The organism is Pantoea sp. GM_Pan_4 (genome assembly GCF_026541005.1).
Taxonomy (GTDB): Bacteria; Pseudomonadota; Gammaproteobacteria; order Enterobacterales; family Enterobacteriaceae; genus Pantoea; species Pantoea dispersa.
The window spans coordinates 112,299-227,641 of sequence record NZ_JALNUZ010000005.1 but is presented as its reverse complement, the minus strand read 5'-3'; the positions used below and the strand labels follow the sequence as shown (position 1 = coordinate 227,641).

The window sequence follows — 115,343 nt, the reverse complement described above, 5'->3', positions numbered from 1 at the left end:
AGGCACGGTTGCGCGATAAATCGCGCCGCTACGGTTAGATGCGGTTTGCGGAATGGTGCAACTGGCATGGACGAACATCCCGCACGGGTTGTAGCGGCGCAATTTATTGCGCTTTGCTTTTCCGCCGCGTAATAAAAGCCACAACCAGCCTCTTTCCATGATTGTGCTGGCGTCACTCTGATATTCGGCAAACGGGCTCAACCCCGCGCCGCGATTCGTGGTAAGTTGGATGCTTTGTGAGACGTGTCAGGAAAGGCAGTGATGGCAACGAAAAAAATTGATACCCGGCTTGTCACCGCGGGACGCAGCAAACGTTACACTCAGGGCTCGGTTAATAGCGTCATTCAGCGCGCATCCTCACTGGTTTTTGACTCCGTCGCGGACAAACAACGCGCCACCGCCGGACGCGCCAGCGGTGAACTGTTTTATGGCCGGCGCGGCACCCTCACCCATTTCTCCTTCCAGGATGCGATGACCGAACTGGAAGGCGGCGCCGGCTGCGTGCTCTATCCGTGCGGTGCGGCCGCGGTCGCCAATGCCATCCTCGCGTTTGTCACCAGTGGCGATCACATTCTGGTCAGCGGCGCGGTGTACGAACCCACCCAGGATTTCTGCACCAAAATTCTCGCGAAGCTTAACGTCACCACCACCTGGTTCGATCACTGCATCGGCAGTGAAATCGGCGAGCTGGTACAGCCGAACACCCGCGTGGTGTTCCTCGAATCACCGGCTTCCATCACCATGGAAGTACAGGATATTCCGGCGATTGTCGCGGCGGTGCGCGCCAAAGCGCCAGACGCGGTGATCATGATTGATAATACCTGGGCGGCGGGCGTACTGTTTAACGCGCTGGAGCATGGCATCGACATTTCGATCCAGGCCGGCACCAAATACATCATCGGCCACAGCGATGCGATGATCGGCACTGCGGTGGCCAACGAACGCTGCTGGGCGCAGCTGCGCGAAAACTCCTACCTGATGGGTCAGATGGTGGATGCAGACACCGCGTACATGGCCAGCCGCGGCCTGCGCACGCTGGCTACGCGTCTGCGTCAGCATGAAGAGAGTGGCCTGCGCGTGGCCGAATGGCTGGCGGCACAGCCGGAAGTGGCGCGCGTCAACCATCCGGCGCTGGCGCAGTGCAAAGGCCACGAATTCTGGCGGCGCGACTTCAGCGGCAGCAGCGGGCTGTTCTCATTCATCCTGCATGAAAAACTCACCCCGGCGCAGCTGGCAAATTATCTCGATCGCTTCCACCATTTCAGTATGGCCTACTCGTGGGGCGGCTTTGAATCGCTGATTCTGGCGAACCAGCCGGAAGAGCTGGCGGCAATTCGTCCGGCGGGCGGCGTGGATTTTGACGGCACGCTGGTGCGTCTGCATATCGGGCTCGAGCACGTTGACGATCTGCTGGATGACCTGAAAGCCGGTTTTGCCCGCCTGAAAGCGTAAAAAGATAAACCAAACTTAAACCATCCGGTGCGGCGTAGCGGAGATCAACGATTACGCCGTCCCGGACGGTTAAAATACAAGCCTTGTGACTCGATGGGATAGCTGATGGGTGTTTTACATGAGATTGTCCAGGCGCTGTGGCATCAGGATTTTGCCGCGCTGGCCAATCCGGATGTAGTGTGGATTGTCTACGGCGTGATGTTTCTGACGCTGTTCCTGGAAAACGGTTTGCTGCCTGCCTCGTTCCTGCCCGGCGACAGCCTGCTGCTGCTGGCAGGCGCGATGATCGCCAAAGGCGTGATGGATTTTGTGCCGACCATGGTGATTCTGACCACCGCTGCCAGCCTCGGCTGCTGGCTGAGCTATCTGCAGGGGCGCTGGCTTGGTAATACTAAAATCGTCAAAAGCTGGCTGATGCATTTGCCAGCGCAGTACCATCAGCGCGCCTGGCACCTGTTCAACCGCCACGGCCTGATGGCACTGCTGGTTGGCCGCTTTCTGGCCTTTGTGCGTACGCTGCTGCCCACCATGGCGGGCATTTCGGGTTTGCAGAACGGGCGTTTTCAGTTCTTCAACTGGCTGAGCGGCGCGCTGTGGGTCGGGATTGTGGTGGCGATGGGCTATGGCATCAGCCAGGTGCCGTTTATCAAGCGCCACGAAGATCAGGTGATGGCGATCCTGATGGTGCTGCCTATTGTGCTGCTGTTTCTCGGCCTCGGCGGCAGCATTGTGGTGATCTGGAAAAAGCGTCGCCAGAAAGCCTGAGCCTCTGTAAAGCGCCGCCGCTTCAGGCGGCGTCAAACGGCAGCAGCGCCCCGGTCTGGCGCGCGCGGCTCGCCTCTTCTCCCGGCGTCACGCCAAAGTACCGTTTAAACTCCCGCGAAAACTGTGACGGGCTTTCATAGCCGACGCGCACGGCGGCGGCGCTGGCCTTCAGCCCATCCTGCAGCATCATTAACCGCGCCTGATGCAGCCGGTAACGCTTGAGATATTGCAGCGGCGACGTCTGGGTCACCGCCTTAAAGTTATGGTGAAACGCCGAGACGCTCATGTTGACCTCCGCCGCCAGCATTTCCACGCTCAGGCTTTCGGCAAAGTGATTCTCGATGCGGCGCAGCGCCCGGGCCACCTGGCTGAACTGCGTCTGGCGATTGACCAGCGACAGCAGCGCGCCGCCAATCGGCCCGGTCAGTACGTAATAGATGATTTCACGCACCAGCTGCGGGCCGAGCACGCGGGCGTCACGCGGTTTATCCATCACATCCAGCAGCCGTTCCGCGGCGCACAGCATCTCCTCGCTAAGAAACGCAGAGTGAATGCCGGAGGTTTGCGGCTGAGGCTGAAACTGCTCGTCATCGCCAATGCTTAACAGCAGATCCTGCAAACTGGCCGGATCCACGGTGAGACTCATGCCGGCCAGCGGCTGCTGCGGCGTGGCGTCAGTTTCGCACTCCACCGGCAGCGTGACGGTGAGCATCAGATATTTGGTGGCGTCGTAGCGAAACACCGTGCTGCCGAGGTAGCCGGTTTTGTGTCCCTGAAACAGGATCACGATGCCCGCCGGATACAACATCGGCGTACGAGGCAGCGGTTCCTCTGCGTAGATTAACCGCACGTTTTCCACCGCACACAGCGGCTTTTGTGGCTCGCGCATCAGCGTGATCACGCGCTGCGCCAGCTGGCGGCAAAGGGCATCGTTCGGCATGGCACTCTCTCGGGCAGCAAAAAACGCAGTGTGCCGCATTGCTGCATAAAGCTCCAGATGGCTGGAGAATCAGGCAAGATTTTTGCAGGATTGCACCGGGCGAAAGTGCCGTTCGGTTGCCACAATGATCCTCAGGTCAGGTTTGTTGACTAGACTTAAGCACATCGTTTCTACGGTAAGTCACTGCAACCGATAAGGAGTCACTATGGCAGAGCAACCCCGGATTAAACTGCACGACGGCAACATGATGCCGCAACTCGGCCTTGGCGTCTGGCAGGCCAGCATTGATGAAGCGCGCAACGCGGTGCTGGAAGCACTGAAGGTCGGCTATCGCTCCATCGATACCGCCGCCGCGTATAAAAATGAAGAGGCGATTGGCCAGGCGCTGCAGGAAACCGACGTGGCGCGCGATGAGATCTTTATCACCACCAAACTGTGGAATGATGACCAGCAGAACGTTGAACAGGCGATGGAGACCAGCCTGAAGAAGCTGCAGCTGGAGCAGGTGGACCTGTATCTGATGCACTGGCCGTGTCCGCAGAAAGATCACTACGTCGATGCGTGGAAGAAAATGGTGGAACTGCAGCAGCAGGGCCTGGCGAAAAGCATCGGCGTGTGTAACTTCCATGAAGCGCACCTCAAGCGGCTGATTGATGAAACCGGCGTGTCGCCGGTGGTGAATCAGATTGAACTACATCCGATGCTGCAGCAGCGCACGCTGCATGCGTGGAATGCGCTGCATCAGATTCAGACCGAGTCGTGGAGCCCACTGGCGCAGGGCGGTGAAGGCGTGTTTGATCAGGAGATCATTCGCGAGCTGGCGAAGAAGTACAGTAAGACGCCGGCACAGATTGTAATTCGCTGGCATCTGGACAGCGGCCTGGTGGTGATTCCGAAGTCGGTGACGCCGGCACGCATTCAGGAGAACTTCCAGGTGTTTGATTTCCGGCTGGATAAGTCAGAAGTGAGCGAGATCGCGAAGCTGGATAAAGGCAAGCGACTGGGACCGGATCCGGAAGAGTTTAATGGGTGACGTGGGTTAAGGATGCGATGGGTGAAGGGTGCGGTTTGCCCCCTCACCCCGGCCCTCTCCCGCACGCGGGAGAGGGAGATGTCCGCGCGAATCTGAAGCGGTGTGCCTGTGGGTAATACGGCACAAAACGGTTCCCTCTCCCGCTGGCGGGAGAGGGTTAGGGTGAGGGGAACCACGCACCTCACCCGACCGGATTCACCACCATCTGCCCTGCCGTGCCGCGGTCGGCGAGCTCCAGCGTCTGGCTGTAATAGACAAACGGGAAATGCTCTGACGAACTCTGCGGGAAACTCACCAGCAGTTCGACATCACCGTCCACCCAGACCGTATCTTTCCAGCCGCGATCTTCTCCCATCGACTGCGCGCCGTTGACGCTCTTAATCAGGAACATCACGCCCTGAATATGCAGCGACTGCGGACGGTCGGCGTGAATGATCCAGCGCTCAAAGGTGCCCTGCTGCACCGTAGTATCGATGCGATTCATGTCCCACAGCACACCGTTAATCCCTGGCGTGCCGTCGCCGAGGCGGAATTCACGCGTGCGCACCGCCACGCCATCGAGAATCTGATCCGCCAGCAGGCGCATCGGCAGGTTGTCGGTCACCAGCGGCAGCAGGCCGGTCGGGCGCAGCGTCAGCACCAGCGTATTGGTCAGAATCGATGACGGCTCAAACAGCCCGCGCAGACGATCCATGATGCCTGCCGCCGTGCCTGCGGTGATCGACACTTCATCGCCCTGCGACATATCCACCAGCACTTCGCGGCGTTCGCCCGGTGCGAGCGACAGCGTTTGCACCGCTACCGGCGCGGGCAGGAAGCCCTGATCGCTGGCGATCACCGTAAACGGCCGGTTGTCGCTAAAGCTGAGATCGAAACGGCGCGCATTGGCCGCATTCAGCAGGCGCAAACGCACCCAGCCGCGCGACACTTCGACATACGGGTTTTGCACGCCGTTAACCAGCAGCGTATCGCCAAGGAAACCACCGTCCGACGGTGGGTTATAAACCGGCGTGGCAAAGTTATCGAGGCGCTTGTCCTGAATAATCAGCGGGAAATCATCGACGCCATAATGCTTCGGCAGCGGCAGCGCTTTGCTGATGTCATCTTCGATCAGCCACATGCCTGCCAGGCCGTTATAGACGTGCGGCGCCATGCGATTCGGCGTGTTGGCGTGATACCACAGCGTGGCTGCGCCCTGACGAATCGGCAGCACCGGTGCCCAGTCTACGCCGGCGGACATCATGCGCGGCGCACCGCCCATCAGCGCGCCCGGCACCTGCAAACCGCTGACGGTCATCGCTACCGGTTCATTGAGGCGGTTGCTGTAGATCAGTTTGACATCATCGCCGCTGTAAACGCGCACTGTCGGGCCAAGGTACAGGCCGTTAATGCCCCACACCGGCACTTTGTTGCTGTTGCCGTTGAAGGACCAGTGGCTGCGCTGCAGCGTGAGGAACAGCGGCTGACCGCGGCGTGATTCGATCAGCGGCGGCACCGGCAAAGGCACATCGCCCAATGGCGCGGCGGCGCGGGCGGCGTAAGGCATAACGCTGGAAGCCAGCGCCATACCGGCAGAAAGCTGAATAAACTGACGTCTGCTGCAAGACATAAAACTTCAGACCTTTTGAGCGTGGCGTGAAGACGCCGTGTCCATGTTGTTATTTTTAATCGTGTTGTGAAGCGCCCGACAGGCGCGGCTGTGTGTCCGGGTCAGGTCAGTGCGCATCCGGGACGCGGTGCGCATGAATGCGCACCCTACAAACGGCGAGACCTGCTGCATATCAATGCGCACCCTACAAATGGCGGGATCCGCAACAAATCAATGCACCCGACAGATCGAGCCATGGCGCGCTGCGGGTGAGCCATTTTTTGCCGGCTAGATTTTACCGTTTTTTTCGCGTTCGGCGACTTCAGCGTTCAACTCTTCCAGCTTAGCAGACATTAATTCACGGCAGTGGGTCGCCAGTTTACGTACCGACGTGGTTTCAAACTGCGTGGTATCCACTGGCGGCAGCATTTCTACGATCACTAAGCCATTGTTCCAGCGATTCAGTTTGATTTTGCCGTGGGTGTTAGAGACCACCACCGGGATGATCGGCACGCCCGCCGCCACCGCCGCATGGAACGCGCCGGTCTTGAACGGCAGCAGACCGCGTCCGCGGCTGCGCGTCCCTTCCGGGAACATCCAGAAGGAAATTTTCTTCTTTTTAAACTGCGCCACCAGCTCGCCGATGGTGCCGTGCGCTTTGGCGCGGTTATCGCGGTCAATCAGCAGGTTACCGGTCAGCCAGTAAAGCTGGCCGAAGAACGGGATCCACAGCAGGCTTTTCTTGCCCACCGTGACCGTGGTCGGCTGCACGATATTGGCGGCGGTAATCATGTCGTAGTTGTTCTGATGGTTAGCGATGTAAATCGCGTTGCCGTAGCTTTCGGCATCAGCCGGTTTACGCAGTTCGACTTTGACGCCAAACACCGTCGACAGACGACCAAACATGTGACCAAAGGTCGCCACGTGGCGCGGATTACGCGGTGAAAACAGACACCAGATGCTGCCAAATATACAAACCAGAATCGAATAAATCACAACGATCAACGTGCGTAAAATTAGTAACATAGCTTCCTCAAATGTGGCAGTCCTTCGCCTTTTCAGTCTTACTCTTCGCTATTCGCGTCACTTTTTGGCCGCGCTGGCGCATTCACTTCCACGCTATCGATCCGCTGCAGTCCGCGCGATACGCTACCGCGACGGCCGCGCTCAGCACGCACTTTCTGCAGATCTTCATCACGCATGATCAGCTTACGCTTGCCGACATAGATAGTGATGGAACTGCCCGGCGGCAGAATCAGCAGCCACTGCAGCTTGTCCACGCCCGCGGCTGCGTCCGCGGACGGAATCGAGATAATCTTGTTGCCCTTGCCTTTCGACATCTGCGGCAGATCGGCCACCGGGAACATCAGCATCCGCCCCGCCTGGGTGATGGCCAGCAGCATGTCGTCGCCAGAGTGCACCGCCAGCGGCGTCATCACTTTGGCGTTTTCAGGCAGCGTCAGCAGCGCTTTACCGGCGCGGTTGCGCGACACCAGATCGGCAAAGGTACAGATGAAGCCGTAGCCGGCATCGGAGGCCATCAGCAGCTTCTGATCGTCCGCTTCCATCAGCACCTGCTCAATCACTGCGCCCGGCGGTGGCGTCAGCTTGCCGGTGAGCGGCTCGCCCTGCCCGCGCGCCGACGGCAGCGAGGTCGGATCCAGCGTATAGCTGCGGCCGGTGGAGTCAATAAACGCCACCGGCTGGTTGCTCTTGCCGCGCGCGGCGGCACGGTAGCTGTCGCCGGCTTTGTAGCTTAATCCTGCCGGATCGATATCGTGACCTTTGGCGCTGCGTACCCAGCCCATCTGCGACAGCACAATGGTGACCGGCTCAGCGCTCACCAGCTCGTTCTCGCTCAGCGCTTTCGCTTCTTCACGTTCATGCAGCGGCGAGCGGCGATCGTCGCCGTAGGTCTGGCTATCGGCCAGCAGTTCTTTCTTCAGCAGGTTACTCATTTTGCGATCGGAGGCGAGGATCGCCTGCAGCTGATCGCGCTCTTTTTCCAGCTCGGCCTGTTCACCTCGAATCTTCATCTCTTCCAGTTTGGCGAGATGGCGCAGTTTCAGTTCCAGAATCGCTTCGGCCTGGGTTTCGCTAATGTCAAAGCGCGACATCAGTACCGGCTTCGGCTCATCCTCGCTGCGGATGATGTGAATCACCTCATCAATATTGAGGAACGCCACCAGCAAACCTTCGAGGATATGCAAACGACGCAGCACGCGTTCCAGACGATGATTGAGACGGCGTGTCACGGTATCGCGGCGGTACACCAGCCATTCCGAGAGGATCTCCAGCAGGTTTTTCACCGCCGGACGGTTATCCAGCCCGATCATGTTGAGGTTAACGCGGTAGCTCTTCTCCAGATCGGTGGTGGCAAACAGGTGGTTCATTACCTGATCGAGATCCACCCGGTTGGAGCGCGGCACAATCACCAGCCGCGTCGGGTTTTCGTGATCCGATTCATCGCGCAGATCCTCTACCATCGGCAGCTTTTTATTGCGCATCTGGCTGGCGATCTGCTCCAGCACGCGCGCGCCCGACACCTGGTGCGGCAGCGCGGTGATCACCACTTCGCCGTCCTCTTTTTTCCACACCGCACGCTGGCGGATCGAACCACGGCCGTTCTGGTAGATCTTGCGGATCTCGTCGCGTGGCGTGATGATCTCGGCTTCGGTCGGGAAGTCCGGCCCCTGCACGATCTCCAGCAGCTCATCCAGCGTGGTGTTGGGTTTGTCGATCAGGCGCACCGCGGCTTCGGCCACTTCGCGCAGGTTGTGCGGCGGAATGTCGGTCGCCATACCCACGGCGATGCCGGTGGTGCCGTTGAGCAGGATGTTCGGCAGGCGCGCCGGCAGCATTTTCGGCTCCTGCAGCGTGCCGTCGAAGTTCGGGATGTAATCCACCGTGCCCTGCCCCAGCTCGCTGAGCAGCACTTCGGCATATTTCGACAGGCGCGATTCTGTGTAACGCATCGCGGCAAAGGATTTCGGATCGTCCGGCGCACCCCAGTTGCCCTGACCATCCACCAGCGGATAACGGTAGGAGAACGGCTGCGCCATCAGCACCATGGCTTCATAGCAGGCGCTGTCGCCGTGCGGATGGTATTTACCCAGCACGTCACCCACGGTACGCGCCGATTTCTTGAATTTTGCGCTGGCGTTAAGCCCCAGCTCGGACATGGCATAAACAATGCGGCGCTGCACCGGCTTGAGACCGTCACCGATGTACGGCAGCGCACGGTCCATGATCACGTACATGGAGTAGTTCAGGTACGCGTTTTCAGTAAACTTGTGCAGGGCAAGACGCTCTGCGCCATCCTGTGTCATTTCACTCATTAAGCTGGCATCCTCACTTCGTGGCCCGCAACGGCGGGTCATCCGGCGGTCATTTGGCGAGGATAGTACCTTATTCGCGGGATTTAGTCACAGGGAAGCCGTTGAGGACAGAAAGAATCTCCCGGCTTTAAATAACGTGACGCCGGTTGAAAAAATAAAAAGGATTGAGAGCATCATCACACTTATTTAGCGCATTATTGTGTGAGCAGACTCGCATTTAATTTCCCGTCAACGCGGTGTATTAATGCTGTCCGCCTGACGGGACAACATTTAGTATTGTTGCTGCCGCCATCCTTTTCTAAATTCATACTCCATACGACACACCTTTTTCGCGACGGCTTGCTGGCAATGAAATAAATGCCACAAGGAAAAATCCCATTAGGTTTTACCAAAATAAAGGGTGACCGAATGCAAATACTGACTTCGCGACAACACCGGTTAGTGAAATTGCTGTTGCAACAGGCGGCGCCGCAGCCGATTGGTCAGCTGGCGTTACAGCTCGGCGTCTCCGGGAAGACCATTCAGCGCGACCTGCAGTGGCTGGAGAGCTGGCTCAGCAACTGGGCGCTGACGCTGGAGAAAACCCCTGGCCGCGGCGTGCGGCTGCGGGTTGAGGATATGCAGCAGCGTTTGCAGCTGGAGCAGCAGCTGAACGGCGATGAGGCCGGCGACGCGCTCAGCCATAACAGCCGGCGGATAAAAATCGCCTCCCAGCTCCTGAGCGATGCGCCGCGCGCCACGTCAATCAGCAAGCTGTCCGAGCGCTACTTTATCAGCCACGCCTCGATTGTGAACGACCTGAAAGTGATTGAAGAGTGGCTGCAGCCGCTGGGGTTAACGCTGCAGCGCGGCCCGGGCGGCACGCACATAGAGGGCCATGAGCAGGCGCTGCGTCAGGCGATGGTGTCGCTGATCAACGATGTGATACAGCAACAGGTCGCCGGTACGCCGCTGCTGCCGCGGCTCGATCCCGGCAGCCAGCAGGCGCTGGTGCACTATTTTGGCGAAGAGGATGTGGCTTTTGTGCAGACGCTGCTGCAACAGATGGAGCAGCAGCTGAGTTATCCGCTGGGCGATGCCTGGTATCTCAATCTGTGCACGCACATCCTGATCATGATGCACCGCATGGCGCAGGGCAACACGCTGGCGCTGGACATTCTCACCACCGCGCACGATCTGGATCAGTCGATTCTCACCATTGCCCGGCAGATGGTAGTGCGCATTGAGCAGCGCATCGGCTGTGCGTTGCCGGCCGATGAAGTCGGTTTTATTTATCAATATATCGTCTCCTCCGGCATTGTGGTGGAAGAGCGTGGCGATCAGGTGACGCTGCATAATCAATTTTCCACTGCCGAGTCGGTTAAAATAACCTGCGAATTAATTGATCGTTTCTCGGCGTTTATTCAGCAGGATTTATCTCAGGACCGTTTATTATTTGACGGTTTACTGGTGCATATAAAGCCATTATTAAACCGGCTTAAATATCATATTCATATTCGCAATCCGCTGCTGGATGATATTAAACAGGATATGAAAGAGATATTTTCTCTGACTCAGCAGGCAATGCAACTGACCGCGCGCACCTACGCTCTGTCGCCGGTGGCTGAGGATGAGATTGGTTATCTGTGCGTCCATTTCCAGGCGGCACTGGAGCGGCAGATCGCCCACAAACGCATCCTGGTGGTGTGCTCCAGCGGCGTGGGCACCTCGCACCTGCTGAAGAGCCGCATATTACGCGCCTTTCCGGACTGGGAAATTGCTGGCGTGGTGTCAGCCAGCAATCAGGCGGCGTTTTGTCAGCACCACGCGGTGGATTTGGTGATCACCACCATCCACCTCGACGCCGGTGCCATTCCGGCCGTGTATGTCAGCGCTTTTTTTAATGATGACGATATCCGGCGGGTCACTGACGCCATGATTGGCAGCCAGCTGCCCAACGGCACGCCCTGCGCGTTGGCCGCACACTGATTGAATGAGGAGCAACCATGGACATTTCCCGCATTCTGACGCCGCGCCGCGTTAACCTGGCGCTCAGCGCCACCAGTAAAGAAGAGGCGATCAACGAACTCACCGATCTGCTGGTGAGCGACGGCGCCATCAGCGATCGCGCCGCGTTTATTGCCGATGTCTGGCTGCGTGAAGCGGAAGGCTCGACCGGCTTCGAAAACCATATCGCGATTCCGCACGGCAAATCGTCGGCGGTTAAACAAACTACGCTCGCCATCGGCCGCACCCAGCAGGACATTCCGTGGGAAACGCTGGATGGCAGCCAGGTGCGCTGCATCATCCTGTTCGCCGTGCGGCTGGAAGATCAGAACACCACCCATATTCGCCTGTTGTCGCAGGTGGCCAGCGCGCTGGCCGATGATGAGGTGATAGCCCGACTGCTGGCGGAGAATGACCCCGGCAATATCATCCGGCTGTTTAGTCAGTACGCCGAAACCGACCTCTGTTAACACCCAACACCTTGAGGTGCCACATGAATATCGTCTGTGTAGCGGCCTGCACCGCAGGCATCGCGCATACCTACATTGCGCGCGAAAAACTGATTAAGGGGGCTCACGCGCTGGGCCACACCATCCACGTCGAAACCCAGGGCACCATCGGCACTGAAACGCCGCTGACGCGTGAGCAGATTGACGCCGCTGACGTGGTGATCCTCGCGGTTGACGTCAAGATCAACGGCGAAGAGCGCTTTCAGGGCAAACCCATCGTGCGAGTGAAAACCGAAGTGGTGATCAAGTCACCGGTGAAATTCCTCGAAAAAGTGGCGGATTCACTGGCGCGCGCCTGAGGAGATCGATCATGAGCGATCACAAACGTCAGTACGGCCAGGAGATCAAAGGCCACCTGCTTACCGGCATCTCATGGATGATCCCGCTGATCGTCGCCGCCGGCATCTGCATTGCGCTCGGCCAGGTGATTGGCGGGCCGGACGTCGGCAAGCAGACCGGCAGCATTGCGTGGATGCTGAACCAGATCGGCGGCTGGGGCATGGGGCTGATTGTGCCGCTGATCAGCGCCGCCATCGCCTACTCCATTGCCGATCGTCCCGGCTTTGCGCCTGGCCTGATCGTCGGCTTTATCTGTGGCCAGATCGGCACCGGCTTTATCGGCGGGATTCTGGGCGGTTTCCTCGTCGGCTATATCGTGCTGCTGCTACGCCGGGTGATCAGGCTGCCGCAGTCGATGCAGGGGCTAATGCCGATCATGGTACTGCCGCTGCTCAGCACCATCATCGCCGGGCTGCTGATGATGACCTTTATCGGCCAGCCGATCGTCTGGCTGCAAAAGACGCTGATTCATCTGCTGGAGTCCATGCAGGGCGGCTCCAAATTCGTGATGGGCGCCATCCTCGGCGCGATGGCCACCTTCGACTTTGGCGGGCCGATCAATAAAACCATGTCGCTGTTCGCCGACGGCATGCTGGTCGACGGCATTTACGGTCCGGAAGCGGTGAAATTTGTCGGCTCCATCATTCCGCCGTTCGGCATCACCCTCTCTTATCTGCTGACGCGCCACAAATACACCAAAGCAGAGAAAGAGGCGCTGAAAGCCGCCTTCCCGATGGGCATCTGCATGATTACCGAAGGTGTGATTCCGATTGCGGCACGCGACCTGCTGCGCGTGGTGGCCAGCTGCGTGGTGGCCTCAGCGCTGGCCGGCGGACTGATTATGGTGTGGGGCGTGGAAGCGCCGGTGCCGCACGGTGGCATGTTCGTGGTGCCGCTGTTCACCAAACCGTGGCTGTTCTGCCTGGCGCTCGGCATTGGCACCGTGGTGTGCGGCGTGATGCTGTCGCTGATGAAAAAACCGGTCACGCAGCAGGATGAAGAGTTCGATGACGTGGAAGCACCCGGCGTCCGCGATGAAGAGATCAAATTCACTCTGGAATAAGGAGCCCGCATGTTTGCCATGATGAATGACCTGATTCAGGACGCCTACCAGCACAAGTACGCGGTGCTGGCGATCAACTGCTTCAACCTCGAAACCGCCCGCGCGGCGATTCAGGCGGCGGAACAGCAGCGCGCGCCGCTGATCCTCAACGTGTATCAGGGACACAGCGCGCATTTTCCGCCGGCGGTGGCGGCGCCGCTGGTACAGGCGCTGGCCGCTCAGGCCGCAGTGCCGGTAGCGCTGGCGCTCGACCACGGCAAAGCTTTTCCGCTGATTGGTCAGGCGTTTCGCGCTGGCTTTACCGGGCTGATGATTGACGCATCGGCCGAACCGCTGGCGGACAATATTCGTCAGACCGCAGCGGTAGTAAAGATGGCGCATACCGCTGGCGTGTGCGTTGAAGGCGAGCTGGGGCATATCGCCGATGCGCCCACATATGAACTGGCCGATGCCGCCGTGAAAATGACGCGGGTAGAAGACGTGCTGCCGTTTATTGAGCAGACCGGCATCGATCTGCTGGCGATTTCGGTCGGTACCGCGCACGGGCTTTATCCGCCGGGCGTAAAGCCGAAGATCGACTTCGAGCGACTGCAGCAGCTGCACGCGGTGACGACGCGGCCGCTGGCGCTGCACGGCGGCTCGGGCACCCCGGCGGAGGATATACGCCGCGTCAGCGCCTGTGGCGTCGCCAAGATCAACGTCGGCGCTGCGGTGTTCGACGCCGGTAAGCACGCGGTGCAGCAGGCGCTGCGCCAGCATCCGCAGGCCGAGCTGGCAGATGTGCTGGCGCTGATGGAATCCGCCTGTCGCGAAGTGGTTATTGAATATCTGAGCTGGTCAGGGTCGGCAAACCGCTACTGACGCCCCGATCGCAGCGCAATCTCCACCGGTTTCTTTTTATCCCTCATCGGGTCGGCGCGTGCGCCGGCTCTGGTAAAACTCACGCTAAGGAAACATAAACATGTTGATTTCAATGAAAGAGATGCTGGCCCCGACCCGTGAACATCGCTTCGCCATCGGCGCATTTAACGTCGCTGACAGCTGCTTTATCCGGGCCGTGGTGGAAGAAGCCGAAGCCACTAATACGCCCGCCATTATTTCTATCCATCCGAGCGAACTGGAATTTGTCACTGATGAATTTTTTGGCTACGTGCGCGAGCGCACCTTAAAAAGCCGCGTGCCGTTTACTATTCACCTCGATCACGGCGCTTCGATTGCGCAGGTGCTGCGCGCTATTCAGTGCGGCTTTACCTCGGTGATGATTGACGGCTCGCTGCTGCCGTACGAAGAGAATGTGGCGCTGACCAAAGAGGTGGTGAAGCTGGCGCACGCGGTGGGCGTGTCGGTGGAAGGCGAGCTCGGCACCATCGGCGATACCGGCACCACGGTGGAAGGCGGCGTGAGCAAGGTGATCTACACCGAACCGGCGCAGGCGGAAGATTTTGTGCAGCGCACCGGCGTCGATACGCTGGCGGTGGCGATTGGCACCGCGCACGGTATCTATCCCAAAGATATGAAACCGGAGCTGCAGATGCACATTCTGAAGGATATCTCTCAACGCGTAGATATTCCGCTGGTGCTGCACGGCGGTTCGGCCAATCCGGACGCGGAGATTGCCGAGGCGGTGACGCTGGGCGTGGGCAAGATCAATATCTCCAGCGACATGAAGTTCGCCTATTTCGCCAGACTGCGCGAGATCCTCGCGCGGGAGAGCTGGTGGGATCCGAATGTGATTTATCCGGACGCCATCGCCGCCGCGAAAGCGGTGATTCGCTACAAGATGAATCTGTTTGGCGGGCTAGGTAAAGCCGGGTTGTATCGTTGATTTCAAAATAATAAATAGGGCCGCTACGCAAGTGCAGGATGTCAGTTGCACATGCCGTAGCGGCGCGATTTATCACACGTATTCACCCGCCGCACTGCTGCTGATTGCGCAATAAATTGCGCCGCTACGGGACGGTAACGCCTGTCGTAATACCCTTTATCGCTAACGATTACTTCACTACGCCCAGCCACTGTCTGGCGATCTGCGCATATTCGCCGGTGGCAGTGCTGAGGTGCAGCCACTGATCGACATACAGCTTCCAGCTCATATCATCACGCGGGATCATGTAAGCCTTCTCGCCATACTGCATCGGCTGTTGCGGATTGATGGCACACAGCGACGGATAGTGCTGCTGCTGGAACAGCGCTTCGGAAGCATCGGTAATCATTACGTCGGCTTTGTTATTCATCAGCTGCTGGAAAATGCCGGTATTCTCCGCCAGTTGCAGGCTGGCCTGCGGCAGATGACTGTGCACAAACGCTTCGTTGGTGCCACCGGCCGGCTCGATTACCCGCACCTGCGGCTGGTTGATCTGCTCAACCGTCTGGTACTTCGCTTTATCCGCGCAGCGCACCAGCGGAATCTTGCCATCGACGCCCAGCGGCTGGGCGAACCAGGCGATCTGCTGGCGCTTAAGCGTCACGGAGACACCGCCCAGCGCGATATCACACTGCTTCGCCACGAAATCCTCGCTCAGGGTTTTCCACGTGGTTGGTACCCACTGCACCTTTGCGCCGAGGCTGGCGGCCAGCGACTGCGCCATGCTGATATCCAGCCCTTCATACTGGCCGTCGCTGTGCAAAAAGGTGTAAGGCTTGTAATCGCCGGTGGTGCAGACCTTCAGGATTTTGCTCTGGCGAACTTCATCAAGGTGGGATTGCGCCTGAGCCGCGCCGGCCATCAGAAGTAAAGCACTCAGTATCACAGTTTTCATGGTGTGTTCTTTTTAAGTGGATGTTGGTTTGCGTGCGGATTGTTGCATAAGTGACGGCATTATTGCTTTAAGAGCAAAAGTCTTGTGATCAATCACGCATTTTTTTGCCCCGCGCGCGCGCGTAGAGTGGGCGGCATCTACGAGAAACGGAGCGAATTATCCATGAGCAAGATTTTGATTATTGACGGCGGCAAGACCTTTGCCCATTCCAAAGGCGAACTGAACCATACCCTGACCGAGGTGGCGGCCAGCCAGCTGCGCGATCTGGGCCATGAGGTTCAGGTGACCGTTGCCGATAGCGACTACAACGTGGCAGACGAAGTGCAGAAATATCTCGACAGCGACGTGGTGATTTATCAGATGCCGGGCTGGTGGATGGGCGAGCCGTGGACGGTGAAAAAGTACATCGATGAGGTGTTTACTCTGGGCCACGGTGCGTTGTACGCCAGCGATGGCCGTTCGCGCAGCGATGCCAGCAAAAAATACGGTTCCGGTGGCCTGATTCAGGGCAAAAAATACATGCTGTCGCTGACCTGGAACGCGCCGCTGGAAGCCTTTACCGATCCCGACCAGTTCTTTGAAGGCGTCGGCGTGGATGGCCTGTACCTGCACTTCCATAAAGCCAATCAGTTCCTCGGTATGGAAAGTCTGCCGACCTTTATCTGTAACGACGTGATTAAACAGCCGGACGTGCCGCGTGATATCGCACGTTATCGGACTCATCTCAGCCAGATCTTTGCTTAACTGTAAGCACACCGGGAAAAAACAGAAGGAAGCGTTATGTTAACTGTGGTTGCAGAAATTTGCGTTAAGCCGGGCCGCCGTCAGCAGGTACTGGAGGCGATTAATAAACTGATCCCTGTCGTGCTGGAAGAAGAGGGTTGCCATCAGTACGATGCGCTGGTCGATCACCAGGCGCAGGTGCCGTGGAAGCAGAACTCGCCAGACTCGATCTTTATGCTTGAGCAGTGGGAATCGCTGCGCCATCTGGAGCAGCATCAGCAGATGCCGCACATGGATGCGCACCGCGCCACCATCAAAGATGACGTGGTGGACGTGAAAATTCTGGTGCTGGAACCGACCGCCTGATTTTCTCCGATACAGGCATTAAAAAAGCCCCGGTTTTGCGACCGGGGCTTTTGTTTAGCAGCTAATCAATGATCAGTGCTGTTCGTTGTGCAGGTTCTGCACCAGCAGTTCCGCATCACCGTTGCTGTAGACGTTGTACTCGGTGCCGCCGACGGTGACGGTACCGGTCGCCTGCTGCCAGGAGCTGGCATCTTCACCGGCTGGCAGGATGTCTTCCAGCGTCAGCGCCTCGCCCTGTTTAGCGTTCACTACCAGCTGTGACTTGCCGTTGTCGATGAACAGTGAATCCTGACCCTGCGTCATGATGTCGTTCAGCGACATGCTCATCAGCCCTTCTACATCCGTGGCACCCGCAGCGAAGATCGAGTTGATCTCTGGCGGCGGCGGCGGGGTGACGTCGACGTTGGTCTTAACGGTATGGTCGATGACCAGTTCGTTTCCGGCTGCATCGCGAACCGTGACGTTAAAGGCATAATCGCCTTCTGCCAGTTTGTCTGACTCATAGCGCCACACGCCGTTTTCTACCACGGTAGAACCGATCAGCTGGGTACGCGCTTCGTCGCCCCAAATCATCACGATAGTACCGTCTTCTGAGCCCTTACCTCTGAAGATCAGCGTGTCATCGTTGGTGTCCGGCCGTACAGGAATTTCAGTGCCGGTTTTATCAGCGAAGACGCCTTCGAAGTTAGCCTTGTCGCCGCCTTCTACTGGCACCGGCTTAGTGGTATCAACGTCAAAGTTGATGGCGGCTTCTTTATCGCCTTTCACACCGGACTGGCTCACTGGCTGTACTTCAACTTTATGGTTGCCCTCGCCCAGTTCTGGCAGCTCATAGCTCCACTCGCCGTTTACGACGTCAACCACGATCGGCTCCAGATCGTCGATGTAAATGATGACCTGCGACAGATCCGGTGACGTGCCCTTCAGCGTTGGCTGTTTGTCATCGGTGACCGTGCCATTTTCGATCTCACCCTGGATAGGACCGACGTTATCCTCCAGTATGTACGAGCCTTCCATTGAGCCTGGCTTTTTGGTGTCGATGATCAGATCGATAGGATCGGATGGCTGCGATTCGTTGCCGGCCGGATCGGTGATCTCGATGATAACCTGATAGTTACCGTCATCGATTGGGTTCTCAGGTTTCACTTCCCACTTGCCATCTTCGCCCACGATACCGGTACCAATCACCACCGGATTACCTTTACCGTCATCAATGATGACTTCCACTTTGTCGCCCGGGTTACCGCCTTCGCCGCCGAAACCTGGACGGTTGTCATCAATGGGCTTACCTGGTTCAACCGGACCGGTGTTATCACCTTCGTTATCGACAATCGTTGGTGGTTGCGGCTGATCCGGAGGCGTAATATCGATAATCACGTTGATTGGATCTGAGGTCGGTGACTCTTTGCCGGTGGATGGATCTTTAGCGATCAGTTCAATATCGTGTGAACCTTCTGCCAGCTCTGGTAATTCAATTTCCCATTTACCATCTTTAACGACAGTTGAAGCCACCGGCTCTTTTTCGCCGTCAACAATCACGTAAATGATGTCGCCGTCGTTGCCTTCACCGCGCAGCACTGGCGTGGTGTCGTTAGTTGAATCGCCTGGCTGCAGCACGCGCTCTTCATCACCGTTGTTGGCGACCATCTCATCCACTACCGGTGCCGGCAGGATATTGCTGTCGATAACCAGTTTGAACGGATCGGTTTTCTCAGAAACGGTGCCGCCTTTGCTGATGGAATCCACAACCAGCGAGTGCTCACCTTCACCCAGCTCAACGTCCAGTTTCCACTCACCGCGATTGTCCGCCTTGGTAGAACCGATCAGTTTGTCGCCGTCCCATACGCGCACAATCACGCCAGCATCTGCTTTACCCGACAGGGTTGGGGTTTTGTCATCGGTGATGTCACCTGACTTCAGCGGACCGGTAACGCGTCCTTCATTATCCAACACCTCGCTGAGTGATGGCGTGCCCGGCACAGAGGAATCCAGCGTCAGCGCGAAGTTGTCAGAACGCGGGCTCTCGGCGCCGAAGCGGTCAGTGTAGCTGGCGCTAAACACGTGGGTGCCGTCGGTGGTCAGTTCCGGCGTGAAGCTCCAGCGGCCATCGGCACCGGCTTTTACGCTGCCAATCACGTTGGAGCGAATATCGTAGATTTTTACCAGGCTGTCCGGCTGAGCAACACCGTACAAAGTTGGGGTTTTGTCATTGGTGTAGTTGCCCGGCGTCAGATAGGTATCCGCGCTGCCTTCATTATCAATCACGCGCATAATCTGCGGCGCTTCTGGTGCAGAGGTGTCGATATTGCGGATAAGCTGAGTTGATGGTCCCCAGTTACCCGCACGGTCCAGATAACGAATGCCGGCAACGTGCAAACCCTCTTTCATTTCCGGCGAGTCAAACTGCCATTTGCCGCTGCCATCAGCACGGGTGGTGTAAACGGTTTCATCAATAACGATCTGTACTAATGCATTGGGTTCAGCATTATCAGCACTCAACGAAATAATGTTTTTATTGATGGTTTTAATGGGTTTACCCGGAAACGGAACCGCGTCCATAGTGGTTGATTCTGCTGGCGTTACAGATACCGCTTCGTTAACCGCCTGAGTGACCACACCGTCAGCAATCGTCAGGTTGAAAGCATCAGAGATCGGGCTTTCATGACCAACCGTATCCTTCGCCATCACGGTCAGTTGGTGCTCGCCGTCTGCCAGCTCCGGCGTGATGCTCCATGCGCCCATTTTGTCTGCTACCACTGAGCCGATCTCTTTACCGTTATCGTACAGGGTAACAATGGTGCCAGGCTCTGCCACACCAGCCAGCGCCGGCGTTTTATCGCTGGTGGCTTCACCCGGCGTCAGGTAGTGATCTTCCGCCGCAGCGTCATCAATCACGCGCCAGATTTCCGGTTTTGCCGGAGGCGTCGTATCCATATCAAGAATGAAGATACGCGGTGGGCTCGGGTTAGTCGCTTTATCAATCGATACCAGCTGAATGACATGGGTGCCGTCTAACCAGCTGGTTTTCGGGTCGAATGACCATTTACCGTCCTCGCTGATATCAACCATGTGCACTTCACCATCGATTGTAATCTCCAGCTTGCCGCCGTTGGCACCTGCTACGCTCTTATCAATCCATTTATAAAACTGATCTTTGGTCGAGATAACGGTCGCGTTATCTGCTGCTGTAATATTAGCCATGATGTGTATTCCTTTTACGTTAAATAATGTTTCGGGATTTCCAGCCGAATACAGGTTTAATTTCGCTCTTTATGCCTGAAGACAATACGAGAAACGTCTTAATCGATTAAGTTATATGAACCCTTAATAACTTTATCGAGGCACAGCGCCTCACACCTCATCAATATGAGATGTGAGAATGCGCTGCTAAAATAATTAAATCAGATTACTTGTTTTCAACGCTGATAATAACCCGGCGCTCGCTGGCATAGCATGCTTTCTGCTCCTGCAGGCTGCCTGAACAGTTAGTATCAACCTGAGACTCACCCATGCTCTGCGCGGTGATATTGGCCGCATTCATTCCCTGAGCAATCAGCAGTGCTTTCACCGCCTCAGCGCGACGCTGGCCCAGCGCCATATTGCTGCTGTCGCTGCCAATCGGATCGGTAAAGCCGGTGACGATGATGTGGCGTTGAGCAGCATTTTCCTTTTTCAGCATGCTGGCAAAACTGCTGAGTGCTTCGCGCCCCTGTGCGGAGATGTCGTTGCTGTTGGCGCTGCCGAAACGGAACAGCAGGTCAGATGAAAACGCATAGTTATCATAAGCTTCAGTTGTTCCTTCCTGACAGCGCTGTACCGACGATGCGCGTGACAGCAGATGAGCCTGACGTTTGGTGCTCAGCAATTCCTGCTGCGCCTGCTGCTGGCTGACCACCAGCGGACGACCGCTGTCATCGAGGTTAGCGCGAATGTAGTAGGTTTTACCGGCAGCCAGTTTATCAGTCCACGATTGCGCGCGTTTACCCTGATAATCTGGCGCGTCGTTGACATAACTGCCCAGCGAATGCGTTCCCGGCGCAACACAAAACACCGTATAGCCACCGGCCAGTAACGACGTATGGAATTCACCGTCGACATAAATATTCGCCGGTTTTTCTCCGGTTAATGAAGCCGGACGATAATAAACCACCCGCGCCTGCTCTGCCGATACCGGCGATAAACTACGCCATGCGCCATCAAATGAATTTTGCGCCTGGGTTGAAAAAGTCGTGAATACTGGCGCACACACCAGTGAAGCTAAAAGTAATTTTTTTGCAATTTTCATTTAAGTTTCACAGGTGCAATAAATTGCACCTGTATGCTCCAGATAAATTAGAATTGTTCGATTTCGTTCTGTAAGAACAGCGCATCTGATTGGGAATTATTTTCAGCTATCACACCACTCTGGCTTTCCTGATTATTCCAGTCATTAAACGCATCGTTATTAAGCTGCAGTAATTCCGCATTAATCGGCTGCGGCTGATCGTCGGCCTCATTGAACAGTTCATGATTGTCCAGGGAAAGCAGAGCGGAAATATCAAGACCGGCCAGCTCCAGCGCATTAATCTCCGGCGGCGGCGGTGGAATGGTGTCGACTTCCACTTCATAAATGTCCGTTTTGCCGGTCACTTCGCCATCGCTGGAGAACACGCCGCGCAGTTGATAAACATCATCCGCCAGATCCGGCGTCGTCAGCTCCCATTTGCCGTCAGCCCCAATCGTGGTAGTGAAGCTGTAGCTGTTCTCGAGACCGACAATATAGATGGTTACCAGTTCACCCGGCACGCCTTTACCGGCGACAATGATGCTCGGATCGTTCATCGCGCCGCCGTTTTCGATTGGCGTACGCACGCCGGCGTCGTTATTGTCTTTAAAGATATGCTCAATCATGCCGGAAACCGGAACGTCCGGATCGGGCAGGCCGTCAACAGGCTCAGGATCGACCGGCACTTGCGTGTCGCCTTCAAACCCAATCGTGACCTTTTCAGAGGCCGGCGATTCGTTGCCTGCCGGATCGCGCACCACGATTTCCAGCTCGTGCTCGCCCGGTTGCAGATTGTTTTCTGGCGTGAAGGTCCACTTGCCGTCTTCCACAATCACCGAACCAATGGGCTTGCCGTTGTCGATAATCACCACGATATCGCCATCTTCACCGGTGCCTTCCAGCGTCGGACGCAGATCTTTTGTGGTGGAACCGTCTTCCAGCGGATTACCTTCGCTGTCTTTGATCACGCCAATGCCCGGATTTTCCGGCGCCACGGTGTCCACATCAACGATGAACGGATCGGATGGCAGAGATTTGTTACCCACCTGATCGACCACCACGATGCTCAGCTCGTGTCGCCCATCCTGCAGCGCCGGAGCCGTAAAGGTCCAGTTACCCTCGGCGTCCACCTTTGCGGTGCCCAGCTTCACGCCATCGTTCCAGATTTCTACCGTCGAGCCCGCTTCAGCTTTACCGGTCAGCGTTGGCGTATTGTCTTTCGTCACGCCGCCTTTTTCGATCAGCACCGGCGAATCCTGCATATCGTCCATCACGCTGCCGATGGTGCCTTTGGCTGGTGCAGTCAGATCGATGATGAATTCCCACGGATCGCTCTCTTCACCCACCACGCCTTCGGCGTTACGCTCGGCGGTAACGATGCTGTGATTGCCAGCCGCCAGCGGTTTTTCCGGCGTAAAGGTCCAGTTACCCTCGTCATCCACCAGCACTTCACCCAGCAGCGTCTCACCATCCCATATTTCAATGGTATTGCCTGGCGTACCGGTGCCGTTGAAGGTGGGCATGGTGTCGTCGGTGCGGCCGCCATTTGCTACCGAACCGGTTACGTCGCCGATATCATCAATCACATCGCTGATGGTGGGCTTGCTGATATCGCCGCCGCCGCTGCCACCGCCGCCTTCACCTTTGCCGCTGTGGCTGCCGTCGTTATTGTCGTAGTGGTGTTTCGCCGCGACATAGCCGAGGCCTGCCGCTGCCGCGATAGCCGCCAGGCCACCCAGCGCAATCAGCGCCGGCGACCATTCAAAGCCGCTGGCCAGTGCGTAGCCGGAATTATCATCAACGCTGCCTTCACCCAGCGCCAGCGCGGTGGTTTCGCCGTCGGCCAGCGCGGCCGCTTCGTGGTCGGCATTGCCGTCCGTCGCGACGTAAGCGTGCATTTCGCCGTCTTCCGCTTTACCCACTAAGGTGCCGGATTTAGCGAAGAAATCTTCGATAATCAGATCCGGCTTGCTGGCGTCTGAGCCTTCCAGCATCACCAGCAGGTTTTTCCCTGCGCGTTTAACGGTGATGTTTTCAGGCGCGGTGCCGTCCTGGTTCTGCGTCAGCAGATATTTACCGTTGGTAATTGCCTGAATCTTCACTGCTTTGCTGTCTTTACCGGCGCGCAGCACTTCCGCTTTGGTTATGGTTTTCTTATCGATAACCGCCACACTTACGGGTGAAACGTTCATGATTCTTCCTTCCGTCGATTAATTTTGACTGCGCGTTTGCAGGCAAGCGCCGCAATCTCCCTGGCTCTGCCCACGGATGGGCTCAAAGTTGCGACATAATCCGGAAAGAGATAAATCCGAGACATAAGAAATGTCCCGTTAGGAAAAAATTCTTAAATGGGCGGCCGAAAGATAGCTAAATCATTAACCGATTGAATTAAAGCGTTTTTATCGATGAGGGCAGAACATAACAGGAAAGGTTATTCAAACAGAACAGGACTATAACAGATGATTTTCCTGAATTTTTTCCCGTAAAAAATCCAGAAAACAGGTGATGCGGGAACTGAGCGACTGGTTGCGATAGTACACCGCGTGAATCGGCAGGCGCAGTTCGCGCGTGTCATTTTCCAGCACCTGCACCAGCCGGCCGCTGGCGCGATCCTCGCGGCTGACAAAATCCGATAGCCGCACAATGCCCTGGCCGGCCAGCGCCAGCTGGCGCAGGGTTTCGCCGCTCGACGCGCACAGCGTGGGTTTGATGCGCAAAAATTCGCCTTCACGCTGCCATACCGGCCAGACATTGTGTGCGTCCAGCTGGCTGAATCCCAGCAGCTGGTGCGTCAGCAGATCTTCCACGCTCTGCGGCGCGCCGGCTTTTTCCAGATAGGCCGGACTGGCCAGCAGGCGAATCGCGCTGCTGCCCAGCACGCGCGCGCGCAGCGTGGAGTCGCGCAGTTCACCAATGCGAATAGCGATATCAGTTTGCTGCTCAAGCAGGTCGATGACAATGTCATCGGTGTTCAGCTCCAGCTGAATTTGCGGATAGCGCGCGCAAAATTCGGCAACCAGCGGCACGATAACATGCAGGGTAAATGGCGTATTGGCGTTGACGCGCAGCCATCCGGAGGGAATGTCGCGCCGCTGCGCGATATGCTCTTCGGCCTGCTCCACCGACGCGAGGATTTGCCGCGCGTGATCGAGAAAAATCAGCCCCTCTTCGGTCAGCGCCAGGCGACGCGTGGTGCGGTGCAGCAGCGTGGTTTGCAGTTTGCTTTCGAGGCGGCTCAGCGCCCGGCTGATGCCGGAGCTGGTTTGATCCAGCTGTTCCGCTGCGGCGGTAATGGAACCGGTGTCCACCACCGCGACCCAGGCGCGTAACTCTTCCAGTGTGATTTTCACTCTTCCTGCCTCAGCGTATTGCCACTTCGAGACCGGTCTTAGCCTCGTTCTCACGGCTGCTGAGGTAGATTGCTCCACGTTCAGCAGCGGCAGGATACCACAATGCAGCAAAACGCAGGGATTATCGCTGACCCGGGTCAGCAGGCGGCCTGGTTGTGCCGCGCACACGCGGTTTTTATTAGCGGACATGCGGCGATCGGATAGATCGGGACGGGCAGCAATGGCACGGTTGCAGGCATAAAAAAGGACGCCGCAGCGTCCCGTTTGCATCACACTTCGAGGTCGGCGAGGTCGCCTTTTTCCTGCAGCCAGTTGCGGCGGTCTTCCGAGCGTTTCTTCGCCAGCAGCATGTCCATCATCCGTAACGTCTGCTCGACGTCTTCTTCGTCGACCGTCAGTTGCACCAGACGGCGGGTGTTGGGATCGAGCGTGGTTTCGCGCAGCTGCAGCGGGTTCATCTCACCCAGACCTTTAAAGCGCTGCACGTTCGGCTTGCCTTTTTTCCGCTTCAGCTGCTCCAGCACACCCTCTTTTTCGTCTTCATCGAGCGCGTAATACACCTCTTTACCGAGGTCGATGCGGTACAGCGGCGGCATCGCCACATAGACGTGGCCCTGCTGCACCAGCGAGCGGAAGTGCCTCACAAACAGCGCGCACAGCAGCGTGGCAATGTGCAGGCCGTCGGAGTCGGCATCCGCGAGGATACAGATTTTGCCGTAGCGCAGCTGGCTGAGATCTTCACTGTCCGGATCGATACCGATCGCCACCGAAATATCATGCACTTCCTGCGACGCCAGCACTTCATCCGACGACACTTCCCAGGTGTTGAGGATCTTGCCTTTCAGCGGCATGATCGCCTGATATTCACGGTCGCGCGCCTGTTTGGCGGAGCCGCCCGCAGAATCCCCTTCCACCAGGAACAGCTCGGTTTTATTCAGATCCTGCGCGGTACAGTCGGCCAGCTTGCCCGGCAGCGCCGGTCCGCTGGTCAGCTTTTTACGCACCACCTTTTTCGCCGCGCGCATACGACGCTGTGCGCTGGAGATCGCCAGCTCGGCCAGCATTTCGGCGGCCTGCACGTTCTGGTTGAGCCACAGGCTGAAGGCATCTTTCACTACCGCCGAGACAAACGCCGCGCACTGGCGTGAGGAGAGACGCTCTTTGGTCTGTCCGGCAAACTGCGGATCCTGCATTTTGACCGACAGCACGTAGGCGCAGCGATCCCAGATATCCTCCGCCGACAGCTTCACGCCGCGCGGCAGAATATTGCGGTATTCACAGAATTCGCGCATCGCATCGAGCAAGCCCTGACGCAGGCCGTTAACGTGCGTTCCGCCCTGCATGGTTGGGATCAGGTTGACGTAGCTTTCGGTCAGCAGCTCGCCGCCCTCCGGCAGCCACAGCAGCGCCCAGTCGACCGCCTCCACATCACCGGCAAAGCTGCCGACAAACGGTTTTTCTGGCAGCGTTGGCAGGCCGTTCACCGCTTCGCTCAGGTAATCCGTCAGACCATCCTGATACAGCCATGTTTGCTCGGTATCGTTCACCTTGTCTTTAAAGACAATTTCGACGCCCGGGCACAGCACCGCTTTGGCTTTCAGCAGGTGCTTGAGGCGGGAGACCGAGAAGCGCGGGCTGTCGAAGAAGCTTTCGTCTGGCCAGAAGTGAACGCTGGTGCCGGTGTTACGTTTGCCTACTGTACCAATCACCGCCAGATCCTGCACTTTATCGCCATTTTCGAAGGCGATCTGGTAAATCTCACCGTTGCGGCGCACCGTGACTTCCACACGCTTCGACAGGGCGTTGACCACCGAAATCCCTACGCCGTGCAGGCCGCCGGAGAACTGGTAGTTTTTGTTGGAGAATTTACCGCCGGCGTGCAGGCGACAGAGAATCAGTTCGACCGCTGGCACGCCCTCTTCCGGGTGGATATCGACGGGCATACCACGGCCATCATCGATCACTTCCAGCGACTGATCGGCGTGCAGGATGACTTCCACGCGTTTGGCATGACCGGCCAGCGCCTCATCGACGCTGTTATCGATCACTTCCTGGCCCAGATGGTTAGGGCGTGTGGTATCGGTGTACATGCCCGGACGGCGACGTACCGGTTCGAGGCCGGTTAAAACCTCAATGGCGTCAGCATTATAGCTAGATTGGCTCATCGTAACAGTCTGATTAGCAATAGGAAAATGGGCCCATCCCGCAGCATCAGGGAGTATTCAGTCCCAGAAAATCAATCATCTGCGCAAAATGGCGTTCGAATCCGATATAGGCATGATTGCCGCCCTCTTCTACCGTCTGACGGCACGCGCTGTAGTAATCCAGCGCCTGGCGATAGTCGAGCACTTCATCGCCGGTTTGTTGCAGCAGCCAGAGTAGATCGGGCGCTTCCAGAGGGTCAATCTGCATCACTTTCAGATCGTAAATGTGGCGAGACTCTAACACATATTGCTGGCCGGTGTAGGGATTCCGGTTTTCACCCAGATAATCCACCAGCAGTTCAAACGGCCGCACCGCCGGATTCACCACCACCGCCGGCAGCATGAAACACTGCGACAGCCAGGTGGCAAAATAACCACCGAGCGATGACCCCACCAGCCCGAGCGGCTCCCCGGCATACTGCATCACCAGCTCTTCCAGCAGCGCGGCAGCCTCAGCGGGAAAAGTCGGCAGCTGCGGCACCAGCACCTCAATGTGCGGATGCTGCGCCTGACACCACTGCTGTAACTGCCTCGCTTTAGCCGACTGCGGTGAGCTGTTGAATCCGTGCAGATAAATCAGCGCCGCCATGGTTTAGTAGCCCTCGGAATCCAGATCCGGACGGAACAGATCGCTCTGCAGACGATTCACTTCGGTGTGCAGCGTGCCATCCGCCTGCAGCGTCAGCCAGCGCCAGCCGGGTGCCACGGTATCAATGGTGAAGTTGGTGCAGTGCGGTTTGAACTGGACGCAGGTCGAAGGCGACGCCAGTACGCGGCGGCCGTGCCAGTCGAGATCCAGCTCCTGATGAATGTGGCCGCACACCAGGTGGCGCGCCAGCGGGAAGTTTTGCAGCACTGCATCCAGCTGATGCGGATTGCGCAGGCTGTGCTGGTCAAGCCAGGTACAGCCAGAGGCCAGCGGATGATGGTGCAGCAGCACCAGCGTGTAGCGATCGGGGAACTGACGCAGCGTGCGGTCCAGCCACTCCAGCTGATAGTCGCTCAGCATGCCGTGCGGCACGCCAAAAACCTGGCTGTCCAGCAGCACCAGTTGCCAGTGCTCGCCGAGCAGCACATGCTTGTCCGCGGCGATGCCGGCCTGCGCCAGCGTATCCACCATCGCTGGCTGAAAATCGTGATTGCCCGGCAGCCAGACGCACGGCTTCGGCAGACGCGCAATGCCCGCAACAAAATGCTGATAAGCTTCGACGGTGTGATCCTGGGCGAGATCGCCAGTGGCGATAATCAGATCGTAATCGCGCTGTTGCGCCGCGATGGCGTCCAGTACCGCATCAAAACTCGACCAGGTATTCACTCCAAGCAGCGATTGATGTTTTCCCGCGAAAAGATGGGTATCCGTAATTTGTAAAATCCTGATATCGGACCCATTTGCCGCAGGAAGAGTTAGCAGGCTATCCAAAGCGTTTCCTTTCTCTCCACGCTATCGTTGCGTTATATACCCGTGCGGATTCAGGGTATCGCTATCAGCACACCGGCACGGCCATCGCGCCGTGCGCCAGGCAGTACCGCAACCAGTCGGCAAGGAACTGGTTAATCTGATGTTTTTCATCGCGCTGATGCAATTTTTTATTAGGATAATCATAGCGCGCTTTGAAGCGATAGATCTGCTGAGTGGAACACACTTCAGCCACCATCGCATCATGGTAGAGCCGTACCGACATGGACGGCAGGCTCCAGTAGCTCACTGCGGGTGCCACCTGGCGGATCTCCACCAGCGTGGTATAGCGCGTCGACTCTTCAATAGTCAGCTGATAACTGGCGCCGTTCACCTGATACATCACCGACGCACCTGCCTCGTCACTGCGCGGCAGCAGGCGGCGCAGCTGAGCGAAATTGGTTTCGCACAGACGCATCATTTCGGGGAAATCAGGGGTATAGCGCTGTTTCATGTTGGCTTCCACTCTTCTCTTAGTTTCTCATGGTGCAACGCCAGCCATTGCAGAGCGATGACAGATGCCGCGTTATCAATAATCCCCTCTTCCACCCAGCGATAAGCCTGTTCGCGGCTTACCACATGCACAAGAATATCCTCATTCTCTTCCTCCAGCCCGTGATTTCCCTCTGCCTGGCTGGCATCCACTTCGCCCACCAGCACCGACAAACGCTCAGAGGTTCCGCCGGGGCTGGCTAAGTAATTCACTATCGGTTTGACGCGGCCAACCTTGAGGCCAGCCTCTTCGACCGCTTCACGACGCACCACATCTTCCGGCGTTTCACCCGGTTCAATGATGCCGGCCACCATCTCCAGCAGCCAGGGCGTGGCGCTGGAATCATAGGCCGGGATGCGGATCTGTTCGATCAGCACTACTTCGTCGCGCAGGGGATCATAGGGTAGCAGCACGGCAGCGTGTCCGCGCTCAAAAACTTCGCGCACCACTTCACCGCTCATGTCGCCATTGAAACGGCGGTGGCGGAAGCGGTAACTGACGATGGAAAAAAAACCATCGTAGCGAGTATCGCGTGCAATAATTTCTACATCGTTTTTTGTGAAAGTCACAGGGGATTTTTTTTCACCCGCCATCATCTGGTTCCTTATGCAGATTGGGATGGAGCGAAGAAAAGCCAACCCTTGTGCTCCGTCCGAGTGGTTCTTTCTGAATTATTTACGTAAATTAGGGGGAGAAGGCACGTTCAGCCAACTTATCTCTGACGCCGCCTCTGTAGAATCGGCGATTATTTTTTGGCTTACCTGCAGCACACTCTCTGTGCATTTGCTGCAACACAAGGAATGCAAATGAAAAAACTGCTCCCACTTTTTATTGGACTGAGCCTGGGCGGTTTCAGCCTTGCCAGCCAGGCAGAAAACCTGTTGCAGGTCTACCAGCAGGCGCGCCTCAGCAACCCGGATCTGCGTGCTTCAGCCGCCGATCGCGACGCTGCTTTTGAGAAAATTAACGAAGCGCGTAGCCCGTTGCTGCCGCAGCTGGGTCTGGGTGCAGATTATACCTATAACAGCGGCTATCGCGACAACAGCGGTCTCCATTCCAACACGACCAGCGCCTCGCTGCAATTAACACAGACGATTTTCGACATGTCGAAATGGCGTGCGCTGACGCTGCAGGAAAAAACGGCCGGCATTCAGGACGTTACTTATCAGGTAGCGCAGCAGGATCTGATCCTGAACACCGCAACCGCCTATTTCAACGTGCTGAAGGCCATTGATACGCTTTCTTACACTGAAGCGCAGAAACAGTCGATCTACCGCGAGCTGGATCAGACCACTCAGCGTTTTAACGTCGGTCTGGTGGCTATCACCGATGTGCAGAACGCCCGTGCACAATACGACAGCGTGCTGGCCAACGAAGTGACCGCGCGTAACGACCTGGATAACGCGGTGGAATCGCTGCGTCAGATCACCGGCATGGATTATCTGTCGCTGGCGTCACTGAATATCGATCGTTTCAAAACGGCGCGTCCGGAAGCGGTATCCAATTTGCTGAAACAGGCTGAGAGCCGTAACCTCAACCTGCTGTCTGCTCGTCTGAGCCAGGATCTGGCGCGTGAGCAGATTCGCTCCGCCGAGTCCGGCCACATGCCGACGCTGGATCTGACCGCTTCTACCGGTCTGTCGAACAGCAAATACGGCGGCAGTCGCGCTAATCAGAGCGCCGGTACCACTGATTCAATCACCGGCTCCAACCAGGTTGGCCTGAGCTTCTCACTGCCTCTGTACAGCGGCGGTTCAGTGACCTCGCAGGTGAAACAGGCGCAGTATAACTTTGTCGCCGCCAGCGAGCAGCTGGAAGGCGCGCATCGTAGCGCGATCCAGACCGTCCGTTCTTCGTTCAATAACGTGAACGCTTCGATCAGCAGCATCGACGCTTACAAACAGTCGGTAATCTCGGCGCAGAGCTCATTAGATGCCTCGGAAGCCGGTTATCAGGTGGGTACGCGTACCATCGTTGATGTGTTAGACGCGACCACCACGCTGTTTAACGCTAAACAGCAACTGTCGAATGCGCGTTACAGCTACCTGATTAACCAGCTGAACATCAAATATGCGCTGGGCACGCTGAACGAGCAGGATCTGCAGCAGCTGAACAGCACGCTGGGCAAAGAAGTGACGACCTCGCCAGAAGTGGTCGCGCCGGAAAACAGCCAGCAGGCCGCGCGCGTGGATAACGGCCCGAAAGCGACCTCCGCTTCCGCCGCCGCTCAGGCCCGTCCGGCCGCGGCACGTAACAGCGCCAATCCTTTCGCTAATTAAGCCTTCAAGGGGCCGCTTGCGGCCCCTTTCGCATTCAAACGTATAACAACGTAAAGATCCCCTTGCCACCCGGCTTCCCGCTTCATTTTCCACCACTCATCACCTATCCTAAGCCCCACCTTTGGGCACAGGATGAAGATAATGAAACGGACAAAAAATATTCGTCATGCCGCTTTCCGTAAAAGCTGGCAGGCACGCCATTTAACGCCGGTCGCACTGGCGGTCACCGCCGTGTTTATGCTGGCAGGCTGCGAACAGAGCGATGAAACGGTTTCGATGTACCAGAACGCCGATGATTGTGCGAAAGCCAATCCGGGCCAGAGCGCTCAGTGCACCACCGCTTACAACAACGCGCTGAAAGAGGCTGAGCGCACCGCGCCAAAATACGCCACGCGTGAAGATTGCGTCGCGGAATTCGGCGAAAACCAGTGTCAGCAAACCCCGGCACAGGCGGGCGTCGGTACCACGGCGAACAACGCTGAAGCGCAGCAGAGCGGCAGCTTCTGGATGCCTCTGATGGCTGGCTACATGATGGGTCGTCTGATGGGCGGCGGTGCCGGCTTTGCGCAGCAGCCACTGTTCTCGCCAAAAACCCCTAACAGCCCGGCTAACGGCCAGTTTGTTGATGCTTCCGGTAAGAACTACGGTGCGGCCACCTCGGGCCGGACGGTAAACGTGCCGAAAACTGCGCTGGCGCCAAAACCGGCCACTACGTCCACCATCACCCGTGGCGGCTTTGGTGAGACGGTAGCCAAACAGAACACCATGCAGCGCAGCAGTGCCACCAGCACCGGCAGCCGCTCGCTGGGAGGCTAAGCCCGCGCATGCAACGTATTGCTATCAGCGAACGTCCGAACTGGCGCGAAAAGGCGACCGAGTACGGCTTTCAGTTTCACACCATGTATGGCGAACCCTACTGGTGCGAAGACGCTTATTACCAGTTTACGCTGGCGCAAATTGAACAGCTGGAAGCGGCCACCGCTGAACTGCACCAGATGTGCCTGCAGGCGGTAGAAAAAGTGGTGAACAGCGAAGCGCTGCTCACTCGTTTCTGCATTCCGAAACACACCTGGGATTTTGTGCGCGAATCCTGGCAGCAGCGTCAGCCCTCGCTCTATTCACGCCTCGATCTGGCGTGGGATGGCACAGGCGAGATCAAGCTGCTGGAGAACAACGCCGATACGCCAACCTCGCTGTACGAAGCGGCGTTTTTCCAGTGGATCTGGCTGGAGGATCAGCTCAACGCCGGCAACCTGCCGCAGGGCAGCGATCAATTCAACAGCCTGCAAGAGCAGTTGATTGAGCGCTTCGCCACGCTGCACCAGCAGCACGGTTTTAACTGGCTGCACTTTGCCTGCTGTCGCGATACGGAAGAGGATCGCGCCACGGTACAGTATCTGCAGGATTGCGCCACTGAAGCCGGTCTGCCGAGTGAATTTCTCTACATTGATGAGATCGGGCTGGGCGAAAAAGGTCAGTTTACCGATCAGCACGATCAGGTGATCAGTAACCTGTTCAAGCTCTATCCGTGGGAATTCATGCTGCGCGAGATGTTCTCGACCAAGCTGGCCGATGCCGGCGTGCGCTGGCTGGAGCCGGCGTGGAAAAGCATTCTCTCCAACAAAGCGCTGCTACCGCTGTTGTGGGAGATGTTCCCCAACCATCCTAACCTGCTGCCCGCCTGGTTTGCCGATGATGCCAGCGCGCCGCAGATGGAAAAATATGTGGTGAAACCGCTGTTTTCCCGCGAAGGTGCCAACATCACCATCGTGGAAAACGGTCAGGAAATCGCGCGCGCCGACGGCCCCTATGGCGAAGAGGGCATGATCGTCCAGCAGTTCTGGCCGCTGCCGAAGTTTGGTGACAGCTATACGCTGATTGGCAGCTGGCTGATTGACGATCAGCCTGCCGGTATCGGTCTGCGCGAAGATCGTGCGCTGATCACCCAGGATCTGTCGCGTTTCTATCCGCACACATTTATTGAGTAATGCACGTGCCGCCCGGTCTGCGGGCGGCACAGGTGTCAGCCAACCTGCACTGACAGCATACTGATCGAACCCATCTCCATGCCTTCCACCGGGATGCTCACCGCCTCACCTTCAGCACGCGCGCCGAGAATATACAGCAGCGGCAGATAGTGCTCCGGCGTCGGGTTAGCCAGCTGCGCGCCTTCATGCTGCTGAAAATTCACCAGCGGATGCTGCACCGCCTCGCCCTCGTAGTCCAGATTATCGCGCACGAACTGGTTGAAGCTCTCCGCCCATGGATAGGCGCTTTCCGCGCCCTGCCAGCGAATCATGCGCAGGTTATGCACTACGTTGCCGCTGGCTACCAGCATCACGCCTTCGTCACGCAGCGCCGCCAGTTTACGTCCCAGCGCAAAATGCCACGCCGCCGGCTGGGTGCCATCAATACTGAGCTGAATCAACGGAATGTCCGCTTGTGGATACATCTTCGCCAGCACGCCCCACGAGCCGTGATCAAAGCCCCACTGCTGATCGGCCTGCACCGCCACCGGCGCCAGCAGATCGATAACGCGCTGTGCCAGCGCAGGCGAACCTGGCGCCGGATAGCGCACGTCGAACAGCGCCTGCGGGAAGCCTCCAAAATCATGGATGGTGCGCGGATTGCTCATCGCCGTCACCGCCGTGCCGCGCGTGTACCAGTGCGCCGAGATGGCGAGAATAGCGCGCGGACGCGGCAGGGTTTCGCCCAGCTGCTGCCATACGCGGGTATAACGGTTGTCTTCTAATACGTTCATCGGGCTGCCGTGGCCGAGAAACAGAGCGGGCATGCGGGTCATTATTCATCCTCTGGCGTCGGGATCGCGTTAATGACTGTCACGATACGCGCTTTCGCCAGGGGAAAAACGCTGATAAGCGTGATGATGTTTATCAGCAAATTTGAACAAGATTTTGCCGACATAACTTTACGCTAAATAACTCGATATTTTATGGGGTTAACTATATTGTAACTGGTAATCATTATCATTAAGGAGCCCATCATGTCAGTACCTTTGCTGCTAACCATCCTGGCTGGCGGTGCCACTTTCGTCGGCGCGATTTTTGGCGTGCTCGGTCAAAAGCCGTCGAACCGCGTACTGGCCTTTGCGCTCGGCTTTGCCGCCGGCATCATGTTGCTGATTTCCCTGATGGAGATGCTGCCCGCCGCGCTGCATGCGGAAGGGATGTCGCCGGTGCTTGGCTACGGCATGTTCATGCTCGGTCTGCTGGGTTATTTCGCCATGGATCGCCTGCTGCCGCACCAGCATCCGCAGGATCTGATGGCGGTCAATCGCCGCCCCACCAACCTGAAACGCACCGCGATCCTGCTGACGCTCGGCATCAGTCTGCATAACTTTCCCGAAGGCATTGCCACCTTTGTCACCGCCAGCAGCGATATGGAGCTGGGGCTGGGCATCGCACTGGCCGTCGCGATCCACAATATTCCGGAAGGGCTGGCGGTGGCCGGACCGATGTACGCCGCCACCGGCTCGAAAGCCAAAGCGCTGTTCTGGGCCTGCCTGTCCGGCATGGCGGAGATTCTTGGTGGCATCATCGCCTTTCTGCTGCTGGGGCCGGCGGTCTCACCGGTGATGATTGCGGCGATTATGGCGGCGGTGGCGGGCATTATGGTGGCGCTGTCCGTGGATGAACTGATGCCGCTGGCGCGGGAAATCGACCCGCATAACAACCCCAGCTACGGCGTACTGTGCGGCATGACGGTGATGGGCCTGAGCCTGACGTTGCTGCAAACCAGCGGGGTAGGCTGACGCGAGATTCGTCTCATTCACCACCACTTCGGCCTTATCTCTCAACGGGTTAGGCTTGTTAAGGCGTAGTCGAGACGGGTCTTGTTAACACCCGACGGCGGACTCATTACACTCCACGCGACTCTTAGAAAGCAGTGGAGTGTTATGTTAATTCAGGGAGCCATTTTATGCCTGGCGATGAATATCTATCATGAAGCGCGCGGCGAACCGGTAAAGGGACAGATTGCCGTCGGCACTGTCACCATGAACCGGGCTAACTGGGACGTCAAAGAGATCTGTCCGGTGGTGTACGCACCCAAACAGTTCTCCTGGACGTCTCTGCACAAACATCCCCATCGCCATCCGCCGCAGCATGACAAAAGCTGGCAGCGCGCGCAGCGCCTGGCCCAGCGGATTGTCGAGGGTAAGCTGGCGGATGTGACAAAGGGCGCGACCTTCTTTCATGCACACAGCGCCAGACCCGCGTGGCGCCACGCCTTCCAGCGTACCGTGGTGATAGGTAATCACGTTTTTTACGCCAGCCGTTAATCATAAAAAAAGGCCGGATGCATCACATCCGGCCTTATTTATTTCACGTCGGCTTAGCTGGCCTGACGGGTTTCATGCTGGCGGCGCCAGGCCACCAGGTCTTCAATGGTCACCACCGGCATGGCGTGCTGCTTCGCAAACGCAATCACTTCCGGCGCGTGCGCCATGCTGCCGTCGTCATTGGTCAGTTCGCACAGCACACCCGCAGGTTTGAAGCCCGCCAGCGTTACCAGATCGAGCGTCGCTTCGGTGTGGCCGCCGCGCGCCAGCACGCCGCCGTCGCGCGCGCGCAGCGGGAATACGTGGCCGGGACGATTCAGATCGGACGGTTTAGCGTCATCGGCAATCGCCGCCCGGATGGTGGTAATACGGTCGGAGGCCGATACGCCGGTCGTCACGCCGCTGGCCGCTTCAATGGTCACGGTAAAACCGGTGCCGTAAGAGCTGGTGTTGTTCTCTACCATCATCGGCAGATCCAGCTGCTGGCGGCGCGCTTCGTTAATGCACAGGCAGACAATGCCGCTGCCGTGACGAATGCTCAGCGCCATCTGTTCCACGGTCATGGTTTCGGCGGCGAAGATCATATCGCCTTCGTTTTCGCGATTTTCATCGTCCAGCACCATCACGCCGCGCCCGTTGCGCAGCGCATCGATGGCGCGTTCTACACGCTGTTCCGGCGTGCCAAATTCAGAAAGAAGCGTCTGATTCATGGTAAAAAAACCTTATTAATAAAATATGAGTTACCAGAACCAGGGCGAGCTTAGGAGTGCGTAGAAAACACATGGCAATAACGTGACGCGGGCGCAGCCCGGCTGATGTCGTTACCCTCTCCCATCCGGACTTTAACCGTCGGCCCCGGAATTACACCGGATCTGCTGACCTTTCACTGTACAGCGAAAGCGCTCGCGGGCTTTCAGCCGAAGCTGATTTACCGCCGGTGGGGAATTTCGCCCCGCCCTGAGAATAAGCGAAATTACTATAGCGCCAATCACCTGGTCGGGCAATCAACAAAAGTGCAAATGCTTTTGCACTTCATGCGTTGCGGATTTCGGGTTTAACCTTTTCGTTTCTGGCATTACACTTAATGCTTGATGAGTCGGAACACGCGCTGTTATCAGCCACCGTAACCAGGAAACAACCATGATCGACACGAAAAAAATTGAACAACTGGCGCGCCAGGTGCACGAAGCGATGCCAAAAGGTATTCGCGACTTTGGCGACGATGTGGAAAAGAAAATTCGTCAGGTATTGCAGGCGCAGTTAACCCGCATGGATCTGGTTAATCGTGAAGAGTTTGACGTGCAGACCCAGGTGCTGCTGCGCACGCGTGAAAAACTGGCGGCGCTGGAGCAGCGTCTGGCGAAGCTGGAGAGCGAAAGTCCGGCGGCCCCGGCTCCGGCAGTGATCACGCCAGATCCGGCAGGAAAAATCGATACGCCTCAGTAAGGTTTACGCGGCGGGAGTTCGCTCCCGCCGGCTACGTGTTTACTGATTGCGAATGGTTTTGATGATGTTGGTGGTGGAGATGCCGTCTTCAAAGTTGAGCACGCGCACGTCACCGCCGTTGGCCCACACCTCTTTACTGCCCGCGATATCTTCCGGCTTATAATCACCGCCTTTCACCAGCAGATCCGGCAGCACTTCGGCAATCAGCCGCTGTGGCGTATCCTCTTCAAACAGTACCACCCAGTCTACGGCCTCCAGCGCACCCAGCACGATCATGCGGTTTTCCTGCGGGTTCACCGGGCGGGTTTCGCCCTTAAGACGTTTGGTGGAAGCATCGCTGTTGACCGCCACGATCAGACGATCGCCCAGTTTGCGCGCGTTGGCCAGATAAGAGACATGGCCGGCGTGCAGAATGTCGAACACGCCGTTGGTCATCACCACTTTCTCACCGCGCTGGCGCGCCTGCGCCACCGCCACTTTTAGCTCGGCTTCGGTCATCACGCCAAAGCCACTGTCCGGCCGCGCGTGGATCGCATTCTCCAGCTCCACGGTACTGACGGTTGAAGTCCCGAGCTTGCCGACCACCACGCCAGCCGCAGCATTGGCGAGGAAGCAGGCATCCTCCAGACTTTCACCGGCAGCCAGCACTGCGGCCAGCACACCGATCACCGTATCGCCGGCACCGGTCACGTCATACACTTCCTGCGCCTGAGTGGGCAGATGCAGCGGCGCTTTGCCCGGCTGCAGCAGCGTCATTCCGTTTTCCGAACGCGTCACCAGCAGCGCGGAGAGATCGTAATCGGCAATCAACTGCATACCGCGGCTGACAATCTCCTCTTCGCTTTTGCACTTGCCCACCACCGCTTCGAACTCGGACAGATTGGGCGTCAGCAGCGTCGCGCCGCGATAGCGTTCAAAATCGGTGCCTTTCGGGTCGATCAGTACCGGCACCTGCGCCGCACGCGCCAGCTGAATCATGGTCTGCACGCTGCTCAGCGCGCCTTTAGCATAATCAGACAGCACCAGCGCGCCCGCCTGTGCCAGCGACTGACGCAGTCGATCGTGAATCGGCTGCGGATCGACCTGCTCAAAGCCCTCTTCAAAGTCGAGGCGAATCAGCTGCTGGTTACGCGACAGCACGCGCAGTTTGGTGATGGTCGGATGGCTATCGAGGGCGACGAAATCGCACTCAACCTTCACCTGCGCCAGCGTTTCGCGCAGCACGCGCGCAGCGTCATCTGCACCGGTCAGACCGATAAGGCGCGAGTCCGCACCGAGTGCAGCGATATTCATCGCCACGTTGGCCGCGCCGCCCGGACGCTCTTCAATGGTATCCACTTTAACCACCGGCACCGGGGCTTCCGGTGAGATCCGGCTGGTCGGGCCGTACCAGTAGCGGTCTAACATCACATCGCCGACAACCAGCACAGCGGCCTTGCCAAACGCGGGCAGTGTTACTTTCATGCAGAGACTCCAGACTTCAACGTTCAGTCAAAATAATGCGCGGATAATAGCATAGAAGCCGCCAGGCTCACTGCTCCGTGTCATCCGCATCGCTCGCGGCCAGCCAGCGCTGCCAGCTGGCGTGCACCACGGCGCGTTCGTCAGCGAACGATGCCGGATCGACATGACCCGGCAGTTCCTGCAGCGCCAGATGGTGCAGCGCATCGCGCAGCGTGACGTAAGCGTGCGTCAGCGCCTGCGCTTCCTCATCAGCCATGATGCCGTGGCGCGCCATCAGTTCGAAAATGCGCACGTTATCCGACCAGCGCGTCAGCGCCGGCTGGCTGGCGGCGTAACCTAAGACCAGATACTGCGCGATGAATTCAATATCAGTGATACCGCCCTCATCGGTTTTAATCTCCCAGCGGCCTTTGTGCTTGTTACTGAGGTGCGCGCGCATTTTCTCACGCATCTCCCGCACTTCAGTTTGCAGCTTCGCGCCTTCACGCGGCAGGCAGAGAATACCGCGCCGGATCGCATCGAAGCGCTCACACAGCGCCGGTTCGCCAAACACGATGCGCGCGCGCACCAGCGCCTGATGTTCCCACGTCCAGGCTTCATGGCGCTGATAGTCGTCAAAGGCAGCAAAGGTGCTGACCAGCATGCCGGCCGCGCCAGAGGGGCGCAGGCGCGCGTCCACCTCATACAAAATGCCGGACGAGGTGCGGGTGCTGAACAGATGCATGACGCGCTGAGCGAGACGCAGGTAAAACTGGCGCCCGTCGATAACGCGTTCACCGTCGGTTTCGGCATCGTCCGGACAGTCATGCAGAAACACCAGATCGAGATCCGAACTGTAACCCAGTTCCCAGCCGCCCAGTTTGCCGTAGCCGACCACGGCAAAGCCGCGCTCGCTGTCGCTGGTGAGGTGCGAAGGGCGGCCATAGCGCTGCACCATCATCTGCCACGCCTGCTGCACCACCGATTCAATGATCGCTTCCGCCAGCCAGGTTAAGTGATCGCTCACTTTCATCACCGGCAGGGTTCCGGCGATGTCGGCGGCGGCGATACGCAGATGCTGCGCCTGCTTGAACTGGCGCAGCGCTTCCAGCTGCTGCTCTTCATCATCGGTGGGAATGCGCAGCAGATACTGGCGCAGTTCGTCACGATAAGCGTCGGTGGCGGTGGGCTGATACAGCGTGGCCGGATCGAGCAGTTCATCCAGCAGCAGCGGATAGCGCGCCAGCTGGCTGGCAATCATCGGCGAAGCGCCACACAGGCGAATCAGGTGGCGCAGCGCGCCGTGATACTCGGTCAGCAACTCGAGATAGGTGCTGCGCGTTAATACGCCAAGCAGCAGCGGCGTCAGGCGTGCCAGCACCACATCGGCGTCGTCACGTGCGCACACTTCGCTTAGCAGGCGCGGCATTAATTGATCGAGCGCCAGCCGGCCGCGCGGACCGATGGTGCGGCGACTGACATCCTGACGGAAATCATTCAGCGCCCGATACAGCGCATGGCGCTGTTCCGCCTGCAGCTGCGGTACCACCGGCAGCAAATCGCTCTCTTCCAGCGCGTCCTGCCACAGGCTGGCGAACTCCGCCAGCTGCGGCTGATCGTCGACATCCGGCGCATCATCGCCTATCAGCTCGTCGAAAATGTGGCGCACGCCGGCCATGTGCTGCTCCAGCTGTGCCAGCAGCGTCGCCCAGTCCGCCATGCCCATCGCCCAGGCCAGGCGCTGGCGGTCGAGGGGATTTTCCGGCAGCGTCTGCGTCTGCTCATCGTTGATGCTCTGCAGCAGATTCTCCAGCCGGCGTAAAAACAGGTAGGCGGCGCGCAGATGATCAACCTGCTCCGGTGTTAACAGCGCCAGCTCACCGATGGCCTGCAGCGTCGGCAGCAGCGAGCGCAGCTGAAGTGAGCGCTCACGTCCACCTCGAATCAGCTGAAACACCTGGACGATGAATTCGGTTTCGCGAATGCCGCCAGCGCCGAGTTTGATGTTGTCCTTCAGGCCGCGCCGCCGTACTTCGCGGGCAATCATGCCTTTCATGTTACGCAGCGACTGGATCACGCTGAAATCGATGTAGCGGCGATAGACGAACGGGCGCAACATCTGCTGCAGCTCCTGGCTCCAGTGGCCGCCATCGTCGCCCATCAGGCGCGCTTTCACCATCGCGTAGCGCTCCCAGTCACGGCCCTGCTCCTGGTAGTAATCTTCCAGCGCGGCAAAGCTCAGCACCAGCGGGCCGCTGTCGCCGAACGGGCGCAGGCGCATATCCACGCGATAAACAAAGCCATCGACGGTAGGTTGATCCAGCACCTTAATCAGCCGCTGCCCCATGCGGGTAAAGAACTGCGCGTTGTCGAGCTCGCGCCGGCCGCCGTGGGTGACGCCGTTTTCCGGCCAGGCAAAGATCAGGTCAATATCGGAAGAGAAGTTGAGTTCACCGCCGCCCAGCTTGCCCATGCCCAGAATCAGCATCGGCTGGGCTTCGCCGGCGGCGTTGCACGGCGTGCCGAAATCGCGGCAGCAATCCTGCCACACCCAGTCGCGCGCGGCGGTAATCAGCACTTCCGCCAGCGTGCTGAGCTGCGTCAGGCTCTGCCCGGTGCTGGCCTGCTCCAGCGCCTGCATCCACGCGATGCGCACCAGCATATGACGGCGGAACAGGCGCAGTTCGCGCATCAGGGAGGCTTCGTTATCTACCGGCTGCAGCACCGCTGCCAGCCAGGCCGCATAGTGCTGCCACTCTTCGGGCTGCGGCGGTTGCTGCTGCAGCTGTTGCCACCACGCCGGATGCTGCTGCAGGTTGTCCACGATAAAGTCACTAAAGGTCAGTGCGCCAGCCTGCTGCGGCGTGATCGCCGCCAGCGGCAGGCCCAGACGTTCTGCCACGCTGGCGAGCTGCGCCTGCATCAGCGTCGGTAACGGTAACGACATCTTCCCTCCCTGATGATTGATGGTGCCGTAGCCTTAGCGTTTCGCACCGTTATTCAGCCAGAACGGCGGTTGACGGATCGCCAGATTGACCAGCTGAATCAGACCGCGCTCCTGTTTTTCACGAATGGCGTGCTGCAACTCCTGCCAGCCCGCCAGCCACTGGCTGACTTCTTCAGCCGGATACGCACCCGCCAGCAGGTGCACCGCCAGCAACTGGCGGTTCAGGCGCGTGGCTTTGTCCTGAAATTCATTAAACAGCTGCACGTCGACGAAGGTTTCACGCAGATCCGCGCCGATGCGCCCCAGCATGATGTCGCTGAAGCGTTTAAACGAGCCCTGTAGCTTGCTTTTGTTCTTCTCGTCCAGCCACGGCTGCCACTGCGACTCTACCAGCCAGTGAGTAAGTGCTAACTGGGCTTCAACTGAGGTCGGTGAGAAGCAGACGGTTTCTGCGCTGGCCTCGCTGTCCGCCAGCAGCTCTTCCAGCCGGGTCAGCTTCTGACGCAGTTCGCTGTTGGCCTTGCGCGGCACCAGTGTGCCAAACAGGGAAAACGCCTGACGCAGCGTTTCCAGCGCTTCAATTACCCGTGCCCGGGCGTCTTCGTTACCGCGCAGCCAGACTTCTTCATGGTACTGCCAGTGGCCGAGCGCCGCGCTCATGGCGTGAACCATGCCCTGCTCCACCGTGGCTTTAGGGGCAATTTTCTGCAGCGGCAGCGCGCGCAATGGTCGCGGCGCGTTGCCCTGCGCCAGCTGATAACCGCGTGCCGCTTTGCTCAGGCTGCCGAGGCGCAGGCCGGCCGTGGCGATCAGCGCACTGGCGAAGGTCAGCATATCGCTGCGCGCTCCACGCTTAAGCTCCAGCTCCACTTCATACAGCGGCTCGCTCAGCTCCCCTGCGGCAACGCTGCCGCAATCGAACGCTACTTCAATTTCGCTGTCGCCAACGCTCACCAGCCAGGTTTCACGCTGGAAATGGGTGCTGAACAGCGGCTGCAAACGCGACTGCAGCGCGGCAATATCGGTCCCCTGCGGCCAGATCTCTGCCGGCAGGCGGGCAATGTCCAGCTGCGGCTCGCTGAGGTCGACGTTGTATTCCGGACGCTGATGCAGGCCGCCCAGCGTTTTGCCGGCGGTTTTCAGCGTCATTTCATAGCGCTGATCCACGCCGCGAATCCGCAGGCCCATATCCCAGCGGCGCAGCTGGTTGTCATCGGTTTCGTAATAGATGTTGGTCAGCTCACGCGCGGCGTGGTGCTGATGTGGCCAGGCGGCAAGCGTCTGCGCCAGTTTTTCGGCGGCTTGCGGGGTGGCAATGAACTTTAATTCGATTTCGATGGTCATAATTTTTTATTCAATACGCTGCTGGCACTTACGAGTTTAATCTGGCGAAGAGTAATGCACCGCAAGCCTGCTGTCTCTGCTTTCTTGTGCTTTTACGACCCTTTTCGCACCGCATTGAGACCAGGATAGTTCTCATTCAGATTTATGCGAAGCGACTCCAGACTGTGCCGGTAAATTTACGCCCATCATGAAAAAACGATATCGAATGAAAAAAATCACACTTGCCGCCCTCTCTTTGCTGGCTTTCAGCGCCATCGCGCCGGCCCACGCGGCCGATGAAAAACGTTACATCTCCGACGAATTATCCACCTGGGTACGCAGCGGCCCTGGCGATCAGTATCGCCTGGTTGGCAAGCTGAATGCCGGGGAGGAAGTCACGCTGCTGCAAACCAATAATGACTCGCAGTACGCGCAAATCCGCGATGCAGAAGGCAAAACTAACTGGATCCCGCTGTCGCAGCTCAGCGCCTCCCCCAGCCTGCGCACTCGCGTACCGCAGCTGGAGCAGCAGGTCAAAGAGCTGACCGACAAACTGGCGAACATTGATAACAGCTGGAATCAGCGTACGTCAGAGATGCAGAACAAGGTGGCCAACAGCGACGGCACCATCAACGGCCTGAAAGAAGAGAATCAGAAGCTGCGCAACGAGCTGATTGTGGCGCAGAAGAAAGTCAGCGCCGCTAACGTTCAGCTGGATGACAAACAGCGCACCATCATCATGCAGTGGTTTATGTATGGCGGCGGCGTGCTCGGCGTAGGTCTGCTGCTCGGTCTGCTGCTGCCGCACATGGTGCCGCGCCGCAAGAAAAACGATCGCTGGATGAATTAAAGCCGCCACGCCATTTGTGGTTTGCCTGGAGGGGATCGTAAGATGCCCCTTTTGGCATGCCCGCTTTTTCGCCAAAGTATGCAACAATAACGTAACAAGCGTGCGCGGCACGCAAAAGTGGATTGCCTCTGGAGTGATTGAGTGAAGACGTTTCTGGTCGGTGGCGCAGTGCGTGATGCCTTATTGCGTTTGCCGGTAAAAGATAGAGATTGGGTGGTGGTGGGCGCAACGCCTGACAGCATGCTGGCGCAGGGCTATCAGCAGGTGGGCCGAGATTTTCCGGTTTTTTTACACCCTGAAAGCCGCGAAGAGTATGCGCTGGCGCGCACCGAGCGCAAAAGCGGCAACGGTTATACCGGCTTCGTGACGCAGTTCGCGCCGGACGTGACGCTGGAGCAGGATTTACAGCGTCGCGATCTGACCATCAATGCCATCGCGCAGGCCGCTGACGGCACGCTGATCGACCCTTATCACGGCCAGCAGGATTTGCAGCAGCGCACCCTGCGTCACGTGTCGGCAGCTTTTAATGAAGATCCGCTACGCGTGCTGCGCGTGGCGCGTTTTGCCGCCCGTTTCGCCCACCTCAATTTCCGCGTGGCGCCTGAAACCCAGGCGCTGATGCGCGAGATGGCGCACAGCGGTGAACTGGCGCACCTCACCGCAGAGCGGGTGTGGAAAGAGACGGAAAAAGCGCTGCTGACGCGCAATCCACAGGTCTATTTCCAGCTGCTGCGCGACTGCGATGCATTGCAGGTGCTGTTCCCGGAAATCGACAACCTGTACGGCATTCCGGCCCCCGTTAAGTGGCATCCGGAGATCGACACCGGCGTCCACGCGCTGATGACGCTGACCATGGCCGCAGCGCTCTCCGACCAGCTTGACGTGCGCTTTGCCACGCTGTTCCACGATGTGGGTAAGGCGCTGACGCCGCCAGAGAAATGGCCGAGCCATCATGGCCACGGCCCGGCCGGTGTTCCGATTGTTGAAGCGCTGTGCCAGCGGCTGCGTGTGCCGAACCAGGTGCGCGATCTGGCCCTGGTGGTGACGGAGTTTCACGATGTGGTGCACACCATTGAACGCCAGCCGGCTGACGCGCTGGTGGCGCTGTTTGACCGCATCGACGCATGGCGCAAGCCCGATCGCGTGGAAAAGATGGCACTGACCAGCGAAGCCGATGCACGCGGGCGTACTACGCTGGAGAGCATGGCTTATCCGCAGGGCGATTATCTGCGGCGCGCGTTTGCGCTGGCGCAGGCGGTACCCACCAAAGCGGTGGTCGAGGCCGGTTTCACAGGCGCGGCGGTGCGGGAAGAGCTGACGCGTCGGCGCGTGCTGGCGTTGCAGGAAGGGTTAATCGACGCGCGGCCAGCGTAACCGGCCGCGCCTCGCGTATTACATAAAGATGGCGTAAACCGCTGCCGCGACGATAAAGCGGTAGATGGCAAACGACACAAACGAGATACGTTTGATCAGCTCAAGGAACACTTTGATCGCCAGCAGCGCGACAATAAAGGCGGTCACGAAGCCCACGGCAAACATCGGGAAATCCTGCATCGTCAGGAAGCCCATGCTCTTGTAGAGATCGAGTCCGGTAGCACCGATCATCATTGGTACCGCGAGGATGAAGGAAAACTCGGACGCCGCATAGCGGCTGACGCCCATCAGCATACCGCCGGAGATGGTGGCGCCGGAACGCGAGAAGCCCGGCCACAGCGCCAGACACTGGAAGCAGCCAATCATAAACGCCTGGCGATAGGTGATGTCATCAATGCCCACCGCTTTCGGCTGCTTTGGCTTGAGATATTCCGCCGCCAGCAGCAGCACGCCGCCCACCACCAGCGCATACATCACGTTGATCGGGTTAAACAGGGTTTTAATCTGGTCATGCAGCACCAGGCCAATCACTACCGCCGGCACCATACCCAGCAGAATGTGAATCAGCGTCAGTTTTCCGCTGCCGACGCCTTCGTGGCGCTCCTGGCCGAAGTGAATGCCGATCAGGCCAAACAGCCGGCGCCAGAACATCACGACTACGGCGAGGATTGAGCCCAGCTGGATCACCACTTCAAAGGTTTCCGCCTTCTCACCCTCGAACCCCAGCAAATGGCCAACAATAATCATGTGGCCTGTGGATGAGACCGGCAGGAACTCCGTAAGGCCTTCCACAACCCCGAGGATTGCAGCTACCCATAGCTGATGAATGTCTGCCATCAAATTTTACCCTCTATCCGTTTTAAACAGTAAAAAGGCGGTCGCGCACCGCTACCGCCTGAAATTATGCCTGCACCTTGCTGAAGGAAACCTTAAGGATTTCGGTCACTTCCCCTTCATCAGCGCAGCGGCCTCCACTGAGACACACCATAATTTGGTTTGGTTTCATTGTGATGGCAATCACGCAGGATTTATTTAGGAATAGTCCCGCGCTCAATTCTCACGCCCACGCTCGCCGCCTGGGCGACAGCCCCCGGTTTACCTACCTTCACGCGTACTCCGGGCGTTTTGAAACGATTCATCAACAGATCGGCGATTTCTTCTGCCACCCGTTCGACCAGCGCGAAACGCTGCCCCTGCAGATGACTGAGGATCGCTTCGGTGACATCGGCGTAGCTCAGACAGTGGTTCACATCGTCGCTCACCGCTGCCTGACGGTTGTCCCACGCCATTTCGACATCGAGCACCAGCTTCTGCTGCATGCCCTGTTCCCAGTCGTAAACGCCAATGGTGGTGAACACGGTGAGTTGTTCTATAAATACGATATCCATGATGTCACTCTCTGTTTTTGGCTTAGCCGGATACCACTTCCGGCGGATTATGCGTATTATCCACGCTTATCGAGAACAAAACGACCCAAAAGGAACGGTACGAAGCTATGAGTGCTATCGCGCTTGGTATGATTATTTTCGCGTATCTTTGCGGCTCGATTTCCAGTGCGATCCTGGTTTGTAAACTCGCTGGTTTACCCGATCCCCGCAGCGCAGGCTCTGGCAATCCAGGCGCCACCAACGTGTTACGTATTGGCGGTAAAGCCGCCGCTGCCGCGGTACTGATTTTCGACGTGGCGAAGGGAATGGTGCCGGTATGGATCGCCTGGTGGCTGCACGTCACGCCGATGTATCTTGGTCTCACGGCCATCGCCGCCTGCCTCGGCCATATCTATCCGGTGTTTTTCCGCTTTCGCGGCGGCAAAGGTGTGGCCACCGCGTTTGGGGCCATCGCGCCGATTGGCTGGGACCTGACCGGCCTGATGACCGGCACCTGGCTGCTGACGGTGCTGCTCAGCGGCTACTCATCGCTGGGCGCGATCGTCAGCGCGTTGATTGCCCCGTTTTATGTCTGGTGGTTTAAGCCGCAGTTCACCTTTCCGGTGTCGATGCTGTCATGCCTGATTTTGCTGCGCCATCACGACAATATTCAGCGCCTGTGGCGCGGTCAGGAAAACCGCGTGTGGAAGCGTAAAAAGAAGAAATAAAAAAACCGGCGCGCAGCCGGTTTTTTATCATCAGATGGCCGGTAATTCCGCCAGCGGCCAGCGTGGCCGCACACTGACGCCCAGCTCACCGCGCGTGCCGCCTTTCAGCCGCACCATGCCGGCATAGGCAATCATCGCACCGTTATCGGTGCAGAACTCCGGACGGGCATAAAACACCTCGCCGCCGCGCGCGCTCATCATGGTTGCCATGCGTTCACGCAGCGTGCGGTTGGCGCTCACGCCGCCGGCAATCACCAGGCGTTTGAAGCCGGTCTGCTCCAGCGCACGCTTGCATTTGATCATCAGCGTATCCACTACCGCATCTTCAAAGGCGCGGGCGATATCGGCGCGCGCCTGTTCGTCACCGTCATGTTCGCGAATGGTATTCGCCGCGAAGGTTTTCAGGCCGGAGAAGCTGAAGTCCAGCCCAGGACGATCGGTCATCGGGCGCGGGAATTTAAAGCGATCCGGCGTGCCCTGCTGTGCCATGCGCGACAGCATCGGGCCGCCCGGATAATCCAGCCCCAGCAGCTTGGCGGTTTTATCGAACGCTTCCCCGGCGGCATCATCAATCGATTCGCCCAGCAGCGTATATTCACCAATACCGGTGACGCTGATCAGCTGCGTGTGGCCGCCGGAGACCAGCAGTGCCACGAACGGGAATGCCGGTGGGTTGTCTTCCAGCATCGGCGCCAGCAGATGGCCTTCCATGTGATGCACCGGCACCGCCGGCACGTTCCAGGCGAACGCCAGCGCGCGGCCAATGGTGGCGCCAACCAGCAGCGCACCGACCAGGCCGGGACCGGCGGTGTACGCCACGGCGTCAATCTCTCCGGCCTGTAAGCCCGCCTGTTTCAGCGCGGCCTGGATCAGCGGCACGGTTTTCCGCACGTGATCGCGCGAGGCCAGTTCCGGCACCACGCCGCCGTAATCGGCATGTAATTTTACCTGGCTATATAATTGATTCGCCAGCAGACCGGACGCATCGTCATAAATCGCGATGCCGGTTTCATCGCAGGACGTTTCAATACCCAGAACTCGCATAGCTTTATCACCCTCTTCTTGCGGCGCGCAGTGTAGCACAGGCCGGCTGACGCCTGCCCCCTTCCGCACGCGAAAAAGTGTTTTTCTGTCGCGCAAAGAGTGCGCTATACTCCACGGCCTGAAAAAACCGGCAGCCGCACAGGCAAACGCTCCTGTTGGTTCTAAATTGTCCATGGTGCTTTACAAGCCAGCCGCGCCTGGAGTAAAATGCTGCACCATTTTGAAAAGTGCTGGCGCCGCAGTCAGCAGCAAAAACCGAATTTTATCGAGGTGAGAGTTACATGCCGGTAATTAAAGTACGTGAAAACGAGCCATTCGACGTAGCACTGCGTCGCTTCAAGCGTTCCTGCGAGAAAGCAGGCGTTCTGGCTGAAGTTCGTCGTCGTGAGTTCTATGAAAAACCAACGACTGAACGTAAGCGCGCTAAAGCGTCTGCTGTTAAGCGTCACGCCAAGAAACTGGCTCGCGAAAACGCACGCCGCACTCGTCTGTACTAATTTCTTTTCGGAAGTTCGCTTCCGCCGCGTGTTAAACGCAGACAGAGTCAAGTAAGAGGCCGTGCTTTCCGAAAGGAAGCGCGGCTTGTTGCCGTTTATGAGCTGAAAAACCGGGGCTTATGGCTGGACGAATTCCACGCGTATTTATCAATGATTTACTTGCCCGCACGGACATCGTGGATCTTATCGATGCCCGCGTTAAGCTGAAAAAGCAGGGTAAGAACTATCACGCGTGCTGTCCTTTCCATAACGAAAAAACCCCCTCTTTCACCGTAAGTGGTGAGAAGCAGTTCTACTACTGCTTTGGCTGTGGTGCCAAAGGCAACGCCATCGACTTCCTGATGAATCACGATCGTCTGGATTTCGTCGAGAGCGTAGAGGAACTTGCCACGCAGCACGGCTTAGAAGTGCCGTACGAAGCGGGCAACGGTCCGAGCCCGATGGAGCGCCATCAGCGCCAGAGCCTGTATCAGCTGCTGGAAGGTTTAGACAGCTTTTATCAGCAGAGCCTGCGCAATCCGCAGGCGAAATCAGCACAACAGTATCTTGCCACACGCGGTCTGAGCCAGCAGGTGATCGATCACTTTGCTATTGGCTATGCGCCAGCCGGCTGGGACAACGTACTGAAGCGCTTTGGTCAGCAGAAAGAAGATCGTGAATCGCTGATGGAAGCGGGCATGCTGGTCAGCAATGACAGCGGCCGCACCTACGATCGTTTCCGCGATCGCGTGATGTTTCCGATTCGCGACAAGCGCGGACGCGTGATTGGTTTTGGTGGCCGTGTGCTGGGCAACGATACGCCCAAGTACCTGAACTCACCGGAAACACCGATTTTCCATAAAGGCCGCCAGTTATACGGCCTGTATGAAGCGCAAAAAAATCATCCACAACCGGCGCGTCTGCTGGTGGTGGAAGGCTATATGGACGTGGTTGCACTGGCGCAGTTCGGCATTGATTATGCTGTCGCCTCGCTGGGCACCTCGACCACGGCGGAACATATCCAGCTTTTGTTCCGCTCGACCGATAACGTGATCTGCTGCTACGACGGCGACCGCGCCGGTCGTGAAGCTGCATGGCGTGCGCTGGAAACCGCATTGCCTTACATGAATGACGGTCGTCAGCTACGCTTTATGTTTTTGCCCGACGGCGAAGACCCGGATACCCTGGTGCGTAAAGAGGGCAAAGCAGCGTTCGAAGCGCGGATGGAGCAGGCTATGCCGCTCTCCACGTTTCTGTTCGACAGCCTGATGCCGCAGGTGGATCTGAGTACGCGCGACGGCCGTACCAAGCTGGCGACGCTGGCGCTGCCGCTGATCAGCCAGATTCCGGGCGAAACGCTGCGGATTTATATGCGTCAGACGCTGGGTAATAAACTCGGCATTCTGGACGATAACCAGTTAGACAAGCTGATGCCGAAGCAGGCGGAAAGCGGTACCGCGCCGGTGGCGCCACCGATGAAACGCACCACCATGCGCGTGCTGATTGCGTTGCTGGTGCAGAATCCGCAATTTGCCGCCATCGTGCCTGCGCTGGACGGGCTGGAGCAGTCTAAATTAGCGGGATTGCCGCTGTTTGTGGAGTTAGTCCGCCGTTGTACTGAGAATCCTGGCCTGACCACCGGACAGCTACTAGAGTTATATCGCGGGACAGAATTTAGCCAGCCCCTTGAAACACTGGCCACCTGGAACCACATGATCGTAGATGACGAAGCGGAAGAAGTGTTCCAGGACTCGCTGGCAAGCATCTATGATGCTGCGCTGGAGCAGCGCCTCGAAGCACTGATTGCGCGCGATCGGACTGAGGGCCTGAGCGCCGCCGAACGCCGTGAATTCTGGGCATTAAGCCAGGCATTAGCCAAAAAATAAGATTTTACCGGGTCAGAATGATGAAGGCTGATAACGCCGCCCTTCTTGCCTGATGTTTCTGGTTTATGGACGCTGTAAGCGAAGCCGGAAGCAATGCATACATACCATAGGCGTTAACGTCGCTGTCAGTTTCAAGGCTGCCAGCACGCAGCAACCGGAGCGTACTGGCGTACGTGAGGGATTGCGAGCACTGCCAGCATTGAAAATGGCAAGTGAGTTAGCGCCGGACAGAATATTAAGCGGCTTAAGTGCCGATTTACGATGGGCCAAAGCCCTGGCCGCGTTGAAGGCAGCGGCAAAAACACAACGCCTTCACTGTTATAGTTGGCTCGCTGCCGACCGACACCAATCTAATTAACAGAAGTGTGGATACCGTCTTATGGAGCAAAACCCGCAGTCACAGCTTAAGCTGCTTGTCACCCGTGGTAAGGAGCAGGGCTATCTGACCTATGCTGAGGTCAATGACCATCTGCCGGAAGATATCGTCGACTCCGATCAGATCGAAGACATCATCCAAATGATCAACGATATGGGTATTCAGGTGGTGGAAGAAGCCCCGGATGCCGATGATCTGATGCTGAATGAAAACAGCACCGATACTGACGAAGATGCCGCGGAAGCTGCCGCTCAGGTATTATCCAGCGTTGAATCTGAAATTGGCCGTACCACCGACCCGGTACGCATGTACATGCGTGAAATGGGTACCGTTGAACTGCTGACGCGCGAAGGCGAAATCGACATCGCCAAGCGTATCGAAGACGGTATCAACCAGGTGCAATGCTCTGTCGCCGAATACCCGGAAGCAATCACCTACCTGCTCGATCAGTACGATCGCGTTGAAGCGGGCGAGTCACGCCTGTCTGACCTGATCACCGGTTTCGTCGATCCGAACGCCGAGGAAGATCTGGCGCCAACCGCGACCCACGTCGGTTCTGAGCTGTCGGAAGAAGACCGCGACGACGACGAAGAGGAAGACGAAGAGAGCGACGACGACAGCTCTGACGACGATAACTCTATCGATCCGGAACTGGCGCGCGAGAAGTTTAACGACCTGCGTACGCAGTACGAAACTACGCGCACCGTGATCAAAGCCAAAGGCCGCAGCCATGCGGACGCCGTGGCCGAGATCAACAATCTCTCTGAAGTGTTCAAACAGTTCCGCCTGGTACCGAAGCAGTTCGATTACCTGGTGAACAACATGCGTGAAATGATGGAGCGCGTGCGCACGCAAGAGCGCCTGATCATGAAGCTGTGTGTTGAACTGTGCAAAATGCCGAAGAAAAACTTCATCACCCTGTTTACCGGTAATGAAACCAGTGAGAGCTGGTTCAAAGCGGCACTGGCCATGAACAAACCGTGGTCGGAAAAACTGCAGGAAGTGGAAGAAGATGTCATGCGTTCGCTGCAGAAACTGCTGCAGATTGAAGAAGAGACCGGCCTGACCATTGAGCAGGTGAAAGACATCAACCGTCGTATGTCGATCGGCGAAGCCAAAGCGCGTCGTGCGAAGAAAGAGATGGTTGAGGCTAACCTGCGTCTGGTGATCTCCATCGCCAAGAAGTACACCAACCGTGGCCTGCAGTTCCTCGATCTGATTCAGGAAGGCAATATCGGTCTGATGAAAGCGGTGGATAAGTTTGAATATCGCCGTGGCTATAAGTTCTCAACTTACGCCACCTGGTGGATCCGTCAGGCTATCACCCGTTCCATCGCCGACCAGGCGCGTACCATCCGTATTCCGGTGCATATGATTGAGACCATTAACAAACTCAACCGTATTTCGCGCCAGATGCTGCAGGAGATGGGCCGCGAGCCAACGCCGGAAGAGCTGGCTGAGCGCATGCTGATGCCGGAAGATAAAATCCGTAAGGTGCTGAAAATCGCTAAAGAGCCGATCTCCATGGAGACGCCGATTGGTGATGATGAAGATTCGCATCTGGGCGACTTTATCGAAGACACCACGCTGGAGCTGCCGCTGGATTCCGCGACTTCGGAAAGCCTGCGTTCTGCCACTCACGATGTGCTGGCTGGCCTGACCGCGCGTGAAGCCAAAGTCCTGCGTATGCGTTTCGGTATCGATATGAACACCGACCACACGCTGGAAGAGGTGGGCAAACAGTTTGACGTAACGCGTGAGCGTATCCGTCAGATTGAAGCCAAAGCGCTGCGTAAACTGCGCCATCCGAGCCGCTCGGAAGTGCTGCGTAGCTTCCTCGACGATTAATCGTCCTGGTCAGTAAAAACCCCGGCTAGCCGGGGTTTTTTATTGTCTTCAGTATGGCGTCAGCCCTTTCTCCTGCATCACGCTGCGCGCCTTGTCGCTCTGCAGGTATTTCACGAACTTCGCCGCGGCCTGCTGCTGCTGGCTGCTGCGCGTGATCACCGCACCGTACAGCGTATCCTGCTGTGCCGCCGGCGGAATCAATCCCACGATAGTAATGCCTTTCACTGCCTTCAGCTCGCTGTTCTGCTGGAAGCCCAGCTCGGCTTTGCCCTGCGCGACCGCCTCACCCACCGGCGTGGCCGGAATCACGGTGATTTTCGCCGCCGTTTTCGGGCCCAGCTGCAGCTTATCCAGCATCTTGCTCTGAATATATTTGCCGCTGGCGCTGTCAGACACAGCGATACTTGAGGCGGAGGTCAGCACCTGTTTGAACTTCGCGACGGTACTGATATCCGGCGGCGTGGTGCCCTGCTTCACCGCCATGGCGATGTACGAGTGCGCCAGCACCTGATGGCTGGCGCTATCCACCCATTTGGCCTGCTCCAGCGGCTTGATGGCGTAATCCACCATCACCAGCACGTCGGCGCTTTCATGGCGTTTAAGGCGATTAGGAATCGCCTGCGGCGTATCACCCATCGACGGCGCCGCTTCCAGCTCAATGCTATCGCCGCTCTGCTGCTGATAATCCTGCTTCAGGCTTTCAATTACCGGATACATACCGCCGGAACTGAATACCTTCAGCGTTGCGGCATGGACGCCCGGTTGCGCCGCCAGCAGCAGTGCCGCCAGAACCATGGTGCGTTGCTTCATCTCCCTGCTCCTTTTTTTGCGTGGAGCATCCGGTGTAGCCAGAAACAAAACGATGAACAACGTTATTACCTGATGAAACAGAGCCAGCTCACGCCTTATTCTGTAACCAATCATGAAGCTGGCGATAAGCAGCAACCATCTCTTCCAGCGAAGCGCGGTTTAATCCGCTGGGATTGGGCAGCACCCATAAGCGGGTTTCGCCCAGCAACTGCGGCTGCTCGCCCCATGCCACGTTGCGCTGACAAAACGCCTTCTGAAACGCATCCTTACCCAGCACCGCCAGCGCCCGCGGCTGAAAGCGCAGCACCTTTTCCTGCAGACGCGCGCCGCCGTCACGCAGCTCCGCGCCCGCCAGCTCGCTGGCCTGAATGGTAGGGCGCTCTACCAGCATGGTGATGCCGCAGCCGGTCTCCAGCAGCCGCTGTTCCTGCTCCGGCAGCAGCTGTTCGCGGGTAAATCCGGCCTGATGGATGACCTTCCAGAAGCGGTTGCCGGGATGCGCAAAGTGAAAGCCGGTATGCGCCGAGGATTTGCCCGGATTGATGCCGCAAAACAGCACCTGCAAATCGGGCGCGATAATGTCGCGGATGTCGTGATCGCTCATGCTGTCACCAGCCCGGCGCGCAGTTTGACTGCCTGACGCGTCACCTCCAGCATCTGGCGCGCCTCCGCTTCGTCAGTGCAGGCGCGCGCCAGCGCCAGCGCACCGACCATTTCGGCCTGCATGCTGCTGGCGATACTTTCCGCCTGCGCATGTCCCAGCTGCTGCAGCGCCTGTACCAGCTGACGCCGCACCGCTTCGCGCTTCGCTGAAAACAGCGCCCGCGCATCCGGCGGTAAATGCGCCACTTCGCTGACCAGCGCCGGTATCGGACAGCCCTCGCCCGGCGCGCCACAGTGCTGGTCCGACAGATAGCGGTCGATCCACTGGTTCAGCCGTTCAGCCGGATCCTCAATCGCCAGCACGGCGGCAAAACGCTGCGCCGAGTCGGCAAACATCTCGCTAATCACCGCTTCGACCAGCGCTTCACGCGAGGCAAAGTGCGCATAAAACCCACCGTGCGTCAGGCCGACGCGCTTCATCAGCGCTGCCACGCCAATGCCTTCGGTGCCGCATTCGCGCATCACCACCGCCGCTTCTTCCAGAATGCGCTGCCGCGTACGCGCCTTATGGCTTAGCTTTTCCATCGGTTGTTACCCTGCTCATCGTTAATGGCAATCAGTGTAATTATTACGATCGTCATATTCCAGCTTGACGATGGATATGATGGTCGTCATATTACCAACACGCCAATATGACGACCATCATACAGAGGGCTTTTCCATGTCACACCAACTGGCTTTAATCACCGGCGCCTCCAGCGGTATCGGCGCAACTTACGCAAAACAGCTGGCTACACGCGGCAACGACCTGATTCTGGTGGCGCGCGATGCTGCACGTCTGAGCGCACTGGCGCAGTCGCTGCACGAAGCGCACGGCGTGGAAGTCAGCGTGCTGGCTGCGGATCTGACGCGCCATGAGGATCTGGCGCGTATTGATAGCGAGCTGCGGAACAATACGCGTATTACCACGCTGATCAACAATGCGGGCATGACGGTGGAAGGCGAGTTTATCGACGCCAGCATCGACCAGACACAAACAATGCTGGCACTGAACGTGGTGGCGCTGACGCAGCTCTCTCACACGGCCGCGCAGGTTTTCCGCAGCCGCAACGCGGGCACTATCGTAAATGTGGCGTCGGTACTGGCGCTGGTCAACGAACAGGCAAACGGGGCCTACAATGCGACGAAAGCTTTTGTGCTCTCGCTGACGCGTAACATGCAGCGTGAGCTGGCGGGCCACAACGTACGCGTGCAGGCGCTGCTGCCGGGCCTGACGCGCACCGAGATTTTCCAGCGCACCGGGCGCTCGGTGGATGACCTGCCGGCAGAGATGGTGATGGAGGTCGATGACTTAGTCGCCGCTGCGCTGCGCGGTCTGGATGACGGCGAAGCGATCACTATCCCTTCGGTGGAAGATATGGGCCTGTGGCAAAGCTTTGAGCAGGCGCGCGGCGCCATCCTGCCGTTTATCTCGCTGAATAAGCCCGCCACGCGCTATCGCTGAGCCTGCGCATCCTGAGACAAGGCAGCAAGCCTTGTCTCAAAAACGCGACAGCAGTGGGCGTTTATTGCGCGCATCTGTCAGGGCTTCGGGATTTTTTGCTGTGAGATCAAGGACTCAGTGATTGCGGGAATTTTCATCAACCGATTGAGTAACGCTGGATCGCCCCACCGAGATACTTTATAATCCCCGCTCCGCTGGCCCCTTAGCTCAGTGGTTAGAGCAGGCGACTCATAATCGCTTGGTCGCTGGTTCAAACCCAGCAGGGGCCACCAAGTTTAGTGATGTAAATCATGCATTTAAGCCACCTTTCAAGGTGGCTTTTTTGTTTTCGTAATCTGTCATTGGCAGCAAAATGGCAGCAGATTTTCCACCTTTGCATTACTCTACTGACTCAACGAAAATTTTGGCTTCGAAACTGCGATTCAAACAGTGCTCAAATCTAAGAGCATATGATATAAATTAGCCACGCACGAAAGATTTAAAAGTCATCGATTATGCCAGTGCAAAATAGTAATTGGTGAAAAAACAGGCAATTCTCATGAAGTCAATCAACTAATGGTAGCTATTGACGAAAAGAGATTGATAACGGACTTCGAGTACCCTGGTTTTAAGTAGCTACAACTAACTAAACTCGACTGAGAATTAAAATCTAAATTTGAGATAGGACGCTTACAAAAAAATATTAAAAATCACAAAAGAGATCCCCATCCGACTTTAAAATTTAAAATTATTATTTTGGAGAGAAAATGAATCATATTTTTAACATTCCCATTCCATCAGAAAATATTGAAGGCGAATTATTACCTATATATAAAGGGCAAGTTCTTTTCATTCTTGGAGCTAATGGAGCAGGAAAATCATCATTAATATATCATATATTAAGAAGTTTAGATCATATTAACATCACATTGATATCTGCCCATAGGCAGGTTTGGTTTGAATCATCAGTGATTGATATGTCGAACACTGAATTCGCTTCAACCTTAGAGTATTTTAATAATAGCCTGAAACATTCAAATAACTCCAGGTGGAGATTAGATGATGCTAGGCAAAGCAAACTTCCTGTCATAAGATTGAAAAAAGCCATCAATAGAAGAAATCGTGATGTTGCTGATAAAGTAGATGCTGGGGATATAGAAGGTGCAATGGAAGTTGGCATATCACCACAAGAAATCATAAATTCCGTCCTCCGTTCATCTGGAATGCCGATTACTATCGAGCACGATAACGAAGATAATATAATAGCTGTAAACTCGAAATATGACCCTCCTGCAATTTATTCTATATCTCAATTATCTGATGGAGAAAAAAATGCGATAACTATCGCTGCTGATATTATATCAGCCCTTCCTGGAACTATATTTATAGTTGATGAGCCAGAAAGACATCTACATAGATCTGTTTCATCACCTCTTCTATCTGAACTCATAGCTATCAGGCCTGATTGCTACTTTATCATATCTACTCATGATATAGGTCTTGCATCAGATATGGATTATTCGCAAATCCTCATAGTCAAGTCATGCGTATATTCTTCTAACAATGCTACATCTTGGGAAACGGAACTAATTAGAGATCCAAACTCTATACCTGAGCACTTGAAAAGAGATATTATAGGCGCAAAGGAGACAGTGATTTTTATTGAAGGTATAAATACCAGCCTTGACGTAGGGCTTTATAAATCTATATTCCCAAATGTATCTCTTATACCCAAAGAAGGTTGTGAAGATGTTGCCACCTCAGTAAGAGGAATTAGAAATAATGATAAGCTTGGTTGGGTAAATGCATTTGGTTTAGTTGATAACGATAACAAAAAAGGTCCAGAAATTGATAGTTTAAAAAGTGACTTCATCTTTACCTTGAAATATCACTCGATAGAATCAATATTTTACCATCCTACAATGATTGGCTTTTTTATAAGGAAGTATGGTGCGATTTTTGAGATCGATGACTCGGTCATGATTCATATTCAGCAAGACATCCTCGAAGTTTTGAACAACGACTCTAAGAAAAAAGACTTATGCAGTCTTGCAGTAAATAAATCCGTGAGGTGGATGTTTAATGAACTAATGCCAAGTCATAGGGGCGGGTTCGAAAATATGGACGTATCAATTAATGCTGGTGACATTTATAACAATGAACTGTCAGTTTATGATGATGCTATTAGAAGAAAAGATTTGAATTTTCTAATTGAGAGATACTCTATCAGGCGTACCGGCGTGATTGATAAAATTACTCGTAGACTAAACTGTTCTAGCAGGGGGTTTTATGAATCCAAAATCATGACCTTGGTGAGAGAGGAGCATGACGCCCGAGATTTTGTCATTCAATGTTTAGATGGGTTATATGAATCCGTGTTTTCATAAAAGACATCCGAGCAAATAACTGCCCGTGTAGCACGGGCAATTTAGGATTTTGAAGAATTTATAACCAAAGCGATTGCTGCTGCCCCCTTCCCGGATGCGGCGGCACAGGTTTAACACTACCAGGTTTCATGATGATCTCAGAAACCGTTTCATGAGATTTAAACGTGCAACTGCAATTGATATTCTGGCACTGGTTATAACGTTCTTTAGTTGTTGCTGATACCTGAAAGCTGCTGCGTGTATGTGCGGCGTTACCGCACAAAGGGCAATTCATCATGACGTCATCTCCAAATCCCAATTGAGATTAATATTATCCAATTTAACCATTTTGAGATAGCACTATTCCATTTCAAGTGAGTCAATTTTCACTTTAAGCTCAATACTTGTCGCGTAGCCGTTTTCCGCGCTCAGGCTGTGCGTCAGTGTTGTGATAATCCATTCCCCTGCATCAATCGGCTGTTTGAACCCGCTGACCTTCACCGGCATTTCCGTATAGAGATCTGCGCGCCCGCGTGCAAGCTGGATAGAGAACGTCGCCACCCCGCGCTGCAGCCGCTCCCACTGCATTTTTGCGGCGCGCTCGGCGTTGGCCCGGTTCGCATAGGTGCGGCTCAGCACTAAGACGTTTTCATCCGTGCCGATCAGATAGTCGCCCTGCTTCGCCTCCGGCTCCTTCTTCTGCGCAGCAGGCTTGCGGCGTTTACGCTTAACCGTGGTTTCCGGCTTCTTCTCCGGTTCGCGGGTGTGCAGCCAGCTTGCGATCACGCCGGTGTAGGCGTCGCGGTCAGCGGCTCCACCACGCGCCGTATAGCGCTGACGGTGCCCTTGTGCTGATGGATATAAAACGCGTCCTTCACCACCTTGCGTTTCACGCTTTCCGCCCAGCTTTCGTCCCAGCGGTCCACCGAAAACGCCCAGGCAAGATAGGGCAGAAAATTTACCGGGCAGGTGTCCGGGTTCCACAGGTCGCGCAGCGGCACGTTCAGCCCGGAAATCCCGCTGCACGCCTGCGCCAGACGGCGCTCCAGTGCGGATGAGCCGGGCGGCAGCAGGCTGTTACTCATGACGCCACCTCGTCGTCCGCCACCGTCACGTCGGTGCCGGTGCAGTTGCCCGCCTGCGTGCGGTCCATGATGATGTCGGCGGCCGGTTCGGTGATTTCCACCCAGTCCACACCGGCCACGCGCAGCACCGCGCCATATGACTCGCGGCGCACGCTGCGGCCCAGCTTTTTCTGCTCGTTGAGGTAGGCGGTAAGCCGCGCGTTTGCCGCCTCAAGACAGGGCGCGGCGGCCACGCCGTCAAACAGGTGCAGCTTTGCCTGCACGCGGTAGTCGTTGATGGTTGCAGGCTGAACCGTCACGCGGTCCGCCACCGGGCGCACGCTTTCGTCATTCAGCGCTTTGTCCACTGTATTCAGTAAATCAGCGGCTGCCGTGCCGTTGCCCTCCCGGCTCAGCACGGTGACCAGCACCGTCGCCGGTGACGGGCTGATGGCGGACACGTCTTGCACCCGCCCGTCCGCGCTTCTCGCGTGAAACTCATAAGCCGCCGTCGGACCGGCAACAGATAATCCCTCAAACGCCTCCGGCACCCGCACGCGCAGCGCGTCGTCTGATTTCATCACCGCCTCAACGGGCGGCACGGCGTCCGGGTTGGCCGGGGTGATGGTCAGGCGCTGCACGTTACTGCGTGCGGCCAGCTGATCAAGGTCGCTGCCCAGCGCATAAGCCACCATCACCGCCTGCGCCGCCTCGTTGATGCGCTGGCGCAGCAGGATTTCCCGGTACACGCTTTCCTGTAAGCACTTCACAATCGGATCGGATTCCAGCGCCAGCACGCGGCGCATGGCGGCCTGCTCTTCCACCGGATAGAGCGCAATCAGTTCTTCTTTGCGCTCGGTCAGCAGCGTTTCAAAGTCCGGCACCTCGATCACTTCCGGTGCGGGCAGCTGCGAAAGGTCAATTACTGCCACTGTTCACCCCCGTAGGCACTGACATTGCCAGCGGTGAGCCGTCGGCGCGCTGGCCGTTCAGTTCAACCACCATGGAACCATCAAAGGCGCTGGTTATGTTCAAAGAACTGAGGCGGATACGCGGCTCCCAGCGGCTCAGCGCCGTGTACGCTGCCGCCATCACCTGAAGGCGCACCACGTCGTTCTGCGGCTGGTCAATCAGCACCGACAACAGCGAGCCGTATTCACGACGCCCGATGCGGCTGCCTTCCAGGGTGATCAGGATGTCGCGCGCGCTCTGGCGGATGTGTTCGGTGTCGGTGATGGCTTCGCCCGTGTCGCGGTTCATGCCGAGATACATCATTGCGGGCCTCCTGATATATCGCCGCCGGACTTCACTTTGTCGTGTGCGTGCTTGTCAGCAATCACACCGTTTGAACTCATATCGCCGCCGCCCTGCGTCACCGCGCCGTTCATCACGGTCTGGCTGTTAATCAGCATCCGGCTGGCGTCAACGCCAAGCTGATCGGTGATCAGCTGAATGCCGTCGGCGGCCTCAATGCGCACGCTTTTGATGTTCTTAATCAGCAGCTGGCCGGTGTCCGGTTCGTACTGGAACCAGCCGCCGTCGTTGAACACGGTGGTGCTGCCGTTCTCTGAATAATCGGGCGGCGGGAAGGCATCGGAATAAATGGCCGGCAGCGCGAAGGCAGTTTCGAGATTGCCGCCGAGGCTCAGCAGCACAACCTGCTCGCCGATGGAGGGTTGCCACCACGTGCGCGTTTTACCGGCGCGGCATGTGAGCCAGTTAATCCAGTTGGTTTCCAGTTGGTTTCAAGGTCGCCCGTTTTCACCCGGCACAGCCAGTTAACCGGGTCCACCTCGGACACAATGCCGGTGCGGATCAGGTTGGTGATAAGGCGCATGATTTCGGTGAGTTGTGAGTTCATACAGATAGATTGCCAACTATTTAACACATTTATGAGTGTGCTAAATTGTGTGAATTACTACACAATTAATGAGGAAGAAATGGGAATCCCAGCGCGTAACATCAGTTCAAATTTGAATGAAAATCAAAAGCTATGGCGTTACATGTCACTTGATAAATTAATTGACATTTTACATAAGAAAAGATTGTATTTTTCTGCTGTCGGTAATTATACGTTTGATCCACATGAAGGTCTTCTGCCTAAATCTTTAAGACAAGAACTGGCAGCTTTATTCAGCGGGAATATTACTTTGCCAAATGAAAACGTTAAATTTGAGGAAATGATCTCATTAATACTTTCAGCTTTTACAGTTAATTGCTGGCATCAAAATGATGGCGAATCCGAAGCCATGTGGAAATTATACTCTGATTTGAATAAAGGTGTGGCCATACAAACGACAGTTAAGTCACTCTCTGATTCGATAACTTCTGAATTGAGCGACAAAATTCTTTTTAGTGATGTTCATTACGTCGATTTAAATAATAATGTAAATTTAAACTTGGGATTTAATTCTTTCAAATTAATACCCGCATTCAAACGCCTTGCATTTCAGCACGAACGAGAGGCGCGACTAATATATTCCCACCCTATCGAAAAAGGCATGGAAAAATTCCGAGATAAATCACCTGCCACGATTGATGTTAATCCATCATTGCTTATTGAAAAGATTTACATATCACCATATGCAGAAGAGCCTTTTCCAAGTAGCGTGGAATGTGTATTAAAAATGTTTGGTATCTCGGATGACAAAATTGTTAGATCTGATCTTTTAACTGTTGATGAAAGTTTAAGAAAACTTTTTTGATCACAATTCATTATTGAGCCATTTGGTTAAAATATCCTCGACGTGTAATTTCGTGTCGTCATTTGCTCCAAGTAATTGACGCGCAGAGTACTTAACTACAGTGCCACGTCGATTCACCCGATCCCGCAGCCCATAGTGATGCACGCGGACTAGCCTTTGCACGTTCGGCGTAAATTCAATGACCGCTTCATTTGCGGTTGCCTGCGCCTTGAGATACTTCGCCGTTTTCAGCTTCGCAAACATCTTACGGCGAATGCGTCCTGATTTAGTGCGTGCAGTGACGCGTCGCGGTTCCCACGCCATGCCGTCCGGGCTGCGCTGCATGGTGATGTTGTTCTGCTGAATGCGTCGCACATCGCGCGCCACTTCGCGCAGCATCTTTGTGCGCATAGCCGGTTCAAGCTGCGACAGCAGCACACCCAGCCACGCCTCAACTTCATGTAACTCAGCCACGGCGCACCGTCCAGCCTTCCTCGTCATCGTTTGGCGCTTCCGGTTCCGGTACGGCCTCAACCGACATCACGCCGTCAACTTCCTTCACGATCACACGTTCTGTGAGCTTCAGGTTCATGCTGATGTCGCAGCGGTCATTGCCGAGAATATCCGCCTCAAAAGTAAAAAGCCGCTCGCGCTCGGTGGCGTTCTGCAGGGCGTCCGGTTGGTTGACGCCAAGCCAGAATAAAACGGGCGCCATAAGCAGATTCTGATCGCCGGTGAAGTCCGTCACCACAACGTTCAGAGTGTAGCGGTACTCCCACGAAATCGACGTGGCAGAGGTGGCAACCACCGCGCCATTGTCCACGAACAGATGCAGTCGATCCGGATTGTCGGCCACGTAAGGCACGGCTTTATTCAGGGCGTTTCGCAAGGACTGCGGCTTGTTCATCGTCTTTATCCTGACAGCTGATGATGGTGTCGACCTTGTCGGCGCAGGCCGCCCATGCGGCCTCGGTGTCGTCCAGCTGCGCCAGCAGGTCGCCATCACGGCGCGGCGCGGCTTCGTCCAAGCGGCACGGGGTGATTCGCGGACAGCCACTCACGGTAAGACTGACCTCCGGTGAGGACCGGTCGCTGGCGCAGCCGGATAACAGGATCAGGCAAAGGGGCATCAGCCCAGCGGCGAAGCTCGTCATTTTCACGTTTGAGTTCCTCAATGGTGCGCTGCCGGTCACGCAACAGCGTGCCGTTCTGCTCGGCGGCGGCGTAAAGCTGCGTCTGCGCCCGGCTGCTGGTTTGCGTCAGAATGTTGAGGGCAATCAGCTGGCCGTTTTTCTGCGACAGCTTTTTACCCTGCGCGGCTAAGTCCTTCACCTGCTCGTCGATTTTGTTGTGGGCGGTGCTAAGTCGCCACGACTGCACGCCAAGCGCGGCAATCAGAACGAGAACAATCGCCGTCAGCGCGCGCATCATGCTGTTACTCCTTTTAAGCACCATGCCAGCTCACGCTGTCGCCGGTTATCCAGCCCCTGATTAAATACGCCTTTCACGTATACCCAGCGCGGCAGCTGATAGCAGGCATCGCTCCAGCGCTGCTGTTTGATAAGTGCCACCATGGTTGAGCCGCAGGCGTTGCCGGTGCCGACGTTAAACGCCAGCGACACCAGCGCGTCGTAGACCGGCTGCGGCATGGAAACCGCAGCGCAGCGCGCCAGCGCCGCCTCAACGCGTAACACGTTAGTGATGAAATTCCCCGCCGCCTGCCGCTCGGTGATGGTCCGGCCCGGTACCACGCCGACGGTGTTACCTATGCCGTCGGTCCATTTTCCCGCGTCGCACAGGTACGGCTTCAGGCGGCAGCCCTCATAATCGGCGATCAGCTTTAGCCCCTCGACGGAGGTGTGCAGCTGCTGGAAACCCGGCAGCGTCGCGGCGATATCCGTTCTGGTCCGGCGGCCTGTTCAACCGGGGCCGCGCCAAGGCAGATCGCGTGGACATTGACCTTTCGCACATAAACCTGTCGCCGGGCCGCTTCTGCGATGACGGCCAGTTCCGCCAGATTGTCACCGTTGAGGACGCCGTGCGCGGCGGCTGTAACCTGTTTGACCTCGACCAGCTGCGCCTCGAATACAGCCCGCCGGAATACCAGAACCTGCTGATGTGCGAATTTGTGGACGATCTGGCGTCCGTGTTCCCGCTGCAGCTGCTGCAGAAGTGCATGGTGGACAGCTGGGAAATCTGGAGCGACTTCGAAGCGCTGGCGCTGCGGCCGTTCGGCTGGCGTGAAGTGTGGATCGGTTATGACCCGGCGAAGGGTACGCAGAACGGCGACAGCGCCGGGTGCGTGGTAATCGCCCCGCCTGCCGTGCCGGGCGGCAAGTTCCGCATTCTGGAGCGCCACCAGTGGCGCGGTATGGACTTCCGCGCGCAGGCCGAGTCCATCAAAAAGCTGACGCAGCAGTACAACGTGACCTATATCGGCATCGACTCCACGGGCGTCGGCCTCGGCGTGTACGAGAACGTGAAGATGTTTTATCCGGCGGTGAAGGAGTTTGTTTATAACCCGAACGTGAAAAACGCCCTGGTGCTGAAGGCGTTCGACATCATCAGCAGCGGGCGCCTGGAGTTCGACGCCGGACATCTCGACATCGCGCAGTCGTTCATGGCAATCCGCCGCGCCACCACGGCCAGCGGCAACCGCCCGACCTACGAAGCCAGCCGCAGCGAAGAAGCAAGCCACGCCGATCTGGCGTGGGCGACCATGCACGCGCTGGCAAACGAACCGCTACAGGGCGAAGCCGCCCATACCGGCAACATTATGGAGATTTTTTAAATGAGCAAACGCAGGAACCGCACGCACGCGCAGACCGTGCAGCAGCAACAGATGACCGGCGGCCCGGCGGCAGAAGCGTTCACCTTTGGCGACCCGGTACCGGTGCTGGACCGCCGCGAGCTGCTGGATTACGTGGAATGCGTGGTTATGGACAGGTGGTATGAACCGCCGGTGAGCTTTGACGGGCTGGCGCGGACGTTCCGCGCCGCCGTACATCACAGCTCGCCAATCAACGTGAAGCGTAACATCCTGACCAGCACCTTCATCCCTCACCCGCTGCTGAGTCAGCAGGCGTTTAGCCGCTTTGTGCAGGACTATCTGGTGTTCGGCAATGCTTATCTGGAGAAGCGCACCAACAGGCTCGGCGGCGTGCTGGCGCTTGAGCCGGCACTGGCAAAATTCACGCGGCGCGGCACCGATTTAGACACCTACTGGTTCGTGCAGTACGGCATGAACACGCAGCCCTACGAGTTCACTAAAGGCAGCGTGTTTCACCTGATGGAGCCGGATTTAAACCAGGAGGTTTACGGCCTGCCGGAATACCTTTCGGCGATCCCATCCACCCTGCTAAACGAGTCGGCAACGCTGTTTCGTCGCAAATACTACCTTAACGGCAGCCACGCCGGTTTCATCATGTACATGACCGATGCCGCGCAGAATCAGGAAGACGTGAAAATATCCGCCAGGCGATGAAAAGCGCCAAAGGGCCGGGCAACTTCCGCAACCTGTTTATGTACTCGCCGAACGGGAAGAAAGACGGGATCCAGATTATCCCCCTGTCAGAGGTGGCGGCTAAGGATGAGTTTCTAAATATCAAGAACGTTAGCCGCGACGACATGATGGCCGCACACCGCGTGCCGCCGCAGATGATGGGGATTATGCCGAGTAATGTAGGGGGGTTTGGGGATGTTGAGAAGGCTAGCCGAGTGTTTGTGCGCAATGAGCTTATTCCATTACAAAAGAGGTTGTATGAATTTAACCAATGGATTGGGCAAGAAATTATTAAATTCGCGCCTTATAATATGAATGAAGACTAATTAATTAAACCTGAGCCGATATGGGCTTAGGTTTAATCGCAAAGGAAAACAAAGAATTACAAATCAGGATCAGCGGGTTTGTGATAGAAGTTAATGGGATAGTGCAGAACTTCATACTCCAAACCAGACACTGTATGCGTATGATTGCTAATAAGAACTAGACTATTTTGAGGGCACACTTTGACAGAAAAGTCTTTATGTAAATGAATTCTTGGTGCACTTTTTTCAACATGTTTTTTCCATTTATCAATCATATTCTTACAGCTTGCATTGTCTGTGTAAATAATCAGACCACCGCTTTGTGCATGAACGGTCCCGGTGCTGTACCTTTCAGTTAGCTGTCCATAACCTTTAAACAAGTACGCATAACCACTTGTGTGTTTTTTTGCCTCTCCGTGCCAAGTGAAGTTTGCAAAATTTAAAGTTATGTCACAATGACCTCTTTCATTAACTTCATGAGAGGCTTTAAAACCTAAAGTTTCATCTTCAAGCAACGCCATAAGATGAAGAGTTAAAGCATCCTCTCCAAACTCATATTTCATTTTGTTTACTTGAGCTTCAAACTTCCTAATAGCTTTATCAAGCCTTTTTCTTATTAGGCTTTTAAAACCATCGTAACTATTAGAAGCGATCATTGCCATTCGAAGAGTATTATCAATACTTTGAAGCTGCATATCTTTCTCAAGGTCTTCGAGACTCATTCCTGACATAAATCACCCTTCATTTCCATCAAAGGTTTACTAGGTACAAAAAATGGAAAAATATATTTTTTGTAGTTGTATATTAAATCCCCAGTAAATGGGTGTTGGAAGGAACCTAACTCGTAAGCCTCTTCAACATCCTCAGCACGGACATCAGTTTGATTATTCAGTTCGTCGATAAAGACATATTTCAAATTAAGAATATGCACTTCGGGATTGCAAAGTATTTTCAATGAATCAGAAAAGCACCTCATCTTGAGACCACTTTCATTAAAATACTCACGAATATCCATATAACTCAGAAAAATATTATTTTTCCTATTGTTAAACTGGCAGGACTTCATGCTTTCGTTGAAGACAAACTTGTAAAGACACAGGGCAGTGTAAGCCAACTCTTTATCTTCTCCAGAAAGAGAATTAATTAAATCAGTTGTTTTAAACTGCCCATGTCTTTCCATAATTAACTCGTAAATTATAATATAAATTTAGTTAAAGTTTCAAAATCGCTTCGGGTAATGCAGTTATTTATAATAGCATAGGTCACGGGAGATGTCTTTCCTCCACTCAAATAACGCCTGAGCGTGCCAGGAATCAAAAGTTCAAGGTTATCATAGAGCTGCAAGTCAGGATTTGATCTCTCGATCCTTATTCCAATTCGGTATAATCCGATTTTACCTGAAGCCTTTATCCCCGCAACATTAAAAATGTCATCTCTTAAATCCTTTGAGCTGTCACTTTTCTTTTCCTTATGAGAAGTGCCTTCACGAGTGTGGAATGAAAGATCAAAAACTCTATAGTCGAGTGAATTATAGGGAGCTAGGGTTTGTTCGCAAATTGGTTCAATTAGTGAGAAAAAGTCCTTTTCAGAATAATCAAGATTACGCCCTAAATAATCTGAAAACTTACGCAGCACAACACTTTTAGGGAAAAGGCTGTCACTTGCTGAGATACCACCAGAAAGATCAATCATTATATTGATTTTTTTGGAGACGAAATCAATCATACAAGAGTCAAAGCACTGCTTTTTTATCTTTTTCTTGGCAATAATTTCATCATAATCTTTAAAACCGGGGACAGTCGACGGAGGGAGAGTTTCCCTTATCAATTGATCTCTAACTGAACTAAATAAAATTAGTGATTGAGTTTTATTGTTACTATAGTGCAATAGCTCCAATTCATTCTTTTGAGTCTTTGAAAGAGATGACTCATCAATTAATACATCTGAAATTTTATTTTTTTGCTTTTTTCCTAACCATTCTTTTTCAATATTAATTTTGATAATTTTCAGGTCGGCATCATCAACCGAAATTGAGTAAAGGGCTTTATCACCATACAGAAACTGACTAAATAATAGGTCATTAATCTTATCAATGGTTCTTGCAAATTTTTGCGGCTTAGAGGATTTAAGATCATCCATAGCAGTCAAAATTTTATCTATTGTTTTTTCTTTACCATGTCCACTTGAAAGGCCAAGTGAAGAAATGATAGGACGAACAACATTCCAAGGAAATCTATTTAATAAACAACGAATTAAAACAATTTCTTTGTTAGTAAGATGGTTTAATCGATTAATTGACGCATTCATTTATACAGTCCGATGTAAAGAAATGTTAATGTTTGCATGTATTTATATTACAGAATTGTCTGAAAAAAAAGCATTTTTATTGAAACTAAAAAGATGCTTCCTTGAGTCTTAGAAATTTTCCTTACCTCTGATAAAACGTATCGTTGCGCGCGCTCGTACCCCCGCCACGCCTGCCCGCTTTATGATGCGGTTTTCATGCACCTGCATGACCTTAACGAAAGCCCGCCAGAACTGGCGGGCCTAGGGTAAAGCGATCCTTTTCGGATCATGCGAATTCATGCGGCATAGTCATGCACGCTTCACTCCAGTTTGAAGTCGTCCACCAATTCGGGCTTATGAGTGCCAATACCTTCCAATGCATCCATAAATTCCATGCCCTGTCGCAATGAAACGGGATAGGGAATCTCGAACATAAAAACAAAGTCGTAGGTCTTGCCCAGCCAGTAGCCCCCGCCACATTCTTTTGGTCGTTGGAAAAACACCCATCCGCCGGGTTTGTAGTAAGTGAGAACCTCACCCCGGTAAACGATCTGGAATTTTTCGGGACTTTTAGCCATAACCTAACGCCTCGTAACTCTCGTAATGTTCGGACTCACCTTCCCTTAGCATTTCCGGTTAAATTTTTGCTCTTACCCGATCACGTTTTCGCTGTGTGTAGCACCGGCATAAACTATTCAGAAGCCTGCATCATGCGTGAATACTCGTGGCTTCTGACTTTTCGCATCAGTTCATCCGTCAACTCTGAAACCCACTGAATGGCGAGCTGCTTCTCGTCATCAGTGCAATCACTGGCTGCAACAAGTTTCATAAATAAATCAATACGCTGGAGCTTCATCGACTCCAAAAAATAATCCTGCATAATCCCTCCGCACAATGGACTACTGGTTATGCGTACAGTATATTATGAGCTTCGGAATGTGAAATGTTTTTTACCTTCCGTGAGAAATCCTCTGGATTAATCAGATGGTTATCTTTTGCTCCTGTAGCCTGCCGTTTCGGTAAAACAGCCGCATTCGCGCGCCAGCATTCAGGCTACATCCTCTGGAAAGGAGGCTAATTTCTTCATCATGTCCCTCAAAACCACGGGCTTTTAGTTCCAGCTCTAACCGCCGGCGCTCTGGCCCCGTACAGTTATTGACAGAACTCCAAGGGGCGGCGATGCCGCCAGAAGGACCAGCCTCCGCTGACGCGTCGGCTAATTTGGCAACGGCTTCCCACTTCACCAGACGCGTGAATACTTCAGAATCTTGATAGTGAGGCGAGTAGATGCCTTGAACGCGCTGCACGTCCTCCGCGTATTCGTTGCCCATTTCGGTAATCTCGTAGCAAAGGCGGATCACCAAGTCATCACGTGCGACCAGCGGACCACCCTGCGCCATGGTGTAAGACGCCCAGCAGCTGGCAACGGAAGCAGACGCCAGCACGGCGTCCATCTTCTCGTTTGGTAGGCGCGTATCGCCGAGACGGCGCAACTCTCGCCATACAGTGACCGGCGCACCGCCAATCTGCTGAAACTGGCGGATGCGCCAGCGAGACGCCCACGCACAAACGGCTTTCGCCATATCACGCATGTTTGAGCCGGTTTCATCATCCTTTTCGCCGTCCATTGCAAAGCCGTCGATATTTTTGGAGATGTATTTAGCGATGTAACCCGTGGCGCTGCCTTTGGTGGGATCGATAGGCTCAGCGTGAAAACGCGCTTTGCGCGCCTGCGGCGTGCTCAGTTCGTCGGCATCTTCTTTGCAGGCGTGCTCACGCATGATCTGCTGCACACGCTCGCGATGTTTCGGCAGCATAAACAGCAGCATGTGCCGGTGTGGCGTGCCGTCGTGATGAGGCTCCACAACACGGAAGCCGTAAACATGGATTTCTGCGCGGGACAACGCGGCGCGGATGCGCGCCCAAACACGACACAGATAGCGCTGTGTATCACGCGGGCTTGATCCATTCCACTTGGTAATGAAACCGCCCTGGCTGTAAACGGAGTGATAGCGCGACGGTGCGGTGATCGTATAAAAATCCCCTACGCAGCCGGTATCATTGGCGATATCTTCAAAGCCGCGCATTCTGGTCATTAGCTCGCGGCGGCGCATGGCCGGGTTCGCGGTGCTGCGGTTGATCATCTCATCCATCGCGACACGATCACCGGTTTCTTTGTTCATCAGGTCGTATCTTTTGAAGAACTCGCGATTGCGTTTCTTCTGCTCAACCCATTCCGCCATTATGCCGCGTGAAACGTAAGGCGAAGCAGATTTTTGCACCTGCCCAACGGCGATTGCCATGTGCTCGCGCTGGAGATCGCGCATCTGTTTAAGACGGCCGCGCCACCATTCAGGCGCCATCATGCGCAATAAACCGGATTGCGCCTTGCGCAGACTCAGTTCACCTTTGCAGGCTTTGAACTCCGCCCAATATGGCGGCTGCGTGCCGGTCAATGCGGCCAGCTCAGCAACGTAGCGATAAGCAATGCAGGTTATGCTCTGCTCGTCCGCTTCATGCGGCATTGAGGTTTTATCGACTAACTCAGCCAGGCTGAGCGAAAGATAGGATGCAACTTTATAAGCCAGATCGCGCACGTCCTGCCGGTCAAGCGTGGGCAGACGATCAAGCTGCTTTATGAACGGCAGCTCATGTTGAGCGGCTTCATCAAGACGATAGCGACTGCGAACCAGCTGCAGGCGTGGCAATACGTTCTGGCCGATAGTCTGGCGCAGAAACGCATTGGCCCGACGGCGGCCATTATTCGCTGAGAGGATTTTGCTGTAGCGATCGGCAAAGTAACCGGCCAGATAATCCGGCATGTTTTGCAGATACTGGCTGCGCCAATTGTGGTCCTCTGGATTCACATTCCAGAGACGGCGCTCAGAAAGGGACATATCCGCCGGAGCGGACATGCCAAAGCCTTCACGCCGCAGCTGATTTACGGCGTGATATTCACCAGTAAGGAGGTCAGTAAGGCTTTCAGACATGCGCGGCCTGAAGTTCAGCCAGCTCTTGCACTGCAGCCTCGACCAACTCAGCAATGCGGCGAGTTTCCGCCACAAAGGCCGCAGTTGTTTTCATCTGGCCGCGCAAAACACGGAGAGCAATTACATCAGCAGCCAAATCGCGCATGAGGAGCACTGCCGACTCATATACTGCCATGGTTTGCGGCACGCGTTGACGAACGCCATCAATCTCAAGCCAGCTGAATTTCTCCAGCACCAACTGTTGCGGCTTGCCCGGCTCACTGGATTTCAACGCGCGCACTGCATAGCGATCATCAACCTGGACTCTCAAAGCGCGGCACCTTTGTAATGCACGCTTTTCAGTTCGCTAATCTCTTTGCAGGTAACGCATAGCTCGACACCCGGCAACGCTCTGCGACGCGCTTCGGGGATAGCTGCATCGCATGACAGGCAGAAAAACTCACTTGCACCTGCAGGACGGTGAATAGCCGTTGCCAGATTGCGCGCCAGTTCTTCCTGGACGCGCTGCTGAACCAGATCCATTGAGTCGGCCATTAGTGCAGCTCCCGTGATTGGTTCTCGAAGCGTGCGGATTCTTTATCCAGCAGTTCGATAATTTCAGCGGCTGACATTTCTTTGTTTCTTGCGTGAATCGCTAATGCTGCCAGGCGAACGGATACGGCCAGCGCATCATCTGATCGCTGCTCACTTTTGGCCTTACTCAGCATCGCGTTTAGCACTTCTGCATCGGCTTCAAAATTTCGGGTTTCAATATTTCGCATTTAACTTTCTCCAGAATTTGGGCAAAAAAATGCCCGGCGGGTTTACGCCATTCATTTTTTTGGTTTCATTAATTTGGTAGCGTTAGCTTCTTAGGAAATAAACTCACGACTGCGCGAAAGTGATTCATTGCACCTATCAGCGCGGTAATTTCGTCACTCGTCAATTCACTGTATTCAACGTTGTGACGTTCTTTATTGATGTTTGCCAGAAAGAAAATGGCACTCATCGCCCGGTTATTTTGTTCGTACTGTGGATCACGAGTATTACGCATTTTACTGATGAACCGCTTTAGCTCATTACCGCAATCGCCGTACATCATGTTACGAAGTGCGGCAATATGATTAAGCGCGCTAACTCGCTGCCCAGCGCTCATTTGAACAGTGATGCTTTCAGCTTTGTAAGCCATGTCGCTTTTGTCCTGTTGCCAGTTAAACCTGCCAGCAATTCGGCTTGAGAGTGTGCCGGGTGCCAGCGCCTGCCATTTTCAGCTGCAATCCAGCCGTGACCGAATGCGTGTGAAGGGCTTTGCCGTTTTAGAAGCGGTGCCACTGAAAACGCCATAGTTAAACAACCCCTATCGATGCGCCGATCCCGCTTAACACATCTGCAGTGCCAGCCATTGCAGGGTTTGAATGCACGCGCGTTTGAACAGCTATCGCAGCTAACGTCAGGCAGCGAATGCCGGCATTAACGTTCTGCACAAATCCACGCCTGCAGGCCGAGGTAAATTTCTTCTGACTCACAACCCCCGCGGCTAACTGCCCGACTTCGGCGGTAGCTTTGAGGACATAAGCCGGTAAGTTCTCCTGAGCGATTTCGTTTACCGGCACGCATGGCAGGCATTGCAGTTGAGCCAATGCGCCATCAACCAGCGTTGAGTCTTCCGTCAGGTCAGTCAGAATTAGCATTTCACGAACGGTAAGCTGATGGAGCTGATCCGGGTTTAGCTTGTTACGGATGGTTTGCGGATTAAGCCCCGCTTTTTTAGCCAGCTGGATGATGTTGTGCTTTGCGGAAAACGCGCGGCACGCTTCATCAAAATGGCTTTGTGTGGAGACACTGAAATCAAACATGCTTAATACCTCACGTTATCCCAATATGGATGCATCAAGCCTGCATTGTGATTTCATGACCGGCTGCTGCTTCGATAATCAGGGCAAGCATGTTGATTTCGATGAGGCCGTTAACCCCATCCTTATTCCTGATAGGTAGGCGGTTTTCGCGGTACATCTGGCGAAAAGTCCCTTTCTTGTAACCTGTGCGACGGCAGAACTCTTCGACAGTAATGTACGGTTCTGAAATCACGAGATTGATTGATGGGCGCATTGAAAGTTTACGGGTCATGATGCACTATCCTCTGTTGAGTTCTAGCCAACTCTATTCATCACTATTAAACACGTCTTGATACGACGAGTGAATATTAGGATCACAAATTGGAAAGGTCAACGAAAGATTTTACGAGTCGTAAAGCTCCAACATTACCAGAGGGTGGTAAAGATCCCATTGAGCGCATCGTTCAGGCATACGGTTTTGCATCTCGACAGGCGCTGTGTCGGCACTTAGATGTGTCTCAAAGCACTATGGCTAACCGCATAATGCGTGGGAACTTTCCTGCTGATTGGGTTCTGATTTGCTCGATGGAAACCGGCACTTCCCTTGAGTGGCTGACATATGGACGCGGTGATTCGAACATCACAAATCAAGATCAGCCATCAACCAAAATCGAACTCAGAAAAATCACAAATGGGAACTTTTCATCATCTGATTGGGTTGAATATGACGCTCAGCTCTTACCAAGTGATGTTAAAGCCCCACTGTTAGTACATTTCGAGAAACAGAATTACCTAGTTGATATGACCGCCGCAGAAATCACCGACGGGCTGTGGCTCATCGAGATTGATAAGCTCATTAGCGTTAAAGAACTGTACCGTTTTCCCGGCGGGCGCATCCGCGTTGAGAATGGAAAAGCCTCATTTGAATGCAAGGCAGACGACATCAAGGTCTTGGGCAAAGTCGTTGCCCGCACTGAGTACCTCTAAAGGCAAAGCATGGCGATAAACAAATTACCCAACGGGAAATGGCAGGCACAGGTTTTTCCAAACGGCCGTGACGGCAAAAGGATTCGCCGCCAGTTTGCGACGAAGGGTGAAGCACAATCTTATGAGAAGTTCGTAAAAGAACAGGCTCAAGATAAGCCCTGGCTGGGAGAGAAAGCAGATAAGCGGCGGGTAATTGAGCTGGTTGAATTGTGGTTCAACACGCATGGCATTACGTTAGCGGATGGTGAGAAGCGGCGAACCACAATGGCGTTCGCCTGCGAGGCTATGGGAAACCCACTCGCAACCGAGTTTAACGCAAAGATTTTTGCGTCTTATCGCGAGCAGCGGTTAAGCGGGAAGATCACCCGCTCCAGCAGAGTGAAGACGGTTACGCCGCGTACGGTGAATTTAGAGCTGGCATATTTTAGGGCGATGTTTAACGAGCTACGCCGGTTAGATGAATGGACCGCACCGAATCCGTTAGAGAACGTGCGCGAGTTTAAAATCAGTGAATCGGAGATGGCGTATCTCACCATTGAGGAAATCAGAACCCTCCTCTCCGAATGCGAGAACAGCCGATCCAAAGACCTGACGACAATTGTAAAAATCTGCCTGGCAACTGGCGCACGATGGAGTGAGGCCGAAGGCTTGAAGGGCAACCAAATCCGCACCGGTCAGATCATCTACGTGAAAACTAAAGGCAAGAAAAACCGCGCGGTGCCGATAACTGAAAAATTACAGGCTGATCTGCCATCCAGCAGGAAAGCGCAGGTGCTCTTTAAACCTTGTTACTCAGCCTTTAGAAAGGCTATGCAACGCGCTGGTATCGAGACACCTGCAGGGCAGCTTACGCATGTTTTGCGCCACACCTTCGCGTCTCACTTCATGATGAATGGTGGCAACATCCTTGTGCTTCAGCGAATATTGGGACATACAGATATTAAGGTGACTATGCGGTACGCACATTTTGCACCGGATCATTTGTCGGAAGCAATGTTGCTTAACCCATTAAACTTCGTGGAGCTATAATTATTATGAAATGTGAGCTTATTCATAATACTCAACCTCCAAATCACACTGAATCTATTTTTCAATTAAAATCATAATATAGATAACGAACTAAATAACAAATCCCTTTAAGCACTAAAGATTCAATAATATGATTAATACGTCGCGCCATAGAAAATAGAAACTTAGCAAATAGCGAAACCTTGATTCATCAGAGTATATGGTCATCAAAATTATTAAGGAGAAAAATGTTAAACTCTAAAGACATTATAAATTCCTCAAAAGATTATTTTATTTTAGTAGGAAAAAATGGAAGCGGCAAAAGTAGGCTGCTGCACAATTTAGCTGAAGAGTTTCACGATTCAGGATACACTACAATTGCAGTTTCAAATACTCTTTTTGATAAATTTCGAACTCATCAAAAAAGCCTAAACTACAACTATATCGGCAATAAACTTGGTAGGAATTTTCCTGCTCAAGCGATCAAAAAAACTCTTTCCACTAAAAGTAAGAATAAAGTCAATAGCATATTTTCAGTTTTAGACCATATAGGATATGAACAGACAATTGGAATTTCAGTGAAATTCAAGAAAAAATTCAAAGATGCAATAAGATATAATAAAAACTCAGCAGGCGATTACTATCCAATTTTCTTTGATAGCAGCGATGAAGAAATACCTGATGAGCTTAAAATGGCCATAGATAAAGCTATTCATCAGATAAACTACGGTTACAGCGCTTTAGTTTGGCTAAATAATCAAAGCAATGTATTTTATGAAGGTAATTTCGACGCCTATTTGCTTTTACTAAAGTTCGAAAAAATTTTGAAAAAGGCAAAAATAATATCAGGAATAGAAGTTTTTTTGAGAAAAGGAAAAACGTCATTTCCACTGAGTTTTGCAAGTTCAGGAGAACTATCTTTTATAGCATTACTTGTACATATTGCTTTTTGTGCAAATGACCGCTCATTTATTTTTATCGATGAACCTGAGAATAGTCTTCACCCTCAATGGCAAAGGGAGTATTTCGACCTTCTGAAGGGAGCTATTGGATACAATCGATGTAAAGTTATTGTAGCAACACATTCACCTCTTATTATATCTTCTGTTTCAGAAAAGAATGAAGTGGCAATTTTCAAGAGAGAAAATGACTTTTTTTCCAGAGTTGTATCTTTTAGTGATAATGCTGAAGAGTTATATATTGATTATTTTGACACGCTGACACCTAAGAACAGAGCCTTATCAAACCGATGTGTAGATATCATTGATAAATTTACAAGCGGTGAAATATCATTAAAAACTGCAAGAGAACGTCTTGCGGAATTTCAAGACATGGCAAATGACATTGCTCAAGAAAAATTCCTTATTGGTGTTGGTGAGTTAATTTCAAAAGTTGCCATTAAGAAAGGGATTGAATAATGAATAACATTTCATTTCTAGAAGAGGAAAGAGTCTTAATGGCAAACGCTATCGAGCAAGGCCATACATTCTGGAGTGATGAGTCTCTTGGTGATCTTAAAAGAAAAATAAAAAATCACCTTAGACAAAATCAGCAGGAATGTTGTTGTTATTGTTCTCGTAACATTGACGATGAATTTAACATGGTACTTGACATTGAGCATATTATTCCAAAATCAAAAATCAAGTCAGAAATGTTTGAGATGATGAATTTGGCAGTATCTTGTAAAAGATGCAACATGAGAATTAAAGGTGAGGATGTTTCTTTTATTGAGGGAGATTTTGAAGATTTCAAAGCTTCTGAAAATTATTATCAAACCGATTGTTATAAGTTTATTCATCCCAACATTGATAATTGGGATGAAAACTTAATATATTTAGTGGCTCAAGTTAATAGAAGAAAAATTGTTTATTATAATGTAATGCCCGGAAGTGCAAAAGGGGAATTTACCAAAAAATATTTTGAGCTCGATAAAATTCAAGCTAATACATTTGATGAGGCACAGGAAGCTACAGGTAGAAAAGAACCCTTTGACCCGAAAATTGCTGAACAGTTTTCAAATCTCGTCAATTCAATGTTAGGTTAAAGTAAATTAAAGCTAAGAAAATTCAACAGCTATTAATCTATAACTATTATTAAGGCGAATTTTACAAACCCTTTAAAATAAAAAATCATTGAGAGTTACATCAAAAAACTGTTCAAAATGGAGTTCTTAAATTAGAGATAAAATATGTATAACTTAAATCCTGTTCTAAAATTGTACTTATCATTTAAGTGAAATCTTCTATTGATGATTGGCAGCAAAGTGGCAGCAGAGCTCAACGCTATGTGCCACTTTTCATCACTATTTGGCCTAAAGAAAACATAAAAATCAGTAAGTTACTGATTTCAATCATTTCGAATTGGGACTCATAATCGCTTGTTCGGTAGTTCAAGCTTAGCGAAGGTTGCCAATTACTTATTTACTTAGGTCACCATTTAGAGAGATGACTTTGTTATTTAGATTTCAATAATGGCGATAAAATGGCGGTGCTTTTTCCAGATACTGTTTAAAATTCACTGCCCCTGCCCGCTTTGACTTAATAATATTAGTCTTACCAGCCTTCCAGACCCCTGCTTCCTCACGCTGCTATTGTGTTAACAACCGCCTCTTAAAGACAACGACATCAGAAGCCGCCTCGCTAACACAACATGCACCCTCTGCCACAGAACCACAGAACCACAGAACCACACATTTTGCACACCAGTCACAACACATCCCAGTGACTGCCAGCCGCTTAGCTGCTAAATTACCCATTCAAAAAACTATTCATCTATCTATTCATAAAGTGATTCAACACCATGTCTACGCATGCGGAAACCGTACGCCAGCTTCTCTATAGCGGACCGATGACAGCAAGGCAACTCATTGAAAAAATTGGCATAAGCCAGCCTACGCTTTCCCGTGCGATTAGAGAACTGGGTGATGACATTGTCAAAATCGGGGCGGGTCCATCTATTCAGTATGCCCTGCGGGATACGTTTCGCGGATTCCGCTCGGCCCCGATTTATCGTGTTACCGATGAAGGGCAAATCAAACCTCTCGGCGAGCTGATTCCGGTTCGTCCGGAAGGGTTTGTGATGGTGCAGGCGGACCAGAAAAGCTTTCACAGTGACGGGCTGCCGTGGTGGCTGTTTGACATGCGACCACAGGGCTATCTTGGCAGAGCGTATGCCTCGACTTATGCCAGCGGGCTCGGTCTGCCGGCGAATCCCGAACAATGGGCGGACGCAGATGTCGTCAGAGCGCTGTTGGCGCAAGGTCATGATGCGATCGGCAACCTGCTGATCGGCGAGCAGGCGCGCAGCCGTTTCTTGGAAATGCCCGAACCGACTCCCGTGGAGCGCGAGACGGCGTATCCTGAGCTGGCGCGGGCCGCGGGCGCTGGTGAGGTGCCGGGCTCATCTGCGGGTGGCGAGCAGCCAAAATTCTGCACCTATACCGAACGCGGTCATGTACTGGTGAAATTCACCGCAGCAGATGACAACCCAGTCAGTGAACGCTGGCGCGATCTGCTGATGGCTGAGCATCTGGCCCTGAAAGTGCTGGGTGTTGAGACCGACGTGTTTGATATTGCAGGGCAGCGCTTCCTCGAAATCCCCCGCTTCGATCGGGTGGGCAAAATGGGCCGTATTGGCGTGTTTTCGCTGCGCGCGCTTGATGCGGAGTTCGTCGGCAATGCCAGTGCAAGCTGGCCGGTCCTCGTCAACCAGCTTGTGGCGGAAAAGTGTGTTCAGCCGGAGGCCGCCAGCAGCACGGCCCGGCTTTGGGCATTCGGCATGCTGATCGGCAATACCGACATGCACGCCGGCAACCTGTCATTCATCAGTCGCCATGGCCGTCCTTATCACCTCGCGCCAGCTTATGACATTCTGCCGATGGGCTTTGCGCCCAGAGCGGGCGGCGCCATCGTGAATACGCTGCGGCCAGCGTCACTGCCGGAAGTGGTCAGCAGCGATACATGGCGGGAAGCGCTGGCTTTGGCGGAGGAATTTTTGTCGCTGACGAATAGTTGCGATGGTTTCTCCGATCGTTTTGCGCCCTGCCTCGCCGCGTTACAACAGCATCTGGATGAGGCCCGAGCGCGCATCGCCCGACTCGGCTAAGCGCCTTTCCTGATTGATAATTTCTTCAAAGTTGCATCCTCGAAACAGGCGGTGATTAACCGCCTCGCACCCGATTTTCACCCTCGCAACTTTGCAAAAGTAAAACGATCGGTTTACTTTTTAAGATATGCGTAAAAAACAACACATCCTGAACGCTGCCGAGCGGCTGTTCTACAACAACGGTTTTCATGCCACCAGCACCGATTACATTTGCCGTGAGGCGAAGGTCTCCACGCGTACGCTCTATCAGCACTTTCCGTCGCGCGAGCGGTTAACTGCCGTGGTGATGACCGCGCGCCGGCAGCGCTTTGCCGATTTATTGTCACAGCCAGACGATCCGGCAGCCATCAGCCAGCTGTTTTCGGTACTGGAACAGTGGATGCGGGCGGAAGGATCGCTCGGCTGCTTTTTTGCCAAAGCGTACGGCGAGTATGCGGAACAGAATGCTGAGCTGGCGGCGCAGGCGCTGGATTATCGCTACTGGCAGCGCGGCTACATCCGTGCCTGCCTGGCGCACTCGCACAGAAATTCGCCGTCAGCGCTGGCCGATGCCATCTGGATACTGTTTGAAGGGGCGATTATGGCCGGGTTGATTGACGGTCCGCAGGCCGCGGTCACTGCGCGTCTGGCGGCTGAGCAACTGATGGCGAATACGCCATGAAAGCCTCACTCCGCCTGACGCTGAGCGGCTTTATGCTGATCGCCGTGACTTACGGACTGGCGCGTTTTGCCTGGGGAATGATGATGCCGCAGGTGGCGCAGCAGATCAGCTTCAGCCCACGCGCGTCGGGCATGCTGGCCGCCTGCAGCTATCTGGCTTACTGCCTGGCTACGCCCGGCGCCACGCTGCTGCTGGCGAGCTGGGGCGTGCGCAGCACCGCCATAATGGCAGCGCTGACGGCTATGCTCGGCTTACTGCTGCTGGCCGCTGCCAGCAGCGCATGGCTGATTACCGGTGGGCTGTTTATCGCCGGTCTCGGTGCCGGACTGGCTTCCCCGGCGCTCGCCAGTGCCGTGAGCCGGCAAATTGACGCGTCGCGGCAAACCGCCGCTAACACGCTCATCAACGCCGGCACCGGCGCGGGCATCATTGCGTCAGTGCCCATTTTCATACTGGTGCCCGGCGGCTGGCGCGCGGCCTGCTGCTGTTTTGCCGCGCTGGCGTTAATCAGCCTGTTGCTGGCACGCTATTGCCTGCCCGCAGGCCGTGCGGATCCACAGAGATCGCCGGTTGGCTGGCGCGATCGGTTGCACAACCGCGCGCTGCTGCGAGTGATCATCATCGCTTTTCTTAGCGGTGTCGCCAGCGCGGCGTGGTGGTGTTTTGGACCGGATGTGTTACGCCAGCACAGCAGCCTGAACGAAGGCCAGGCCAGTATGCTGTGGCTGGTTAGCGGCGCGGCCGGCATTCTCGGCGCGCTGACCGGCCCGCTGGCACGCTGCATCGGTATGCGTCAGGTGTACTGGCTGGCGCAACTGGCGATGGCCGTACCGCTGCTGTTGCTGGCGGCGCTCACCCACTTTAGCTACTGGCTGGTACCGGCGGCGGCACTGTGCGGCGCAGGATACGTCACGCTGTCGGGTATTCTGCTGGTTGCGGGTGCCGCCGCCACGCCACAAAATGCGGCCTCTGCCGTGGCGGCGGCGTTTCTGACGCTGGCGATTGGGCAAATTGGCGGGGCGATACTCTTTGCGCAGATCTACAGCAGCAGCGCCGCTGCGGCACTGCTGCTGTTCGCTGCCATCCCGGTTGCGCTGCTGTTTCTGATACCGGCTAACCCGCCACAGCGCGCTGACGCTTAACGTCCGGTGGTGAGCCAGCGGCTGAGGATGCCGGCACTGGAGTAGCCGCGAATGATCGCCGCGTAGCTGTCAAAGCGATTGCTCACTTCGCTTACCTGGTTGTTATACAGATCGCTCTCGGCGCTCAGGACATCCAACAGCGAGCGGCGTCCGAGGTGATACCACTGATCGAAAAAGTCTTTGCGGATGCGGTCAGACTCGACGATCAGACTCTTATACAGCGCGGCGCGATCGGCCATCGAATGTGCATCCTGGCTGGCAGCGCGCACGCGATTCTCCAGATCGCGCCGCTGCTCCTGCACCTGCTGACGACTGGCTTCGGCGCGTTTAATCGCCGCAATCTCCTGCGCGTTGGTTGAACCACCGCGGAACAGGCCCCAGCTAACGTTGATTCCGGTTTGCCACGCCTGCTGGCGACCGAGCTGATCCTCACGCGTGCTTTTGGTTACCGTCCAGTTGAGTTTTGGCAGGCCGGAAGCTTTAATCGCCTCCGCTTCTTTAAACCCCGCTCGCGTTTCCGCGCTGGCGCGCAGGATCAGCGGATGATAATCCAGGCTGGCCAGCTGACGATTGAGATCGCCAAAATTCATCGCCCAGCGATCGCTGGCTGGCAGCGTCACGCGACTGTTGCCCATCAGGCGGTTCAGCGTGATCTCGACATCGCGCGCGCGCGACTCGGCATTCTCCAGATAACTCTGCGCCTGCAGCAATCGGCCTTTGGCCTGCGTCAGCTCGCTGCGACGACCGGTATCTGACTGCACAATGCCGCTCAGCATGGTGGTCAGTTCGGTCATGCGCGCCACGTACTGCTGGCTGATGGCAATGATCCGCTGCTGCTTGTTCCACTCAATCAGCGCGTTGCTGACCTGCATCGCCAGCTCTTCACGCTGCGCCTGCGCCGCCTGCTGCGCCGAGGTCACGCGCTCTTCGCGGCTCTCGATGGTGCGGCTGGTCTGACCGAAATCAATCAGGTTGGTCGCCATCGACACGCCGAGCGCCGGCACGTTGCTCTGACTACCGTCGCTTTTTACCCCGCCACCAAACTCTTTGGTCGCCGAACTGGCGCTGACATCCAGCTGCGGCCAGCGCTGCCCTTTCGCCTCATCCACACTGGCGGCGGCGGCATCGGTCTGCGCCACGGATGATTTCAGCGCCGGGCTGATGCGCCAGGTGATACGTGCGGCCGAGAGGAATTTCTGCCGCAGCTCGGATTCAGCCACGGTTTCATCCACCGCGCCGCTCAGGCTGACCGGTGAACGCGCCACGGCGGCATCGGCGGCGGTGGTTCTGGTTTCCGCTACCGGCGGGCTGACAAAGCTGAACTCGCTCTGCGCTTTTACTTCTGCTTCATTCACCGGCACCGGCGCAGGCTGCTGCGGGTTGAAAGTGCGTACCGATTTCAGCAGCGGATTCGTCTGCTTTGGTTCCGGCTGGCGCTGCTCCTCCGTCAGAAAACCGCCGCCCTGTACCGGCTGCACCGGCGGCGGGGCAATCGGCGCTGCTGGCGCTGGCGCTGGTGCCGGTGAAGGTGCCGGTGCTGGTGCCGGCTGAGCGCGTGGCGTGGCCACCGGTGGCGCAACCGGCACGGCCTGAGGTTGCGTAAACATCGGTTGCGGTGCCGGCGCGGTTGCAAAGCGCTGGGCTGGCGCAACGGGCACGCGCTGCACCGGCGCGCTGCGTACCGGTGCCGCAGCGGGGGCGGCCGGGCGATGTCCGCTCATCTCGGCAAACATCATCAGTTCACTGGTCGAATCGGCCATTACGCTGATGGCCGGAGCCATCATGACCGTAATGCAACCGGCAAGCAAAGAGAGGCGCCGCGCCGCTGCGCGACGGTGCATATTATTATTTTTCATGGTTATTAACGCTCGCGGAAGGCTTCTTTCGCCTTAAGTACCGGCTTCAGCAGGTAATCAAGGATGGTTTTCTCGCCGGTGCGGATTTCCACCGTGGCCACCATGCCGGGAATGATCGGCAGATCTTTGTTGCCTGCGTGCAGCGTGCTTTTATCGGTGAGGATCAACACGCGGTAATAGGTGTCATCCGGGCGGCCGGAAGCGGCTTTCTGATCGTCTTTCAGCGTATCCGGACTGATGTATTCCACATGGCCATCCAGTCCGCCGTAGATGGCGAAGTCGTAGGCGGTGATTTTCACTTTGGCCGGCAGCCCCGGACGCAGGAAGGCGACATCAGAAGGACGGATTTTGCCCTCCACCAGCAGTTGCTCTTCCAGCGGCACGATTTCCAGGATGTGCTCACCGGGCTGAATGACGCCGCCGATGGTATTAACGCGCACGTTTTTCACCGTGCCGCGCACCGGTGCGGTAATGGTGGTGCGCTCGACCACGTCCGCGCGGCCAATCAGGTTTTCGCTTACCTGGCTGAGTTCCAGCTCCAGCCGCGCCAGTTCGGTGTTGGCATCAGACTGGTAACGGTTACGCCGCTCAACAATCTGCGCCTGGATGTCGTTCGCCTGGCGCTGCATGCGCAGCAGTTCAACCTCAGACAGTAATCCTTTCGCCGCCAGCGGCTCCGCCAGACGAATTTCACGCATCGACAGGGCATAGCTGCGCTGCAATGAGTTAATGCTGTCGTTCAGCGCGCGCTTGCGTGATTCATAGGCCTTGGTCTCCTGCGCAACCACGGCGGGATCGCTCTGCACCTGCTCGTCAAACGTCAATGGCTGCGCGTAGGCTTCGGCACGCAGACGCGCAATGCTGCCCTTCAGGCCAATCACCTTGCTCAGCGCCTCGCGATAGCTTGATTGCGCACGCGTCGGATCGATTTTCAGCAGGACATCGCCCCGGTTGACCACCGTGCCTTCACGCACGTTCATTTCGGCGAGAATGCCGCCTTCCAGACTCTGAATCACCTGCTCGCGGCTGCGGGAAATCACTTTTCCGTCGCCTTTGGTGATCTCCTCCACCCGCGCATAGTTTGCCCAGGTGAGACCGATGCCAATTACCGCGATGATGATCCACATCACCAGTTTTGATCCCGGCGTGGTTTGCGACAGCAGGGAAGCCTGCACGTCATTCATGAATTCGGCATCCGCAGCGGAGAGATTTTTGCTGCGGCTGCGCCATGGCATTAACTTGATCATACTGCGGCCTCCTCTGCCGCGGCGACGGCGGGCTCTGACGTTGCCGAAGCATCGTTAGCCGGCGCAGGTGCGCGCGCCGCCTGCTCTACCGCCTGACGCGGCGGCTGGCGGGTTTTACCTTTACCTTCCAGCGCGGCCAGCACCTGCTCTTTCGGGCCATCCGCGACAATTTTTCCTTCCTCAACCACGATGATGCGGTCGACCAGCGCCAGAATTGACGGACGATGCGTCACGACGATCAGCGTGTGGCCTTCGCTGGCGCGACGCAGATGCGCAAGGAACTGGCTTTCGGTCATGCTGTCCATGGCGCTGGTCGGTTCATCCATCAGCAGCACTTTGGGCCGCGTCAGCAGGGTTCGCGCCAGCGACACTAACTGACGCTGACCGCCCGACAGCCCTTCACCGCCCTCACCGACCGACAGGTTGATGCCGCTCGGATGGCGCGCCGCCACGTGATCGAGACCGGTCAGATTCAGCACACGCAGCAGTTCATTCGCGGTGGCATCCGGCCGGCCAATCATCACGTTCTCGCGCAGCGTGCCGTAGAACAGGCGCGCATCCTGGCTGACGAAGCCCACTGCTTTGCGCCAGTCGGCCGGATCGATCTGGTTAACATCGAGTCCGTCGGCGGAGATCTGCCCTTTCACCGGCTGATACAGACGCGCCATCACGCGTAACAGCGTCGATTTACCGCTACCGATGCGGCCAAGAATCGCCACGCGCTCACCGGCCTTAATGGTCAGCGAGATATCTTTGAGGATTTCCGGATTGGGCTTCATCGGCGGTGCCGGATAGGAGAAGCTGACATTGCTCAGCGAGATCTCGCCGGTCAGCGGCGGATCGGTCAGGTAGGTTTTGCTGCTGTCGCGATCGACCGGCATCTCCATCAGCTTATTCAGCGAGGTCAGCGCCGCTTTGGCCTGCTGATAACGCACCGCCAGACCAATCACCTGACCCAGCGGGCCAGTGGCGCGGCTGGCCAGCATCACGGTGGCGATCATCGCACCCATGGTGAAGGTGCCAGCGTTGATCAGATAAACCCCGGCCACCACCAGCATCACGGTCTGAAACTGCTGCAGAAAGGTCACCACGCCGGTTGCCAGCGTCGAATAGCGTTTTGACTTCATTGAGTTAGCCGACTGCAGCGCGCTGAAGTTCTCCCAGCGGCGCTGCATATGCGCTTCACCGCCCACGGCTTTCAGCGTTTCCATGCCTTCAACCGACTCAATCAGCACGCCCTGTTTCAGCGACGCATCGCGCAGATTCTCTTTCATGATGCGCGCCAGCGGCCACTGGATCGCGGCGCTGACGATGATGATCAGCGGGATCATCATCAACGGAATAATCGCCAGCGGACCGCTGATAAAGAAGATCACGCCGACGAACATCAGGATAAACGGCAGATCCGAAATCGCCGCCAGCGTCGCCGAAGCAACAAAATCGCGCACCGATTCGTATTCACGGATCTGGTTGGCGAAAGTGCCTGATGAGGCCGGCTTGTGCTCCATCTGGATCGACAACGCCTGACGGAACAGCATGCTGCCCAGCACCAGGTCGGCCTTTTTGCCCGCCATGTCCAGCAGATGCGCCCGCACAAAGCGGGTAATGGCTTCGAAGATCATGGCGATGGTGACGCCAATCGCCAGCGACCACAGCGTAACAAACGCCTGGTTCGGCACCACGCGATCGTAGACGTTCATGGTGAAGAAGATGCTGGAAAGTGCCAGTACGTTGATCAGCACGGCGGCGATGGCGGCGCTGCGGTAGTAACGGCGGTAGCGCCACAGGGTGCTGAACAGCCAGTGGCCTTTGACCTCCGGCAGCATTTCGCTGGCGCGCTCATCCAGTACCGCCGCCGGTTTCGCCATCACCGCAAAGCCGGCGTAAATCTCGTTGAGCTCCGCCAGGCTCATCTCCACCGCTTTATCACTCACCTCCGGCATGATCAGCTGGAAACGCAGCTCGCGTTGATTCTCCTCATTGGTGTGAATGCGCCGCGACAGCACAATGCAGCCGCCGCCGTTCTGCCGCAGCAGTATCATCGGCATCAGCTGCTCCGGCAGATCCTGCAGGCGGCGTTCAACCATGCCGCCGGTAATGCCAGCGTTCTCCAGAGCGGTCATCGCCTGCGACGGCGACAGCAGCGTCGCTTTCGGCAGGCCGGCGACCAGCGCCTCTTCACTCTTCTCGCGTTTGTAGTGTTTGCAAATCCACGCCACGCTTTTTAACAGCGTGTCATCCACGGTGGTTTCGATACGAGCAACAGAACGCGCATCCTGCTCCACGGCATTCTGCTTCTGGTCCATCATTTCCCGACTCCTGTAAACCTGACAAAAAACGGTGGACGCATCGTCCACCGCAGACTTTTCTTTGAATTGGGAAAATTCTGACAGAAGGCAGCTTTCAGGCCGTCCAAGACTTGTCTCAAACGGTGGAGAATATTTATGAATAAAGTGGGCAAAGCCCGATTGAATGCGGTCTGGCGACCGATCAACTGCAGAATAATCGCGGCGCTGTTGAGCGCTGTCCTGGGCGTGTTATCTTAGCTGCTCGCTTTACTGCAACCGGACAAAGAGCAATGGCAAAACAGCGGGTAGGTATCGTATTTGGCGGCAAGTCGGCCGAACATGAAGTGTCGTTACAGTCGGCCAAAAATATTCTTGAGGCGATCGATAAAAACAAATACGACGTGGTGCTGCTGGGGATCGACAAACAGGGCGAGTGGCATCTGAATGACGCTTCAGGCTTTCTGCTCAACGCCGACAATCCGGCGCTGATTGCCCTGAACCGCTCCGGTGAAAACGTGGCGCTGGTGCCCGGCAGCCGCGCGGAACAGCTGATTACGCGGCAGCAGGCGCAGCCGCTGTCGCAGCTGGATGTCATCTTCCCGATTGTGCACGGCACGCTGGGCGAAGATGGCTCGCTGCAGGGACTGCTGCGCATGGCCAATCTGCCGTTTGTCGGGTCGGATGTGCTGGGCTCCGCGGTCAGCATGGACAAAGATTTCACCAAACGCCTGCTGCGCGATGCCGGCCTGAAAGTGGCACCGTGGCTGAGCGTCACCCAGACGCAGCGCGCGGCGCTGGATGTGCAGGCGGTGATTGCGCGCTTTGGCCTGCCGCTGTTTATCAAGCCAGCCAATCAGGGATCATCCGTTGGGGTGAGCAAAGTGACGCAGCCGGACGAATTCGACGCGGCGCTGGATCTGGCGTTCCGCTTTGACCGCAAAGTGCTGATTGAACAGGGCATCAGCGGCCGTGAAATTGAATGCGCGGTGCTGGGTAACGAGGCGCCAGAAGCCAGCCCGTGCGGTGAAATTGTGGTGCACGACGCCTTTTACTCGTACGACACCAAATATATCAGCGAGAGCGGCGCGCAGGTGGTGGTACCGGCTGACATCAGTGCGGAAGCCAGCGAGGCCATTCGGGCTGTAGCGATTACCGCGTTTCAGGCGCTGGAGTGCTTTGGCATGGCGCGCGTCGATGTGTTCCTCACCGAAACGGGCGACATTATTGTCAACGAAGTGAATACTTTACCCGGCTTCACCAACATCAGCATGTATCCCAAACTGTGGCAGGCGGCCGGCCTGAGCTATAGCGATCTGATCACCCGCCTGATTGAGCTGGCGCAGCAGCGTCATCAGCAATCCAGCCAGCTGAAAAGCAGCGTGTAACCTGCGATGGCGTGGCTCAGGCCACGTCATGCGCCATGCTGCGCGGCGCGATTGCCGGTGAGGTCTGATTGCGGCCGTTGCGCTTGGCAACGTAAAGGTGTTTATCCGCCGCTGACACCAGCCGGTTGATTACCCCCGGCCATTCACGTTCGTTAACCGCACCGCCGCGCGCCAGGCCGAGGCTGACCGTCACGGTCACGGTGTTGCCCTGAATCCAGAACTTCTCTTTCACCATTGCCTGACGAATCACTTCGGCCAGCTGAAACAGCTGGCTGTGGGTGTAATCAAATACCACCACCACGAACTCTTCGCCGCCAAAGCGGCACACCAGGCCGCGACTGCCGACCACGTGCTGAATACGGCGCGCAATTTCCTCCAGCACGCCATCGCCGGCATCATGGCCGAAATTGTCATTAATGGCTTTGAAGTAGTCGACATCCAGCATAATCACGCCGGCTTCACGCTGCAGGGAAAACGGCTGCTGGCGCAGGTTTTCATACAGGCCGGAGCGCGACAGTAGCTGGGTGAGGAAATCGTAATTGGCGCGCAATACCAGCCGATGGTTAAGCTGGCGAATGGCGTCCATGCTCACCGCCACCAGCAGCGGGCTGAGCGCCACGGTGGCCACGCCGAGCCGTGCGGAAGTGAGATGGCTGATGGGCAGCAGCGAATCATCGCCCTGAATATTCATCACGCCGTGCGAGACCAGCACGATCTCGGTGATGCCGGTGAACAGAATCACCAGGCTGGTGATCGGAATCGGCAGAACAATGGCACACCAGATCAGCGCCGGCACCGGGAAAGTCAGACTGCCCGCGCCACCAATCAGCGCCCCCACCGTGAGCGACAGCGCCACGGCGAGCAGCGGCAGCAGCCTGGCCGGGTGTGCCAGCGTCCGCAGCGGCACGCTGCGCAACGGACGCGTCAGCATCACCGGCAGCAGCATCAGCGAGGTGGAGAACTGCTCGCTGAACCAGTCGGCCCACGCCACCACAAAGCGCGCGTTGAAGTCGATATCCTGCGCCCACGCACCCCAGGTGGCACACGCTGCCGCGCCGAGCAGGCACGCCGGAAAGATGCGCATGGCGTTGAACACCTGGCTGTTTGCGGTTGGCGATTGCAGATGCTTAATCAGCATGCTGACTGACACCAGGATAAACAGGATATTGGCAAAATTAATCGTCACCGCTGGCAGTGCCCAGCCGGAAAAAACCGTATCGTTGAAAATCATGGCGGCAAAACACACCAGATAACTGGAGGTGGTGTGTAAAAACGGGTTGCGCACCATCAACCCGGCGATAAGGGCATTCACTGGCCAGAACAGGGAAAACTCTTCGGGAATACGCAGGTGGCTGCCAATAAAGCAGAAGAACAGCGTAATAAGACACAGCGAAAGAGCATTCTTTTTAACATTATTCTCTTCAAACAGCTTAACGCGCATACGTCTGAACCCTGTAACCTGAAATCGCTGCCATCCGTCGCTGGCATCAGCAATCATTTAACCTGAAAAATCCGTGCGATAATTCGCTAATTAAACCGGTGTTCGTCGCCCTGCTCTGCGACTGAGCGGCGCTCACTCTGCCATGAAAGCCAGAGACGAGCTACCAGCCCTGCCAAAAGGGAGTGAAACAGGCAGGCGCTGTGATCGGCAATTATGCCGTATAAATAAAAAAATCGGATATCCGGGATATCCGATTCTGGCGAAAAAAACTGCATGACTGCGCGCGGTAGCGTTATTTCACCGCTACCGGCCACTGGCTCAGCCGGATGCCGCGCTCACCGGCGCTATCCCCGAAATCCTGCAGCACCGCTTTCACGTCCGGATCCATATACTCGGCGTTATCGTGATCGACAATCACCACGCTATTTTCCGGGATCTCCGCCAGCAGCCCCTGCAACTTCGGGTTGTGCATGAAGGTCAGGTTTTGCTGAAAGCGCAGCACGTAATGGTCGTCATAGCGGGTAAGCTGCAGCGCGTTGCGGTGGCTTTGGTAGATGCTGCACAGAATCTGCGTCGCGATACCGATGCCAATCCCGGCCAGCATACCAAACACAATGATACCGCCGATGGTGGCAAGAAACGGCACGTACTGCTGCGCGCCCATGCGAATCTGTTCGACGAACAGGCGCGGCGTTGCCAGCTTGTAGCCGGTATACAGCAGCACCGCGGCCAGGCTGGCGAGCGGAATCGCGTTAAGCAGGGCGCTGAACCACAAGCCACAAATCAGCAGCAGCACGCCGTGCAGCAGAATCGACAGTTTGGTTTGTGCACCAACGCTGACGTTGACCGAGCTGCGCACAATCACCGCGGTAATGGGCATCGCGCCGAGCAAGCCGGCGGTCAGGTTACCGATGCCCTGCGCGAACATCTCTTTATTCGGTGACGGCGCCGGGTGCTGCGGACGCAGTTTTTTCAGCGCCTCCTGGCTGAGCAGCGTTTCAAGGCTGGCCACCAGCGCCAGCGTAATCGCTACCACCCACACCGACGGATTCTGCCACGCCAGCCAGTCTGGGGTTTCCAGCTCCGCCACCAGCGCCGACATACTGTCAAACGCCGGCAATACGATACGCGGCAGGCCTTCGCCGAGGCTGGGAAACAGGCGATCGCCCAACACCGTGGCGAGGCAGCCAAACAGCACCGCCACCAGCGGGCCGGGGATCCAGCTCAGCGCTTTAACTGCCTTGATCGCGGGCGTGGTCCACAGCCACAGAATCAGCAGCCCGCTACCGGCCACCAGCATCGCGCTGAGCGAAAATGAAAACTCACCGCTGACCAGCGACTGCAGACCGGCATCGCTCGCTGCGCCCAGCGCCACCGGAATCTGCTGCATAATCAACAGCAGGCCAATTGCCGCCAGCATCCCTTTGATGACGCTGCCCGGCACCAGCGAGATAAAACGACCGGCGCGCAGCAGGCCGAGCATGCACTGCAGCACGCCAGCCAGAATCAGCGCGGTAAGAAATGCGGAAAAGCTGCCGAGCGTCTGGATTGAGGCCACAACAATAGTCACCAGCCCCGCCGCCGGGCCGCTCACGGCAAAGCGCGAGGGACTGAGCGCGGTAACCAGCAGACCGCCGATCACCCCGGTGAGCAGACCGGCAAAGGGCGGCAGACCGCTGGCCTGCGCGATGCCCAGACACAGTGGCAGCGCCACCAGAAACACCACCAGACCAGCAGGAATATCCTGACGAAGCGTTTGCAGATTCATGATGAGGGTTCCTCTGACGATTGCTGTATTAACTCTTTCAGATGGCCGGACTGCAGGTCATAAACGCAGCCAAATACATCCAGTTGCTGTCCGGCCTGCCAGGCCTGTTGCACCGGCTCGCAGCGCACCAGCTGGCTAAACTGGGCGATGACATTGGCTTCAACCAGCCGGTTAAGCTTGCTGCTCTCCTCTTCCTGCGCGGGACTGGCGTGATAGGCCACCAGCCCGTGCTGCAATGCGCGCCGCAGCGCGGCAATGCGCCTGGCAAGCGCCGAATCCTCCTGCGCTAACGGGCTGGCAGGCAGACCCAGCGCCGCCTGCACGCCGCCGCAACCGTAGTGGCCGCACAGCACAATGCGCTCGACGCCGAGATAAAAAATCGCGTACTGCAGCACGCTGAGGAAGTTGTCATCATCGGGTAGCACCATATTGGCGATGTTGCGGTGCACGAATAGCTCGCCCGGATGCGAGCCGGTCAGCACTTCTGCCGGTACGCGACTGTCGGAACAGCCAATCCACAGGGAGTGGGGTTTCTGCTGATGCAGATATTGTTCAAAGTAATCGGGATTACGCTCGCGGCGCTGGAGTGCCCAACTGCGATTTTTCGCTAATAAGGGTTTAAGGGTCGTCACAATTATCTTCTCTCTGTATCCGCAAATAGCGCTTCCGGGCAAATAAATGCATGGCGCAGCACGGTTTTAGCGTTCTGTGGCAGGTGAATACGGCGCTTTCTCACAGAAATTGGTTATAGACGCTTATGAATTGATTTGCACCATGAATATTTCAGCCCGGCAGAAGAAGCGACCTTATGTAAAATAAGTGTCAGCAAATGTCATGGCAAAGTAAGTTAATGCAAGTGACGCAATCAGCAGGAATTTCATTAAAAATAAATATAATCAGTCTATTAATATGATTTTTTAAAACGCATTTCGGATGCACTGACAAATATATACACGTAAAACTTTTGCGCCTTTATGCTGGTATGGTGGATTACGCTTTGCTCGCTGAGAAAAATCCTAATTACTAAATTTATGAATAGTGTTATCCGCTGGTTTTAACGTTATTTGCGATGATATTTCACTGAAGGCGGCGGAAGGATTAAGTAAGAGATCGGGAAAATGATAAGCAGAATAATAATTACAAAGAAACGTAAATATCACTGGCGCTGACCGCCTGCGATAAGCGCCCGCCAGGACAGGCGCTATTTCGCTTGACGAATTATTTACCGTTCCAGGCTTTCATGCGGGATTCACGCACCTGCAGCTGCTGTTCCGGGGTTAACTTATTGTAGTTTTCAGCCATGCCGCTCTCCCAGTCGCCGTACAGTGGATTTGGCAGCACAATGAACTGGGTGCCAAAACGCTGATGGTTGAGCGTGACAAACTGCTGGCGCTGCGCGTTGCCCTGATGCCAGGTGGCACCGCCGAAGTCATTCAGGTTATCGCCGATATACAGCACCACGTTGTAGCCGGCATTTTTAATTGCGTCGAAACGCGCCTGTTTATTGGAGTTGCCGGTACTGAGACGCACCGTTTTGTCGCTTACACCGCTGAAGCCCAGCTTGTTGAGGTTATCGACCGTGGCCGCGTAGTCTTTCTGATCGCGGTTAGAGACATAGAACATGGTGCCGCCGTGGCTATTCACGTAGTTGGCAAATTCGACGGCACCGGGCACCGCGGTCGCCTGACGCGCCTGCGTCCACGCTGACCAGGTTTTACCGGAGAACGGCTGGCCATTTTTTGCCTGCCACGCGCTGTAGGCGCTGTTATCGATCATGGTTTCATCCAGATCTACAATCACCGCTTTGGGTTTGCCGGTGAGCGAAGGAGCGTTATCAAACGCCATGCGTGCCGTGTTGAACGCCTGCCAGCTCAGCGCCTGATACTCGCCAGACTGCTGGAACCAGTTGACTGCCAGCACCGACTGCTGACCAAGTTGCTGCTGAGCCTGCTGTTTTTGCGGTTGGGCACAGCCGGTGAGCGTCAGGGCAATCAGGCCTGCCGCGGCCAGCCAGGAGGTGTTTTTCATCATGTCGTCCTTAAGTGATTATGGTCAGTTTTTGTAAAGCTTTAAAAATGTAGCAGTTAACGTAAGCTGTGGGCAGAGGAAAACCGGGGTCAGGTCACAGGAGACACTTATGGATAATCGCGGGCCGCGCTCGGCGCTGCTGGAGAGTCAACGCTGGCTGGAGTATGCCTTTCAGCCTGCCGGTCAGCCGGCACCGGCCGCTGCGGCGTACGGACAGCAGCGGCACAGCGCAAAAGTGGTGCTGGCCGGACAAAACCGGCCGCCGAAAAGTTGTGAATCCGATGGAGTGATCAGTGACGATCATCAGCCGGTTGCGGTTTACACCGCTGACTGTTTGCCGGTGCTGTTTGCCGATGTGAAAACGCATCAGGTGGCGGCGGTACATGCCGGCTTGCAGGGTACGCTCGGCGGCGTGCTGAGCAGTGCCCTCGATCAACTGCTGGCGGGTGGCGCAACGCCGGCATCCCTGCTGGTGGCGATCGGTCCGGCGATCGGCCCGTGCTGCTATGAGCTGGGCGTCGATCGCATCGCACAGATGCAGCAGCGCCCGGACCTGCCGGCGCTAAGCTGGTCACAGCAACAGCCGCATAATCCGCAGGCAATCCGACCTCAGGCACAGGCGCATCATCAGGGAGTATGGTTTGATTTGCCTCAACTGGCGCAGGACCTGTTGTTACAGCGCGGCATTCCGGCGGGGCAGATTGATCGCGTGGCGGTGTGTACTTATTGCATGGCGGAGGCGGGTTCGAGCTATCGCTATAACACCCATTTTGACAGCGGCTATCAGTCACGTTTCTCGTGGATTCGCCGCCGCGCGTAAGCACGCTTCACCTCCCTGTGAAGCGCGGGCGTTAGTGAATGATGGCGTTGAGCGCCAGCACACCGGCGAGGCCGAGGATAGAGATCAGCGTTTCCATTACCGTCCAGGTTTTCAGGGTTTCAACCACGCTCAGGTTGAAATAGCCTTTGAACAGCCAGAAACCGGGATCGTTAACGTGCGAGGCGATGACGCTGCCTGAACCGACCGCCAGCACCATCAGCGCCGGATCGGTATGGGTAGCGGCAATGATCGGCGTCACGATGCCGGCGGTGGTGATCGCCGCGACGGTGGCCGATCCCAGCGCGATGCGCAGCATTGCCGCCACCGTCCAGCACATCAGCAGCGGTGACAGCGACGATCCTTTCATCAGTTCGGCGATGTAATTACCGACACCGCTATCCACCAGCACCTGCTTAAAGGCGCCGCCGCCGGCAATGATAAAGACGATCATGGCGATGGCGGCAATCGAATCGCCACACATATCCATCACCTGCTCCATTTTGCGCCCGTTACGCAAACCGAGGGTGAACACCGCAATTACCACGGCGATAAACAGCGCCACCGCCGGGTTGCCGATAAATTCAAAGAACTGGCGCAGCGCATTCTCTTTCGGCATCGTCAGTTCGCAGACTGCCGCAATCGCCATCAGCACCACTGGAATCACTGCGGCAAAGATGCTGATAAAGAAGCCCGGCATCTCCTCTTCGGTGAAAATTTTAGGGTTATACAGCCCTTCCGGCGGCGACTTTTCGAAGCTTTTGAGGAATTTTGAGAAGATCGGGCCGGCAATGATCACCGTCGGGATGGTAATGATTAAGCCGTACAGCAGCGTGGTGCCGAGATTGGCACCAAAGATGGTGGCAATGGCGGTTGGGCCGGGATGCGGCGGCAGAAAGCAGTGTGTGACCGACAGCGCTGCCACCATCGGCACGCCGACGTACAGCAGCGGCAGTCCGGCCGCCGCAACGATGGTGAACACCAGCGGCAGCAGCAGCACAAAACCGACTTCGTAGAACATCGCCAGACCGACGATCAGTCCGGTGACCACCAGCGCCCACTGCAGCCGCTGTTTACCGAACGCGGCAATCAGCGTGGTGGCCACCCGCTGGGCAGCGCCGGTATCGGACACCAGCCGCCCAAGCATGGCACCAAAGCCGAGGATCATCGCCAGGCCACCGAGCGTGGAACCAATGCCTTTCTGAATCGAGGCCATCACATTGAGCGGCGTCATGCCTTCGGCGATACCTACCACCGCCGAGACAAACACCAACGCAATGAAGCCATTGACCTTGAAGACAATCATCAGAACCAGCAGCAGTATCACACCCAGCACAATTATGGTTATTGGCATTTTTTATTATCCTTAGGAAGACAGAGGGGTGTTTAAGGTTTAGGCGCGGGCCGGCAATTACGCCAGCCGCGCCACGCCATTACACGGCGACGCGCATACCGCCATCAACAAACAGCAGATGGCCATTGACGAAATCAGATGCGCCCGACGCCAGGAACACCGCCGCGCCAATCAGCTCTTCCGGCTTGCCCCAGCGTGCGGCCGGCGTACGTTTGGTCAGCCAGCCGGTGAAGGCCGGATCGTCAGCCAGCGTCTGGGTCATCTCGGTGACGAAATAGCCCGGCGCAATGGCGTTAACCTGAATATTGTGGCGCGCCAGCTCCACGCACATGCCGCGCGTCAGCATGGTGACCGCGCCTTTGGAGGCGGCATACGGCGTGATGGTGTCGCGCCCCAGTTCGCTCTGCATTGAGCCGATGTTGATGATTTTTCCGCGCTGACGCTGCACCATTCTTTTCGCCACGGTTTGTGACACCAGAAACACCGCTGTCTGGTTGACGGCAATCACGTCGTTCCAGTCCTGCTCGGGAAACTCGAGAAACGGCCGGCGGCGCTGAATGCCGGCATTGTTCACCAGGATATCAATCGCGCCCCACTGACTTTCAATCTCCTCCACCGCCTGCTGAACCTGCGCCGACTGCGTGACGTCAAAGGCCTTCGACCGTGCGTGATAACCCAGCTCGCGCAGTTTCGCCGCGCCCTGCTCTGCGCCGCCCCCGGTGGTGGCGTTGATGATCACTTCCGCACCCGCCTCCGCCAGACCGCGCGCCAGCAGAAAACCGATGCCGCGCGCCGAACCGGTGAGCAGCACACGCTTGCCCGTCAGGGAAAATAGCTGACTCATACTGACTCCTTAAAACGTTAACTGGACTTTCGCCGCCCGGGTTTTATCACCGGCAAACTGCAGCGCCGCGTCGATATCCTGTAAGCCATATTCTCCGCTGAACAGCGGCAGCGGATTGACCACGCCGCGTGCCAGCCAGTCAACCGCCGTGTTGAATTCGTGGGTGAAACGGAAAGAACCGACCAGATTGATCTCTTTGGCGATCAGCGTCATCAGCGGGAAATCCGGAATCGTGCCGCCCATGCCAACCTGTACCAGCGTGCCTTTGGCGCATACCACGTCGAGACAGCGCTGCAGCGAAGACGGATGGCCGGAAGCCTCGAAAGCGACATCGAAAAAGCCTTTATCTGCAAGGTAGGGGGGGAAATCACCGTTAGCCGCGTGGATCACCCCGGTCGCGCCCATCTGCTGCGCCAGGCTAAGCGAGCGTTCGCTGATATCGCTGCAAATAATCTCCGCGGCTCCGCGGGCTTTGGCAGCGGCGGCAATCAGACAGCCAATCGGCCCGACGCCGGAAATGAACACGGTTTTGCCGCTCAGATCGCCCGCCTGCTGCGTGGCGTGGATGCACACGGCCAGCGGTTCAGCAAACACCATTACGCTGTCATCGGCCTCCTGCGGAAACGGCACGCACTGCGCGCTATCGACCACTTTGTATTGCGTAAAGCCGCCATCCACGTGCGGCAGATACATGGCGCTGCCGAAAAAGCGCATTGAGGTGCACTGATTTTGCTGCTCGCGCAGGCAGTATTTACAGCTGCCGCACGGCTTTGAGGGATTGACCGCCACTTTCTGGTTGGGCTGGAGCTGCGGATCGTCGCTCTCCACCACGTGGCCAATCACTTCATGGCCGAGGATCATCGGCATCTTAACTTCGAAGCTGCCGACTTTACCTTCCTGATAGTAGTGCAGATCGGACCCGCAGATGCCGCCGCGCGTGATGCGCACCAGCGTGCCAGTGCCGTTCCACTGCACCTGCTGCTGTGCGACGCTGACCTGTTTTTTGCCGGTAATGACGCAGGATTGCGTTTCAATGTTCATCGTAGCCCCTCCAGTGCTGTAGCAATGGGGGCTATCACAGCGGGATACGGCCGGCGAAACTGTGACGAACATCACTCAAAGTGATGTTACAAAACGGCTGTTACCGGGAACGTGATGCAGAGAGGCGGAAAAGCAGACGGCGGCCATCCCTGACCGCCTTAAAGAAGGATTAGCTGCCCGACATCAGGTCGTGGCTGTATTTGAATAATTCTGAATCCGAGCGCAGGCCGAGCTTTTTCAGCGCCGACTGCTTTTGTCCGCTCACGGTTTTGCGGCTGCGTTTAAACTTCACGGCAATTTGCGACACGCTGAGCCCATCCAGAAAACAGCGCACCACTTCTACTTCGCGCGGACTGAGGGTTTTGACCTTCTCGTACATATTGCCTTTGCTGGCGAGATCGAGGTTTTCGTTAATGGCGTCTTCATTCATTACGTAGAGGTTTTCCACCTCGTACGCCACTTCCTGCGACAGGAATAGCCGCCCCTGCGCCACCTGACGAATCGCCTGGACGATCTCCTGCATATTGTGGCTTTTTCCAATAAAGCCCTTAACGCCGGCGCTCAGCACCATTTTGACAATCGCCGGACTCTCCATGGACGATGAGATCAAAATCTTTTGCTGCGGATAGTGATTTCGCAGTTGTTTCACCAGGGCCAGGCCATCCAGTTCCCGCTCACCCAGCAAAAAATCCAGCACCAGCACATCCACCGTGGTGCTGCGCAGCTGACTAAACAGTTCATTACTTGAAGACCAGGTCCCGACCAGATGAATATCGGGTTCGTGTTTCAGGCATAACTCGAAAACGGTACGAACCATCGGGTGATCATCAAGGACAGCGACACGCACCTGTTTATTATGTGCATATACCATTCTTTTATTCCTTTATTACAGTCTCAATTTTGTCCAGTACTGATAACCACACCAGTGAAAATGACCTGAAAGTATGCGCTGACCGCTGCCGGGAAAATCGCTTGCAACGGTTTAAACCAAACGTCACCAGGTTAACAAAAATTAGAATTTTGCTTACGCGTTTAACTTATTACCGCTAATTAAAAGGTAGTTTTACCGGATGAATGGACAGCAGCGGTGAGCGGCCCCGGAAAAACTGCGAAAATTCTGACGTAACTCTGTGAAAGGACCACATAAGAATTGTCTTGAAAGGTCATTTTATGGATAAACCGTTGAAATATTTGAAATCAAAGCAAAAGCAATATCTAAAAAAAACCACGGATGTTAATAATAAGTTAAACATTCGAGAATGGTCGCAAAATATCCTTAATGCGGCATTAGATCAGGCAGGCGGGAAAAATCTCTTTATACTCCTTTTCCCTTATCGGCATTAATGACTTTATTTTCTTCAGGAACGCACGGTGTTTAATCCTGTTAATTTCATCCGTCTGACGGGCGTGGTCCTGTTTATTTTTTTTGCCGGCGCGCTGCAGGCGCAGGTCAAACCATTGCAGCTTTTAGCGCGTTACGATACCGCACAGCCCGCGCTGCAGCTGGCTGAGCCCATCTCTTCTGCCTTTCGAAATAAAGTGATTAAAGTCGCAGTGGCCGGTAAATCACAGCCACCAATATATATGGATACCGATACGCGCCGCTTCGAAGGCCTGAGCGCCGACTACCTGTCGCTGATTCAAAGCATGCTGGAGACCAGTATTGAGCTTTATCACTTCCCCAGTCATAGCGCCGCGCAGCAGGCGGTGCTGAAAGGCGAAATGCATATGCTGGCGATTTACGTCGCCCAGCCGTCGTCACAGTCGCAGCCGCTGCTGGCCAGCGCCCCGTGGATGCTGGATTACAGCGTGATGGGACTGAAGACCGACAGCGACCTTTTTCTCAATAACGGCATGCCCGAGCAAATTGCCTGGTCAGGCACGCCGCTGCAGCGCCAGTACCTGGAAGAGACATACGAAAACGCGCAGCTGGTGCGTTTCCCGGGCTACTATGATGCCGTCGCCGCCACCGTTTATGGCCAGACGGCGCGCGTCTGGGGAAACGCGGCAACGCTGACGCACCTCAATCGCTATCTGTTTGCTAACGCGCTCACAATTCTCGCCGACGAGCATACAATTCCACTCAACGTCGGTTTCGGCATCAGTCCGTTGTATCCTGCGCTGGCCGACGCCATCAACCAGGCGCTGCCGCAGATTCCGCTGTCTATCCGCATGCAGATTGCCAAACGCTGGCAGCTCGATCCCCATCATGTACTGCAACGTAATCCGCTGGCGTTGACCGCCGACGAAGAGCAGTGGCTGCAAAACAACATACATATCGAGACCACCTTGCCGCTGGCGCAGGCACCGCTCAGCAGCCGGACGCCGGCAGAGCAGTTTCGCGGCATGGCGCCGGACGTGCTGGAGCTGATCACCAGCCAGACCGGCCTGAATTTTGTGGCGCACGCCAGCCATGAACACCCCGGTGGACGTCCTCTGCCAAAGCTGTTTCCACTGGAAATTCTGGAGCCACATTTCGAAGCACAACCGGCTCTGATTACGCGTCCGTGGCTGGTATCGCATTGGGTGATTATCCGCAATCAGCAGCCTGGAAACATTATGGCGCGCGACACCTTTCCGTTTGGTTCGGCGCTGATGCTAAAAAATCCGCTAATGAAAAGCTGGCTGCATGAACACTATCCGCACCTGTCGGTCAGCGATACCGATCGTCCGCTGGATGCGCTGCGCCAGCTGCTGGCGCGCAAGGTCGATGCGGTGATCGTGCCGAAAATTTTTGCCGACTACCATCTGCGCAACCATTTTGGCAGCGGGCTGATCGTCGAGGGTACGCTGGGCGCCGATCCCGCGCGCTTTGTGATGCGCGTAGAGCCAGGCAATGAGACGCTGGTCAGCATTCTCGATAAAGCGCTGCTGGCCATCCCGCCGGAAACGCTGTTTAAGCTGATGGCGCAGTGGCGTCAGGCGGAACCGCCGTTTCTCAGCGGCTCGTGGCAGAACTATAAGCAAACGATTCTGCTGATTGTTTCGGTATCGCTGGGATTGATTCTGTTGATCCTGCTGTGGAACCACCATCTGCGCAAAGTGATTCAGCAGCGAATGCAGGCAGAGAATGCGTTGAAAAATCAGCTCAATTTTACCCACACGCTGTTTAACGACTCGCCGGTGGCGATGTACATCCGCGATAAGCAAACGCGGCTGGTGGACTGTAACAATGCCTATCTGCGCTTTTTGCACATCAAACGCGACGAGGTAATCGGTAAACGACTGTCGGACGTGTTCAACACTAATAACGCCAGCATTCATACCATTGAAGATGGTTACCAGCAGACGCTGCAGGATGGTGAAGCGGTAATGCGCGACGTGCAGCTGATGTTTGGCCAGCAGGCCTTCCATCTGTATCACTGGACGCTGCCGTTTCGCGATCGGCTGGGGGAAGTTGCCGGGGTGATCGGCGGCTGGGTCGATGTCACCGAACGTAACGCGCTGCTGCAGGAGCTGCAGCTGGCCAAGGACACCGCAGACAAAGCCAACCGCTCCAAAAGTGAGTTCCTCGCCAGCATGAGCCATGAGATCCGCACGCCGCTGCACGCCATCATTGGTTTGCTGGAGCTGGAAACCCGCTCGCAGCCGTGTGAGACGCTGTCAGAGAATATTCGCGTCGCCTACAGCTCGGCGCGCGCGCTGCTGTCGCTGATTGGCGATATTCTCGATCTGTCGAAGATCGAATCTGGTCAGTATCAACCCACGCCGGAAACCGTCTACCTGCCGGATGTGATCGATCAGGCGGTGACGCTGTTTCGCAACAAGGCCGAAAGCAAAGGGATCGATCTGCGCGTGGAGATGGACATCGCGGCCTACTGGGTACAGACCGATCCGCTGATGATCAACCAGATCCTGTCTAACCTGTTGAGTAACGCCATTAAATTTACCGATCGCGGCAGCGTAACCGTGGTGCTGATGCAGGGGATTGGCCAGGAAGAGGAAGGTTGTGAGTTCGTCATAGAAGTGAGCGATGACGGCTGCGGCATGACTGAGGAGCAGCAGCAGGCTATCTTTGAGCCGTTTGTCCAGGTCGGTGAACGTCAGCAGCAGCAGATTGGCACCGGTCTTGGCCTGAGCATCTGCCGCAATCTGGCAGAGCTGCTGGATGGCGAACTGATTGTGGAGAGTACGCCAGGTGAAGGATCGGTGTTCTCCTTCTACTTCCGCGCCCCAGCCGGCGAACCGCGCGATCAAACCCAACCGCATCTGTCAGAGCCGCTGGTCACCGACAAGCTGTCGGTGCTGGTGATTGATGATCATGCGCCTAATCGCCTGCTGCTGGGTAAACAGCTGGAGCTGGCGGGCCATCAGGTGGTGGTGAGCGAAAGCGCCGTCGAAGCGCTGAAGCTGTGGCAGCAGGATCCGCTGCGCTTTGACCTGATCATTACCGACTGCAATATGCCCGGCATGAACGGATTTGAATTTGCCCAGGCGCTGCGCCAGCATGAACGCCACCATCATCTGCCGCCGATCACGCTATACGGCCTGACCGCCTCCGCCGAGCAGCACATCATGCAGCGCTGCCTGCAGGCTGGCATGAACGACTGTCTGTTCAAACCGCTGAATCTGGATACATTGCTGGCGCAAATCACCCACTGTCCGCGCCGCACGCCAAACGCGCCTGACAGCGAGGCTGCAGCCGGCGTAACCGGGCAACCTGTTGCTGACACCGCCGTCGCCGCGCTGCCGGCCCCTGCGGCGGTTCCGACTTTTGCGCCGCTGCTGATGCAACTGGCTGAGCGCGATCCTGCCAGCTGCATCACCCTGCTGGAAAGTATTCGCACCAGCCACGATGAATTGCTGGCAGCGCTGCAGCAAACCACTGATGCTCACGCGCTGTCACAGCTTGGCCATAAGCTGAAAGGCGGTGCCAGCATTCTTAACGCCAGCGCGCTGATGGAGCTGGGGCGCAAGCTGGAGAAACATCAGCAGGAAGGACACGATGTCGCGCAGCTGATTGCCGCCATCGCGTGCGAGATAAACACCGTCAATGAAACATTAATTATCTTTGAACAATATCGGCTGAAAAATCAGCAGGTTTTATAAAAACATAATCTTATCAAGACATTTCTCGGTTCGCCGGGATAAGCCGCCAGACATAATGTCCGCCAGCGCCATCATGTCGGTGTCGTAAAAGGGAGATCTATGTTTAATGCAAAAATTCTCATCGTTGATGAGCATCGCCTTGTTGCGGCTGGGGTGCAGGCTTTATTATTAATGAATGGCTTTAATTGTGTCACTACAGCAAACACAATTAATGATGGTATTGACGATGTTATTCATCAGCACATCGACATCCTGATTTTAGACCCTGATTTCAAAGAGAAAAATGGCATCGCCTTTTTACGCGATATCGTAAAGTCTAAAACTTGGATGAAAGTCATTCTGCTCAGTCAGAGCAGTAACAATCACCTGCTTATACAATCACTTAGCCAGGGCGCTAACGGCTTCGTGTCGAAATACGATCCGATTCAGACGCTGATCGCCGCCATTGGCTGCGTATTTAACAATGTAAATTATCTGCCCGGCGATATTCTTGACCGGCGCCAGCGTTATGTTAATGAACAGGATATGCTGTCGCGCCTGACCGAGCGGGAAACGCTTATTTTACGTCAGCTGGCGCAGGGAAAATCCAATAAAATCATTGCCTGTGAATTAGGATTAAATAACAAAACTATCAGTACTTATAAAACTAAAATTTTTCAAAAGCTCGAATCAAAGAATCTGGTCGATATTATTGAACTGGCACGGCGAAACGGTGCCTGCTAAAGCTAAAATCAAGACCAGTCTTGCGGATTAATTCGACTGAGGCATGGCATCATCACCTCGTCCTCACCCGGGATTGTTATAGAGATTGAGTCATACAGGAATTTATAACCACAGAGCTAATTTATTAGCCCAATCTTCATGCCATTACAGGGCGCGCAGGTTTCTTCCCGTGCCTGGCGAAAGTGGTCCGATACTTTCGTCTGCGACTTGCCGCCCTGCTTTTTTTTGATGTTTCTCACAGGCTGAGCGCCGCAAATTTCCAGCCCGCACTTTTCCCGCTAGAGTTCACTCATCCGACCACTCACTGAGTAAGTGATTATGACTGAGCGTTATCCGCATCTGTTTGCCCCGCTGGATCTGGGCTTTACGCAACTGAAAAATCGTTTCCTGATGGGCTCAATGCACACCGGTCTGGAAGAGCATGCCGATGGCGCACAGCGCCTCGCCGCCTTTTACGCCGAGCGCGCCCGGGAAGGCGTTGCGCTGATTGTGACCGGCGGCATCGCGCCCAATGCGCAGGGCGTGGTGGCGCAGGGCGGAGCCATGCTCACAGACGAAACCCAGTGCGGCTGGCACCGCCAGATAACCGATGCGGTACATGCACAGGGGGGCAAAATTGCTCTGCAGATTCTGCACGCCGGACGCTACAGCTATCAGCGCGATCTGGTGGCGCCCTCGGCGTTACAGGCGCCCATCAACCCGTTTACACCGCAGGCACTGAGCGAAGCGCAGATTGAACAAACCATCGCGGATTTCGCGCGCTGCGCCCGGCTGGCGCAGCAGGCCGGTTACGACGGTGTCGAAATCATGGGTTCCGAAGGCTACCTGATTAATCAGTTCCTGGTCGTCCATACCAATCAGCGCGACGACGGCTGGGGCGGTGATGTGGCGCGGCGGCAGCGCTTTGCGCTGGAAGTAACACAGGCGGTGCGCGCCGCCGTCGGTGATGCCTTTATTATTATTTTTCGCCTGTCGATGCTCGACCTGGTGAATAACGGCAGCTCGCTGCAGGAGACGCTGCAGCTTGCCACGGCGCTGGAGCAGCGCGGCGTGACGCTGTTCAACAGCGGCATTGGCTGGCATGAAGCACGCATTCCCACCATTGCCACCTGCGTGCCGCGCGCCGGTTTCGCCTGGGTCACGCAGCATCTGCGCCAGCACGTCAGCGTACCGGTTATCGCTACCAACCGTATAAATCATCCCCAGGTGGCGGAAGAGATTGTGCGCGAGGGTATTGCCGACATGGTGTCGATGGCGCGGCCATTTCTTGCCGATGCCGCGTTTGTCAGCAAAGCGCAGGCGGGCCAGCCCGACGCCATCAATACCTGCATCGCCTGTAATCAGGCCTGTCTCGATCAAATCTTTGCCGGTAAGGTCACTTCCTGCCTGGTCAATCCGCGCGCCTGTCACGAAACGCTGATGCCGGTCATCGCCGCCGCGCAGCCAAAACGGCTGGCGGTGGTGGGTGCCGGTCCGGCCGGTATGGCGTTCGCGCTGCAGGCGGCGCAGCGCGGCCATCACGTCACCCTGTACGAAGCCGATGCGCAGATTGGCGGCCAGTTTAATATCGCCCGCCAGATCCCCGGCAAGGCGGAGTTCAGCGAAACGCTGCGCTATTTCCGCCATCAGCTGGTAGCCGCAGGCGTTGAGCTGTGCCTGAATCATCGCGTCAGCGCCGACGAACTGGAACAGGCGGATGAAGTTATCATCGCGACCGGCATCACACCGCGCCAGCTGGCGATTCCGGGCATCGATCACCCCAGCGTGCTGAGTTATCTTGAGGTGATACGCGACAAAAAACCGGTTGGCCAGCGCGTGGCGATTATCGGTGCCGGCGGCATTGGTTTCGACACCGCGGAGTTTCTGCTGCAGCACGCCGATCGCGAGGAAGACTTCTACCAAAGCTGGGGCATCGATCGCAGCCTGCAGGCGCGCGGCGGTTTAGTGCGTCCACAGCCGGCTCCTGCCGACCGCCAGATCTGGCTGCTGCAGCGTAAATCCGGCAAGCCGGGCGCCGGGCTGGCGAAAACCACCGGCTGGATCCATCGCGCCAGCCTGCAGGCGCACGGCGTGCAGATGTGGGGCGATGTCGAATATCTGAAGATTGATGATGACGGGCTGCACCTGCGCCATCAGGGGGAAGCGCTGACGCTGGCGGTAGATAACATCGTGGTTTGCGCCGGTCAGGAACCGCTGCGTACGCTGGCGCAGGCGCTGGCCGCACGCGGCAAAGCCGTGCGGCTGATCGGCGGTGCCGACGTCGCGCAGGAGCTGGATGCACGGCGCGCCATCGCTCAGGCCACTGAGCTGGCGCTCAGCCTGTGATTAGCGCAGCTTGACTGAACGCAGCACCACAAATTTGGCGTTAGAGGCCACCAGCTCGCAGTTGCCAAACAGCTTCTTCATTTTCTGATGATAGCCAAGGTGGCGGTTGCCGACGATGCGCAGCTCGCCGCCATACTGCAGGCAGCGTTTGGCGTCACGCAGCATCTGCCACGCCAGGTGGTCGGTGACCGCGTGCTGCTGATGGAACGGCGGATTACACAACACTGCGTGCAGCCGGTCCGACGGAAAACCGCTCAGCACGTTGTTAACCCGAAACTGGCAGCGTGCCAGATCCTGTGGCCGGTTCAGCTCAACGTTAAGCTGGCTGGAAGCCACCGCCATGTAAGATTCATCGACGAACAGCACCTCGGCCTGCGGATTCTGTTCCAGCGCCTGCAGGCCAATCACGCCGTTACCGCAGCCGAGATCGACGATTTCGCCCTCAATATCGTGCGGCAGGTGTTGCAGAAAGAAGCGCGCGCCAATATCCAGCGCGGCGCGGGCGAACACATTGGCGTGATTGTGGATGTGATACGGCGTCTCGTCGAGCGGCCACACGGTGGTCGCCGGCACGTCCGCCAGCGCCGGGGCGCTGAAATGGCTGTAAATCAGACGCGCTTTTTTCCACGCCAGCGAGGTTTTGCTCTCACCAAGAATGCGTTCAAACAGCTGCAGCGTGGAATTATGGATATCTTTGGCTTTACCGGCCGCCAGAATCAGGGTATCCGGCGTGACGACCGTCCGCAGCGCGCGCAGCTGGTGCTCAAGCAGCGCCAGCGCTTTGGGCAGCTTAATCAGTACCGCCGCCGGGGCAGCCGGCAACGGCGCCAGGCTATCAAGAAAGTGTACCGACGCTTCATCCAGACCGTTGAGACGCAGATTCTGCCGGGCGGCCTGCTGGCTGAGCCACGAGTCGCTGACGTGCCAGATTTCCCGATTGTTCAGCCCGCAGGTCAGCGCGCCAAAGCTGTCATTGAATACCAGCACCGGCCCTGCCGGCAGCGCCTGCTGCAGCAAATATTCATCTGCGGCGTCCCACGCCTGTAGCGGGCTCTCTTCGCGCATCGGCGGGAAGCGCTGAAGCGTCAGCGTGCGATCGGTCAGTTCAAGTTGGCTCATGGAATCTCCGGCGTGGTACACTTTGCGCGATTTTCGCCCTGAAAAGGGGGCGCAGTATACTGTCTTTCGTCGGGAATCCCAATGTCATTAATCTATCTGCAGGGTTACCCTGAAAACATCCTCGAACAGGTGCAAGTGCTGATTGATAATCAGCGATTAGCCGCCTTTTTGCAGCAGCGCTATCCCGATACGCACGACGTCGTCAGCGACCGCGCGCTTTATGACTACACGCAGGCGCTGAAAAACCGCTATATGCGCAGCGCGCCGCCGGTGAGCAAGGTCATCTGGGATAATAAAATCAAAGTGATGAAGCATGCGCTTGGCCTGCATACCGCCATTTCCCGCGTGCAGGGCGGTAACCTGAAAGCCAAGGCCGAAATTCGCATCTCGACCTTTTTCCGCCTCGCGCCGGAACCCTTTCTGCGCATGATCGTGGTGCACGAACTGGCGCACCTGAAAGAGAAAGATCACAGCAAAGCCTTTTATCAGCTGTGCTGCCACATGGAGCCGGACTATCACCAGCTGGAGTTCGACGCGCGCCTGTGGATGACCGAACAGGCGCTGCGCGGCAACGCGGCCTAAAGAAACTCCTGCGCTTTCTGAATCAGACTGGTTTTGGTCAATGCCCCGAGGAAGCGACGCTCCTGCGCATTATTCAGCACCGGTAAACGCTCCAGCGTCACGCGCGCAAACGCCTCCCAGCCTTCACGCATGCTCTGGTGCTGATAAATGCAGGGGAAATTATCATCCATCACGCTGCTGACCGGCGAATCCAGCGTGATCTCCTGTGCCAGCACTTTGCGCGAAATGTCATGAATTGATACTACGCCAAGAAACTGACCGGCCTGATTAATGACGTAGACGTAGCGCTCGCGCTTGAGCGAACTCACCGCCAGCGCCTGCCCGACCGATTCCGCCGGCTGCAGCGCCGCGCCGGGGATGATCAGCTGATCAACCCGCATATTATCAAAATCATATTTCGCTTCTGAACGATTAAGGTGATGGCTTACCACCGGATAGGTGCTGGCGGACTGCAGCCGGTAGACCAGCATTGACGCCAGTACCGAGGCGATCATCAGTGGGAACAGCAGGCTGCTGTTAAGCGTCATCTCCAGCACCATCAGCATCGCCATCAGCGGCGCCTGACTGACCGCCGCCAGCACCGCCGCCATGCCCACCGCCGCATACAGCAGCGTATTGCCCACCGGCAGATGCAGCAGCACGCCAGTCTGCGCCAGCGCCACGCCGAGCAGCGCACCAATCAATAATGAGGGCGTGAACAGGCCGCCTACCGCGTTGGAGCCAACCGAGAGCGTGGTCGCCAGCATTTTCAGCACCAGCAGGCCGAGCAGACCCGCCAGCAGATAGTTGCCTTCAATGATTTTCACGATCACTTCATAGCCGTTACCAAGGATATCGGTGGAGATCAGCGCCAGTAAGCCAACCGCAAAGCCGCCTGCGCCCAGCCTGAGCGGCAGCGAGCGCACGCGGCTGAACAACGCTTTGCTGCGCGCAATCAGCTTGATCAATAGCCAGCCCGCCACACCCGCAGTAAAACCAATGATTACCGTCATCAGCAGGCTGGTGAGATCCATCTGAAACAGCGTGTCGGAGAGCGGATAGAGCGCGCTGCGAAAGCCCAGTGACCACATGGTCATCACCGCCACAGCCGAGGCGATAATCAGCGGAATCAGCCGCTGTAGCGCAGAGATACCAAACGCAATTTCCGCGACAAAAATCGCCGACGCCAGCGGGGCGTGATACACCGACGACAGACCGGCGGCCGCCGCCATCGCGACGATGTCACTGTTGCGCATATTGAGGGACGCTGGCAGCCAGCGCCCCAGCAGGCTGCCGCTCAGCGCCGACAGCTGCACCATCGGCCCCTCTTTACCAATCGACGCCCCGCTGCCGATACTGGCAATCGACGACAGTGCGCGAAACAGCGAGGTTTTGGTGGGCACCGCATCCAGCCGCGCGTTAATCACTTCAAGGTAATCGGTTTTCACCGTCTCCTGCTGCTCAATCGCCACCGCGTAGCGCAGGAACCAGCCGGCCAGCAGCCCGCCCGCCCCCACCAGCAGCGGCCAGAAGATCCACGGCCAGACGTGCATCGCGACCGTGATTTCGCTGTCGCTGTGAAACAGCAAATGATTGATGAGATCGATGATGCCGCGAAACGCCAGCGTGACCAGCGAGGCCACCAGGCCCACCGGAATGGCGATCAGCAGTGTGGTCCAGTTCAGTGCGTGTTTGCTTCCGCTCACCCGGCGTCCCCGCATATCGGTTAAAAAAGGGTTTGGCATCATCATATTGGAATGCGGATCGCAGGATCAAATTTCGCCTGCCTGCGCCGCCAGGGAACATGCTACTCTGCCGCTTTCAGAGTGCAGGAGAGCCAGCCGTGATACGTTTTGCCATTGTGGGAACCAACTGGATCACCCGCCAGTTTATCGACGCCGCGCACGAGAGCGGCAAAATGAAACTGAGCGCCGTCTATTCACGCAGCCAGCAGCAGGCCGACGCCTTTGTCGCGGATTATCCCTGTCCGCTGACCTTTACCTCACTCGAGGCGCTGGCGGCAAGTCCGGAAATCGACGCGGTGTATATCGCCAGCCCCAATGCGCTGCACTGTGAGCAAGCGCTGCTGTTCATGTCGCACGGCAAACACGTCATCTGCGAAAAACCGCTGGCCTCTAACCTGCGTGAAGCTGAGGCGATGATTGCCTGTGCGCGTCAGCATCAGGTGGTGCTGTTTGAGGCGTTCAAAACCGCCAGTCTGCCGACATTCCTGCGCCTGCAACAGGCGCTGCCGCAGTTAGGCACGCTGCGCAAAGCGCTGTTCAACTACTGTCAGTATTCGTCACGCTATCAGCGCTATCTCGACGGTGAGAACCCGAATACCTTCAACCCGCGCTGGTCCAACGGTTCGATCATGGATATTGGCTACTACTGCCTCGCGGCTGCCGTTACCCTGTGGGGTGCGCCGCAGCAGGTGAAAGCTGAGGCCTCGCTGCTGGCAAGTGGCGTCGATGCGCACGGCGTGGTAGTGCTGGACTACGGCGATTTCGACGTCACGCTGCTGCACTCAAAAGTGAGTGATTCCCTGATTCCCAGCGAAATCCAGGGCGAAGCCGGCTCGCTGGTGATAGAGAAAATTTCCGAGTGCCAGCAGCTGCGCCTGATTCCGCGCGGCGGCGAGAGCCAGAACCTGACGCAGCCACAGCACATCAATACTATGCTGTATGAAGCAGAGACCTTTGCCCGGCTGGTGGAAACGCGCCAGGTTGAGCACCCTGCGCTGGAGGTGTCACGCATTACCGCCCGGTTGCTGACAGAGATTCGTCGCCAGACCGGCGTGGTGTTTCCGGCGGATCGGAAAGAAGTGTAAATATTGCAAAATATTACAGCTCCCCCATTGAATCTGCTCGCGCTTGCACGTATGTTGGCGGCAGCAAAGGGGAGTAACTTGTAAGCTGACCGATCGTCATTACGATGCTTAGCGCATCCGGTCGTCAGGCAACCCGGAATTGATTCTGTGTTGTAAGTGAGACCTTGCCGGAAGGCGAGGTTTGCTTGCAGCTCTATAAAGCGGCTGACGTCTTCTGACTCAGCCGTTTTTTCATTTTCAGGACAGGATACGACTATGCACTCTGTAGGCACACCGTTACTCTGGGGCAGCTTCGCTGTCGTCGTGCTCATCATGCTGGCGATCGATCTCTTCTTACAGGGACGACGCGGCGCACAAACCATGTCATTCAAACAGGCTGCCGTCTGGTCGCTGGTGTGGATCTCCGTTTCTTTGCTGTTTGCCGCCGCGTTCTGGTGGTATCTCGACGGCAGCGCCGGGCGCGAAGTGGCAACCGCGCAAACCCTGGCTTTCCTGACGGGTTACGTACTGGAAAAAGCGCTGGCGGTCGATAACGTCTTCGTCTGGCTGATGCTGTTCAGCTACTTCGCCATTCCGTCTAATCTTCAGCGCCGCGTGCTGATTTACGGCGTGCTGGGCGCGATTGTGCTGCGTACCATCATGATCTTTGCCGGCAGCTGGCTGGTCACACAGTTCAGCTGGATCCTCTACATCTTCGGCGCATTCCTGCTGTTTACCGGCATCAAAATGGCCTTCGCTAAAGAGGGCGATGACGCTGCCGTCGGCGATAAGCCGGTGGTGCGCTGGCTGCGTAAGCATCTGCGCATGACCGATGAACTGCACGGCGAAAAGTTCTTCACCCGCAAAAACGGCGTGCTGTTTGCCACACCGCTGCTGCTGGTGCTGATTATGGTGGAGCTGAGCGATGTTATTTTCGCTGTCGACAGTATTCCGGCTATTTTTGCCGTCACTACCGACCCGTTCATCGTGCTGACCTCTAACCTGTTCGCCATCCTTGGCCTGCGCGCTATGTACTTCCTGCTGGCCAACGTGGCAGAGCGCTTCTCGATGCTGAAGTACGGTCTGGCGATCGTACTGGTGTTTATCGGTATCAAGATGCTGATCGTCGAGTTCTACCATATTCCGGTGGCGATCTCGCTGACGGTGGTCGGCGTGATTCTCGGCGGTACGCTGCTGATTAACGCCTGGGTAAACCACAGAAACGACCAGAAAGGCATCTCACGATAATCTTCTGCAGGGGCGCTAATCGCCCCTGCTTTGTTTCGCCAGCGCCAACCTTCGCGTTTCATATCTCTGTCACACTTCCTGTCATCAGCAGATCAAAAAACCGATCTGGCGCGCACCGGCAGAATTATCTCTTTTCTCGTCAGCTCTTTTCCTTATACTCCGCCGGGCAAACCGTTTGGCGCGGAGCAACCGCGCACAACACTCATACCGCGATAAAAAGACCGTAATATGCTAAATAATCTTCTTCGACCGCTGGGTGCGCTGTTCTCAGGAAGCCTGGTAAAACAAATCATGATTGGCCTGATTGCCGGCGTGGCGCTGGCGTGGCTTTCACGCGATGCCGCGCTGGCCGTGGGCCTGCTGGGTGAACTGTTCGTGCGCGCGCTGAAAGCCGTGGCACCGCTGCTGGTACTGGTGCTGGTGATCTCTTCCATTGCCAACCATCAGCAGGGGCAAAAAACCAATATTCGCCCGATCATCATGCTGTACCTGCTCAGTACCTTCTTCGCGGCGGTGGTCGCGGTGATTTTCAGCCATCTGTTCCCACAGACGCTGTCGATGGACGTCGGCGCGACCGAAATTACCCCGCCGTCCGGCATCACCGAAGTGCTGCACGGCCTGCTGATGAGCATGGTCGCCAATCCGATTGAAGCGCTGATGAACGCCAACTACATTGGCATTCTGGTGTGGGCGATTGGTCTTGGCCTGGCGTTTCGTCATGCCAGCCCGAGCAGCAAAGCCTTCCTGAACGACGCGTCGAATGCCGCGACCTGGGTGGTGCGCTGTGTGATTCGCTGCGCGCCGCTGGGCATTTTTGGCCTGGTGGCATCGATTCTGGCCTCAACCGGCTTCGGCGCGCTGTGGCAATATGCCCACCTGCTGACGCTGCTGATTGGCTGCATGCTGATTATGGCGCTGGTGGTCAACCCGATGCTGGTGTTTCAGAAAATCCGCCGCAATCCTTATCCGCTGGTGTTTACCTGCCTGCGCGAAAGCGGCGTAACGGCGTTCTTTACCCGCAGCTCGGCGGCGAATATTCCGGTCAACATGGCGCTGGCCAAACGCCTGAATCTGGATGAAGACACTTATTCGGTATCGATTCCGCTGGGCGCGACCATCAGCATGGCGGGCGCATCAATCACCATTACCGTACTGACGCTGGCCGCGGTGCACACGCTGGGCATTGCCGTAGACGTGCCCACCGCTATTCTGCTGAGCCTTGTCGCCTCGCTGTGTGCCTGTGGCGCATCCGGCGTGGCGGGCGGTTCGCTGCTGCTGATTCCGGTTGCCTGCAACATGTTTGGCATTCCTAACGATCTGGCGATGCAGGTGGTTGCGGTCGGTTTTATCATCGGCGTACTGCAGGATTCTGCTGAAACCGCACTCAACTCCTCAACCGACATTCTGTTTACCGCCGCCGTATGTCAGGCGGAAGCGGAACGTCAGCCGCGTACCGCCGGTTAACCCGCGTCGCGGCACCCACCGGTGCCGCGCTTTAACCGCTGCCGCTTTAAAGCGTCACGCCACTCTTGAAGATCGCCAGCTCGCGGAAATCATTAGCTTCATTGCGCGCCGGCTGGCCGTTCGCAATCGCCACAATAGTCTCAACAAACTCCGCCAGCAGCGTCTCCATGCTGGTGCCCTCCAGCAGTCGTCCGGCATTGAAATCAATCCAGTGCGGCTTTTTCTCCGCCAGCGGCGTGTTGGTGGCGATTTTCACGGTGGGCACAAAGCCGCCATACGGCGTGCCGCGTCCGGTGGTAAACAGCACCATATGGCAGCCGGCTCCGGCCAGCGCGCTGGTGGCGACCGCATCGTTACCGGGCGCGCTGAGCAAATTGAGCCCCGGCGTGCGCAGCCGCTCACCGTATTTCAGCACATCCACCACCTGACTCTGCCCGGCTTTTTGCGTACAGCCCAGCGACTTCTCCTCCAGCGTGGTGATGCCGCCCGCCTTGTTGCCCGGCGATGGATTTTCGTAAATCGGCTGCTGATGATCGATAAAGTAGCGCTTGAAGTCGTTAATCATCGCCACCGTTTTGTCGAAAATCGCCGCATCACGGCAGCGGCTCATCAGGATGCGCTCGGCACCAAACATCTCCGGTACTTCGGTCAGCACCGTGGTGCCGCCGTTGGCGATCATCTGGTCAGAGAAACAGCCGAGCAGCGGATTGGCGGTGATGCCGGAAAAGCCGTCCGAGCCACCGCATTCGAGACCAAACTTCAGCTCGCTAAGTTTGCCCGGCTGGCGGCGGTCGTGACGCATCACGTTGTACAGCGCATGCAACCGCTGCAGGCCGGCTTCCACTTCATCATCCTGCTGCTGACACTCCATAAACTGCACACGCTGGCTGTCGAAGTCGCCCAGCGTGTCGCGAAAGATATCGACCTGATTGTTTTCGCAGCCGAGTCCAATCACCAGCACCGCGCCGGCATTGGGATGACGCACCATATTTTGCAGCATGGTGCGGGTATTTTCGTGATCCTGCCCCAGCTGTGAACAGCCGAAGGGATGGCTGAACAGGTGCACGCCGTCGATGCCGGCCGCGTCATCACTCTCCCGGAGAAAGCGTGACACAATCTGCCGGGCGATGCCGTTCACGCAGCCGACGGTCGGCAAAATCCACAGCTCGTTACGAATGCCAACCTCGCCCGTGGCGCGACGATAGATCTGTACCTCACGATCCGCCGCCTGCGGTGGCTGCGTAAGGTGTTCCGGCTGATAGTGATAGTCATCGACATCGCTCAGATTGGTGCGCGCGTTGCTGGAGTGAATCAGCTCGCCGACGGCGATCGGCTGAGTGGCATGGGCAATCGGCAACCCATACTTAATCACCTGCTCGCTACTGTTGAGCGGTTGCAGCGCAAACTTGTGGCCGCGCCCGATATCCTGCTGCAGCGTAATCCGCTGTTCTGCGACGATAACCTGGGTGCCGGCCGCCAGATCCTGCAGCGCGACGGCGACGTTGTCGCGTGAATGTATTTTGATTGCCTGTTGCATCGCGTTATCTCAGTTGGCTAAGGGCCGTCCGCATGCCGTGGACGAGAATGTTGTGCAGCTGCTGGCTGACCGCCGTAACCAGACCGGGCCGCTGGGTTAAATCTTCGCCCCAGTGCTGCGCGTCGCTCAGTACGTCGCTCACCAGCTGCTGCGGGGTGAGTTGATCGGTGAGGACCGCCGGCCACAGCCGGGCAAAACGCTGCAGCCAGTGCGCGTCATCCTGCAGCGGCCACTGCCGGTCATCCTGCTGGCCGCGATAAAACGCCAGCAGCGCGGCAAAGGCAAAGATGAGGCGCGGCGGCCAGTCGCCACGCTGCTGCTGCGCCTGCAATAGCGCCGGCAGCAGGCGCGTACGGAATTTGGTCATGCCGTTGAGCGCAATCGCCAGCAGCGCATGGTGAATAAACGGATTGCGAAAGCGGCGCTGCACCGCATCCGCATAGGCGTGCAGCTCGGCGCGCGGCAAATCCAGCGTCGGAATCACCTCTTCGCGCAGCAGTGCATCGACAAAAGCGGCCAGCTGCGCATCGTTCATTGCCTCGCCCACGCTCGCCAGCCCGGCCTGAAACGCTACCGGCACCAGCGCAGTGTGCGCCCCGTTGAGGATCGCCACCTTCTGCGCTTTGTACGGCGTGATGTCATCCACCCTCCTGACGGCAGGTGCCAGCGCCGTCAACTGCAGCTCGTGCATCAGCGTATCCGGTCCCTGAAGCACCAGCTGGTAGTCGCGCTCCCCGGCCACCAGATAGCGGTCGTCATAGCCCAGTTGGGCTGCAATCTGTGCGCCATCCGGCGGATAGCCGCTGACAATGCGATCCACCAGCGTGTTGTAAAAGGCGCAGTGCTGCGTCACCCACTGCGCAAAGGCCGCTGGCAGCTGCCACTGCTGGCAGTAACGCAGCACTAACGCGCGCAGCGTGTCGCCGTTATGGTCGATCAGCTCACACGGCACGATCAGCCAGCCTTTATCGGCGGCACCGGCAAAGTGCTGATAACGAGCCCACAAGAGCTGCGTCAGTTTGCCGGGAAAAGACGACGCAGGTTGATCTTCCAGCCGATCCTGTTCGGCATACGCGATGCCGGCCTCGGTGGTGTTGGAGAACACAAAACGCATCTGCGGCGCTCGTGCCAGAGCCAGGAATTCTTCGAACTGCTGATAAGGCTGGATTTCACGATTGAGGCTGCGGATCAGCCGGGTTTCGCTGAGCGGCTCCCCGGCGTCATTCAGCCCGCGCAGCAGCGTGGTATAGAGGCCATCCTGCTGATTGAGCGTCTCCGTCTGCATCCGGTTGCGCGGTCGCACCACCACCACGCCGGCATCAGTGCCCTGATGTTCATTGAGCCAGTCGAGCTGCCAGTCGATAAAGGCACGCAAAAAGTTGCCTTCGCCGAACTGGATCACGCGTTCGCTATAGCGTGCGCCGGGGAAATCGCGGCGGTTGAGTCGCAACATGTCGCTTCCTTGAAGATGAAATCGGTCAGCTAATGCGCAAAAGTTATCATACCAATTTCAGCGAAAGGGAGATTTGTTTGCCAACTGCGTCACATTATCCATCATTGCCATACGGCGAAAGCCGGCGTACCACTGATTTTCATCGACTTAAGCATATGTATATTCTATCAATTAAACATCAAACCTGAGCAGGAGCGCAGGTTCTTAACTTGCCAGATGGTATAACAGCTTCAGCGCTTTGCGACATCGTAGGGTAAGTGGTATAACAACTTACCGTCTTTCACAGAACCGAAAAATCATGGACCTGAACGAATCCCGCCGCCTCTACCAGCAACTCGCCAGCGAACTCAAGCAGCGCATCGAAGCGGGCAGTTATGCCGTGGGGGCAAAGTTACCGGCAGAGCGGATGATTGCGGAGGCGCACCAGGTGAGCCGCACCGTGGTGCGGGAAGCGATCATCATGCTGGAGGTGGAAGGCTACGTCGAGGTGCGCAAAGGGTCCGGCATTCATGTGATCAGCGACCAGCCACAACCGCGCGACAGCGCCACCGATCAGCTGGAGTTTGCCAGCTATGGCCCCTTTGAACTGCTGCAGGCGCGCCAGCTGATTGAGAGCAATGTCGCCGAATTTGCCGCCACGCAGATCCGTCCACAGGACATCGTGGCGCTGCTGGCAATTCAGGAAAAAGCCCGGCAGGAAGATCACGCGCGCGATTCGACATGGGATATGGAGTTTCACGTGCGCATTGCCCAGGCCACCCAAAACAGCGCGCTGGCCGCCATCGTAGAGAAAATGTGGCGGCACCGGCTGCATAATCCTTACTGGCTTAAGCTGCACGAGCACATTGACGCGCGCCATATC

The 115,343-nt window shown here is 56.0% G+C and carries 105 protein-coding genes, 1 tRNA gene, 4 pseudogenes and 1 riboswitch (1 of these 111 only partly in view); of the genes and pseudogenes, 46 read left to right on the top strand and 64 right to left on the bottom strand.

The window, feature by feature from the left end; translation table 11 throughout:
- Window positions 1-261 precede the first annotated feature (261 nt).
- On the top strand, window positions 262-1,452 hold the full coding sequence (gene metC, locus OXR61_RS13785) for a cystathionine beta-lyase (RefSeq protein WP_021509590.1): 1,191 nt from the start codon (window positions 262-264) through the stop codon (window positions 1,450-1,452).
- A 105-nt stretch (window positions 1,453-1,557) separates the two neighbouring features.
- The gene (locus OXR61_RS13780) at window positions 1,558-2,217 is read left to right on the top strand and encodes a DedA family protein (protein WP_021509591.1); all 660 of its coding nucleotides are present in this window, start codon (window positions 1,558-1,560) and stop codon (window positions 2,215-2,217) included.
- Window positions 2,218-2,239: 22 nt separating this feature from the next.
- On the opposite strand, the gene OXR61_RS13775 is transcribed toward OXR61_RS13780, so the two are convergent.
- Window positions 2,240-3,157, bottom strand: coding sequence for an AraC family transcriptional regulator (locus OXR61_RS13775; RefSeq protein ID WP_021509592.1), 918 nt, complete (start codon window positions 3,155-3,157; stop codon window positions 2,240-2,242).
- A 205-nt stretch (window positions 3,158-3,362) separates the two neighbouring features.
- On the opposite strand from OXR61_RS13775, the gene dkgA reads away from it, so the two are divergent.
- Window positions 3,363-4,190, top strand: coding sequence for a 2,5-didehydrogluconate reductase DkgA (gene dkgA / locus OXR61_RS13770; protein ID WP_021509593.1), 828 nt, complete (start codon window positions 3,363-3,365; stop codon window positions 4,188-4,190).
- 181 nt (window positions 4,191-4,371) lie between these two features.
- Here the strand turns inward: dkgA and ftsP are convergent, their stop codons facing one another.
- The 3 genes from ftsP to parC form a co-directional block, all read right to left on the bottom strand.
- Window positions 4,372-5,799: a cell division protein FtsP gene (ftsP, locus tag OXR61_RS13765; protein WP_031280127.1), complete on the bottom strand. Its 1,428-nt coding sequence runs from the start codon at window positions 5,797-5,799 to the stop codon at window positions 4,372-4,374.
- 267 nt (window positions 5,800-6,066) lie between these two features.
- On the bottom strand, window positions 6,067-6,804 hold the full coding sequence (locus OXR61_RS13760; RefSeq protein WP_021509595.1) for a 1-acylglycerol-3-phosphate O-acyltransferase: 738 nt from the start codon (window positions 6,802-6,804) through the stop codon (window positions 6,067-6,069).
- Between the two features lie 38 nt (window positions 6,805-6,842).
- A complete protein-coding gene (gene parC / locus OXR61_RS13755; protein ID WP_021509596.1) occupies window positions 6,843-9,116 on the bottom strand; it encodes a DNA topoisomerase IV subunit A in 2,274 nt (757 codons plus the stop codon).
- 408 nt (window positions 9,117-9,524) lie between these two features.
- On the opposite strand from parC, the gene OXR61_RS13750 reads away from it, so the two are divergent.
- From OXR61_RS13750 to OXR61_RS13725, 6 genes are all read left to right on the top strand, one after another.
- Window positions 9,525-11,084: a PRD domain-containing protein gene (locus OXR61_RS13750; RefSeq protein ID WP_031280128.1), complete on the top strand. Its 1,560-nt coding sequence runs from the start codon at window positions 9,525-9,527 to the stop codon at window positions 11,082-11,084.
- A 17-nt stretch (window positions 11,085-11,101) separates the two neighbouring features.
- Window positions 11,102-11,572, top strand: a complete 471-nt coding sequence (locus OXR61_RS13745; protein WP_010618474.1) for a fructose PTS transporter subunit IIA — start codon at window positions 11,102-11,104, stop codon at window positions 11,570-11,572.
- Window positions 11,573-11,595: 23 nt separating this feature from the next.
- The gene (locus OXR61_RS13740; RefSeq protein WP_021313325.1) at window positions 11,596-11,910 is read left to right on the top strand and encodes a fructose PTS transporter subunit IIB; all 315 of its coding nucleotides are present in this window, start codon (window positions 11,596-11,598) and stop codon (window positions 11,908-11,910) included.
- Window positions 11,911-11,921: 11 nt separating this feature from the next.
- Entirely contained in the window at window positions 11,922-13,013 is a 1,092-nt protein-coding gene (locus OXR61_RS13735; protein WP_267412332.1) for a PTS fructose transporter subunit IIC, read from the top strand.
- Window positions 13,014-13,022: 9 nt separating this feature from the next.
- Window positions 13,023-13,874 (top strand): class II fructose-bisphosphate aldolase, encoded by an 852-nt coding sequence (locus OXR61_RS13730; RefSeq protein WP_021509599.1) that lies wholly within the window; start codon window positions 13,023-13,025, stop codon window positions 13,872-13,874.
- 100 nt (window positions 13,875-13,974) lie between these two features.
- Complete coding sequence (locus tag OXR61_RS13725) at window positions 13,975-14,838, top strand: ketose-bisphosphate aldolase (protein WP_021509600.1); 864 nt, start codon at window positions 13,975-13,977, stop codon at window positions 14,836-14,838.
- A gap of 169 nt (window positions 14,839-15,007) precedes the next feature.
- On the opposite strand, the gene OXR61_RS13720 is transcribed toward OXR61_RS13725, so the two are convergent.
- Entirely contained in the window at window positions 15,008-15,772 is a 765-nt protein-coding gene (locus OXR61_RS13720; RefSeq protein WP_031280129.1) for a transporter substrate-binding domain-containing protein, read from the bottom strand.
- A 162-nt stretch (window positions 15,773-15,934) separates the two neighbouring features.
- Between OXR61_RS13720 and OXR61_RS13715 the strand changes: the two genes are divergently transcribed.
- A complete protein-coding gene (locus OXR61_RS13715; protein ID WP_010618479.1) occupies window positions 15,935-16,516 on the top strand; it encodes an NAD(P)H-dependent oxidoreductase in 582 nt (193 codons plus the stop codon).
- 36 nt (window positions 16,517-16,552) lie between these two features.
- Window positions 16,553-16,861, top strand: a complete 309-nt coding sequence (locus tag OXR61_RS13710; protein ID WP_021509602.1) for a putative quinol monooxygenase — start codon at window positions 16,553-16,555, stop codon at window positions 16,859-16,861.
- A gap of 72 nt (window positions 16,862-16,933) precedes the next feature.
- On the opposite strand, the gene OXR61_RS13705 is transcribed toward OXR61_RS13710, so the two are convergent.
- The 9 genes from OXR61_RS13705 to nudF form a co-directional block, all read right to left on the bottom strand.
- A complete protein-coding gene (locus OXR61_RS13705) occupies window positions 16,934-20,062 on the bottom strand; it encodes an Ig-like domain-containing protein (RefSeq protein WP_021509603.1) in 3,129 nt (1,042 codons plus the stop codon).
- Window positions 20,063-20,267: 205 nt separating this feature from the next.
- Window positions 20,268-21,146 carry an OmpA family protein gene (locus OXR61_RS13700; RefSeq protein WP_021509604.1) on the bottom strand — a complete coding sequence of 293 codons (879 nt, stop codon included), beginning with the start codon at window positions 21,144-21,146 and terminating at the stop codon, window positions 20,268-20,270.
- Between the two features lie 47 nt (window positions 21,147-21,193).
- The gene (locus tag OXR61_RS13695; RefSeq protein WP_021509605.1) at window positions 21,194-23,317 is read right to left on the bottom strand and encodes an Ig-like domain-containing protein; all 2,124 of its coding nucleotides are present in this window, start codon (window positions 23,315-23,317) and stop codon (window positions 21,194-21,196) included.
- A 258-nt stretch (window positions 23,318-23,575) separates the two neighbouring features.
- Window positions 23,576-24,475: a LysR substrate-binding domain-containing protein gene (locus OXR61_RS13690; protein ID WP_021509606.1), complete on the bottom strand. Its 900-nt coding sequence runs from the start codon at window positions 24,473-24,475 to the stop codon at window positions 23,576-23,578.
- Window positions 24,476-24,744: 269 nt separating this feature from the next.
- Window positions 24,745-26,640, bottom strand: coding sequence for a DNA topoisomerase IV subunit B (gene parE, locus OXR61_RS13685; protein ID WP_021509608.1), 1,896 nt, complete (start codon window positions 26,638-26,640; stop codon window positions 24,745-24,747).
- Between the two features lie 46 nt (window positions 26,641-26,686).
- A complete protein-coding gene (yqiA, locus tag OXR61_RS13680; RefSeq protein WP_021509609.1) occupies window positions 26,687-27,268 on the bottom strand; it encodes an esterase YqiA in 582 nt (193 codons plus the stop codon).
- 3 nt (window positions 27,269-27,271) lie between these two features.
- Window positions 27,272-28,099 (bottom strand): 3',5'-cyclic-AMP phosphodiesterase, encoded by an 828-nt coding sequence (gene cpdA, locus OXR61_RS13675; RefSeq protein WP_031280131.1) that lies wholly within the window; start codon window positions 28,097-28,099, stop codon window positions 27,272-27,274.
- A 64-nt stretch (window positions 28,100-28,163) separates the two neighbouring features.
- Complete coding sequence (locus tag OXR61_RS13670; RefSeq protein ID WP_021509611.1) at window positions 28,164-28,589, bottom strand: DUF1249 family protein; 426 nt, start codon at window positions 28,587-28,589, stop codon at window positions 28,164-28,166.
- On the bottom strand, window positions 28,586-29,221 hold the full coding sequence (gene nudF, locus OXR61_RS13665) for an ADP-ribose diphosphatase (RefSeq protein WP_021509612.1): 636 nt from the start codon (window positions 29,219-29,221) through the stop codon (window positions 28,586-28,588). Before nudF ends, OXR61_RS13670 begins: the two co-directional genes overlap by 4 nt.
- A 213-nt stretch (window positions 29,222-29,434) precedes the next feature.
- Between nudF and tolC the strand changes: the two genes are divergently transcribed.
- The 3 genes from tolC to OXR61_RS13650 all read left to right on the top strand — a co-directional run bounded on the left by tolC (window position 29,435) and on the right by OXR61_RS13650 (window position 32,895).
- On the top strand, window positions 29,435-30,907 hold the full coding sequence (gene tolC, locus OXR61_RS13660) for an outer membrane channel protein TolC (protein ID WP_021509613.1): 1,473 nt from the start codon (window positions 29,435-29,437) through the stop codon (window positions 30,905-30,907).
- 141 nt (window positions 30,908-31,048) lie between these two features.
- Window positions 31,049-31,723, top strand: coding sequence for a DUF1190 family protein (locus tag OXR61_RS13655; protein WP_021509614.1), 675 nt, complete (start codon window positions 31,049-31,051; stop codon window positions 31,721-31,723).
- 8 nt (window positions 31,724-31,731) lie between these two features.
- Window positions 31,732-32,895, top strand: a complete 1,164-nt coding sequence (locus OXR61_RS13650) for a glutathionylspermidine synthase family protein (RefSeq protein WP_021509615.1) — start codon at window positions 31,732-31,734, stop codon at window positions 32,893-32,895.
- Between the two features lie 35 nt (window positions 32,896-32,930).
- Here the strand turns inward: OXR61_RS13650 and ygiD are convergent, their stop codons facing one another.
- The gene (gene ygiD, locus OXR61_RS13645) at window positions 32,931-33,710 is read right to left on the bottom strand and encodes a 4,5-DOPA dioxygenase extradiol (RefSeq protein ID WP_021509616.1); all 780 of its coding nucleotides are present in this window, start codon (window positions 33,708-33,710) and stop codon (window positions 32,931-32,933) included.
- Between the two features lie 201 nt (window positions 33,711-33,911).
- Here ygiD and zupT point away from each other — a divergent pair, with 201 nt between their 5' ends.
- Both zupT and OXR61_RS13635 read left to right on the top strand, forming a co-directional pair.
- On the top strand, window positions 33,912-34,679 hold the full coding sequence (gene zupT, locus OXR61_RS13640; protein WP_021509618.1) for a zinc transporter ZupT: 768 nt from the start codon (window positions 33,912-33,914) through the stop codon (window positions 34,677-34,679).
- 144 nt (window positions 34,680-34,823) lie between these two features.
- Window positions 34,824-35,207, top strand: a complete 384-nt coding sequence (locus OXR61_RS13635; RefSeq protein ID WP_021509619.1) for a cell wall hydrolase — start codon at window positions 34,824-34,826, stop codon at window positions 35,205-35,207.
- A gap of 53 nt (window positions 35,208-35,260) precedes the next feature.
- On the opposite strand, the gene ribB is transcribed toward OXR61_RS13635, so the two are convergent.
- The gene (ribB, locus tag OXR61_RS13630; protein ID WP_010618704.1) at window positions 35,261-35,917 is read right to left on the bottom strand and encodes a 3,4-dihydroxy-2-butanone-4-phosphate synthase; all 657 of its coding nucleotides are present in this window, start codon (window positions 35,915-35,917) and stop codon (window positions 35,261-35,263) included.
- 109 nt (window positions 35,918-36,026) lie between these two features.
- A riboswitch (FMN riboswitch) is annotated at window positions 36,027-36,176 on the bottom strand.
- Between the two features lie 171 nt (window positions 36,177-36,347).
- On the opposite strand from ribB, the gene OXR61_RS13625 reads away from it, so the two are divergent.
- On the top strand, window positions 36,348-36,653 hold the full coding sequence (locus OXR61_RS13625) for an accessory factor UbiK family protein (protein WP_010618705.1): 306 nt from the start codon (window positions 36,348-36,350) through the stop codon (window positions 36,651-36,653).
- A 39-nt stretch (window positions 36,654-36,692) separates the two neighbouring features.
- Here OXR61_RS13625 and hldE read toward each other — a convergent pair whose 3' ends face one another.
- The 3 genes from hldE to OXR61_RS13610 all read right to left on the bottom strand — a co-directional run bounded on the left by hldE (window position 36,693) and on the right by OXR61_RS13610 (window position 42,387).
- Entirely contained in the window at window positions 36,693-38,117 is a 1,425-nt protein-coding gene (gene hldE, locus OXR61_RS13620) for a bifunctional D-glycero-beta-D-manno-heptose-7-phosphate kinase/D-glycero-beta-D-manno-heptose 1-phosphate adenylyltransferase HldE (protein ID WP_021509620.1), read from the bottom strand.
- Between the two features lie 67 nt (window positions 38,118-38,184).
- On the bottom strand, window positions 38,185-41,043 hold the full coding sequence (glnE, locus tag OXR61_RS13615) for a bifunctional [glutamate--ammonia ligase]-adenylyl-L-tyrosine phosphorylase/[glutamate--ammonia-ligase] adenylyltransferase (RefSeq protein WP_241798746.1): 2,859 nt from the start codon (window positions 41,041-41,043) through the stop codon (window positions 38,185-38,187).
- Window positions 41,044-41,076: 33 nt separating this feature from the next.
- Window positions 41,077-42,387, bottom strand: coding sequence for an inorganic triphosphatase (locus tag OXR61_RS13610; protein ID WP_021509622.1), 1,311 nt, complete (start codon window positions 42,385-42,387; stop codon window positions 41,077-41,079).
- 205 nt (window positions 42,388-42,592) lie between these two features.
- Here OXR61_RS13610 and OXR61_RS13605 point away from each other — a divergent pair, with 205 nt between their 5' ends.
- Together OXR61_RS13605 and OXR61_RS13600 are read left to right on the top strand one after the other, a co-directional pair.
- Complete coding sequence (locus OXR61_RS13605; protein WP_010618709.1) at window positions 42,593-43,216, top strand: TIGR04211 family SH3 domain-containing protein; 624 nt, start codon at window positions 42,593-42,595, stop codon at window positions 43,214-43,216.
- Between the two features lie 141 nt (window positions 43,217-43,357).
- Window positions 43,358-44,590 (top strand): multifunctional CCA addition/repair protein, encoded by a 1,233-nt coding sequence (locus OXR61_RS13600; RefSeq protein ID WP_021509623.1) that lies wholly within the window; start codon window positions 43,358-43,360, stop codon window positions 44,588-44,590.
- Between the two features lie 18 nt (window positions 44,591-44,608).
- Here OXR61_RS13600 and bacA read toward each other — a convergent pair whose 3' ends face one another.
- Window positions 44,609-45,427, bottom strand: a complete 819-nt coding sequence (gene bacA / locus OXR61_RS13595) for an undecaprenyl-diphosphate phosphatase (RefSeq protein ID WP_031280132.1) — start codon at window positions 45,425-45,427, stop codon at window positions 44,609-44,611.
- A gap of 191 nt (window positions 45,428-45,618) precedes the next feature.
- On the bottom strand, window positions 45,619-45,978 hold the full coding sequence (gene folB / locus OXR61_RS13590; RefSeq protein WP_021509625.1) for a bifunctional dihydroneopterin aldolase/7,8-dihydroneopterin epimerase: 360 nt from the start codon (window positions 45,976-45,978) through the stop codon (window positions 45,619-45,621).
- A 107-nt stretch (window positions 45,979-46,085) separates the two neighbouring features.
- On the opposite strand from folB, the gene plsY reads away from it, so the two are divergent.
- Window positions 46,086-46,685: a glycerol-3-phosphate 1-O-acyltransferase PlsY gene (gene plsY, locus OXR61_RS13585; protein ID WP_021509626.1), complete on the top strand. Its 600-nt coding sequence runs from the start codon at window positions 46,086-46,088 to the stop codon at window positions 46,683-46,685.
- A 30-nt stretch (window positions 46,686-46,715) separates the two neighbouring features.
- Here plsY and tsaD read toward each other — a convergent pair whose 3' ends face one another.
- Window positions 46,716-47,729, bottom strand: coding sequence for a tRNA (adenosine(37)-N6)-threonylcarbamoyltransferase complex transferase subunit TsaD (gene tsaD / locus OXR61_RS13580; protein ID WP_031280133.1), 1,014 nt, complete (start codon window positions 47,727-47,729; stop codon window positions 46,716-46,718).
- A 281-nt stretch (window positions 47,730-48,010) separates the two neighbouring features.
- Here tsaD and rpsU point away from each other — a divergent pair, with 281 nt between their 5' ends.
- The 3 genes from rpsU to rpoD all read left to right on the top strand — a co-directional run bounded on the left by rpsU (window position 48,011) and on the right by rpoD (window position 52,315).
- Entirely contained in the window at window positions 48,011-48,226 is a 216-nt protein-coding gene (rpsU, locus tag OXR61_RS13575; RefSeq protein WP_001144069.1) for a 30S ribosomal protein S21, read from the top strand.
- Between the two features lie 119 nt (window positions 48,227-48,345).
- Complete coding sequence (gene dnaG, locus OXR61_RS13570) at window positions 48,346-50,091, top strand: DNA primase (protein WP_021509629.1); 1,746 nt, start codon at window positions 48,346-48,348, stop codon at window positions 50,089-50,091.
- A 379-nt stretch (window positions 50,092-50,470) separates the two neighbouring features.
- Window positions 50,471-52,315, top strand: coding sequence for an RNA polymerase sigma factor RpoD (rpoD, locus tag OXR61_RS13565; RefSeq protein WP_021509630.1), 1,845 nt, complete (start codon window positions 50,471-50,473; stop codon window positions 52,313-52,315).
- A gap of 48 nt (window positions 52,316-52,363) precedes the next feature.
- Here rpoD and OXR61_RS13560 read toward each other — a convergent pair whose 3' ends face one another.
- The 3 genes from OXR61_RS13560 to OXR61_RS13550 all read right to left on the bottom strand — a co-directional run bounded on the left by OXR61_RS13560 (window position 52,364) and on the right by OXR61_RS13550 (window position 54,313).
- Entirely contained in the window at window positions 52,364-53,125 is a 762-nt protein-coding gene (locus OXR61_RS13560; RefSeq protein ID WP_021509631.1) for a substrate-binding domain-containing protein, read from the bottom strand.
- 88 nt (window positions 53,126-53,213) lie between these two features.
- Entirely contained in the window at window positions 53,214-53,729 is a 516-nt protein-coding gene (gene mug / locus OXR61_RS13555) for a G/U mismatch-specific DNA glycosylase (protein WP_021509632.1), read from the bottom strand.
- On the bottom strand, window positions 53,726-54,313 hold the full coding sequence (locus OXR61_RS13550) for a TetR/AcrR family transcriptional regulator (RefSeq protein ID WP_021509633.1): 588 nt from the start codon (window positions 54,311-54,313) through the stop codon (window positions 53,726-53,728). Before OXR61_RS13550 ends, mug begins: the two co-directional genes overlap by 4 nt.
- Before the next feature lie 136 nt (window positions 54,314-54,449).
- On the opposite strand from OXR61_RS13550, the gene OXR61_RS13545 reads away from it, so the two are divergent.
- The 3 genes from OXR61_RS13545 to OXR61_RS13535 all read left to right on the top strand — a co-directional run bounded on the left by OXR61_RS13545 (window position 54,450) and on the right by OXR61_RS13535 (window position 57,598).
- Window positions 54,450-55,232: an SDR family oxidoreductase gene (locus OXR61_RS13545; RefSeq protein WP_021509634.1), complete on the top strand. Its 783-nt coding sequence runs from the start codon at window positions 54,450-54,452 to the stop codon at window positions 55,230-55,232.
- 196 nt (window positions 55,233-55,428) lie between these two features.
- Window positions 55,429-55,504: transfer RNA gene (locus tag OXR61_RS13540), tRNA-Ile, on the top strand.
- A 474-nt stretch (window positions 55,505-55,978) separates the two neighbouring features.
- Entirely contained in the window at window positions 55,979-57,598 is a 1,620-nt protein-coding gene (locus OXR61_RS13535) for an AAA family ATPase (RefSeq protein ID WP_267412331.1), read from the top strand.
- 58 nt (window positions 57,599-57,656) lie between these two features.
- On the opposite strand, the gene OXR61_RS13530 is transcribed toward OXR61_RS13535, so the two are convergent.
- The 6 genes and pseudogenes from OXR61_RS13530 to OXR61_RS13505 form a co-directional block, all read right to left on the bottom strand.
- The gene (locus tag OXR61_RS13530; protein ID WP_267412330.1) at window positions 57,657-57,875 is read right to left on the bottom strand and encodes an ogr/Delta-like zinc finger family protein; all 219 of its coding nucleotides are present in this window, start codon (window positions 57,873-57,875) and stop codon (window positions 57,657-57,659) included.
- A gap of 62 nt (window positions 57,876-57,937) precedes the next feature.
- A complete protein-coding gene (locus OXR61_RS13525; RefSeq protein ID WP_267412337.1) occupies window positions 57,938-58,483 on the bottom strand; it encodes a contractile injection system protein, VgrG/Pvc8 family in 546 nt (181 codons plus the stop codon).
- Window positions 58,387-58,662, bottom strand: a pseudogene (locus OXR61_RS13520) (phage tail protein I); the annotation flags it as partial. The gene OXR61_RS13525 and the pseudogene OXR61_RS13520, both read right to left, overlap by 97 nt.
- On the bottom strand, window positions 58,659-59,573 hold the full coding sequence (locus OXR61_RS13515; RefSeq protein ID WP_267412329.1) for a baseplate J/gp47 family protein: 915 nt from the start codon (window positions 59,571-59,573) through the stop codon (window positions 58,659-58,661). The gene OXR61_RS13515 and the pseudogene OXR61_RS13520, both read right to left, overlap by 4 nt.
- On the bottom strand, window positions 59,560-59,916 hold the full coding sequence (locus OXR61_RS13510; protein ID WP_267412328.1) for a GPW/gp25 family protein: 357 nt from the start codon (window positions 59,914-59,916) through the stop codon (window positions 59,560-59,562). Before OXR61_RS13510 ends, OXR61_RS13515 begins: the two co-directional genes overlap by 14 nt.
- Window positions 59,913-60,502, bottom strand: a pseudogene (locus tag OXR61_RS13505) (phage baseplate assembly protein V). Before OXR61_RS13505 ends, OXR61_RS13510 begins: the two are co-directional and overlap by 4 nt.
- Before the next feature lie 79 nt (window positions 60,503-60,581).
- On the opposite strand from OXR61_RS13505, the gene OXR61_RS13500 reads away from it, so the two are divergent.
- A complete protein-coding gene (locus tag OXR61_RS13500; RefSeq protein WP_267412327.1) occupies window positions 60,582-61,346 on the top strand; it encodes a DUF2971 domain-containing protein in 765 nt (254 codons plus the stop codon).
- On the opposite strand, the gene OXR61_RS13495 is transcribed toward OXR61_RS13500, so the two are convergent.
- From OXR61_RS13495 to OXR61_RS13475, 5 genes are read right to left on the bottom strand one after another with little or no spacing between them, the layout of a single operon-like run.
- A complete protein-coding gene (locus OXR61_RS13495) occupies window positions 61,347-61,799 on the bottom strand; it encodes a phage virion morphogenesis protein (RefSeq protein WP_267412326.1) in 453 nt (150 codons plus the stop codon).
- Window positions 61,792-62,232: a phage tail protein gene (locus tag OXR61_RS13490; RefSeq protein ID WP_267412325.1), complete on the bottom strand. Its 441-nt coding sequence runs from the start codon at window positions 62,230-62,232 to the stop codon at window positions 61,792-61,794. Before OXR61_RS13490 ends, OXR61_RS13495 begins: the two co-directional genes overlap by 8 nt.
- On the bottom strand, window positions 62,195-62,437 hold the full coding sequence (gene lysC, locus OXR61_RS13485; RefSeq protein WP_267412336.1) for an Rz1-like lysis system protein LysC: 243 nt from the start codon (window positions 62,435-62,437) through the stop codon (window positions 62,195-62,197). Before lysC ends, OXR61_RS13490 begins: the two co-directional genes overlap by 38 nt.
- On the bottom strand, window positions 62,328-62,756 hold the full coding sequence (gene lysB / locus OXR61_RS13480) for an Rz-like lysis system protein LysB (RefSeq protein ID WP_267412324.1): 429 nt from the start codon (window positions 62,754-62,756) through the stop codon (window positions 62,328-62,330). Before lysB ends, lysC begins: the two co-directional genes overlap by 110 nt.
- Window positions 62,753-63,220: a lysozyme gene (locus tag OXR61_RS13475; protein WP_267412335.1), complete on the bottom strand. Its 468-nt coding sequence runs from the start codon at window positions 63,218-63,220 to the stop codon at window positions 62,753-62,755. Before OXR61_RS13475 ends, lysB begins: the two co-directional genes overlap by 4 nt.
- On the opposite strand from OXR61_RS13475, the pseudogene OXR61_RS13470 reads away from it, so the two are divergent.
- Window positions 63,220-64,116, top strand: a pseudogene (locus tag OXR61_RS13470) (terminase family protein); the annotation flags it as partial. The gene OXR61_RS13475 and the pseudogene OXR61_RS13470 sit on opposite strands and share 1 nt — an antisense overlap.
- Before the next feature lie 51 nt (window positions 64,117-64,167).
- A pseudogene (locus tag OXR61_RS13465) lies at window positions 64,168-65,153 on the top strand (phage portal protein).
- A gap of 56 nt (window positions 65,154-65,209) precedes the next feature.
- Here OXR61_RS13465 and OXR61_RS13460 read toward each other — a convergent pair.
- The 13 genes from OXR61_RS13460 to OXR61_RS13400 form a co-directional block, all read right to left on the bottom strand.
- Window positions 65,210-65,863, bottom strand: a complete 654-nt coding sequence (locus OXR61_RS13460) for a hypothetical protein (protein WP_267412323.1) — start codon at window positions 65,861-65,863, stop codon at window positions 65,210-65,212.
- Window positions 65,851-66,312, bottom strand: coding sequence for a hypothetical protein (locus OXR61_RS13455; protein ID WP_210082111.1), 462 nt, complete (start codon window positions 66,310-66,312; stop codon window positions 65,851-65,853). Before OXR61_RS13455 ends, OXR61_RS13460 begins: the two co-directional genes overlap by 13 nt.
- Window positions 66,313-66,326: 14 nt before the next feature.
- On the bottom strand, window positions 66,327-67,439 hold the full coding sequence (locus OXR61_RS13450) for a hypothetical protein (protein ID WP_210082112.1): 1,113 nt from the start codon (window positions 67,437-67,439) through the stop codon (window positions 66,327-66,329).
- Between the two features lie 299 nt (window positions 67,440-67,738).
- Entirely contained in the window at window positions 67,739-67,996 is a 258-nt protein-coding gene (locus OXR61_RS13445) for a hypothetical protein (RefSeq protein ID WP_267412322.1), read from the bottom strand.
- Window positions 67,997-68,109: 113 nt separating this feature from the next.
- Window positions 68,110-68,298: a hypothetical protein gene (locus OXR61_RS13440; RefSeq protein ID WP_154192720.1), complete on the bottom strand. Its 189-nt coding sequence runs from the start codon at window positions 68,296-68,298 to the stop codon at window positions 68,110-68,112.
- 100 nt (window positions 68,299-68,398) lie between these two features.
- Window positions 68,399-70,408, bottom strand: a complete 2,010-nt coding sequence (locus OXR61_RS13435) for a replication endonuclease (protein ID WP_267412321.1) — start codon at window positions 70,406-70,408, stop codon at window positions 68,399-68,401.
- Window positions 70,401-70,718, bottom strand: a complete 318-nt coding sequence (locus OXR61_RS13430; protein WP_267412320.1) for a DUF5405 family protein — start codon at window positions 70,716-70,718, stop codon at window positions 70,401-70,403. Before OXR61_RS13430 ends, OXR61_RS13435 begins: the two co-directional genes overlap by 8 nt.
- Complete coding sequence (locus OXR61_RS13425; RefSeq protein ID WP_105088565.1) at window positions 70,715-70,942, bottom strand: TraR/DksA family transcriptional regulator; 228 nt, start codon at window positions 70,940-70,942, stop codon at window positions 70,715-70,717. Before OXR61_RS13425 ends, OXR61_RS13430 begins: the two co-directional genes overlap by 4 nt.
- Window positions 70,942-71,169 carry a DUF2732 family protein gene (locus OXR61_RS13420; RefSeq protein ID WP_009127567.1) on the bottom strand — a complete coding sequence of 76 codons (228 nt, stop codon included), beginning with the start codon at window positions 71,167-71,169 and terminating at the stop codon, window positions 70,942-70,944. The genes OXR61_RS13425 and OXR61_RS13420 overlap by 1 nt, the downstream gene beginning before the upstream one ends.
- Before the next feature lie 68 nt (window positions 71,170-71,237).
- Entirely contained in the window at window positions 71,238-71,576 is a 339-nt protein-coding gene (locus tag OXR61_RS13415; RefSeq protein ID WP_267412319.1) for a DUF5347 family protein, read from the bottom strand.
- The gene (locus OXR61_RS13410) at window positions 71,540-71,731 is read right to left on the bottom strand and encodes a phage filamentation protein Fil family protein (RefSeq protein WP_267412318.1); all 192 of its coding nucleotides are present in this window, start codon (window positions 71,729-71,731) and stop codon (window positions 71,540-71,542) included. Before OXR61_RS13410 ends, OXR61_RS13415 begins: the two co-directional genes overlap by 37 nt.
- 2 nt (window positions 71,732-71,733) lie before the next feature.
- Window positions 71,734-72,243, bottom strand: a complete 510-nt coding sequence (locus tag OXR61_RS13405) for a phage regulatory CII family protein (protein ID WP_267412317.1) — start codon at window positions 72,241-72,243, stop codon at window positions 71,734-71,736.
- Between the two features lie 34 nt (window positions 72,244-72,277).
- Complete coding sequence (locus tag OXR61_RS13400; RefSeq protein WP_267412316.1) at window positions 72,278-72,514, bottom strand: regulator; 237 nt, start codon at window positions 72,512-72,514, stop codon at window positions 72,278-72,280.
- A gap of 89 nt (window positions 72,515-72,603) precedes the next feature.
- On the opposite strand from OXR61_RS13400, the gene OXR61_RS13395 reads away from it, so the two are divergent.
- The 7 genes from OXR61_RS13395 (at window position 72,604) to OXR61_RS13365 (ending at window position 80,124) form a co-directional block, all read left to right on the top strand.
- A complete protein-coding gene (locus tag OXR61_RS13395) occupies window positions 72,604-73,209 on the top strand; it encodes a phage repressor protein CI (RefSeq protein ID WP_267412315.1) in 606 nt (201 codons plus the stop codon).
- A 9-nt stretch (window positions 73,210-73,218) separates the two neighbouring features.
- Window positions 73,219-74,238 carry a tyrosine-type recombinase/integrase gene (locus OXR61_RS13390; protein ID WP_267412314.1) on the top strand — a complete coding sequence of 340 codons (1,020 nt, stop codon included), beginning with the start codon at window positions 73,219-73,221 and terminating at the stop codon, window positions 74,236-74,238.
- 227 nt (window positions 74,239-74,465) lie between these two features.
- The gene (locus tag OXR61_RS13385) at window positions 74,466-75,635 is read left to right on the top strand and encodes an ATP-binding protein (protein WP_153574534.1); all 1,170 of its coding nucleotides are present in this window, start codon (window positions 74,466-74,468) and stop codon (window positions 75,633-75,635) included.
- On the top strand, window positions 75,635-76,261 hold the full coding sequence (locus OXR61_RS13380) for an HNH endonuclease (protein ID WP_267412313.1): 627 nt from the start codon (window positions 75,635-75,637) through the stop codon (window positions 76,259-76,261). The genes OXR61_RS13385 and OXR61_RS13380 overlap by 1 nt, the downstream gene beginning before the upstream one ends.
- 755 nt (window positions 76,262-77,016) lie before the next feature.
- On the top strand, window positions 77,017-78,321 hold the full coding sequence (gene yjjJ, locus OXR61_RS13375) for a type II toxin-antitoxin system HipA family toxin YjjJ (RefSeq protein ID WP_031280141.1): 1,305 nt from the start codon (window positions 77,017-77,019) through the stop codon (window positions 78,319-78,321).
- 127 nt (window positions 78,322-78,448) lie between these two features.
- Window positions 78,449-78,982, top strand: coding sequence for a TetR/AcrR family transcriptional regulator (locus tag OXR61_RS13370; protein WP_021509678.1), 534 nt, complete (start codon window positions 78,449-78,451; stop codon window positions 78,980-78,982).
- Entirely contained in the window at window positions 78,979-80,124 is a 1,146-nt protein-coding gene (locus OXR61_RS13365) for an MFS transporter (RefSeq protein WP_021509679.1), read from the top strand. Before OXR61_RS13370 ends, OXR61_RS13365 begins: the two co-directional genes overlap by 4 nt.
- On the opposite strand, the gene OXR61_RS13360 is transcribed toward OXR61_RS13365, so the two are convergent.
- The 3 genes from OXR61_RS13360 to OXR61_RS13350 are packed head-to-tail and all read right to left on the bottom strand — an operon-like array spanning window position 80,121 to window position 85,536.
- Complete coding sequence (locus tag OXR61_RS13360; protein WP_021509680.1) at window positions 80,121-81,980, bottom strand: TolC family protein; 1,860 nt, start codon at window positions 81,978-81,980, stop codon at window positions 80,121-80,123. The two genes, OXR61_RS13365 and OXR61_RS13360, sit on opposite strands and share 4 nt — an antisense overlap.
- A 5-nt stretch (window positions 81,981-81,985) precedes the next feature.
- Window positions 81,986-83,227 (bottom strand): HlyD family type I secretion periplasmic adaptor subunit, encoded by a 1,242-nt coding sequence (locus tag OXR61_RS13355; RefSeq protein WP_021509681.1) that lies wholly within the window; start codon window positions 83,225-83,227, stop codon window positions 81,986-81,988.
- Complete coding sequence (locus OXR61_RS13350) at window positions 83,224-85,536, bottom strand: type I secretion system permease/ATPase (RefSeq protein WP_021509682.1); 2,313 nt, start codon at window positions 85,534-85,536, stop codon at window positions 83,224-83,226. Before OXR61_RS13350 ends, OXR61_RS13355 begins: the two co-directional genes overlap by 4 nt.
- Before the next feature lie 269 nt (window positions 85,537-85,805).
- On the opposite strand from OXR61_RS13350, the gene ddlA reads away from it, so the two are divergent.
- The gene (gene ddlA, locus OXR61_RS13345; protein WP_021509683.1) at window positions 85,806-86,900 is read left to right on the top strand and encodes a D-alanine--D-alanine ligase; all 1,095 of its coding nucleotides are present in this window, start codon (window positions 85,806-85,808) and stop codon (window positions 86,898-86,900) included.
- A 16-nt stretch (window positions 86,901-86,916) separates the two neighbouring features.
- On the opposite strand, the gene OXR61_RS13340 is transcribed toward ddlA, so the two are convergent.
- The 4 genes from OXR61_RS13340 to OXR61_RS13325 all read right to left on the bottom strand — a co-directional run bounded on the left by OXR61_RS13340 (window position 86,917) and on the right by OXR61_RS13325 (window position 92,137).
- Entirely contained in the window at window positions 86,917-88,341 is a 1,425-nt protein-coding gene (locus OXR61_RS13340) for a sensor domain-containing diguanylate cyclase (RefSeq protein ID WP_267412312.1), read from the bottom strand.
- Window positions 88,342-88,633: 292 nt separating this feature from the next.
- Complete coding sequence (locus tag OXR61_RS13335; protein WP_021509685.1) at window positions 88,634-90,109, bottom strand: SulP family inorganic anion transporter; 1,476 nt, start codon at window positions 90,107-90,109, stop codon at window positions 88,634-88,636.
- On the bottom strand, window positions 90,106-90,747 hold the full coding sequence (locus OXR61_RS13330) for a carbonic anhydrase (protein ID WP_031280142.1): 642 nt from the start codon (window positions 90,745-90,747) through the stop codon (window positions 90,106-90,108). Before OXR61_RS13330 ends, OXR61_RS13335 begins: the two co-directional genes overlap by 4 nt.
- A gap of 580 nt (window positions 90,748-91,327) precedes the next feature.
- Window positions 91,328-92,137, bottom strand: coding sequence for a 5'-nucleotidase, lipoprotein e(P4) family (locus OXR61_RS13325; protein ID WP_058771313.1), 810 nt, complete (start codon window positions 92,135-92,137; stop codon window positions 91,328-91,330).
- Window positions 92,138-92,246: 109 nt separating this feature from the next.
- Here OXR61_RS13325 and OXR61_RS13320 point away from each other — a divergent pair, with 109 nt between their 5' ends.
- Window positions 92,247-92,957, top strand: coding sequence for a polyphenol oxidase family protein (locus OXR61_RS13320; RefSeq protein ID WP_021509688.1), 711 nt, complete (start codon window positions 92,247-92,249; stop codon window positions 92,955-92,957).
- Window positions 92,958-92,988: 31 nt separating this feature from the next.
- On the opposite strand, the gene OXR61_RS13315 is transcribed toward OXR61_RS13320, so the two are convergent.
- The 4 genes from OXR61_RS13315 to OXR61_RS13300 form a co-directional block, all read right to left on the bottom strand.
- Window positions 92,989-94,308 (bottom strand): gluconate:H+ symporter, encoded by a 1,320-nt coding sequence (locus OXR61_RS13315; RefSeq protein WP_021509689.1) that lies wholly within the window; start codon window positions 94,306-94,308, stop codon window positions 92,989-92,991.
- A 79-nt stretch (window positions 94,309-94,387) separates the two neighbouring features.
- Window positions 94,388-95,152, bottom strand: coding sequence for a gluconate 5-dehydrogenase (gene idnO, locus OXR61_RS13310; protein ID WP_021509690.1), 765 nt, complete (start codon window positions 95,150-95,152; stop codon window positions 94,388-94,390).
- A gap of 9 nt (window positions 95,153-95,161) precedes the next feature.
- Window positions 95,162-96,193 (bottom strand): L-idonate 5-dehydrogenase, encoded by a 1,032-nt coding sequence (gene idnD / locus OXR61_RS13305; RefSeq protein ID WP_021509691.1) that lies wholly within the window; start codon window positions 96,191-96,193, stop codon window positions 95,162-95,164.
- A 169-nt stretch (window positions 96,194-96,362) separates the two neighbouring features.
- On the bottom strand, window positions 96,363-97,064 hold the full coding sequence (locus OXR61_RS13300; protein ID WP_021509692.1) for a response regulator transcription factor: 702 nt from the start codon (window positions 97,062-97,064) through the stop codon (window positions 96,363-96,365).
- Window positions 97,065-97,564: 500 nt separating this feature from the next.
- Between OXR61_RS13300 and OXR61_RS13295 the strand changes: the two genes are divergently transcribed.
- The 3 genes from OXR61_RS13295 to OXR61_RS13285 all read left to right on the top strand — a co-directional run bounded on the left by OXR61_RS13295 (window position 97,565) and on the right by OXR61_RS13285 (window position 104,290).
- Complete coding sequence (locus tag OXR61_RS13295) at window positions 97,565-101,242, top strand: ATP-binding protein (protein ID WP_021509693.1); 3,678 nt, start codon at window positions 97,565-97,567, stop codon at window positions 101,240-101,242.
- 99 nt (window positions 101,243-101,341) lie between these two features.
- Window positions 101,342-101,965, top strand: a complete 624-nt coding sequence (locus tag OXR61_RS13290) for a response regulator transcription factor (protein WP_021509694.1) — start codon at window positions 101,342-101,344, stop codon at window positions 101,963-101,965.
- A gap of 318 nt (window positions 101,966-102,283) precedes the next feature.
- Window positions 102,284-104,290 carry an NADPH-dependent 2,4-dienoyl-CoA reductase gene (locus tag OXR61_RS13285; protein ID WP_021509695.1) on the top strand — a complete coding sequence of 669 codons (2,007 nt, stop codon included), beginning with the start codon at window positions 102,284-102,286 and terminating at the stop codon, window positions 104,288-104,290.
- Here OXR61_RS13285 and rlmG read toward each other — a convergent pair whose 3' ends face one another.
- Window positions 104,291-105,409, bottom strand: a complete 1,119-nt coding sequence (gene rlmG, locus OXR61_RS13280; RefSeq protein WP_021509696.1) for a 23S rRNA (guanine(1835)-N(2))-methyltransferase RlmG — start codon at window positions 105,407-105,409, stop codon at window positions 104,291-104,293.
- An 81-nt stretch (window positions 105,410-105,490) separates the two neighbouring features.
- Here rlmG and OXR61_RS13275 point away from each other — a divergent pair, with 81 nt between their 5' ends.
- Window positions 105,491-105,991 carry a M48 family metallopeptidase gene (locus OXR61_RS13275; protein ID WP_021509697.1) on the top strand — a complete coding sequence of 167 codons (501 nt, stop codon included), beginning with the start codon at window positions 105,491-105,493 and terminating at the stop codon, window positions 105,989-105,991.
- Here OXR61_RS13275 and OXR61_RS13270 read toward each other — a convergent pair.
- Window positions 105,988-107,676, bottom strand: coding sequence for a chloride channel protein (locus OXR61_RS13270; protein WP_040679924.1), 1,689 nt, complete (start codon window positions 107,674-107,676; stop codon window positions 105,988-105,990). The two genes, OXR61_RS13275 and OXR61_RS13270, sit on opposite strands and share 4 nt — an antisense overlap.
- 137 nt (window positions 107,677-107,813) lie before the next feature.
- Here OXR61_RS13270 and OXR61_RS13265 point away from each other — a divergent pair, with 137 nt between their 5' ends.
- The 3 genes from OXR61_RS13265 (at window position 107,814) to sstT (ending at window position 111,491) form a co-directional block, all read left to right on the top strand.
- Window positions 107,814-108,800 (top strand): Gfo/Idh/MocA family oxidoreductase, encoded by a 987-nt coding sequence (locus tag OXR61_RS13265; RefSeq protein WP_021509699.1) that lies wholly within the window; start codon window positions 107,814-107,816, stop codon window positions 108,798-108,800.
- Window positions 108,801-109,055: 255 nt separating this feature from the next.
- The gene (locus OXR61_RS13260) at window positions 109,056-110,027 is read left to right on the top strand and encodes a TerC family protein (RefSeq protein WP_021509700.1); all 972 of its coding nucleotides are present in this window, start codon (window positions 109,056-109,058) and stop codon (window positions 110,025-110,027) included.
- A gap of 228 nt (window positions 110,028-110,255) precedes the next feature.
- A complete protein-coding gene (gene sstT, locus OXR61_RS13255) occupies window positions 110,256-111,491 on the top strand; it encodes a serine/threonine transporter SstT (RefSeq protein ID WP_031280144.1) in 1,236 nt (411 codons plus the stop codon).
- Between the two features lie 46 nt (window positions 111,492-111,537).
- Here the strand turns inward: sstT and OXR61_RS13250 are convergent, their stop codons facing one another.
- Both OXR61_RS13250 and OXR61_RS13245 read right to left on the bottom strand, forming a co-directional pair.
- Window positions 111,538-113,028 carry an altronate dehydratase family protein gene (locus OXR61_RS13250; RefSeq protein WP_021509702.1) on the bottom strand — a complete coding sequence of 497 codons (1,491 nt, stop codon included), beginning with the start codon at window positions 113,026-113,028 and terminating at the stop codon, window positions 111,538-111,540.
- A 4-nt stretch (window positions 113,029-113,032) separates the two neighbouring features.
- The gene (locus tag OXR61_RS13245; RefSeq protein ID WP_021509703.1) at window positions 113,033-114,481 is read right to left on the bottom strand and encodes a tagaturonate reductase; all 1,449 of its coding nucleotides are present in this window, start codon (window positions 114,479-114,481) and stop codon (window positions 113,033-113,035) included.
- Window positions 114,482-114,779: 298 nt separating this feature from the next.
- Between OXR61_RS13245 and exuR the strand changes: the two genes are divergently transcribed.
- A protein-coding gene (gene exuR, locus OXR61_RS13240) for a transcriptional regulator ExuR (RefSeq protein ID WP_021509704.1) crosses the window boundary here: on the top strand, window positions 114,780-115,343 show its 5' portion. 189 nt of this gene lie beyond the right edge of the window; the window shows 564 of its 753 coding nt (coding positions 1-564); the start codon lies at window positions 114,780-114,782; its stop codon lies beyond the right edge, outside the window.

Coding starts and splice junctions, on each gene's coding strand:
- OXR61_RS13290 (WP_021509694.1), top strand. CDS start 101,342: ATGTTTAATGCAAAAATTCTCATCGTTGATGAGCATCGCCTTGTTGCG.
- OXR61_RS13415 (WP_267412319.1), bottom strand. CDS start 71,576: ATGGCTTACAAAGCTGAAAGCATCACTGTTCAAATGAGCGCTGGGCAG.
- rpoD (WP_021509630.1), top strand. CDS start 50,471: ATGGAGCAAAACCCGCAGTCACAGCTTAAGCTGCTTGTCACCCGTGGT.
- OXR61_RS13385 (WP_153574534.1), top strand. CDS start 74,466: ATGTTAAACTCTAAAGACATTATAAATTCCTCAAAAGATTATTTTATT.
- OXR61_RS13400 (WP_267412316.1), bottom strand. CDS start 72,514: ATGACCCGTAAACTTTCAATGCGCCCATCAATCAATCTCGTGATTTCA.
- OXR61_RS13440 (WP_154192720.1), bottom strand. CDS start 68,298: ATGCAGGATTATTTTTTGGAGTCGATGAAGCTCCAGCGTATTGATTTA.
- OXR61_RS13245 (WP_021509703.1), bottom strand. CDS start 114,481: ATGTTGCGACTCAACCGCCGCGATTTCCCCGGCGCACGCTATAGCGAA.
- tsaD (WP_031280133.1), bottom strand. CDS start 47,729: ATGCGAGTTCTGGGTATTGAAACGTCCTGCGATGAAACCGGCATCGCG.
- OXR61_RS13380 (WP_267412313.1), top strand. CDS start 75,635: ATGAATAACATTTCATTTCTAGAAGAGGAAAGAGTCTTAATGGCAAAC.
- OXR61_RS13530 (WP_267412330.1), bottom strand. CDS start 57,875: ATGATGAATTGCCCTTTGTGCGGTAACGCCGCACATACACGCAGCAGC.
- OXR61_RS13500 (WP_267412327.1), top strand. CDS start 60,582: ATGGGAATCCCAGCGCGTAACATCAGTTCAAATTTGAATGAAAATCAA.
- OXR61_RS13365 (WP_021509679.1), top strand. CDS start 78,979: ATGAAAGCCTCACTCCGCCTGACGCTGAGCGGCTTTATGCTGATCGCC.
- OXR61_RS13250 (WP_021509702.1), bottom strand. CDS start 113,028: ATGCAACAGGCAATCAAAATACATTCACGCGACAACGTCGCCGTCGCG.
- zupT (WP_021509618.1), top strand. CDS start 33,912: ATGTCAGTACCTTTGCTGCTAACCATCCTGGCTGGCGGTGCCACTTTC.
- OXR61_RS13490 (WP_267412325.1), bottom strand. CDS start 62,232: ATGAACAAGCCGCAGTCCTTGCGAAACGCCCTGAATAAAGCCGTGCCT.
- OXR61_RS13705 (WP_021509603.1), bottom strand. CDS start 20,062: ATGGCTAATATTACAGCAGCAGATAACGCGACCGTTATCTCGACCAAA.
- OXR61_RS13275 (WP_021509697.1), top strand. CDS start 105,491: ATGTCATTAATCTATCTGCAGGGTTACCCTGAAAACATCCTCGAACAG.
- OXR61_RS13605 (WP_010618709.1), top strand. CDS start 42,593: ATGAAAAAAATCACACTTGCCGCCCTCTCTTTGCTGGCTTTCAGCGCC.
- sstT (WP_031280144.1), top strand. CDS start 110,256: ATGCTAAATAATCTTCTTCGACCGCTGGGTGCGCTGTTCTCAGGAAGC.
- metC (WP_021509590.1), top strand. CDS start 262: ATGGCAACGAAAAAAATTGATACCCGGCTTGTCACCGCGGGACGCAGC.
- OXR61_RS13740 (WP_021313325.1), top strand. CDS start 11,596: ATGAATATCGTCTGTGTAGCGGCCTGCACCGCAGGCATCGCGCATACC.
- dkgA (WP_021509593.1), top strand. CDS start 3,363: ATGGCAGAGCAACCCCGGATTAAACTGCACGACGGCAACATGATGCCG.
- OXR61_RS13535 (WP_267412331.1), top strand. CDS start 55,979: ATGAATCATATTTTTAACATTCCCATTCCATCAGAAAATATTGAAGGC.
- OXR61_RS13450 (WP_210082112.1), bottom strand. CDS start 67,439: ATGAATGCGTCAATTAATCGATTAAACCATCTTACTAACAAAGAAATT.
- ygiD (WP_021509616.1), bottom strand. CDS start 33,710: ATGACCCGCATGCCCGCTCTGTTTCTCGGCCACGGCAGCCCGATGAAC.
- OXR61_RS13750 (WP_031280128.1), top strand. CDS start 9,525: ATGCAAATACTGACTTCGCGACAACACCGGTTAGTGAAATTGCTGTTG.
- dnaG (WP_021509629.1), top strand. CDS start 48,346: ATGGCTGGACGAATTCCACGCGTATTTATCAATGATTTACTTGCCCGC.
- ribB (WP_010618704.1), bottom strand. CDS start 35,917: ATGAATCAGACGCTTCTTTCTGAATTTGGCACGCCGGAACAGCGTGTA.
- OXR61_RS13335 (WP_021509685.1), bottom strand. CDS start 90,109: ATGAATCTGCAAACGCTTCGTCAGGATATTCCTGCTGGTCTGGTGGTG.
- yjjJ (WP_031280141.1), top strand. CDS start 77,017: ATGTCTACGCATGCGGAAACCGTACGCCAGCTTCTCTATAGCGGACCG.
- OXR61_RS13545 (WP_021509634.1), top strand. CDS start 54,450: ATGTCACACCAACTGGCTTTAATCACCGGCGCCTCCAGCGGTATCGGC.
- ftsP (WP_031280127.1), bottom strand. CDS start 5,799: ATGTCTTGCAGCAGACGTCAGTTTATTCAGCTTTCTGCCGGTATGGCG.
- OXR61_RS13435 (WP_267412321.1), bottom strand. CDS start 70,408: ATGTCTGAAAGCCTTACTGACCTCCTTACTGGTGAATATCACGCCGTA.
- OXR61_RS13340 (WP_267412312.1), bottom strand. CDS start 88,341: ATGCGCGTTAAGCTGTTTGAAGAGAATAATGTTAAAAAGAATGCTCTT.
- OXR61_RS13625 (WP_010618705.1), top strand. CDS start 36,348: ATGATCGACACGAAAAAAATTGAACAACTGGCGCGCCAGGTGCACGAA.
- OXR61_RS13610 (WP_021509622.1), bottom strand. CDS start 42,387: ATGACCATCGAAATCGAATTAAAGTTCATTGCCACCCCGCAAGCCGCC.
- OXR61_RS13635 (WP_021509619.1), top strand. CDS start 34,824: ATGTTAATTCAGGGAGCCATTTTATGCCTGGCGATGAATATCTATCAT.
- OXR61_RS13445 (WP_267412322.1), bottom strand. CDS start 67,996: ATGGCTAAAAGTCCCGAAAAATTCCAGATCGTTTACCGGGGTGAGGTT.
- rlmG (WP_021509696.1), bottom strand. CDS start 105,409: ATGAGCCAACTTGAACTGACCGATCGCACGCTGACGCTTCAGCGCTTC.
- OXR61_RS13360 (WP_021509680.1), bottom strand. CDS start 81,980: ATGAAAAATAATAATATGCACCGTCGCGCAGCGGCGCGGCGCCTCTCT.
- OXR61_RS13715 (WP_010618479.1), top strand. CDS start 15,935: ATGAGCAAGATTTTGATTATTGACGGCGGCAAGACCTTTGCCCATTCC.
- OXR61_RS13390 (WP_267412314.1), top strand. CDS start 73,219: ATGGCGATAAACAAATTACCCAACGGGAAATGGCAGGCACAGGTTTTT.
- plsY (WP_021509626.1), top strand. CDS start 46,086: ATGAGTGCTATCGCGCTTGGTATGATTATTTTCGCGTATCTTTGCGGC.
- hldE (WP_021509620.1), bottom strand. CDS start 38,117: ATGAAAGTAACACTGCCCGCGTTTGGCAAGGCCGCTGTGCTGGTTGTC.
- bacA (WP_031280132.1), bottom strand. CDS start 45,427: ATGGCAGACATTCATCAGCTATGGGTAGCTGCAATCCTCGGGGTTGTG.
- OXR61_RS13370 (WP_021509678.1), top strand. CDS start 78,449: ATGCGTAAAAAACAACACATCCTGAACGCTGCCGAGCGGCTGTTCTAC.
- parE (WP_021509608.1), bottom strand. CDS start 26,640: ATGAGCCAATCTAGCTATAATGCTGACGCCATTGAGGTTTTAACCGGC.
- OXR61_RS13780 (WP_021509591.1), top strand. CDS start 1,558: ATGGGTGTTTTACATGAGATTGTCCAGGCGCTGTGGCATCAGGATTTT.
- OXR61_RS13710 (WP_021509602.1), top strand. CDS start 16,553: ATGTTAACTGTGGTTGCAGAAATTTGCGTTAAGCCGGGCCGCCGTCAG.
- lysB (WP_267412324.1), bottom strand. CDS start 62,756: ATGATGCGCGCGCTGACGGCGATTGTTCTCGTTCTGATTGCCGCGCTT.
- OXR61_RS13655 (WP_021509614.1), top strand. CDS start 31,049: ATGAAACGGACAAAAAATATTCGTCATGCCGCTTTCCGTAAAAGCTGG.
- OXR61_RS13285 (WP_021509695.1), top strand. CDS start 102,284: ATGACTGAGCGTTATCCGCATCTGTTTGCCCCGCTGGATCTGGGCTTT.
- tolC (WP_021509613.1), top strand. CDS start 29,435: ATGAAAAAACTGCTCCCACTTTTTATTGGACTGAGCCTGGGCGGTTTC.
- OXR61_RS13700 (WP_021509604.1), bottom strand. CDS start 21,146: ATGAAAATTGCAAAAAAATTACTTTTAGCTTCACTGGTGTGTGCGCCA.
- OXR61_RS13735 (WP_267412332.1), top strand. CDS start 11,922: ATGAGCGATCACAAACGTCAGTACGGCCAGGAGATCAAAGGCCACCTG.
- OXR61_RS13695 (WP_021509605.1), bottom strand. CDS start 23,317: ATGAACGTTTCACCCGTAAGTGTGGCGGTTATCGATAAGAAAACCATA.
- idnO (WP_021509690.1), bottom strand. CDS start 95,152: ATGAGTCAGCTATTTTCCCTGACGGGCAAGCGTGTGCTGCTCACCGGT.
- OXR61_RS13315 (WP_021509689.1), bottom strand. CDS start 94,308: ATGCCAATAACCATAATTGTGCTGGGTGTGATACTGCTGCTGGTTCTG.
- OXR61_RS13260 (WP_021509700.1), top strand. CDS start 109,056: ATGCACTCTGTAGGCACACCGTTACTCTGGGGCAGCTTCGCTGTCGTC.
- OXR61_RS13720 (WP_031280129.1), bottom strand. CDS start 15,772: ATGAAAACTGTGATACTGAGTGCTTTACTTCTGATGGCCGGCGCGGCT.
- OXR61_RS13300 (WP_021509692.1), bottom strand. CDS start 97,064: ATGGTATATGCACATAATAAACAGGTGCGTGTCGCTGTCCTTGATGAT.
- OXR61_RS13670 (WP_021509611.1), bottom strand. CDS start 28,589: ATGAAACAGCGCTATACCCCTGATTTCCCCGAAATGATGCGTCTGTGC.
- mug (WP_021509632.1), bottom strand. CDS start 53,729: ATGAGCGATCACGACATCCGCGACATTATCGCGCCCGATTTGCAGGTG.
- OXR61_RS13455 (WP_210082111.1), bottom strand. CDS start 66,312: ATGGAAAGACATGGGCAGTTTAAAACAACTGATTTAATTAATTCTCTT.
- ddlA (WP_021509683.1), top strand. CDS start 85,806: ATGGCAAAACAGCGGGTAGGTATCGTATTTGGCGGCAAGTCGGCCGAA.
- OXR61_RS13405 (WP_267412317.1), bottom strand. CDS start 72,243: ATGTTTGATTTCAGTGTCTCCACACAAAGCCATTTTGATGAAGCGTGC.
- nudF (WP_021509612.1), bottom strand. CDS start 29,221: ATGGCGGGTGAAAAAAAATCCCCTGTGACTTTCACAAAAAACGATGTA.
- OXR61_RS13410 (WP_267412318.1), bottom strand. CDS start 71,731: ATGGCGTTTTCAGTGGCACCGCTTCTAAAACGGCAAAGCCCTTCACAC.
- OXR61_RS13350 (WP_021509682.1), bottom strand. CDS start 85,536: ATGATGGACCAGAAGCAGAATGCCGTGGAGCAGGATGCGCGTTCTGTT.
- OXR61_RS13760 (WP_021509595.1), bottom strand. CDS start 6,804: ATGTTACTAATTTTACGCACGTTGATCGTTGTGATTTATTCGATTCTG.
- OXR61_RS13320 (WP_021509688.1), top strand. CDS start 92,247: ATGGATAATCGCGGGCCGCGCTCGGCGCTGCTGGAGAGTCAACGCTGG.
- OXR61_RS13420 (WP_009127567.1), bottom strand. CDS start 71,169: ATGCGAAATATTGAAACCCGAAATTTTGAAGCCGATGCAGAAGTGCTA.
- rpsU (WP_001144069.1), top strand. CDS start 48,011: ATGCCGGTAATTAAAGTACGTGAAAACGAGCCATTCGACGTAGCACTG.
- OXR61_RS13775 (WP_021509592.1), bottom strand. CDS start 3,157: ATGCCGAACGATGCCCTTTGCCGCCAGCTGGCGCAGCGCGTGATCACG.
- OXR61_RS13425 (WP_105088565.1), bottom strand. CDS start 70,942: ATGGCCGACTCAATGGATCTGGTTCAGCAGCGCGTCCAGGAAGAACTG.
- OXR61_RS13510 (WP_267412328.1), bottom strand. CDS start 59,916: ATGATGTATCTCGGCATGAACCGCGACACGGGCGAAGCCATCACCGAC.
- OXR61_RS13325 (WP_058771313.1), bottom strand. CDS start 92,137: ATGAAAAACACCTCCTGGCTGGCCGCGGCAGGCCTGATTGCCCTGACG.
- OXR61_RS13460 (WP_267412323.1), bottom strand. CDS start 65,863: ATGTCAGGAATGAGTCTCGAAGACCTTGAGAAAGATATGCAGCTTCAA.
- yqiA (WP_021509609.1), bottom strand. CDS start 27,268: ATGGCGGCGCTGATTTATCTGCACGGATTCAACAGCTCACCGCAGTCG.
- OXR61_RS13560 (WP_021509631.1), bottom strand. CDS start 53,125: ATGAAGCAACGCACCATGGTTCTGGCGGCACTGCTGCTGGCGGCGCAA.
- OXR61_RS13745 (WP_010618474.1), top strand. CDS start 11,102: ATGGACATTTCCCGCATTCTGACGCCGCGCCGCGTTAACCTGGCGCTC.
- glnE (WP_241798746.1), bottom strand. CDS start 41,043: ATGTCGTTACCGTTACCGACGCTGATGCAGGCGCAGCTCGCCAGCGTG.
- folB (WP_021509625.1), bottom strand. CDS start 45,978: ATGGATATCGTATTTATAGAACAACTCACCGTGTTCACCACCATTGGC.
- OXR61_RS13650 (WP_021509615.1), top strand. CDS start 31,732: ATGCAACGTATTGCTATCAGCGAACGTCCGAACTGGCGCGAAAAGGCG.
- OXR61_RS13725 (WP_021509600.1), top strand. CDS start 13,975: ATGTTGATTTCAATGAAAGAGATGCTGGCCCCGACCCGTGAACATCGC.
- idnD (WP_021509691.1), bottom strand. CDS start 96,193: ATGAACATTGAAACGCAATCCTGCGTCATTACCGGCAAAAAACAGGTC.
- OXR61_RS13355 (WP_021509681.1), bottom strand. CDS start 83,227: ATGATCAAGTTAATGCCATGGCGCAGCCGCAGCAAAAATCTCTCCGCT.
- parC (WP_021509596.1), bottom strand. CDS start 9,116: ATGAGTGAAATGACACAGGATGGCGCAGAGCGTCTTGCCCTGCACAAG.
- OXR61_RS13730 (WP_021509599.1), top strand. CDS start 13,023: ATGTTTGCCATGATGAATGACCTGATTCAGGACGCCTACCAGCACAAG.
- OXR61_RS13550 (WP_021509633.1), bottom strand. CDS start 54,313: ATGGAAAAGCTAAGCCATAAGGCGCGTACGCGGCAGCGCATTCTGGAA.